Genomic DNA, 114,917 nt, shown 5'->3' with positions numbered 1-114,917 from the left:
GCTGGCGATGCTCGTGGCGATGCGCCGCCGGCTTACCCGCTCCCGGTTGGACGCCGGTGACCCGGGCGAACGGGTCGCCGGTGCGTGGCGGGAGCTGACCGACGCGCTGCGGCTGGCCGGGCACCCGGTCGGGCCGGACCTGGCGGCGGCCGAGGTCGCCGAGCAGGCCCGCCGGACGCTCGCCGAGGCGCGCGCGGCGCGGCCCGGAGAGGGCGCGGCGAGCTGCGACCCGGATGGCGCGGTGGTGGACGAGCTGGCCGGTCTGCTCAACCAGGCGGGCTTCGCGCCGGGCAGCGTCACGCCGGAACAGGCGGAGCGGGCCGCACGGCTGAGCGCCGGCTTCGCCGACGCGCTGCGCGCGGCCCGGTCGCGGTGGCGACAGGTGCTGTGGGCGGTCCATCCGGGGCCGCTCCGGTGGCGACGCTGATCAACAGCCGTAACCGGATCGCCGGGCCGGTACCTCTACGAGCCGTCCTGAGTGGGGCACCGGCGGCCGGCTTACGGAAGTAGGGTGAGCGGTGATCTGGATCAGGAACCGGCGTTTTCGTCTGCTCTGGACCAGTACGCTCTTGTCCAACCTGGGCAATTGGCTGATGATCGTCGCGGTACCGGTCCACGTCTACACGATGACCGGGTCGACGCTCAGCAGCGGTTTCGCCTTCGTCGCGCAGACCCTGCCCGCGATCGTCTTCGCGCCCCTGGCCGGGGTGCTGGCCGACCAGTGGGACCGGCGCGCGGTGATGGTCGGCGCGGACCTGCTGCGCATGGCCGTCGTGCTCGCGCTGGTCGTGGTCGACGATCCGGGCATGCTGTGGCTGCTCTACACGGTGATGTTCTTCGAGAGCGCGATCGGGCACGTCTTCCAGCCCGCGGCCCGGGCGGTGGTGCCCGCCATCGTCGGCCGGGGCGGTGACCTGGAGGCGGCGAACTCCTGGAACACGGTGGCGAGCGGCGTCGTCCGCCTCGCCGGCGCGCCCCTGGGCGGCGCGCTCTACGCCCTCGTGGGTTTCGACGCTCTGGTGCTGATCGACTCCGCGACGTACCTGGCCTCGGCCGTACTGATCTTCGGAATGGGCCGGCTGCGGGTGGCCGACGACGGACACCGGCCGGGCACGTCGTCCTGGCTGGCCGCTTTCCGGGGGCAGATCCGGGAGGGTCTTGCCTTCCTCTTCGGGCATCCCGTCCTCCGCACGACGCTCGGCGTCTCCAGCATCTTCCTGATGGCGAACGCCGCTCTGAACGTGCTTCTCGTGCCGTACGTCATCAGCGTCCTCGGCGGCGACGCCGGCGATGTCGGCGTGCTCATGGCCGCGCTGGGCGGCGGCTTCCTGGCCAGCGCGTACGTCGGCAACGTGCTGTCCCGAAGCGGTCTCCTCCGGCTGTCGTTCACCGGCTGCCTGGCGGCGATCACCCTCTGCTTCGCGGGGCTCTTCCTCATCCACCACTTCGCCGCCGCGCTGGTCTTCATCGCCCTGGCCGGCCTGCCCGGTGGCGCGTTGCTGATGCTGGTCCAGGTTCAGGTCCAGCGCCACACCCCGGACCGCCAGCTCGGCCGGGTCGGATCCGCCTTCTCCGCCGCCGAGATGGCCGCGACCGTCGTGGGTGCCTCGGCGGGCAGCATCGCCGGGCAGCAGTTGCCCCTCATCACCACGGTCTGGCTCGTGATCGGCGTACTGGCGGCCGGCGCAGCAGTCGCCGCCCTCCTGCTACCCACCCGGTCCGGACCGCCGGCGGCGGAGCCGGTGGCGACGGCAACTCCGCCGGCGACAGCCGGAACCGGTGGCGACGGCTGAATCGCCGTCGATCCGTCACGACTGAGGGGAGCCGGCGCGCAGCTTCCGGACGAGCTTGCGCAGCCCGGCCTGCCAGCCGTCCGGGTCCTCGGCGCGACGGCGGGCGTAGTCGGCGACCTCGGGGTGCGGCAGGATCAGGAACCGCTCCTCGGCCAGCCCGGCGACGACCGCGTCGGCGACCTGGTCCGGGGTGAGGATCGTCCCGGACGCGGCGATCACCCGGGCGCCCAGGTGCCCCTCGGCGAGGCCGTCGGCGAGCATCGGGGTGTCCACGCCCTGCGGGCACAGCGCGCTGACCCGGATGCCGGCGTCCCGGTAGGTGATCGCCAGCCACTCGGCGAGACCCACGGCGGCGTGCTTGGTGGCGGTGTACGGGGCGTCGCCGACGGCGGTCAGCAGTCCGGCCGCCGAGCAGGTGAGCAGCAGGTGTCCCTGGCCCCGGCCGAGCATCCCGGGCAGCACGGCGCGGGCGCTGTGCAGGTGCCCGAGCACGTTCACCTTCCAGGCCCGGTCCCAGTCGGCGTCGGGCGCGTCGATGCCACCGCCGGTGGCCACGCCGGCGTTGGCGCAGAACAGGTCGATCCGGCCGTGACGGCGCTCGGTCTCCTCGACGAGCGCGTGCACCGCCGCCTCGTCGGTGACGTCCAGCCCGACGCCGCTCGCGACCGGGCCGATCGCGTCGGCCGCCGCGCGGGCCGCGTCGGCGGCCAGGTCGGCCAGGACGATCGCGGCGGCGCCCTCGGCGGCGAACCGGCGGCCCAGCGCCGCGCCGATCCCACCGGCCCCTCCGGTGACCACCACCACCCGGTCGGTCAGGTTCATCTCAGGCCACCTTTCCGGGGCCGAGCCGGGGCAGCAGGTCCATCCAGGCCGCCGCGCCGCCCTCGGTGATCTCCGGCGTGGGCAGCACCGCGATGACCGGCACGTCGACGCCGTTGTCGGCGTACCGGCGGACGGATGCCACGCACTGCTCGGGCGAGCCGTGCAGCACCAGCGCGTCGACCACCTCGTCCGGTACGGCGGCGGAGGCGCCCCGCCGGTCCCCGGCGGCCCAGGCCTCCCACATCGGGCCGAGCGAGTCCTCGCGGCCCAGCCACCTGTGGAAGGCGGCGTACGCGGGCACGGTCAGGTAGCCGGTGATCATGCGGCGGCCCAGTGCGCGAGCGTAGGCGGCGTCCTCGGTGGGGCAGACGAAGATGCGGGCGGCGACGTCGAAGCCGGGCCGGCGCTCCCCCACCTCGGCGAGCGCGGTCGGCACGTCGTCGGCGGCCAGCCAGTTGAGGATCACCCCGTCGGCCTCGGCGGCGGCCAGGCGCAGCATGCCGGGGCGCAGCGCGGCCAGCACGACCGGCGGCGGCACGCTGGGCGGGCGCTCGAGCGTGAACCGCCGGACGGCGAACGTGTCGAACGCCCCGTCGACGGTCTCGCCGCGCAACGCGGCCCGCAGGAACCGCAGCACGTCCCGGGTGCGCTTGAACGGCTCGTCGAACGCGATCGCGTTCCAGTCGCGTACCAGCACCGGCGAGGAGGAGCCGACGCCGAGCGCGAAGCGGCCCGGCGCGGCCTCGGCCAGCGCGGCGGCGCTCATCGCGAGCAGTCCGGGCCCTCTGGTGAACACCGGCGTGATCGCGGTGCCGAGGCGCAGCCGTGGCGACCACGCGGCGGCCAGGGCCAGCGGGGTGAACGCGTCGGCGCCGGCCACCTCCGACGACCAGACGTCGGTGAACCCGGCGTCGTCCAGGGCCGCGTAGACAGCGGCGTGGTCGGCGAGCGGAATTCCGCCCAACGGCACGGTCATTCCCCATCGGTTCGTCACCCGTCGATGGTGCCCGTCCGGCAGCGCCCGGAGCAAGATCCAGGCAGATATGGGTGATCCGCTCCGAGTTGCCGGGAAAGAGTGTTACGACTGCCGCATGAGTCGGACCGGGGACGGGGCCCGGCGGTGAGGACCGCCGAGCCGGCCGCGCTGCGCAGCTCCGGCGGCGGACCCGACCGGGCCACGTTCCTGGAACTCTTCTTCGACCTCGTGTACGTGTTCGCGCTGACCCGGATCTCGGCGCGCGCCTTCGAGGACCTGGTGCTGGAGGGCGGGCAGACCGGCTGGACGGCGGTGACCGGCGGCGGCAAGACACTGCTGTTGCTGCTCGCGCTCTGGGCCGTCTGGCAGGGCACGGCGTGGACCACCAGCCGCTACGACCCGCACCACCTGTGGTTGCAGGTCATCGTGATCACCGCGTTGATCTCGGCGATGGTGATGGGGGTGGCGATCCCGCGCGCGTTCAGCCACAGCGGCCTGATGTTCGCCGCCGCGTACGTGGTGGCCCAGGTGAGCCGGCCGGCGATCCTCGTGCTGGTGCTGCACAGGCAGCAGTACCGCCGGCTCAAGCTGCGCATGCTGATCACGTTCTGCGCCACGGGTGTGCTCTGGCTGGCCGGCGCGCTGCTGCCGGGCAGCGCCCGGGTGGTGCTCTGGACCACGGCACTGCTGCTGGAGTACCTCGCCGCCCGGTTCGGCTGGCCGATGCCCGGTCTGGGCCGCTCGACCGTCTCCCGGTGGGACATCCACGGCGAGCACCTGGCCGAGCGCTACCAGCAGATCTTCCTGGTCGCGCTCGGTGAGACGATCCTGCTCGCCGGCCTGGCCTTCACCCGCTCCCCCACCAGCCCGGGCATGGTCGCCGCGTTCGCCGTCGCGCTCGCGACCTCGGTACTGCTGTGGCGGATCTACGTGCAGCGGGCCGGGCAGATCCTGGGCGAGGCGGTGACCCGGGCCGCCCATCCGGCCACCGTCGGCCGGTCCGCCGCCGACACCCACCTGGTCATGGTGATCGGGGTGGTCGCCACCGCGATCGGCTACGAGCTGGTCATCGAGCACCCGGCCGGGCACAACGAACTGCCCTGGCTGGCCATGATCCTCGGCGGGCCGGCCGTGTTCCTGGCCGGCCGGGCCCGCTTCGAGTACGAGGTGTTCGGCCGCGTCTCCCCGTCCCGGCTGGTGGGGATCGCCGCGCTGCTGCTGCCCGCGCCGCTGCTGGTGCGCCTCGCGCCGCTCGTCGCGGCGATCCTCGCCGCGCTGGTCCTCACGGCGGTGGCGGTGGCCGACGCGCGCCGCGCCTGGGGCCGCCCGCCGGAGGAGGCGGCGACGCCGTTCTGAGCGGCGACGCCGGTGCGGCACACCGCTACCGGGCTACGATCCGCGCGTGACCTTCTCGCTCGTCGCCCGCTCCGCCGACGGGCACCTGTACGGCGTGGCGGTGGCCAGCCGCTTCCTCGCCGCCGGGGCGCTCGTGCCGGCCGCCGAGGCACTGGTGGGCGCGGTCGCCACCCAGGCGCACGCCAACCTCGCCTACCGGGCACAGGCGCTCGCGTTGCTGCGTACCGGCGTCAGCGCCACCGACGCGGTGGCCGGGCTGGTCGCCGCCGACCCCGGCCGCGACGACCGGCAGCTCGCCGTGGTGGGGGCGACCGGCGACGGGGCCACCTGGACCGGACCGCGCTGCCACCCCTGGGCGGGCGGGCAGGCCGGCGACGGCTGGGCCGCGCAGGGCAACATCCTGACCGGCCCGCAGGTGATCGACGCGCTGCGCGACGCCTGGCTGGCCCGCGACGACCTGCCGTTCCCGCAGCGCATGCTGGCGGCGCTCACCGCCGGTGACGCGGCCGGCGGTGACCGGCGCGGCAGGCAGAGCGCCGCGATACTCGTGGTGCAGCGCCACGGCGGCTACGCCGGCACCGGCGACGAACTGGTGGACCTGCGCGTGGACGACCACGACGACCCGGTCGCCGAGCTGCGCCGCCTGCTCGGCATCCACCACATGCTGTTCGGCCGCCCCGACCCGGCCACGCTTCGGGATCTCACCGGTCCGCTCGCGGCAGAGGTGGCGGAGCTGCTCGCCGCCACCGGTCACCCGGTCGGCCCGGCCGGCCTGGACGACGCGCTGGCGGCCTGGACCGGCCTGGAGAACCTGGAGGAACGCTTCGTGCCCGGCCGGATCGACCCGATCGTGCTGGAGCACCTGCGGCGGTGTGCCGGGCGCTGAGCGGAGATCAGCCGCCGAACGCGAGCCGGCCGATGCCGGCACGGGCCAGCTCGGCCTGCTCGTCGCCGGTCAGCGGCAGCCGCCCGGTGGCCTTGCGCAGCACGGTGAGCGCGTCCCAGCGCAGGCCCGGCGGCACCGGCGCGCCGCCGGTGAGCACGCCGGCCACCACGGCCGCCGCGGGCGGGGTCAGCCACGGCGGCCGGTCCAGCGCGTCGGCCAGGTCCAGGCCGTGCACCGCGACCTCCACCACGCGGGTACGCAGGAACTCCGGCAGCGCCATCGCGTCACCGTGCCGGGTGCGCACCACCCGGCCGGGCGGCGCGGCGGCGACCGCCTCGTCGGTGGCGCGCCAGGCCCGGCCGAACTCCCCCGCCACCTCGGCCGCGCCCGGGTGCTCCCGGGCAGCCCGGCGTGCCGAGTCGACGCGGTCCCGGTCGACCGGCGGGCTGAACTTGGCCGCGCCGAAGTAGGCGGCGGCGTCGACCTCGGCCCGGGGCGGCGCGGGTTCGGCGAGCATCAGGGCCAGGCGCCCGGCTCCGGTGCTCACGTGCGCGATCAGGTCGCGTACCTGCCAGGGCGGGCACGGGGTGGGCCGGTCCAGCGCCGCGTCGTCCAGGTCGCGCAGCACCCGTTCCAGGCGTTCGCACTCGGCCCGGAACGCCGCCCGTACGGTCTGCACCTGCGGTCAGCCCTTCCAGCGGGGCACCAGCCGGTGCACCACGACCAGCACCAGCGCGGCCACCACGGCGATCGTGCCGGCGATGCCGGCCGCGCTGCCCGCGTACCCGATGAACAGCGGACGGCGGCCGAGCGCCTCGACGGGGACTGTGGAACGGTCGACGAGCCAGGACAGCGCCACCGCGGAGGCCAGCAGGGCCACCACGCCGGCGCCGCCGAGCACGGCGCCGGCAACCCGGTGCGCGTCGCCCGGCTCCACCACCGCCTGCTCGCGCTGGAAGAACAGCAGCACCAGCCCGGCGACCGCGGCCCACGCGCCGACCACCAGGTACGCGGCGACCGCGTCGCTGGGCCGGTGCCAGCCGGCGGAGAGCGTGGCGACGCCCGCGGCGGCGGCGTACCCGGCGCCGAGGAACGCCCCGGCGACCCGCAGCTTGCGCGGCAGCACCAGGATCAGCGCGACCGCGACCGAGGCGGCCACCGTGGTGTGCCCGCTGGGCAGGCTGTTGCCGGCGGCGGCCCGTTCCGGGTCGATGCCGAAGTCGGGCCGGGCCAGGTAGTGCTTGAGCAGCTGCGTGGTCACGTTGGCCCCGGCGATCAGCAGCGTCGCGGTGACGGCGAGCGCCTTGCGTCCCCGGATCAGCGCGATGAAGCCGATCACGGCGGTCGCGGCCAGCAGCGACACCACCGACATGGCGTTGAGGAGTGTGTTCACCGGATCGTCGATGCGGTCCTGGCCGATCCGGTTGCCGGTGAGCGCCACCGTGTCCAGCCACTGGCCCAGTTCGGTGTGCACGGCGAAGCGCCACACCAGCCCGAACGCGGCTGTCTGGATCAGGGCCAGTACGACCAACCAGACCGCCGTCCAACCCCTCGCCGTCTCCCGCACCCGGACAACTTAACGGTAGGCACGCTCCGGCGCGCGGCGGAGCGCCAGCGGCGGCGGCGTACGGTGAGGCGGGCGATTTCGAGGAGGTGGCGCGTGACCGGCACGCCACAGCGGCAACCGGACGAGGGGCCGCGGCCGGAGTCGCTGGCCGACCTGCTCGGCGGCCGGCGCGGGGCGGTGGACGCGACCCTTCCCCCACTGGCGTTCGGGCTCGGCTGGGTGCTCGGCGGTCTCGGTGGCGGCGTGCTCGCGGCGGTACTGACCGGCACGGCGGTGGCCGGCTGGCGGTGGCGGCGCGGCGACCGTCCCCGTTCGGTGCTGGTCGGTCTGCTCGCGGTCTGCGTGGCGGCGCTCATCGCGTTGCGCACCGGCCGGGCCGCCGACTTCTTCCTGCTCCAGATCGCCGCCAACGCGGCGAGCGCGCTGGCCTGGGCGGTGAGCATCGTGGTGCGCTGGCCGCTGCTGGGTGTGGTGGTCGGCACGGCGCTGGGCCAGCGGACCCGGTGGCGGCGCGACCCGGCGCTGCTGCGGGCGTACGGCCGGGCCAGCTGGGTGTGGGCGGCCACCTATGTGCTGCGGGTCGCGGTGTTCGTGCCGCTGTGGTTGTACGGGCACGTGGTCGCGCTCACCGTGGCGCGGGCGGCGCTGACCTGGCCGCTGATCGCGGCGGCGCTGGCGGGCAGTTGGGTGGTGATCCGGCGCTCGCTGCCGGCCGGGCATCCGGGGCTGCGGCACCCGGTGGACCCGGCGGGCACCGACGGTGTGGCGACACGCACAGAATAATGGAGAGGCCGCCACGGGGGGAGCGGCCTCTCCGTCAAATACGTTACTCCGTCCACGGCCCGGATGTGATCCCGTGGACCGCTGATTTTTCCGTGCCTTTTCGCGCCAGGGGTCGTCGCCGGGCGGAGTGGTGGGCCGGCCGGTCCGCTGCGTCGGCCGGACGGCCGGCCCACCCGGCCTGACCGTGGGCGTCAGGCCGTTCGCCGACCCGGCCGCTCCGTTCCCCCATCGGCCGGGTCGGCCTCCTCCGCGGGCGGGTTCGCACCCGCCCGCGGAGGAGGGGTCACCTCACCCTTGCGGGAAGTAGGTGCCGTAGTCGGCGTACGCCATGGCGATGTCCGCCTGCGCCCAGAACCGGTGGTAGTTGAAGACCGGCTCGGGACCGCCGTCCAGGTACGCCTGCACCTTCGGCCAGTCCGGGTCGTTCTTGTAGAACGAGCGGATGTCCAGGAAGCTCTTGCCCGGGGCGATCGCGTCGCCGTTGGGCATCTTCCCGGTCCAGCCGTTGGGGACGTAGAGACCCTGGCCGTCGGCGGCGTTGTAGACGTCGTCGAAGCGCTTGTAGTCGCCGCGCTTCTCCGGCGTCGAGACGCCCTTGCTGTCGGCGGACGCCGAGAGCGCGTCCAGCAGGCCCTTGGCGGTGTTCTTCGCCGCGGTGTTGCCGGACTTGGCCGCGTACGCGATGAGCGTGCGGGCGTAGGCGCCGGCGACGCCGACGTCCTGACCCTTGACCGTCACCTCGACGTGCAGGTTGGTGTTCGGCTGCGGGCTGCTCGGGTTCCAGTTGGCCGGCTGGCCGGTCCACTTCATGTCCGACGGGATCGACCAGTTGGTGCCGACCGTGGTGTTGGCGATGGCCCACGGCACCCACTTGTCCAGCAGCGCCTTCGCCTTCGCGTTGCCGGTCTCCAGGTACAGCTCGGCGATGCGCTGCATCGACCAGGCCTGCATGCCGAACCACTGGTTCGACGGCGGGTCGTTGTAGACCGGGTCGACGTCGTAGTACATGCCGTAGAAGGTGGCGGTGCCGGTCGGCGGCTGGGCGTAGCTGCCGTCCCAGCTGTTGGTGGCGCCACCGGCGATGCCGCCCTCGGCGGACTGGAGCCAGGTGTAGAACTCCAGCTGCCGGTCGAGGCTCTTCTGCCAGTCGGAGACCGCGGTCGGCGACTTCGGCTTCAGCTCCGCGACGTTGGTCATGGCCCAGGCCGCGAACGGGTTCTGGTAGCCGAAGTGGCTGTGGCTGGAGCCGATCCGCCACGACCAGTTCTGCGAGGCGTCGTACGCGCCGCCCCAGGCGTAGTACCAGGACAGCAGGTAGTGCGCCGAGTCACGGCCGCTGGCGGCCGGGCAGGTGCTCGCGCCGACGCAGTTGCCGATCTTCTTGAAGTACTTGTCGAACAGCGCGTAGCGCAGGTAGTCGCCCATCTTGGCGGCCTTGGCCACGGTGGCCGCCACGTCGGCCTGCTTGCCCTGCGCCTTGGCCCAGGTCAGCGCCCAGTAGGCGGCCTGGACGGCACGCGCGTCGGCGTCCGGGGCGTTCGTGTACTTCCACTGCTTGGCCGGGGCGCTGGACTCCTTGACGAACAGGTCCAGGTAGCCGTTCGGGCCGCCGTGCTTGAACGTGTCGCAGGACGGCTGCGGCACGGTCTCCCACACCGACTCCTGGGTGCCCCGCTGGAAGGTGTTGATGTACGCGGGCCGGGTGGTGCCGTCGCCGCAGCGGCCGAAGCCGTAGGTGTTGTCCACGTCGAGCAGCCAGTGCATGCCGTAGATGTCACCGGTGCCGTAGGTGGACTGCAGCTCCGAGCGCAGCGGGTCCTGGCCGACCGGGACGTTGGCGTCCAGCGCCGACGGGTACTGGCTGGGCAGGTTGTGCTCGGCGGCGTACTGCGGGGTGCCGGGCGAGCCGGCGGTGGCCTGGTCTGAATGATTCGGAATGATATATTTTTCCATCACTGTCCAGGCGTTGTTGAACGGGGCCCAGTTCTGGGTGACCCGGCCGTACTGCGCCTCCAGCCAGAGCCAGAAGCTGAACGCCTCCGAGGTGGTCTCGTGGCCGTGGTCGGGCGCCTCGACGATCAGCGTCTCGATCGAGTGGTACGGCACGCCCTCGGGGCTGAAGTAACCCGAGTTCTTGATCTTGCCGTACTGGTCGAGGAACTTCTTGATGTAGTCGTTGTCGCCGCCGGGGGTGTCGTTGTCCGCCTCGGTGGCGACGACGGAGATCGGGGCGTAGCCGGTGGCCGACGCGGTGATCGTCGCGGTGCCGCCGACCGTGTCGGAGTCCTCCGCGGCGGAGACGGTGGCGGTGACGCCGGTGCTCCAGTTGCTCGACGTGAGCGTCAGCGTGGACGGCGAGACCGTGATGTCGCTGTCACCGGTGACGGCGAGGGTCACCGGCACGTTGGCCGTGGGCGCCGCGCTGAGCGTGTACCGGACCGTGGCGCTGTCGCCCTCGGCCACGGTGACCGCCGACGGGTTGGCGACCAGCTTCGGCCCGCTCGCCGCGGTGACGGTGAACGACTTCTCCGAGACGGCGCTGCCGCCCGCGTTGTCGTACGCCTTGGCCTGCACGGTGTAGCTGCCCGCCGGCAGGTCGAGCAGGTCGTAGCCGTACGGCGCGGTGGTGTCGGTGTTGACGAGCAGGCCGTTGCGGTAGAACTCGACCTTGCTGATGGTGCCGTCGCTGTCGCTCGCGGTCGCGGTCAGCGGGACGTCGGCCGGCGCCTCGAACGGGCCGGACGGCACGCTCAGGGAGACCGTCGGCGGCTGGTTGGTCTGCGCGCCGTTGCAGGCGACCCCGTTGAGGGTGAACGCGGTGGGCTTCGGGTTGCTGCCGCTGTAGCTGCCGTTGAAGCCGATGCTGGTGGACGCGCCGGTGGGCAGGCTGCCGTTCCACGACTCGTTCGTCGCGGTGACCTCGCTGCCGGACTGGCTCCACTTGGCCGACCAGCCCTGGGTCACGCGCTGGCTGCTGTTCGGGAACGCGAACTTCAGCGACCAGTTGTTCAGCGCGTCGCCCAGGTTCTTGATGGTGACGGTGGCGGTGAACCCGTTGTTCCAGTCGCTCGTCGCATAGGTCACGTCGCAGGCGGGCGCGGCCTGGGCGGCGCCCGCGGGCAGGGCCACCCCGCCTATGACGAGGGCGGTGGCGGCGACCATCGCCGTACGGCGACGTCTGGCCAGAAGTCTCATGTGGGCGGTGTCTCCTCGGACCGGGCCGGGACCGTGGGCCCCGGCGGGGCGCCTCCACGCGTCGACGGGGCGTACGCGGGGGGACGGAGGCGTCCGGAAAGGTGGTCGTCCCGGCCGTGCCGGGGATCGGGGCGCCGCACCGGTTGTTCACCGGGTGCCCTCGGCGGCCCGCGCTCGCGTTCACTGGCTCCGCGTGGCGTGACGAGAGTGTGACATGGAAGCGCTCCCACCACAACGGCCAGCGCAGATACGCGCTTCCATGTTTCGATCTCGTTTAGGGGCTTTTCCAAACCCGTGACGGGCGTTACAGTCGCAGCATCGCCGATGGGAGCGCTTCCATCGACGGTGATACAAGTACTGGATCGCCGGGTACACCCGTGCCCGGCGCGTCGGCCCAGAGGCCGACGGCGGACCAGCCCGGACGCCGCCGCCGGCCGTCACCCGCCAGACGGAGGGAGGTGGAACCAGAGCCACTCGCGTGGCCCGGCTCCCGCGCGACGCGCACGACGGACGCCAATTCCACTTCGTGCGTGTGTGCACCATCGGTGGGGACGGGGGTTGCCCTCCCCCGTCCCCACACTAAACCCCCGTTGTCGACGGCAAAAGAGGCCGACGGGACAGGCGTGACACGCCACCCGGACGGCCTTTCTCGCTATCCACCCCACCCCTCGCCGCTCACGCCGCCGCGAGCGACGTTCCCGAGCGACGCCCCCGCCCACCCACTTTCCGGCCGCCCGCCGGCCGCGCCGCACCTCGCCGCGACCGCCGGATCGGGGCCGGCCGCTCCCTGGCTAAGATGGGAGCGCTCCCGGCCCAGGGCGGCCCGTCACTCCGAGGAGAAACCTCATGTCGTTACTCACCCGACGGCGCCTGCTCCGCCGCGCCGCCCTGTCCGCGACCGCGGCCGGCGCGGCCCGGACCGGGCTCGCCGGCGCCACCGCGGCCGGGATCGCCGCGTCGACAGTCGCGCTCGGCGGCTGCGACAGCCCGCCCGAGCGCACCACCGACCCGGAGCCGGACCGCGGGCTGCGCTTCCCCGACGGCTTCGCCTGGGGCGCGGCGACCTCGGCGTACCAGATCGAGGGGGCCGCCAAGGAGGACGGGCGGGGTGAGTCCGTCTGGGACACCTTCAGCCACACGCCGGGCCGGATCCGCAACGGCGACACCGGCGACGTCGCGGCCGACCACTACCACCGGTACGCGCAGGATCTGGACCTGATGCGCGACCTGGGACTGCGCAGCTACCGGTTCTCCATCTCCTGGCCCCGCATCCAGGCCGACGGCTCCGGCCGCCCCAACCAGCGCGGCCTCGACTTCTACCGCCGGCTGGTGGACGGGCTGCGCGAGCGCGACATCGCGCCGATGGCCACGCTGTTCCACTGGGATCTCCCCCAGGCGCTGCAGGACACCGGCGGCTGGGAGAACCGGGACACCGCCGAGCGCTTCGCCGAGTACGCCGACGTGGTGTTCCGCGCCCTCGGCGACCGGGTGCCGGTCTGGCTGACCGTCAACGAGCCGAAGACGGTGGTGCAGAACGGATACATCTGGGGCCACCACGCGCCGGGCATCCGCGACGAGGACGCGGCGTACCTGGTCGCCCACCACCTCCAGCTCGCCCACGGCCTCGCCGTGCAGGCGCTGCGTGCCTCCGGTCCCACCGGCCGGATCGGCCCGGCGCTCAACCTGCACCCCTGCTACCCGGCCGACGACTCCGCCGAGTCGGCCGCCGCGACCCGGCTCCACGACGGCTACGAGAACCGCCTCTACCTCGACTCGATCTTCAAGGGGGCGTACCCGCAGGACGTCCTGGACGACCTCGGCCCGGACAGCCGGATGGTCCGCGGCGTCCGCGACGGCGACCTGAAGATCATCTCCAGCCCGGTCGACCTGCTCGCCGTGCAGTACTACACGCCGCTCTACGTCACCGGCACCCGCGACACGGTCCGCAAGTGGCCCACCTCCGAGGCGGAGTGGCAGCAGATCTACCCGGAGGGCATGTACGACATCCTGACCCGGGTCACCCGCGACTACGGCCGGGTGCCGATCACCATCACCGAGAACGGCCTTCCCTGCCCCGACGTGCCCGGCCCGGACGGCACCGTCGACGACGCCGGGCGGGTCGCCTTCCTGCGCGACCACTTCGCCGCCGCCCACCGGGCCGTCGGCGACGGGGTGCCGCTGGAGAGCTACCACGTCTGGTCGCTGCTGGACAACTTCGAGTGGGCCGAGGGGTACGAGCAGCGCTGGGGCCTGGTCTACGTGGACTACGCGAGCCAGCGGCGGGTGCTCAAGCGCAGCGCCCACTGGTACCGCGACGTGATCCGCCGCAACGGCCTGTGAACGGCGCGCGTCCGGCCGGCGGTGTGCCGGCCGGACGCACGCGCCGGCTGCGGATCAGCGCGGCAGCGCCTGCTGGAGTTCGGCGCGCAGCGCCGGGGTGAGCATCTCGCCCGCCTGCTTGGCCAGCCGCGCCATCTCGTAGCCGACCACGCCGATGTCCGCGTCCGCCCCGGCCAGCGTGGCCAGGATCGAGCCGTCCCGGATCTGCATCACCAGGAAGTAGCCGCGCCCCATCTCGACCACCGTCTGCTTGACGACGTCACCGTCGAACATCTGGGCCGCACCGGCGGTGATGCTCATCAGGCCGGAGGTCACCGCGGCGAGCTTGTCCGCGTGGTCGCGCGGCAGGTGCGCCGAGATCGCCACCAGGAGCCCGTCGGAGGACACCACCACCGCGTGCGCCACCCCGGGAACGCGCTCCGCGAACGCGTTCACCAGCCAGCTCAGGTCGCGTGCCTCCTGGCTCAACGTCGTCACTGTCGTCGTCCTCCTTCATCGCGCGGCAGGTACATCTCGGTGGTCTCCTCGGCCTCGGCCCGCCGTACCCCGCTGTAGAGGCGCGACAGCATGCCGCCGACCGCCTCCGGGTCCGGCTCGTGCCGCACCACCTGACGGTCGGCCGGGGCGGCCGAGGTGAGCTGGGCCATCGGCACGCGTACCGGCAGGCCCCGCTCGTTCGTCCCTCCGGTCACCGGCGTCGCCGCCGGCGCCGGCGTCACACCCAGCGTGGACGAGGCCGGGCCCTGCCGGCTGAACCACCCGCCGCCCGCCGCGCCGGCGTCCGGGGTCAGCACGTCCTCGGCCCGTCCCGGGCGGGGACGCGGCGCGGGCACCGGCGCGGCGGCCGCCGGCGGGGTGGCGGCCGCGGCGTCCGTGCCGTCGCCGAGCGGCCGGCCGGTCAGCGGGGACACCGGCAGCGCGGCGGGCCGGCCCGGCGCCGGACGCCAGCCGGCCACCGGCAGTTCGGCGGTGGCCGCGGCGAGCGCGCCGGACGCGGCGACCGGACCGGTGAGCATCTGCGGCTCCGGCCCGCGTCCGAGCCGGCCCGGCGCCGGGTGGCCCGCCTCCGGCGCGGGCGCCTCGGCCAGCAGCTCGACCGGGATCCGCACCCGCGCCACCAGGCCCTCCCGGCCGGCGCTCAACCGCACCCGGACGCCGTGCCGGGCGCTGAGGTGGCTCACCACGAACAGGCCCATCCGCTCCGAGGCCGACACGTCGGCGGCCGGTGGCTCGGCGAGGACCGCGTTCGCCTCGGCCAGCGCCGACGGGCTCATGCCCAGCCCTTCGTCGACGATCTGCACGAGCGCGCCCCGGCCGTCCGGCTCGACCACCACCCGCACCGCGGTGTCCGGGCGGGAGAAGGCGGTGGCGTTCTCCAGCAGCTCCGCGAACAGGTGCACCAGGTCGCCCACCGCGTGCCCGACGACGTGCAGGTCGGTCCGGTTCTCGTGGCGCACCCGCTGGTACTGCTCGATCTCCGCGCTCGCGGCCAGCAGCACCGCGCCCAGGCCCACCGGACGGTTCCACCGCCGGGTCGACTCGGTGCCGGCGAGCACCAGCAGGCTCTCGTCGTTACGGCGCATGCGGGCGGCGAGGTGGTCGAGCTTGAACAGGTTCTCCAGCTGGTCCGGGTCGCTCTCCTCGCGTTCGAGGTCGTCGAGCAGCTCCAGCTGCCGCTCGACGAGGACCTGGCTGCGCCGGGCCAGGTTGACGAACATGGCGTTGACGTTGCGCCGCATCATCGCCTGTTCGACGGCGACGTCGACGGCGCTGCGGTGCACCGCCACGAACGCCTCCGCCAGCTCGCCGATCTCGTCCTGCGAGTCGATCACCGCAGGCGGTACGTCGATCGTGCCGATCGGCCGGTCCACAGTGCGCAGCCGTTGCAGTGTCAGCGGCAGGTCCACCTGCGCGATCCGCAGCGCCTGGCCGCGCAGCTGCCGCATGCCGCGCGCCACCGACCGGCCGACCAGCAGCGAGATCAGCACCGCGGACAGGAGCACCGTGGCGATCGCGCCGGCCACCAGCAGCGTGTCGCGCAGCTGGCGGGCGCTGGCGTCGTCGGCCTGGCGTACCGCGTCGGCGACGATGTCGCTCTCCAACTGGCGGAACAGTTCCTGCCGCTGCTCGCTGGCCGCCCACCACTGGGGCGCGTCGAGCAGGGCCGGCTTCGCGTCGCCGCCGCCGGGCAGCGTGCGCTCCTCCATCCGGGTGGCCGCGACGAACGCCGGGTCGACCGAGGTGCGGTCGTAGCGGCGGATCTGGTCGGCGGTCGCCGCGACCCGGAACGCGCCCAGCGCGGTGAGCTGCTGGGCCCGCAGGTCGCTGAGCGTCACCGGGTCGTCGGCCTCGTACCGGCCGGACCGGGCGGCCGCGTAGAGCTCCGCGCGGATGCGCGAGGAGAGCTCCTTGACCCGGGAGATCTGCACGTACCGCAGCACCGCCTCGGTCAGCTCCTGCCGGCCGCTGCCGGGCGTCGGCTCGGCCAGCAGGTTCAGCAGCGCCGCGACGGACCTGTGGTAGTTGCTCAGCACGGTGTCGCTGGACAGCACGGCCGGCGCCACCGCCGCGCGGATGTTCACCACCTGGTCGTACGCCTCCAGCGCCTCGGAGTAGGAGACCCGCCAGGCGGCGTCGGCGTCGGCCAGCGGCGCGGCCGCGTCCCGCAGCTCGGCCACCGCGCGGTCGGTGGCCTCCTGCAGCGGTTTGAGCGCGGCCACAGCGGCGTCCCGGTCGGCGCCGGTGCCGGCCCGGCGCAACGCGGCCAGTTCACCGGCGGTTCGGTCCCGCTCGTGCTGGAGCCGGTCCACCGCGGCGGAGATCTGCCGGCCGATCCCGACCTGTTCGGCGAAGGCGCTCAGCGTGGTGGTCTGCCCGACCAGGCCCCGGGTCTGGATGCCGGCCAGGACCAGGAACGCCAGCGAGGGGATCACCAGCACCGTGGCGAGCTTGGTGCCCATCCGCCAGTCCCGCAGCCGGAACCCGGAACGCCGCCGGTGCGGCTGAGGGGCCGCGCCGCGAACCGGGTCGGGACCTGCGCCCACGGTTGCCTCCTCGTCCCGCCCCACCACGTCGGGGAGCGGAGTCCATCCAATCAGGCCGTCGGTCGGTGTCAACGGCCGCCCGGACGGCATGACCAGGACGGTCAGCGCCTCGGATGGACGGTCACGCGTGCGAGGCGGCCTCGTCCGTCCGGCCGATCCCGGCGATCTCGTCCGCCTCCGCGACCCGGCCCAGGGCGATGAGCGCGGCGCCGGTCGCGCCGATCTCCGGGTTGCGTTGCCAGCACACCCGGCGGGGCGCGAGCACGTCGAGGAACGCACCGCGCCACCACGGCGAGGCGGTCAGCGCCCCGCCGCCGAGGACCACCTCCATCGGCTCGCCGATACCGGCCTCCAGCAGCGTCAGGTCGTCGGCGACCAGCCGGCACAGGCCGCTCATCAGCCCGGCCAGGATGTCGACAGCTGTGGTGCCGAAGCTCAGGCCGTGCAGCTCCCCCGAGCCCGCCGGGGCGGTGCCCGGTGGCCGGTCGCCGCCGAAGCGGGGATTGGCGCGCACCGAGGCGGCGGACCGGTCGAGCGCCATCTCGAGCTCCCGGCCCTCCGGCAGCCGCAGCTCGCGCGCCGCCCAGGCGAACAGGTTGCCGCCGCTGGAGTACGCCGCGCCGGTGACCACGTGGTGGTGGTCGACCCGGTACCGCCAGAGCTGCTCCGGCAGCGGCGGCGGCGCCGCGTCCGCCGGCACCGCCTGGATCATGCGGACCGCCGCCGAGGTGCCGACCGTCACCGCCGCGCGGGTCGGGTCGACGCAGCCCGAGCCGACGTTCGCGGCCGCGCCGTCGCCGACCGGCGGCGCCCACCGCGCGCCGGCCAGCTGCGGCCAGCGCCGCGCGTACGCCGCGTTCAGCCGGCCGTGCCAGCCGTCCGGGGCCAGCCGCAGCATCTGATCCGGACGTACGCCGGCCAGCTCGCACGCCTCCGGATCCCAGTCCAGGCGCCGCAGGTCGAGCAGCCCGGTGCCGGAGGCCAGCGAGATGGACATCGGCGCCTCGTCGAGCAGCGTGCCGAGCGCGTACTCGGTGAGCCCGGTGAAGCGGGCGGCCCCGTCGGCGCGCTCGCGCAGCCAGGGCAGCCGCACCGACCAGTAGCAGCGGTGCCACCACGTGCCGGTACGCCGGTGGAAGTCGTCCGGGTCGGCCGGCCCGGTCGCACCGGGAAGCGGCTCCGGCCGGGTGTCCAGCCAGGTCAGCACCGGCCCCGACGGTGTGCCGTCGGCGGCCAGCGGCAGCACCGAGTGCCACTGCGCGGAGGTCGCCACCAGGTCGACGTCCCGCAGGTGCCCACCGGCGGCCAGCTCGTCCACGCACTCGATCAGGCACGCCAGGTAGGCCGCGCCGTCGAGCGTCCCGCTGCCGTCGTCGCCGGTGACCAGGGGCACCCGCCGCCGGGCCAGCGCGCCCGGGCGCGGCACCGCGTCCGCGTCGAGCACCAGGCCACGCACCGAGGAGGTGCCCAGGTCCAGAGCGAGAATGTCCATCGCCGGTCAACCTACCCGGCGGGACCGGCGGCCACGCCAAGATCCGTACCCGGTGCGGCGCGATCGGGTTCCCCGGCTGCCGCCGATCGCGTACAGTGACCGTCATGCCCGCGCACCTGTCCTGCTGGTGGCCCGCCGACCCGGCGGCCCATCCCCGCGCGTAGCTTCCCGACGCGGCCGCCCGACGAGGCGGCCGCCGGTCTCTCCCCGGCATCCCGGGTCGCCTTCACCGGCGGCCACCGGCCCACCGAGGAGAACCGATGACCCGCCCGTCCGACCCGCTCGCCGCCGTCGCCGCCGGCCGCGACCCCGGCCCGTTCGCCCTCGTCCGCCGCGAGGGCACCGACCACGTCGACCTGTTCACCGGCCCGGTACGCACCGCCGGCCTGCTCGCCGACCTGCCGCTGCCCGAGCACGGCGCCGGTCCGCACACACTGGCCCTGGTGCCGTTCCGGCAGGTCACCGAACGCGGATTCGAGTGCGTCGACGACGGATTGCCGCTGGAGTTCCTGACGGTGCAGGAGCACCGGCGGATACCGCTGGCCGACCTGCTCGACGACCTGCCCGACGCCGAGGTACGCACCCGCGACGCGGGCTTCGACATCGCCGACGACGAGTACGCGGCGATCGTGGAACGGGTGCTTGCCGACGAGATCGGCCGCGGCGAGGGGGCGAACTTCGTCATCCACCGCACCATGTGCGCCACGGTGCAGGGCGACCCGCTGGCGGCGGCCCTGGCCGCGCTGCGCCGGCTGCTGCTGCGGGAGCGGGGCGCGTACTGGACGTTCCTGGTGCACACCGGCACCCGGATCCTGGTCGGCGCCAGCCCCGAGCGGCACGTCAGCGTCGCCGACGGGCTGGTCGAGATGAACCCGATCAGCGGCACGTTCCGGCACCGGGGCGGGACCGTCGACCGGACTGAGCTGCTGCGCTTCCTGCACGAGGAGAAGGAGGTGGAGGAGCTGTACATGGTGCTGGACGAGGAGCTGAAGATGATGGCCGTGGTCGCCGAGCACGGCGGTCAGGTGGTCGGGCCGTACCTGAAGGAGATGGCGCACCTGGCGCACACCGAGTACCTGCTGGCCGGGCGCTGCTCCCGGGACGTGCGCGACGTGCTGCGGGAGACGATGTTCGCGCCCACCGTCACCGGCAGCCCGATGGAGAACGCCTGCCGGGTGATCGCCCGGCACGAGCGCATCGGGCGGCGCTACTACGCCGGGGTGCTCGCGCTGCTCGGTCGCGACGACCAGGGCCGGCAGACGCTCGACGCGCCGATCCTGATCCGTACCGCCGAGATCTCGCCCGAGGGCGCGCTGCGCGTGCCGGTCGGCGCCACGCTGGTCCGGCACTCCACCACCGCCGGGGAGGTCGCCGAGACGCACGCCAAGGCCGCCGGGGTGCTGGCCGCGCTCGGCCTTGGCCCGGACGCGCCGCGTTCGGCCACCGAACCGGCCGTCCGGTACGCCGACGACCCCGAGGTACGCGCCGCGCTGGCCGCCCGCAACGCCCCGCTGGCCCGGTTCTGGCTGGAGCAGCGGGAACCGGGGGCGCTCGCGCTGCGCGGGCTGGCCGGGCGCCGGGCGCTGATCGTCGACGGCGAGGACACGTTCACCGGCATGCTCGCCCACCAGCTCGGCGCGCTGGGCCTGGCGGTCAGCCGGCGGGACTGGCCGGACCCGGGCCCGCTGGACGGCTACGACCTGGTGGTGGTCGGCCCCGGCCCGGGTGACCCGCGGGACGCGACCGCGCCGAAGATGGTGGCGCTGCGGGCGCTGCTGACCGAGCTGCTCGCGTCCGGCCGGCCGACGCTCGCGGTGTGCCTGGGCCACCAGTTGCTCGCCGGGCTGCTGGGCCTGCCGCTGCACCGCCGCGACGCGCCGTACCAGGGGTTGCCACGGGACGTGCCGGTGTTCGGGACGACGCGGCGGGTCGGGTTCTACGCCAGCTTCACCGCCCGCGCCGACGCCGACCGGGTCCCCGGCCCGTACGGCCCGGTCGAGGTGTCCCGCGACCCGGCCGACGGCGCGGTGCACGCGCTGCGCGGCGCCGGCTTCGCCGGGGTGCAGTTCCACCCGGAGTCGGTGCTGAGCCAGGACGGCACGCGGGTCCTGGCGGATCTGCTCGGGCATCTGCTCGACCGGCCGGCGCTGAGCGCGCATGGAGCGGCCGATCGCGGGTAGGGCACTGGCGACCGGTGGTCCGGACGGGTTCGAGAGCCCCCGCCCGGCCACCGGTCGCCAGTCGGTTCAGCCGGCCATGCCCCGCTTCAGCGCGGCGCCCATGAGCACGGCCCGCTTGGCGGTCAGCGCGGTGGCGGCCAGTGCCACGTGGTCCGGGGCGACCTCGCCGTTGTTGCTGGTGTGCGAGGCGCCGTACGGGTTGCCGGCGACGAACTGGCTCGGGTCGGTGTAGCCGGGGGTCACCACGATGCCGCCCCAGTGGTAGAAGACCGTGTACAGCGACAGCAGCGTCGCCTCCTGGCCGCCGTGCGACGTGGCGGTCGAGGTGAACCCGCTGTAGACCTTGTCGGCGAGCGCGCCGGCCGCCCAGAGCGGGCCGGTGGTGTCGATGAACTGCTTGAGCTGGGCGGCGATCATGCCGTACCGGGTCGGCGAACCCATGATGATCACGTCGGCCCAGGACAGGTCGTCCGGCTGCGCCTCCATCACGTCCTGGGTCTCCAGCCGGTGCGCCTGCCAGCCGGAGTTGGAGCGGATCGCCTCGTCGGGCGCCAGCTCACGTACCTTGCGCAGACGCACCTCGGCGCCGGCCTCCCCCGCCGCCTCGACCGCCGCCTGCGCCATCTGGTAGGTGATGCCGGTCGCGCTGTAATAGATCACCGCGACCTTGACCTGGCCATCCATCAGACGTTCCCTCCTCGTTTCGGGTCAGCTCCGGCGACTACCCGTTACTTGTCCCGTCAAACTCCGGGCATGGCATGCTCTCCGGGTGGAGATCCGCACCGCCACGCCCGCCGACTGGCCGCTGATCTGGCCGTTCCTCCGCGAGATCGTCGCGGCCGGCGAGACGTACACCTGGCCCCGCGACGTCACGGAGGAGCAGGCCCGCGGGCTCTGGATGCCGCCGGCGCCGGCGCGGACGGTGGTCGCGGTGGCGCCGGACGGCGCGGTGCTCGGCTCGGCCAAGCTGGCGCCGAACCAGGGCGGTCCCGGCGACCACGTCGCGAACGCCTCGTTCATGGTCGCCCCGGCCGCCGCCGGGCGCGGCGTCGGCCGGGCGCTGGCGGCGTACGTGCTCGACGCGGCCCGGGCCGACGGCTACCGGGCCATGCAGTTCAACGCCGTGGTGGCGACGAACACCCGGGCCGTCGAGCTGTGGCGGTCGCTGGGCTTCGAGGTGATCGGCCGGGTGCCGGAGGGCTTCCGGCACCCCACCCGGGGGTACGTCGACCTGCTGGTCATGCACCGGCGCCTGGCCTGAGCGTGGCTCAAGATTTGCGCAAGTTCCGCCGGCAATCGCTGTCCCGGTCCAGCTCACACGGGATGCTGATCGGACCGGCGCCGGCCGCAGCGGCCGCCCCCGCGCCGGGAACCTGAACGGGGGATCGCGCTGATGTCGGCAGCGCCGCCGGCGCAGCGCGATCAGGGGCCGCGCTGTCGTACCCCGGGCCTACGCTGACGCCCGTGACCGTACGCCTCAACCGCGCCGAGGCGCTCGCGCTGCGCATGACCGGCCTGCTGTTGCGCCCGCACCCCACCGCCCGCCCGCGGGGTGTCGCCGACGTGGTCGAGTGGTTCGGCGCCATGCAGGCGCAGGACGCGGCGTGCGGGTTGTGGTCGCTCGGCGTACGCCTTCCCGGCGCCGTCCAGGACGACGTCCGCGCGGCGCTGGAGCGGCGCGAGGCCCTGCGCACCTGGCCGATGCGCGGCACCGTGCACCTGGTCCCGGCACCCGACGCGCGGTGGATGCTGGACCTGACCGGGGTGCGGACGCTGGCCGGCATCGCCGGGCGGTGGCGGCAGCTCGGGCTGACCGTCGCCGACGGCGAACGGGCCGGCGAGGTGCTGGGTGCGGCGCTGGCCGGCGGTGGCCGGCTCTCCCGCGCCGGGTGCGTGGCGGCGCTGCGCGCCGCCGGGCTGGCCACCGACGGTCAGCGCGGCTACCACCTGCTCTGGTACGCCAGCCAGCGCGGCGTCACCTGCATCGCGCCGCACGTCGGCACCGAGCAGACGTTCGTGCTGCTCGACGAGTGGGCGCCCGAGCCGCGCCGCCCGGAGCGCGACGAGGCGCTGGCGTTGCTGGCGCACCGCTACGTGCGCGGCCACGGCCCGGTGTCCCGGCACGAGCTGGCGCGGTGGACCGGCCTGACCGTCACCGACGCGACCCGGGCCATCACGCTGGCCGGTGACCTGCTCGCCCCGGTCGAGGTCGACGGCGAGCCCGCGGTGGTCGACGCCGCGCTGCTCGACGCGCCCCGCGCGCCGGTCGACGACGTGCACACGCTGCCCGGCTTCGACGAATACCTGCTCGGCTTCAAGGACCGCTCGCTGATGCTCGACCCGGCGCACGCCGCCGCTGTGGTCCCCGGCAACAACGGGGTGTTCCGGTCGACTGTGGTGCGGGGCGGGCGCGTGGCCGGCACCTGGACGCGGACGGTCGGCGCGAAGGCGGTCACGGTGACGGTCCAGCAGCTCGTGCCCTTCGACGCCGCGCTGCGCGAGCAGGTGGGGGCCGCCCTGACCGGCTATGCCAGCTTCCTCGGGCTGGAGTTGCGCCACTCCTGGTGACAGCGTGGGCACCCGGGACGCGAGCAGACCGAAGGGCCGGCGGCGTGCACCGCCACCGGCCCTTCGCACGCATCCAGGGATCAGTCGGCGAGCGCTCCGGCCGACCGGCCCTCGTGCAGCGTCAGGTTGCGGCCGCTGCCCGGGTCGAACAGGTGGATCTTCTCCAGGTTGAACCAGACCCGGCGGGACTCGCCCTCGCGTACCGGCGACTCCGCCGACAGCCGGGTGACCAGGTTCGACCCGGCGCCGGCGAAGTCCGCGGCACCCGTGTCGGCGGCCAGCTCCTCCAGCTCGGCGGCGGTGGCCCGCTCCCCCTCGACCGTGAAATAGACGTACTTGTCCGAGCCCATCGACTCGACGATGTCCACAGGCGCCTCGAACTCCATGCCCCGGCGGCGGGTCTCGTCGTCGATCAGCGCCGCGTCCTCGAAGTGCTCCGGGCGGATGCCCAGGATCAGCTCCTTGGGCGCGTCACCGGCCTCCAGCTCGCGGCGGATCCGGTCGCCGACCGGCACGTCACCGAGCGCGGTCCGCAGCCGGCCGTCCTCCACGACGGCGTGCACGAAGTTCATCGAGGGCGAGCCGATGAACCCGGCGACGAACAGGTTGCGCGGGTGGTCGTACAGCTCCTGCGGCGGCCCGACCTGCTGCACCGCGCCGCCCCGCATGATGACCACCCGGTCGCCGAGCGTCATCGCCTCGGTCTGGTCGTGGGTGACGTAGACGGTGGTGGTGCCGAGCTGCTTCTGCAGCCGCGACACCACGGTGCGCATCTGCACCCGCAGCTTGGCGTCCAGGTTCGACAGCGGCTCGTCCATCAGGAACGCCTTGGGCTGTCGCACGATCGCCCGGCCCATCGCCACCCGCTGCCGCTGGCCGCCGGACAGGTTGGCCGGCTTGCGGTCCAGCAGCGCGGTCAGCTCCAGCACCTTCGCCGCCTCGTCGACCTTCTGGTTGATGGTCTCCTTGTCCACCTTCGCCAGCCGCAGCGGGAACGCCATGTTCTCCCGCACCGTCATGTTCGGGTAGAGCGCGTACGACTGGAAGACCATCGCGATGTCGCGGTCCCGGGGCGCCTTGTCGTTGACCCGCTCGCCGCCGATGCGCAGCTCACCGGAGCTGATGTCCTCCAGCCCGGCGATCATGTTGAGCGTGGTGGACTTCCCGCAGCCGGACGGGCCGACCAGGATGACGAACTCGCCGTCGGCGATCTCCAGGTCGACGTCCTGTACGGCGGTGGTCCCGTCCGGGAACCGCTTGCTCACCTTGTCCAGCACGATGTCGGCCATTGCTACCACCTATCCCTTGACTGCGCCGGAGGTCAGACCGGAGACGATGCGGCGCTGGAAGAAGAGCACGAACAGGATGATCGGCACGGTGATCACCACGGCGGCGGCGCAGATCGCCCCGGTGGGGTCCTCGAACTGCGACTCGCCGGTGAAGAACTGCAGCGCCACCGGGACCGTGCGGGACCGCTCGGTCGAGGTGAGCGTGATCGCGAACAGGAAATCGTTCCAGCAGAAGATGAAGACCAGGATGGCCGTGGTGAACACGCCGGGCGCGGCCAGCGGCGCGATCACCCGCCGGAACGCCTGCCCCTGGGTGGCGCCGTCCATCTTCGCCGCCTTCTCCAGGTCCCACGGGATCTGCTTGAAGAACGCCGACAGCGTGTAGATCGCCAGCGGCAGCGCGAACGTGATGTACGGCAGGATCAGTCCGGGCCAGGTGTCGAACAGCCCGAGCTGCCGCTCGATCTCGAAAAGCGGCGACACCAGCGACACCTGCGGGAACATCGCGATCAGCAGGGATACGCCGACCAGCAGCTTCTTGCCCGGGAAGTCGAGCCGGGAGATCGCGTACGCGGCCATCGTCCCGAGCACCACGGCGATCGCGGTGGCGATCAGCGCGATGCCGATGGAGTTGACCAGTGCGCGGACGAACTGGTCGGTGTCGAAGATGGTCCGGTAGTTGTCCAGCGTCCACTCGCGCGGCCAGAACTTGCCGTCGGTGAGCGTCGCCGGGGTCTTGAACGACAGCGAGGCGATCCAGAGCACGGGGACCAGCGCGAAGACGACGACCACGACGTCCAGCAGGCCCCAGCGCACCTTCGCCCGCGTGGTGGTTTCCACTGCCATGTCAGCGCCTCTCCCCATCGTCGCTGCCCGGGGCAGCGGTGCCGAACAGCTTCACGAACACGAAGGCGATGATCGCCACGGTGATGAAGATCAGCACCGACATCGTGGAGCCGATGCCGAGGTTCAGGCCCCGGATCAGGTTGTTGTAGGCGAGCATCGACACCGACGACGTCTCGTTGCCGCCGTTGGTGAGCACGAAGATGTTGTCGAAGACCCGGAACGCGTCGAGCGTGCGGAACAGCAGCGCGACCAGGATGGCCGGCTTCATCACCGGCAGCATCACCTTGGTGAACCGCTGCCAGGCCGTCGCGCCGTCGGTGGAGGCCGCCTTGAGCAGGTCCTCCGGCACCAGCGCAAGCCCGGCCATCAGCAGCAGCGCCATGAACGGGGTGGTCTTCCAGATCTCCGCCAGCATGATGATCGCCAGCGAGCTGGCCCGCTCGGTCAGCGGGGCGCTGCCGTCGAACAGGTTCGCCAGGTAGCCGGTGCCGGGCGTCCAGGCGTACCGCCAGGAGAACGCGGCGACCACCGTGACGATGCCGTACGGGATCAGCGCGGCGGTGCGGACGATGCCGCGGCCGACGAGCGTCCGGTGCATGATCAGCGCCAGGCCCATGCCGAGCACCAGCTCGACCGCGACGGTGACCACGGTGATCAGCGCGGTCACCCCGAACGCGGTCCACCAGAAGTCGTTCGTCAGCACCGTGACGTAGTTCTCCAGCCCGACGAACTGCCGCTCGTCGGGGAAGCGCAGGTCGAAGCGCTGCAGTGACAGCCAGACCGAGTACAGGATCGGGTACGCGGTGACCAGCACCATGACCAGCGCGGCCGGCGCGCACAGCAGCAGGCCGAGGCGCCGCTCGGCACGCTTGTTGTCACTCAGCGGGGCGCGGGAGCCGCGCCGGGACCGCTGCTCCGGTACGGCGGCGTGCCGTCCGCCGGGCTGCTCGGCCTCGGCCTCGGCGGCGGCCTGCGCGCCGGCCGGGGTGGCGTTCACGCTCATGGCAGAACCCCCTTGGACTCCAGCGCGTCGGAGATCGCCTTGCGCAGCTCGTCGGCGGTCTGCTCGGGCCGGATCGCCGACGGCGGCGACAGGATCGCCGACATCACCGTGGAGATGCTCTGGTAGGCAGGGGTCAGCGGCCGCACCGCCGGCTCCTTCAGCTCCTCCAGGATGGTCTCCTTCATCGGGTACGCCTCGGTCATCTCCGGGTCGTCGTAGACGGCCTCGATGGTGGGCGGTACGCCGTCGTTGACGGCGGAGAACTTCTGGTTCTCGGCATTACGCAGGCAGCGGGCCGCCTCGAACGACTCCTCCGGGTGCTTCGAGTAGGTGCTGACCGCCAGGTTGACCCCGCCGATGGTGACCTTGCTGGGGGTGCCCGGGTCGATGCCCGGCACCCGGGCCCACTTCACGTTCTTCGCCAGATCGGGGTTGGCCTCCTGGAGCGCCGGATAGACGAACGGCCAGTTCACCTGGAACGCGCCCTTGCCGGACTGGAACTCCAGCCGCACCGGGTCCTCCAGCGCGTTGCTGAACGACGGCGAGGTCACGCCCGACGTGGCGAACTTCTGGAGCTGGTCGAGCGCGCGGACCGCGCCGGCGTCCATCTCCGCCTTCTTGCCGTCGTCGCTGAGGATCTTGCCGCCGGCGCTCTCGGCGAGCGTGTTGTAGAGCACCACCAGGCCCTCGTACTGGGCGCCCATGGTCAGCACCTGGTACGGCTTGCCCTGCTCCTTGAGCTGCTGGGCGGCCGAGATCATCTCGTCCCAGGTCTTCGGCGGCTGCGACACCAGGTCGGACCGGTACCAGAGCAGCTGCACGTTGGTGTTCTTGGGCGCGGCGTAGAGCTCGTCCTCGTACCGGGCGGTGTCCAGCGGGCCGGCCAGCGTGCCCTGCTCGACCTCGGCCTTGTCCTGGCCGGTCCACTCCCGGATCCACTTCGCGCTGGCGAACTCCTGCGTCCACGTGACGTCCAGGCCGAGCACGTCCATCCCGCTGTCCTGCGCGGCGAGGCGGCGCACCATCTGCACCCGCTGCTCGTCGGCCTCGCGCGGCAGCACCCGGTAGTCGATCCGGTACCGCCCCTGCGCCTGCGTGTTGCAGGTGTCGACGACCTTCTGCAGGTTCTGCTCCGGCGGGTAGTACAGGTTGATCGTGGGGACGCCGCCGTCGCCGCCGGATCCGCAGGCGGCCAGCGGGGCCACCAACGCCAGCGCGGCGGCTGCCGCCGCCGCGCGTCCGGCCGGCCGCCGTGCGGCCGTGTCGGGGACTGTCGTCATCACCCTCCCCCTCTCTTCGGCGAAGAACCGGGGGGTGACCCGTGCCCCGGTGCACGGCGATACGACCGGGGCATCGGCCCGATCGCCCGACGCCCCGGGCGTGTCGTGCGGCTGAACGTGCCCGACCTGCGACGGAGCGAAACATCACGGACATGTGACGGCGACAGCACGAACCGGCCGGGACGACCGACAGCTCGTCCCACGTAGTGAAACGGGGAGGCTACCCAGCGTCAGCGGTCTGCACTAGCGTGGGGCTGGCTCCGTAGCCGGCGCGTCGCCGTCGACGCCGATGCGCCTCCGGCCGTCCCCCATCGCCCGCCCGATCGGTTGGTTCTGACGGGAAGTGCCGTGCGCGCGTTCCCCGGTTGGGCAGGATTCCCCCGAGGAGGTGCCGTCGTGCAGGACACCCGCGCTCTCGCCCTGACGTTCGAGGTGAGCGGCCTGCCCCCGGTCAAGACCGAGGCCTTGTCCATCTTCGCCGCCGGGCACCGGCAGGCGACGAGGGTCCGCACCCTGCTCCAGGCCGCCTGCACGGCGGCCCAGCGCACCGGGTGGACCCCGCTGACCGGTCCGGTCGAGGTGGACCTGACCCTGCGCTGTCCGCCCGGGCACCGCACCTCCGACGCCAGCACGCTGCTGGGCGGCGTGTGCGCGGTGCTCCAGGACAAGAAGCGGGTCTCCTCCATCGGCCTCGCCCACCTCGGGGTGCTGGTCGACGTCGCGCTCTGGTCCGACGACCGGCAGATCCGCCGGCTGTCGTACGTCGAGGAGCCGGCGGAGGAGTTCTCGTATCTGGTCCGGGTGTCGGCCGTACCGACGATGGTTTGACCGACGTCCGCGGTGGGGTACCGCGGACGCCGACGAAGGGAGTGCCGATGTCGGAGCCACATGTCACGCTCGACCCGAGCGGGCTCGACCCGGTGCAGCAGAAGCTGCGCGGCCCGCTGGAGGATCAGCTGACGTCGGCCCTGCAGGCGGCCGCCGACCGGGTCCGCGCCGGTTACGCCGGCGAGCCGGTGGAGGACGTCTGCCGTCGGTTGCTCGACGAGACCCGCTCCGGCCTGCACCCGGACATCGCGGCCGGCTTCCAGCCGGACATGGACGAGTTCTGCCGGGTGGCGGTGGCGATCGTGCGGGGCGAGCTGACCTGAGCCCCGGGCCAACCCGGAATTGAGTACGCGTACCGATGGCGGGTCCGCCCGGGGCGGCGAGAATTCTCCCCGTGCGAACTCGAATCATGATCGTTCTTGCCGTGCTCGGACTGACCGGGCTGATGGCGACCACCGGGTGTTCCCTGCGGCAGAGCATCTGCGGCAGCGACGAGTACCCGGTGATCGCGGTCGGCCCGCAGGGCGGCAGTTCCTGCGTGCCGGACGGCCAGGAGCCGTCCCCGCCGTACGTGCGCTACCCGGACGGCAAGGTGCCGAAGTACGTCGACGACGAGTGGGACGTCTACTGGCGCACCCACGGCATCGACGAGGACAACAGGGTCATCGACCGCTGACGAAGGCCCGCGTCAGCTCCGCCGGACGTCGACCGAGACGACGTGGGTGCCGTCCGGGCGGTCGGCCTCCCCCAGCCGCACCGGGAGCCGGCCGCCGTCGGGCGGTCGCAGGCCGAGCCCGAAGCTGAGGTGTCCCTCGTAGTCACCGGCCACCGCCCATCCGCGCAGCGTCGGGAAGCGGATCGCCGCCGGTGGCAGGTCCGCCGTCCCGCCGCCGCGGGCGTCGTGCGCCTGGGCCGGGTCGAACCGCACCGACAGGTACGCGGTGCCGGGTAGCGTGACCGGCGCCCCGCGCCCCTCGGTCACCACCTGCGGCACGTAGGCGACCTCGTAGGACGGTGTGGGTCCGCGGAAGGCGAACGTGATCCGGCTGAACCCCTCCACCGGGTGGTCGCCGACGTCGATCGCCACCAGGACGGGCAGCGGTTCCCCGGGCGGCGGGGCGACCGGCACCCGTACCCGATGGGCCACCCGGACCGGGCCGCCGGGCACCGCCCAGCCCCAGGTGGCGTGCCAGGACCCGGCGACCGGCTCGGCCTCGGTGGGCACCGGCGGGGTGGGCGTGGCCTCCGGCGTCCCGGTGGCGGCCGGCGCGGACGCCGCCGCGACGGTCGGGGTGGGCGCCGTGGACGCACCGTCGTGGCCGGTCGCCGTGCAGGCCGCCGCGAGCAGCACGACCAGGCCGGCGAGCAGCGGTGCGCGCTGAGGAGTCATGACTCAGTGTCGCTCCGTGACCGGCTCACGCACCAGAGGCGTCCCACCCGGAATCCGCCAGGCAGTAAATGGGGCCGGACGGGTCAGGACCGGGTCCGCAACTCCCCGGTCCTGACCCCGGCCGTCCGGTTCGGTAGCGGTCTGCGCCACGGGAACCCGGCAGGCGTGGCACGACGCCTTCCGCCGGGCTCCGCGCGGCGAGCCGTATGCCCGCACTCAGCTCCACGGTGCTCTTACCACCGGACTCCGGTGCGCCCCCGTCTCACCCCGACGAGACGTGGGCGCGGGCTCAGGTTAGGCGCGTCCGCGCAGGCCGGACAAGCGATGACCGGCGACCACACTTGTGATTGATGTCTATGCCGAATTGCGGCATGTCGGCGTAACGGGGTCACCCGGTTTCGCGCTGTTCGACTTCGAGACGCGGACTGCGCCCGGCCTGCCGCGGCGGCACGGTCCGGGCCGCGACGGCACCGGCGACGAGCGCCAGCGCGGCCACGTGCAGCACCCGTACGCCCGCCGGGGCGGGGACGCCGGCGGCCGGCAGCGCGGGCATCAGCAGCGCGCCGAGCCCGGTGACCGCCAGCGCCACCCGCCAGAACACGTTCGGGTTCGCCTCCGGCGCGGATACGGGTACGCCGCCCGCCCGCAGGCCGCGGCGGGCCTCGTGCACGGCCAGGACGACCACCAGCAGTCCGCCGCCGAGGCCGGCGACCACATCCGCGAACTGGAACCAGTAGACGCCGGTCAGCGCGCGGAAGTCGGCGACGCCGAGCAGCCGGGGCAGTCGCTCGCTGTGACTGAGCCGGTCCCACGCCACGTGACTGAATGCGCCGATCAGCGCCGAGCACACGGTCACCTGCCAGGGGTGACGCACCCGGGCCAGCGTCACGTACCAGGGCCAGCCGAACAACCGCTGCCCGGGCAGGTGCACCGCGATGCCGGCGACCACGCGGCGCACCACCCAGGCGTACACGAGGGCGACCGGCAGGCACCACCAGAGCAGTCCGCCGAGCGTGTGCGTCCGCAGGTTCAGGGCCAGCGGCGTGCCGGTGACCAGGTACCCGACGTCCGGCGCCACCGCGCCGGTGCACAGCGCCACCCCGTCGAACCAGCCCGGCCGCCACCGTTTCAGCGGCAGCACCGGCGCCAGGTGCGACGGGAAGGTCAGCGGCACGTCCCGGACGTTACCGGCCCGCTCAGAAGTGATGGACCAGGTCGGGGAACGCGGCCAGCCGGATCACCCGCTGGTCGGACGGGTCCAGCTCGTCGTGTTCCAGGACCCAGGTGTTCTCGTTCGGGATGAAGACCGCGTTCATCCCGGCGGCCCGGGCGGGCAGGATGTCCGAGCGCGGCGAGTTGCCGATCATCCAGGCGGCCGCCGGGTCGAAGGCGTGCTCTCGGGCCAGCCAGCGGTAGGTGTTCGCGTCCTTCTCCGGGACGATGTGCGCGGCCCGGAAGTGGTGCAGCAGCCCGCAGGCGTCCAGCTTGCGCTGCTGCTCCTCGCGCTCACCCTTGGTCAGCAGCAGCAGCTCGTGCCGGCCTGCCAGGTCGTCGAGCGTCTCGGCCACGCCCGGCATCAGCTCCACCTGGTGCCCGACCAGCGCCGCCGCGAGCTGCTCGATCTCGGCGCGCTCCCGCGCGGTGGCCGGACGCTCGCGCAGCTTCTCCAGGCACTCGCCGAGACTGCGCAGGAAGACCTTGCTGCCGTAGCCGTGCGCGACGGCGTTGGCGCGCTCGATGTCGTCGAGCACCGCGCGGATCCGGGCCCGGTCCAGCGTGGGGTGGTCCAGCCAGGTGAGGAAGTCGTCGATGACGCGCTCGAACAGGACGTTGTTCTCCCAGAGCGTGTCGTCGGCGTCGAAGACCAGCACGGCGGCGTCCCGGCGCGACGGCATCGCGTTCCCCTCCCCCTCGCGGACCCCGCACACCGTACTGCCCGGTCGCCGGACGGGCCACGCGGATTATCCGGTCGGCCGCCGGTTACCGGCGGCTACCCGACTGCGGAATCCCTGGTCGGACGGCATGCTTCGGCCATGACGATCTCACCCGATCATCCACCTGGACGCCGGCGCCGGCGGCGCGCCGCCGTGGCGGTGGCCGCGACGCTCGCCGTCGCGGGCGCGGCGCTGCCGGGAGCCCCGGCACTTGCCGTCAACGCCGCACACACCACAGTGGTCGGCACCAACCCGGTCGACTGGACGCCGCACGCGCTGGACGGCACCGTCCACCGCATCCTCCAGATCGGCAACCGCGTGTACGTCGCCGGCACGTTCAGCAAGGTGCGCAACGCCGGCCAGACGGCCCAGCTGGCGATGCCCCGGCTGGTGGCGCTGGACGCGACCACCGGCCGGATCGACACCACGTTCCGGCCACAGGTCAACGGCGCGGTCAAGGCGCTCGCCGCCGCGCCGGACGGCCGCTCGCTCTACATCGGCGGCGCGTTCACCACTGTCAACGGCACCGCCGCGTCCCGGCTGGCCCGGATCGACGCGGCCACCGGCGCCCGGGTCGCCGGGTTCACCACGCCGGCGCTGAACAACCAGGTGAACGACATGCGCCTGGTCGGTAACCGGCTGATCGTCGGCGGCGCGTTCCAGACCGTCGGCGGGGTGACCCGGCGCGCCCTCGCGGCGGTGAACGCCACCACCGGGGCGGCCGACGCGTCGGTCAACCTGAACCTGGCCGGTCCGCGCACGACCACCTCCGGTGCCACCGCGCCGGTGAAGGTCGAGGCGCTGGACGTCTCCGCCGACGGCCGGCGGCTGGTGTTCGTGGGCGGCTTCAGCAGCGTCGCGGGCGTGGCGCGGCACCAGATCGCCGTCGCCGACCTGAGCGCGGCCGGTGCCACGCTCTCCGGCTGGGCCACCGACCGCTACCAGCCGCAGTGCGCGCGGACGATGCCGGTCTACATGCGCGGCGTCGACATCTCGCCGGACGGCACCTGGTTCGCGGCGGTCACCACCGGCGGCCCGTTCCCGGGCACGCTCTGCGACACCGCGGCGCGGTTCGAGTTCGGTACGGCCACCGGCGGCAAGCAGCCGACCTGGGCCAACTACACCGGCGGCGACACGCTGCTGTCGGTGGCGGTGACCGGCGCGGCGGTCTACGTCGGCGGCCATCAGCGCTGGCTGGACAACCCGCTGGGCCGCAACTCGGCCGGTCCGGGCGCGGTGCCGCGGCCGGGCATCGGGGCGATCCACCCGACCACCGGCAAGGCGCTGCCGTGGAATCCGACGAAGGACCGGGGCGTCGGCACCCAGGAGCTGTACGCCACCGACCGCGGCCTGTGGATCGGCAGCGACACGGTGACGGTGGCCGGGGAGTACCACGCCCGGCTGGCGTTCCTGCCGCTGCCGTGAGCGTACGGGGCGCGGCGGTACCCCCGCCGCGCCCCGCACGTCAGCGGCGCACGGTGAGGATCGGCCGCGTCAGCGGCGCAGGGTGAGGATCAGGTCGGCGACCAGCGCGGTCCAGCCCGTCTGGTGCCAGGCGCCCAGGCCGGCGCCGTTGTCGCCGTGGAAGTACTCCGGGAAGCAGATCAGGTCGCGCCAGTCCGGGTGGGTCTGGAACAGCTGCGCGGCCCCGTAGATCGGTCGCCGTCCCCACCCGTCGCGGGTGAACAGCGAGATCAGCCGCGCGGACAGGTCGTCGGCGATCTCGTCGAGGGTGCGCTTCACCCCGGACCGGGTCGGGTACTCGACCTGGAGGTCGTCGCCGAAGAACGCGGCGTAGTCGCGCAGCGCGCTGATCAGCAGGAAGTTCGTCGGCATCCAGATCGGGCCGCGCCAGTTGGAGTTGCCGCCGAACAGGCCGCTGGTCGACTCGGCCGGCTCGTAGCCGACGCTGAACTCCTGCCCGCCGAGCGTGACCGTGAACGGCTTGTCCAGGTGGGCCCGGGACAGCGTGCGCAGCCCGTACTCGGAGAGGAACTCGTCGGTGTCGAGCATCCGGGCCAGCAGCCGTACCACCTGGTCCGGGGCGACCATCGACAGCAGCCGCTGCTGGCGGCCGTCCGGCCCGAGCCGGCGGGCACCGATCACCTCGGCGTACTCGGGGCGGTTGGTGAGGAACCAGCGCAGCCGCGCGCCCAGCTCGGGCAGGCGGCGCATGGTCCGGGCGGTCAGCCGGGTGACGGCTGCCAGCGGCAGCAGCCCGACCACCGAGCGGACCTTCAGCGGCACCTTCGTGCCGTCGGCCAGACGCAGCACGTCGTAGAAGAACGCGTCCTCGGCGTCCCAGAGCCCCTGGTGGTACGCCGCCGCGGCGATGTACGCGAAGTGCTCGAAGAACTTGGTGGCGGTGTCCACGTACGCGCGGTCGTGCTCGGCCAGCACGATCGCCATGTCGAGCAGGTTGAGCGCGTACATGGCCATCCAGCCGGTGCCGTCGGACTGCTCCAGCGTCCCGGCGACCGGCAGCGCGGCCGAGCGGTCGAACGGGCCGACGTTGTCCAGCCCGAGGAAGCCGCCCTCGAAGACGTTGTTGCCGCCGGTGTCCTTGCGGTTGACCCACCAGGTGAAGTTGAGCAGCAGCTTGTGCATGACCCGGGCGAGGAACTCGTGGTCGCGGGAGCCGTCGATCTCGAAGACCTTCAGCGCCGCCCAGGCGTGCACCGGCGGGTTGACGTCTCCGAACGCCCACTCGTACGCCGGGATCTGCCCGTTGGGGTGCAGGTACCACTCGCGCAGCAGCAGGAGGATCTGCTCCTTGGCGAAGCCCGGGTCGACCCGGGCGATGGTGACGCAGTGGAAGGCCAGGTCCCATGCGGCGTACCAGGGGTACTCCCACGGGTCCGGCATGGAGATCACGTCGAAGCTGTTCATGTGCCACCAGGCGCTGTTGCGCCCGTGCCGGCGGCCGGCCGGCGGCGGCGCCGAGCCGGGGTCGCCGGCCAGCCAGCGCTCGACGTCGAAGTGGTAGAACTGCTTTCCCCACATCAGCCCGGCGATCGCCTGGCGGGCCACCAGCGCCTCGTCGGCGGTGGCGGCGGCCGGGATGACGGTGTCGAAGAACCGGTTCGCCTCGGCCCGGCGCGCCCACAGCACGGTGTCGAACCCGTCGCCCAGGTCGGCCGGGGCGGGCGGCGCGGCGGCCGGCGGCGGCGCGGTACGGGTCAGCCGCAGCCGGATCTGCCGCTGCTCGCCGGCCGGCACGTCCAGCACGTAGTGCAGCGCGCCCTTGGTGCCGGTGCGGTCGGGGTTGACGGTGGCGGCGCCGGCCACGACGTGGTCGTTGATGCCGTCCTTCGGGTACGCCGACCGCCCCGGCAGCCCCCACAGCCGCTCGGCGTTCGTCTCGTTGTCGCACAGCAGCGGCACCGGGTCGCCGTCGCCCTCCAGCAGGATCTGGCCGAGCACCCAGTGGTCACCGACGAGCCGGGCGCCGCCCTGCGCCCCGGCCTCCTCGCCGGTCAGCTTCGGCATCCGGTCGGTGCCGGGCAGGCCCCACGCCCAGGTGTTGCGGAACCACAGCGTGGGCAGCACGTGCAGTGTCGCGTCCTCGGCGCCCCGGTTCGCCACGGTGACCAGCACGCACATGTCGACCGGTGACGCCTTGGCGTAGTCGACTGTCACCGCCCAGTACCTGTCGTCGTCGAAGATGCCGGTGTCGACCAGCTCGTACTCGGTGTCGTCCCGGCCGCGCAGCGCGTTCACCGCGACCAGCTCGTCGTACGGGAAGGCGGCCTGCGGGTAGTGGTAGCGCCAGCGCATGAAGGAGTGCGTCGGGGTGCTGTCGAGGTACCACCAGTACTCCTTGACGTCCTCCCCGTGGTTGCCGCCGTCGCCGCCGAGGCCGAACATCCGCTCCTTGAGGATCGGGTCGCGCCCGTTCCACAGCGCGAGGGCGAAGCAGAACGTCTGCCGGTCGTCGCAGACGCCGGCCATGCCGTCCTCGTTCCACCGGTACGCTCGGGACCGCGCGTGGTCGTGGGGGAAGTAGTCCCACGCCGTGCCGTGTTCGCTGTAGTCCTCCCGGACGGTCCCCCACGCCCGCTCGGACAGATAGGGGCCCCATGCGCGCCAGTCCTGCTCCCCGGCGTCGGCCTGGGCGAGCCGGTGCCGCTCGGGGTCGGGGGACGCGGAGGTCGACCGGTCGGTGATCACTGGCACATCTTCGACGCCACCGGGGTACTTCTCCACAGCGGCCATTGTCGCCGTGGCATGTCACACCTCGCTGCCGGTGGAGGAAAGTTGATCGACATCCGTTTCGGGCCGCGGGTCTGCGGCGAGCTGTCCGCCGCCACCGCGCGGGAATGGCTGGTCACGGACGGGCGCGGCGGGTACGCGATGGGCACCGTTGCCGGGCTGCGTACCCGCCGGTATCACGGGCTGCTCGTGGTGGCCGATGACACGCCGGCGTCCCGCAAGGTGGGACTCGTGAGCCTCGACCCGGCGGTGACGCTGCCGTCCGGGCGGCAGGTCCGCCTCGGCGCGCACGAGTGGTCCTCGGGCGTGGTCGACCCGCGTGGCTTCGAGCTGCTGGAGCACTTCGACCTGGCCGACGGGGTGCCGCGCTGGCGGTGGCGCGTCGGCGACGTGGTGATCGAGCGGGAGATCGCCATGACGTACGGCCGCTCCTGCGTCGCTGTGGTGCACCGGCTGATCTCCGGCGGCCCGGTGCGGCTGGACCTGGCCGCGGCCTGCACCTGGCGCGACGCGCACGGCGAGCGGCGCGCCGACGGCCCCGCACCCCGCCTGGAACCGGCGGCCGGCGGCGCGGTGGTCGACGGCGCGTACCGCCTGGCCGGACCGGACTGGACCCCGGAAGGGCAGTGGTGGCACGGGGTCCGCCACCGGACCGAGGCCGAGCGCGGCCTGCACCCGGACGAGGACCTCTGGTACGCGGGCCGGTTCACCGGCGCGCTCGACGAGCCGGGCGCGACCGTGTCGGTGCTGGCCTGGGCGGACGACCTGGCCGAGGAGCCGCCGCCGGCGACCGCCGTGGTCGAGGCGGCCCGGCGGCGCAGCCGCGCGGTGGTGGCGGCGGCGAAACCCGGCGACGCGGTCGAGGCGACGCTCGCGCTCGCCGCCGACGCGTTCGTGGTACGCACCGCCACCGGCCCGGACGTGGTCGCCGGCTACCCCTGGTTCGGGGCCTGGTCGCGGGACACGATGATCTCCTACGAGGGGCTGTTCCTGTGCACGAACCGGGCCGACGAGGGCCGGGACCTGCTGCGGGCGTACGCGGCCACGCTGAACGAGGGCATGCTGGCGAACACGGCCGACACCGGCCGGGTCGAGTACAACACCGTCGACGCGACGCTGTGGTTCCTGCACGCGGTGCACCGGCACGTCACCGTCACCGGCGACACCGACCTGGGCGACGAGCTGCTGCCCGCGCTGCACGGCGTGGTCGAGGCGCACGTCGCGGGCACCCGGTACGGCATCGGCGTCGACCCGGCCGACGGGCTGCTGGCCCAGGGCGGCCCGCCGGACGTGGCGCTCACCTGGATGGACGCCCGGGTGTACGGGGTACCGGTGACCCCGCGTACCGGCAAGCCGGTCGAGGTCAACGCGCTGTGGATCAACGGGCTGGCCGGGCTCGCCGAGCTGACCGAGCTGGCCGGACGCGACGCCGCCGCGCTGCACGCCCTGCACCACCGGGCCACCGCCGCGTTCCGGGAGCGCTTCCCCGCCCCGGCCGGCTGGCTGTACGACGTGGTGGACGCGCCGGCGCCCGCGTACCCGCTGGGCGGGGCCGCACACCACGACGACGACCTGCTGCGCCCCAACCAGCTGCTCGCCTGGTCCCTGCCGCACGCGCCACTGGACCCGGACGAGGCCACGCTGCGCCGGATCACCGAGGCGCTGTTCACCCCGCTCGGGCCGCGCAGCCTCGCCCCGGACTCCCCCGGCTTCACCGGGCGGCACCGGGGCGGACCCGCCGAGCGGGACTCCGCGTACCACCAGGGCACCGTCTGGCCGTGGCTGACCGGGCCGCTGCTGGACGCGTACCGCCGGGCCGGGCTGCCCACCGACGACCTGCTCGTGGGTCTGGTGGGCCACCTCGCCGAGGACGGCCTGGGCTCGGTCAGCGAGACCGCCGACGGCGCGGCGCCGCACGCGGCCACCGGCTGCCCGTTCCAGGCGTGGTCGGTGGCCGAGCTGCTGCGCGCGCGGCGGATGCGCCGGTAACGCGTTACAGACCGGCAACCGGCGCGTCGCCGCCGGTTATCGACCCCTCGGCAGGATGGGTGCCGACCCCACCGGACACCGCGGCGACGCCGCCGCCGGGGTGGGGACGCCACAACTCAAAGGGGGCCGCGTGTCAGCTGACGCCGAAGTGATCGACATCCAGCCCGCCCGGCGCCTGCGGGTGCTGCTGCTCTCCTGGGAGTACCCGCCGGTGCTCGTCGGTGGCCTCGGCCGCCACGTCCACGCGCTGTCAGTGGCGCTTGCCGCCGCCGGGCACGAGGTCACTGTCGTCACCCGCCACGCCGAGGGCGCTCCCCTGGAGGAGTACGCCGAGGGCGTGCGCGTCGTCCGCGCCGCCGAGGATCCGGTCCGGTTCCCGCTGGCCACCGGTTCGCTGCTGGCCTGGACGATGGCGTTCAACCACACGCTGACCCGGGCCGCGCTGCGCGCCGCCTCGTCCGGCACCTACGACGTGATCCACGCCCACGACTGGCTGGTCGCGCACACCGCCGTCACGTTGGCCGAGCACCTGGACGTGCCGCTGGTGACCACCATCCACGCCACCGAGGCGGGCCGGCACCAGGGCTGGCTGCCGGAGGAGATGAACCGCACCATCCACGGTGTCGAGCACTGGCTGAGCAACGCCTCCGGCCGGGTGATCGCCTGCTCCGGGTACATGCGCGACCAGGTGGCCCGGCTGTTCGGCGTACCGTCCGGGCGCATCGACGTGGTCGCCAACGGCGTCGACGACCGGGCCTGGCGGGCGCGGCCGCACGCGGTCGCCTCCGCCCGGGCACGCTTCGCCGCGGGCGGGCCGCTCGTCGGGTACGCCGGCCGCCTGGTCTACGAGAAGGGCGTGCAGCACCTGGTGCACGCCGTGCCGCACCTGGCGAGGCGGCACCCCGGCCTGCGGGTGGTGATCGCCGGAGACGGGCCGTACCGGGACGAGCTGGTCGACCAGGCGCGGCGGCTGCACCTCGGGGACACGGTCCGGTTCGCCGGCTTCATGGACGCCACTCAACTGCCCGCGGTGCTCGCCGCCACCGACGCCACGGTGATCCCCAGCCTCTACGAGCCGTTCGGCATGATCGCGCTGGAGGCGGCGGCCGCCGGAGCGCCGCTCGCGGTCGCGCGTACCGGCGGGCTGGCGGAGATCGTCGAGCCCGGGGTTACCGGTGTGACGTTCCCGCACGGCGACCCGGACGCGCTGGCCGGTGCCGTCGACCGGCTGCTCGGCGACGAGGTGTTCGCCCGGCGGGTGGCGCGCAAGGCGCGCAGCATGGTCAGCCGGCGCTACACCTGGTCGGCGATCGCCGCCCGCACCGCCGCCGCCTATGCCACCGCCCGCCGCGACCACGACACGTTCCAGGCCCGCCGGGCCACCGCCCTGCTGGCCGGCGACCGGTCCCCGATCACCGTCCCGGAGGGGAACCTGCTCGCCGGCGCCGCAAGTTAGGGGCATGACGCACTGACATGCGATAGGTACCGTCCGATCCGTTGGCTATTGTGGACCACTGACCAGCGGTGAGGAGTGCGGTGCGGGAGGTATTGATCGCGGGGCGGTACCGCCTGCTCGAACTGGTCGGCCGCGGCGGGATGGGCCAGGTCTGGCGGGCGCGCGACGAGGAGCTGCAGCGCGAGGTCGCGGTGAAGCAGGTCGTGCCGCCGAACTGGCTCGCCGAGAACGAGCAGGACGAGCTGCGCGCCCGTACGCTGCGCGAGGCACGGACGTCCGCGCGGCTCAACCACCCCAACGTGGTGCGGGTCTACGACGTGGTCCGGGTCCAGGGCGAACCCTGGCTGATCATGGAGTACGTCCCGTCGCGCTCGCTCCAGGAGATCATCGAGACCGACGGGCCGCTGCCGCCCGGCCGGGCCGCCGAGATCGGCCTGTCGGTGCTCGCCGCGCTGCGCGCCGCGCACGACGCCGGGGTGCTGCACCGGGACGTGAAGCCCGCGAACGTGCTGCTGGCCCGGGACGGGCGGGTGCTGCTCACCGACTTCGGGCTGGCCGTGTTCCAGGGCGGCGACGGCGCGATGACCCGGCCCGGCCTGGTCCTCGGCTCCCCCCAGTACGTGGCCCCGGAGCGGGCCGCCGACGGCGTGTCGAGCGTCGAGGCGGACATGTGGTCGCTCGGCGCCACGCTGCACGCCGCGGTGGAGGGCCGCTCCCCGTACGCCCGCAGCACCGCGATGGCCACGCTCGCCGCGCTCGCCACCCGGCCGCCCGACCCGGCTCCGCACGCCGGCCCGCTGACGCCGGTGCTGACCGGGCTGCTGCGGCGCGATCCGCGTACCCGCCTGGGGCACCGCGAGACGGCCCGCCTGCTCGGCGTCGCCGCGGTGTCGGAGGCCGACGCGGAGGCCGCCGGGTCGGCGGGCCGCGCCACCGCCGCGCCGGCCGAGCGGCCGGCCGGCGGACGCGAGGCCGACGCGGCGGGTGACGAGCCGGGGTCACCGGGGAACCCGGCGGCCCCGGGTGGCATCTACCCGGACCTGATGCCACCGGCCGCCGCCGCCCGCGCGTGGAGCCGGGCGGCGAAGCGCAGCGAGTGGGCCCCGCCCGCCGAGGGCGACCGCGCGCCACCGAGCGGCGAGGCGGCCGACGCCTCCGGTCCGGCCGGTGCGGGCGCCCGTTCGGTCCCGGCCGCCCGCGCGGACATCGGCGGTCCGGCGTCCCCGGCCGGCCGCTCGGGAGCGCTCGGGCGCACGGACGCGGCCGGTTCGTCGGCGCCGATCGGCCGTGCGGAGGGAAACCTCCGTCCGGACGCGAACGGCGGCTCGGGAGCGGTCGGCGGCTCGGGAGCGGTCGGAGGGGCTGTCGGAGGCACGGTCGTCGGCGCGGGCGCGGCCGGCCCGGGCGGCGGTTCGCAGGTGGTCGGAGGCCCGAGGACGGTCGGTGGGCCCTCCGCGGCGGGCGGTCCGCCCGCCGGTGGCCCGGCCGGGGACGGCGGCTCGGGTGCGGTCGGCCGCGCGGCCGCTGTGGGTCGCGCGGCACCACCGACGAGCGCCCGGCCCGGTGAACCGGAACGCGGCCAGGCGGCCGAACCGGAGCAGGCCGCGACCGCGGAACCGTCCCGGGGCGGGCCGGCCCGCCCGGCCCCGATCAGCCTCGGCCCCACCGTCCTCACCAGCTTCGTCGACCCGGGCAGCCCGGGCGGCCCCGAGTCGGCGCCCCGCGCCGACGCCCTCAGCCCGGTGCACATCGTCGGCCCCGGCGCCGCGCCGGTAGGCAAGCCTCCACCGGTCGCCCACAGCGGGCCGGTCGACAGCGGCGCCGTTCACCCGGCCCCGCCCCGGCCCGCCGGTGTCCCCCGCCCCGCCGATCCCCCGCTCACCTCCGGCGACGGGAACCCGCTGCACCGCTGGGGAATCGTGCTGGGCGCCGTGCTGCTGGCGGTGGCGACCGGGGTGGGCACCGCGCTGGCTATCACCGGTGGCCGCGACGATCCGCCGCAGGCGGGCAGTTCCACCGAGGCCGTCGCCCGCCCGTGGGACCGCCCGCCCGGGCCGGGCGCGCCGCCTCCGCCGTTCCCCTGCGTCCGGCCCGACGTGGCCGGTACACCGGTCCGCAAGGGACCACCACCGGACGACCCGCCGGTGACCGTTCCGGCCGGCTGGGTCTGGCCCGCCGACACCGGCGGCTTCCGGATCGCCCTGCCCGCCGGCTGGTTGCAGCTGCGCTCCGGCGACACCACCTGCTTCCAGGACCCGGAGACGCGGCGCATCCTGGGCGTCGAGCCGTACCCGGGCGGTGATCCGGTGGGCCGGCTGAAGTCGTCCGAGCGGGATCTCACCTCGGCCGGCCGGCTGCCGCACTACCAGAAGGTCCGGCTGGAGTCCGACGGCCAGGGCGCGGCGTGGGAGTGCCGCTGGACCGCGCCGTACGGGGAACGGATGCGCGCGTTGCGCGTGCTGCCAGGCGAGCGGGCCGGATGGACGCTCGGCTGGACCACCTCCGACGCCGACTGGCCCGCCGCCTCGAAGCAGTTCGCCGTCATCCGCGCGAGCCTCGGCACGGTCCGGCCCACCCGTACCGCGGGCTGATGCGGCGCGGTGGGCACCACTTCCCCAGTGGACCGTCCGGCTGATGCCCCGCTGTCGCACGGGCTGACTACAGTGGCGTAGTTTTTGTGGATCAAGATCTTCGGGAAGGGCGAGCCGAGATGATGGGACCGTCCCACGCGCTCTCGGGCGCGGCGGTGTGGCTGACCGGCTCCTGGGCGATGGCCCAGTTCGCGGACTACCACCAGACACCGCTGGCCCTGGCGGTGGGCACCGCGGTCTGCGCCGGCGGGGCGCTCTTCCCAGACCTGGACCTGTCCGGGAAGGTCACCCGCAACCAGGGCGGCGCCACCGTGGCCCGCACCTTCGGCGTGGTCAGCCTCTTCGTCGCCGAGGTGATGGAGAAGATCTCGCTCGGCGTCTACTACGCCACCAAGCTGAGCAAGGACCCGCGCCGCAACAACGGGCACCGCACGCTGACCCACACCATCCCGTTCACCGTGCTCGTCGGCTGGGGCACCACCGCACTGTGCGCCCACTACGGCAAGTGGGCGGTGGTCGGCATCCTCTTCTTCATGATCGGCCTGGCGCTGCGCGGGCTGTTCGACAAGTGGGCCGAGCGTGCCGGCTGGGTGGTGGTCACGCTGGTGTCCGCCGCCGCGGCCTGGTTCACGTTCGCCAACCTGCCCGGCGACCGGGGCTATCCGATGATCGGGCTCGCGGTCGGGGTGGGCTGTTTCGTGCACATCCTCGGCGACATGATCACCCGGGCCGGGGTGCCGATCCTGTGGCCCATCCCGATCAAACGCCGGATGTGGACGATGGTCGGCCTGCCCAACAAGATCGCCCTGCGTACCGGCAGCAAGGCCGAGACGGTGGTGCTGCGCACCGCGATGACAATCCTGTCCGTCCTGGCCGCGGTGGGGCTGGTCGCCCCGTCGGTGCTGCAGCGCTTCGACATCCAGGTGTAGGTCAGCGCGCCTCGGCGCGTACCGGTCGGGCGGTGGCCGCCCGGGCCCGGATCAGCCGGGCGGTCCAGCCCACGCCGCGGGCGGTGAGCGCGTACGCCGCCGTCGGCGGGAGGGCCAGCAGCGCGGCGATCCCGGCCACCAGCGGCACCCGAGGGCCGGGCACGTCCGTGGCGACCGCCGTCGCGGCGGTGTAGCCGGCGGCCAGCACGACTGCGACGAGCCCGGCGTACGCGAGCGCCGGACCGGCCCGCCGCCGTCCCGCCGCCGCACCGAGCGCGACGGCCGGCGCGAACAGCAGCGGCAGCGCCGCCACACCGAGCAGCGCCGCGATCAGTACCAGCAGCGGTCCGGCCAGCAGGCCGCCCGGGTCGGCGCCGGTGACCAGCGCGTACGCCAGCAGGCCGAGGTAGCCGGCGACCGCCTCCGCGACGACGACGAGCCACGCCGCGACTGCTCCGGCGAGATGACGAGCGACAGTGGTGCCCACGTTGTCCCCCTCCCCCGTGCGGACGGCGCCACGACCGTCCGATGAGAACGGTAGTGCCCGGGACGGCGGCGGACAGAGGCCGCGCCCGGCATCACTCTGAGTAGGGAAGTAGTAGTCGTCGATCGTCCGCGCGGACGATCGACGACACGCTAATGCGCATTAGCGCGAGGTTCGCCTACTGTCGCGCGCTCGGTCGACCCTTGTCAAGATCTCCGCCCGAACAACCGCCGGACGGCGGCGGACACGGTTGCTAATCCGCATTACATCAGGGAGTTCATCGAACGGAAATCTTCCGGCCACCCCTTGACAGGACGCCGGGAGAGCAGAGAGGCTCCATCCCGACCCGATCGCTAATACGCATTAGCGGAAGTGGAAGGACCGACGTGACCCCTCCCCCCAGGCGTGTCACCCAGCGTGACATCGCGCGCATGGCCGGCGTCAGCCAGGCGACCGTGTCGCTGGTGCTCAACAACCGCACCGACGCCGACGTCCGGATCGCGCCGGAGACACGGGACCGGGTGTTGCAGGTCATCGCCGAGACGGGATACGCCGCCGATCCGGCCGCCCGCCGCCTCGCCTCCGGGTTCAACCGGATCATCGGCGTCTTCACCTACGAGCCGGCCTTCCCCAGCGGCAGCCGGGACTTCTTCCACCCGTTCCTGCTCGGCATCGAGGAGTACGCCGAACGGGTCGGCTGCGACCTGCTGCTGTTCACCAGCGCCCCGGTGGTGGACGGCCGGCGGCGCATCTTCCACCAGGACAACCGGCTGCGGCTGGCCGACGGCTGCATCCTGCTCGGCCGGGAGATCGACGGCGCGGAGCTGCTCCGGCTCAACCGCGACGGGTTCCCCTACGTCGCCGTCGGACGCCGCGACGACGCCGGCGGCCCGGTGCCCTACGTCGGCGCCGACTACGCCAGCGCGGTCCACCGGCTGGCCGAGCGGGCGGTGGAACTGGGACACCGGCGTCTGACGTACGTGGGCATGGGCACCTCGGCCGAGTCCTCGCACGACCGGCGCAGCGGTTTCCACGCCGGCGCGACCGGCGCGGACGGCGCCCGCCAGATCACCGCGACGGCGGAGACCGCCGACGCCACAGTGGACGACCTGCGGGCCGACGGCAGCACCGTCGCCTTCGTGGAGGACTTCGCCACCGCCGTGGCGCTGGAGGCGGCCGCCCGCCGCAAGGGGCTGACGGTGCCCGGTGACCTGTCCGTCGTGACCCTCGGCGACCCGACCGTCCCGGTGCCCACCGACATCACGTTCACCGGGTTCCGCATCCCGCGCGAGGAGATGGGCCGCCAGGCCGTCGAGGTGCTGACCGGCGTCATCGACGGCAGCGCCGGCGGCCTCCAGCAACGGCTCCTGCCCTGCGAACTCGTCGAGGGCGACACCCTCGGCGTCCCTGGATCGGCGGCCGACCGGCGCTGACACGCCCGGCCGCGCAACTGGAAGGAAGCAAGTGGTACTAATGCGTGCGGACGTCCTCGTCGTCGGGGGCGGACTGGGCGGTGTCGCCGCGGCGCTGGCCGCGGCCCGTGCCGGCCGGTCCGTCATCCTGACCGAGGAGTTCGACTGGCTCGGCGGGCAGCTCACCAGCCAGGCGGTCCCGCCGGACGAGCACTCCTGGATCGAGCAGTTCGGCGCCACCGCGAGCTACCGGGAGTTGCGCGACGGCATCCGCGACTACTACCGCCGCCACTACCCGCTGACCGAGCGGTCCCGGGCGTGGACCGACCTGAACCCGGGTGCCGGCTGGGTGAGCCGGCTCTGCCACGAGCCCCGCGTCGCGGTCGCGGTCCTGGAGCAGATGCTCGCGCCGTACCGGGGGTCCGGGCGGCTGACGGTGCTGCAGCCCTACCGGCCGGTCGCGGCCGAGACCGACGGCGACCGGGTCACCGGCGTCACGCTCGCCCATCGGGACCGCGACGAGCGGATCGAGGTGGAGGCGCCGTACGTCCTGGACGCCACCGAGACCGGTGAGCTGCTGCCGCTGACCGGCACCGAGTACGTGACCGGGTTCGAGTCGCAGGCGCAGACCGGTGAGCCGAGCGCGCCCGCCGAGGCTCAGCCGCTGAACATGCAGGCGGTGTCCGTCTGCTTCGCGCTGGACCACGTCGACGGCGACCACACCATCGACCGGCCCGCCGGCTACGACTTCTGGCGCGACTACAAGCCGGACTTCTGGGGCGACCGGCTGCTGTCCTGGCGGTCGCCGCACCCGCGCACGCTGGAGATCGTCGAGCGCAGCTTCACGCCGAACCCGGACGACGACCCGCTGGGCGTCAACGCCGACCAGCGGCTCAACCCGGGCGACGGCAACCTGTGGACGTTCCGGCGCATCGCGGCGCGGCGCAACTTCGTCGACGGCGCGTACGGCAGCGACATCACGCTCGTCAACTGGCCGATGATCGACTACTTCGAGGGCCCGGTCATCGACGTGCCGAACGCGTCCTGGCACCTGTCCCAGGCGCGCGAGCTGTCGTACTCCGTCCTGTACTGGCTGCAGACCGAGGCGCCCCGCGCCGACGGCGGCACCGGCTACCCGGGGCTGCGGCTGCGCGGCGACGTGACCGGCAGCCCCGACGGGCTGGCGCAGGCGCCCTACATCCGGGAGTCGCGCCGCATCCGCGCCGAGTACACCGTGGTCGAGCAGGACCTCTCCCTGGCCGTACGCGGCGAGCACGGCGCGGTGAGCTACCCCGACTCGATCGGCGTCGGCATGTACCGCATCGACCTGCACCCGTCGACCGGCGGCGACAACTACATCGACGTCGGCTCCTGCCCGTTCGAGATCCCGCTCGGCGCGCTCATCCCGCAGCGGATGGAGAACCTGCTGCCGGCCGGCAAGAACATCGGCACCACGCACATCACCAACGGCAGCTACCGACTGCACCCGGTCGAGTGGAACGTCGGTGAGGTCGCCGGCCTGCTGGCCGACTTCTGCCTTGCGCGGGGCGAGTCCCCGCGCGCGGTCCGCGGCACCCCCCGCCTGCTGGCCGAATTCACGGACCGCATCTCGGCCGCCGGCGTGGAATGCCGCTGGCCGCAGATCGCGGGCTACTGAACCCCCGGTGAGGAGAAGAAAGTGAGATACGGAAGACTGTCCGGCCTGGTCGCGGCGACCATGACCGGTGTGCTCGCCCTGACCGCCTGCGGCGGTGGCGGCGACGCCAAGGACGACGGTCCGGCGAGCCTGCGGATGACCGTCTGGTCGGCGAACGAGGCGCACCTCAAGCTGTTCAACGAGATCGCCGACGAGTACCGCAAGAACAACCCGGACGTCGCGGAGATCAAGTTCGACCCGCTGCCGTTCGAGAACTACACCACGACGCTGACCACGCAGATCGCCGGCGGCAACGCGCCGGACCTCGCGTGGATCTTCGAGAACTCGGCGCCGGACTTCGTCGCCTCCGGCGCGCTGAGCCCGCTCGACGACACCTTGAAGAAGGCCGACGGCTACCAGTACGACGACCTGTCCCCCGCCACGCTGAAGCTCTGGCAGAACGACGGGAAGCTCTTCGCGTACCCGTTCTCGACCTCGCCGTTCGGCGTGTTCGTGAACAACGACATGCTCAAGAAGGCCGGGCAGAAGACCCCGGCCGAGCTGATCGCGGCCGGGCAGTGGAACTGGGACACCGCGCTCGCCGCGGCCGGCGCCACCGCCGCGAAGTCGGGCAAGGCCGGGCTCGTGGTCCGCGACTTCGACTACAAGGGCTGGGACAACCTGGCCACGTTCTGGACCGGCTGGGGCGCCCAGGCGTGGAGCGAGGACGGCCGCAGCTGCGGGTTCAACAGCCCGGAGATGGTCGAGGCGATGACCACGCTGCACAAGGCGATCTTCACCGGCAAGGCGCTGCCCGGTCCGGGCACGACCGCCGACTTCTTCGCCGGTGACGCCGCCATGACCGTCACCCAGATCTCCCGTGCCTCCCTGCTGAAGGAGAACGGCTTCGACTGGGACCTGGTCCCGCTGCCGGCCGGCCCGAAGGGCCCGTACGCGGTGGTCGGCCAGGCCGGCATCGGCGTGATGAAGAAGAGCCCGCACGCCGAGCAGGCCGCCGACTTCCTGGCCTTCTTCACCAACCCCACCAACTCGGCGAAGCTGGCCCAGTTCTTCCCGCCGCCGCGGCAGTCCCAGCTGACCGCCGAGACGCTGGCGAAGACGAACCCGAAGCTCAAGCCGGAGCAGCTGCAGAAGGTCGTCATCGACGGCATCACCAACGGCACCGTCAAGCCCAGCCACTCCGGGCAGGCCGAGCTGAGCCAGCAGGTGCGCGCCGCGCTCGACCCGCTGTGGAAGGCGGACGCGGACGTCAAGGGCGTACTCGACGGCGTCTGCTCCAAGATCCAGCCGCTGCTGGCGAAGTAGGGCCGAGGATCATGACCCAGACGGACACCAGGGTGGGCCCGGCTGCTGCCGGGCCCGCCCCGGGCCGGGCCCGGCCGTTCTGGACCACCCGCCGCCGGGACCAGCTCACCGGATACCTGTTCATCACCCCGCAGCTGCTCGGCAGCGTGGTCTTCGTGATCCTGCCGCTGGTCCTCGTGGTCTGGTACAGCCTGCACGAGTGGAACGTGCTGGCCGGCAGCTTCGACTACATCGGCACCGACAACTACGCCGCGCTGGCCGACGACCCCAACCTGGGCCCGGTGCTGCGGTCGACCGGCCTGTTCTCGGTCGGCCTGGTCGTGTTCAACCTCGGCCTGGCGTTGCTGCTGGCCGTCCTGCTCAACCAGAGGCTGCGCGGGACCATCGTGTTCCGCACCCTGTTCTTCTCCCCCGTGGTGGTCTCGCTGGTCGCGTGGACCATCGTGTGGGGCTTCCTGTTGCAGGACAACGGCGGCATCAACGGCCTGCTCGACACGATCGGCGTCGACGGCCCCAACTGGCTGCGCGGCGAGGGCACGGCGATGCTGTCGGTGATCGTCGTGCAGGTGTTCAAGAACGTCGGCCTGAACATGGTGCTGTTCCTGGCCGCCCTGCAGGGCGTGCCGGCCGAGCTGTACGAGGCCGCCGAGGTGGACGGCGCGAGCCGGATGCGCCAGTTCTGGCGGATCACGGTGCCGCTGATCAGCCCGACGATCATGCTCACGTCGATCATCACGGTGGTCGGCTCGCTGCAGGTCTTCGCGCAGATCGCGGTGCTCACCCAGGGTGGGCCCGGCACCTCGACCACGGTGCTCGTCTACTACCTCTACCAGCAGGCCTTCCAGTTCCATCACTTCGGCTACGGCGCGACGCTGTCGATCCTGCTGTTCGTCATCGTGCTCGCGCTGACGGTGCTGCAGTGGCAGATGCGCAAGAGGTGGGTCTTCCATGAATCGTGACCTGTCCCGGCGGACCAAGCTGGTGCTCTACGGCGTACTGATGGTCCTCGCCGTCCCGTTCGTGTTCCCCACCTGGTGGATGGTCACCTCGTCGCTGAAGCCGGTGGCGGACATCTTCTCCTTCCCGCCGCAGCTGCTGCCGACCGATCCGCGGCTGGACGCGTACCGGCGGGTGTTCGAGCTGCAGCCGTTCGGGCAGCAGTACCTGAACAGCCTCTACATCGCGCTGCTGGTCACCGTCGGCACGCTGGCCGTGGCGTCGCTGGCCGGGTACGCGTTCGCGCGGATCCGGTTCCGGGGGCAGAACGTGCTGTTCCTGGTCGTCCTCGCGGGCCTGCTCATCCCGAGCGAGGTGACGATCGTGCCGCTGTTCCAGATGTTCTTCAAGCTCGACCTGATCGACACCCACTGGCCGCTGATCCTGGTGCCGATCTTCGGGGCGCCGAGCGTGCTGGCGACGTTCATCATGCGGCAGTTCTTCATCAGCCTCCCCGGTGAGCTGGAGGAGGCGGCGCGGGTCGACGGGCTGGGACGCTTCGCCACGTTCTGGAAGATCGCGCTGCCGCTGTCCCGGCCCGCGCTCGGCGCGGTGGCCATCTTCACGTTCCTGCACAGCTGGAACCTGTACCTGGAACCGATCGTGTTCCTCTCCTCGCCGGACAAGTTCACCCTGCCGCAGGCGCTCACCCAGTTCGTCGACGCGTACGGCGGTCCGATGTGGGACGTGCAGCTCGCGGCGGCGTCGATGACCGCGCTGCCGGTGCTGGCGGTGTTCGTCATCGCGCAGAAGCAGTTCGTCGAGGGCCTCGCGCACACCGGTCTGAAGGGATGACCGAGCCGGTCGTCGGGATCGACATCGGCGGCACCAAGACCGCCGTCGCCCTGGTCGGTCCCGGCGCGCGGGTGCTCGACCGCCGCGAGGCGACCACCCCCGCGCGCGGCGGGCCGGCCGCGGTGCTGGACACCGCCGCCGGCCTGGCCGCGGAGCTGCTCGCCGCCGCCGGCCCCGGGCCGGTCGGGGTGGGCACCGCGGGCACCGTCGACCCGGCGACCGGCGCCATCCGGTACGCCACGGACAGCCTGCGCGGGTGGGCCGGCACCCCGGTCGCCGACGAGCTGGCAGCGCGGCTGGGCCGGTCGGTGCGCGTCACCAACGACGTCGCCGCGGCGGCGCTCGGCGAGTGCTGGGCCGGCGCCGGACGGGGCCGGGGGCACGTGTTGCTGGCCGCCGTCGGCACCGGGCTGGGCGGCGCGATCGTCAACGACGGGCGGGTCGAGGTCGGCGCCCGGGGCGCGGCCGGCCAGCTCGGGCACCTGCCGGTCCCGGGCGCGCACCGGCTGCGCTGCGGCTGCGGCCGGTACGGGCACCTGGAGGCGATCGCCTCCGGCACCGGCCTGGCCGCCGCGTACGCGCTCACCGGCGGTGACCCGGTCACCGGCCGGGAGGTGGCGCGGCGTGCGGCGGCCGGTGACGCGGCCGCCCGGCAGGTCGTCGACCGGGCCGGCGCCGCGCTCGGCGCGGCCCTGGCCGGGCTGGTCGCCCTGCTCGACCCGGACGCGGTGGTGGTCGCCGGCGGCGCCGCCGCCACAGTGCTTCCCGCCGCGACGGCCGCCTACCGGGCGGAGCTACCCGACGGCTGGGCGCACGTGCCGCTGCTTTCCGCGGCGCTGGGCGCCGACGCGGTGGTGGTCGGCGCCGCCCGGCTCGCCACCGCACCGATCCACCACGACGGAGGAACAAGCACGTGAGTGTCCTGGACGACCTGGCCGGCGGGCTGGTCGTGTCCTGCCAGCCGCTGCCCGACGACCCCGGCGACCCGATGCGCGACCCGTACGTCCAGGCCCGCGTGGCCGCCGCCGTCGTCCGCGGGGGCGCGGTGGCGGTCCGGGTCAACGGCCCCGACGACGTGCGGGCGGTACGCGCCGCCGTCGACGTGCCGGTGATCGGGTTGTACAAGCACGGCACGCAGGGCGTGTTCATCACCCCGACCGCCGGGCACGCCCTCGAAGCGGCGCGGGCCGGGTCGCACGTCGTCGCGGTGGACGCCACCGACCGCCCCCGGCCCGACGGCCGGACCTTCGCCGACACCGTCCGCGCCGTGCACGACCAGACCGGCGCGCTGGTCCTGGCCGACGTCGCCACTGTGGCCGAGGGCGTCGCCGCCGTCGAGGCCGGCGCGGACGCGGTCGCCACCACGCTGTCCGGCTACACGCCGGCCGGCCCACCGATCGACGGGCCCGACCTCGGGCTCGTGGCGCGACTCGCCGCGCTGCTGCCCGTACCGGTGATCGCCGAAGGGCGCTACCGGACCACGGAGCAGATCAGCCGGGCCTTCGAGGCGGGCGCCCACGCGGTGGTGACGGGCAACGCCGTCACCTCACCGCTGTGGATCACCCGCCGGCTGGTTCCGGCCACCCCCCGGGCGGCGAGCGCGCCGGAGAAAAGGGAGCATCGATGAAGAGAAGAACCCTTCTTGCGGCCACCGGCGCGGCCGGCCTGGCCACCGTCGCCCTCGGCGGCCCCGCCTTCGCCCGGCCCGCCGGCCGGCGACCGAGCGTGGCGCTGGTGCCGCTGGACGACCGGCCGGTCAACACGTACTGCGCGGAGATGACCGGTGCGAGCGCCGACGCCGAGGTGCTGCTGCCGCCGCGGAACCTGCTGGGCCGTTTCTTCACCCCCGGTGACGGTGCCGGCATCGCCCGCTGGCTCGACGGCACCGACGGCGTCGACGGGTACGTGATCTCGGTGAGCATGCTGGCGTACGGGGGCCTGATCGCCTCACGTACCGCCGCACCGGCCCTGGCCGACGCGTTGCGCAACCTGGAGGCGATCCGGCGGCTGCGCGCACGCCGGTCCGGCGCGGTGATCGAGGTGCACGACACGATCCAGCGGCTCGCGATCACCAGCACCGGCACCGACCTGGACAACTACCGTGACCTGCTGGTCCAGTGGGCCAAGCTGTACGACCAGGTGGTCAACCTGGGCCAGGAGTCGCTGCGCGGCCAGCTCGACGCCGTGCGGGCGCGCATCCCCGACGCCGTGGTCGAGGACTACCTGGCCGCGCGGGCACGCAACCACCAGGTCAACCGGCTGATGGTGGAGTGGGTCGCGGACGGGACGATCAGCCACCTGGTGCTCTCCGAGGACGACACCGCGCCGGTCGGCCTGGCCCGCGCCGAGCGGGTCGAGCTGGAGGCGCTGGTGGCGCGGCTCGGCGTCGGCGACCGGGTGGAGATCTTCCCCGGCGCCGACGAGGTCAACGCGCTGCTGGTCGCGCGGGTCGTCGCCGCCGGTGCCGCGCCCACCTACCGGGTGGAGTACGCCGGGGTGTCCGGCGAGGGCTGGACCGCCGCGCTGGAGGGCATCCCGTTCGCGGAGAACATCCGCCGGCACGTCACCTCGGTGGGCGGCCGGGTGGTGACCGGCGACGCGGACATCGTCCTCGCGGTGAACACCCCCTCGGCGGCGGCCGGGCAGCGGGCCGCCGACCTGGACGCGTTCGTCGGCCGCATCGGTGAGCTGCTGGCCGCCGGCACCCCGGTGATCGTGGTGGACCCGCTGATCGTCAACAAGGGCGACCACGACCTGGTGTCCCGGATGGAGGCCCGCCTGGACCTGCCGGCGCTGCTGTCGTACTCGGGGTGGAACACCGGCGGCAACGCGCTCGGGCTGGCGCTCGCGCACGGCACCGCGCGGTGGGCGTACCTGCGCAGCTCCGGCAGCGGCTTCGGCGTGCCGGAGCTGCGCGGGCCGGCCCGGGCGCACGCCGAGTACCTGCTCTACCGGTTCGTCAAGGACGACCCGTGGAAGAACGTGGTGCAGGTCGAGGCGTACGCGCACGCCCGCGCGCAGGGCTGGGATCCGCTGGCGCTGAACGCCGAGCAGAAGCGCTACTTCGACGGCTGGGTACGCGACCGGCTGGTGCCGCTGACCGAGCGGTACTTCGCCGACCACTTCGCCGGGCACGAGCTGGTGCTCGGGGTACGCGGACGCAAGACGTTCACCACGACGCTGGACCGGGTCACCGCGGTGCGGGTCGAGCTGCCGTGGGACCGGCTGTTCGAGGTCACGCTGGAGCCGAGCCTGCGGCTGCGCTGACCGGACGACGCGGGTGCGGTCCCCCGGGCCGCACCCGCGTCACCGGGCCGTCAGCAGGCAGAACTCGGTGCCGTCCGGGTCGGCCAGCACCACGTCGCCGGCGGTGTGCCGGCCCGTACCGGCCCGGGTCGCGCCGAGCGCCAGCAGCCGGTCGACCTCCGCGTCCCGGTCACCGTCCGCGACCAGATCCAGGTGTACGCGGTCCCGCCCACCGGCGTCCATCAGCGGCGGGCCGCTCCAGGTGACCTTCGCGCCCCCGCGCGGCGACCGGATCGCTGTCTCCTCGTCCTGGTCCCAGACCAGCGGCCAGCCCAGCGCCTCGCTCCAGAAGAGGCCTGCCGCCCGGGTGCCGTCGCAGTTGACAGCGCCGACCGGGCCGCAGCCGGCGAGGAAGGTGTTGCCCGCCCCGATGACGCAGAACTCGTTGCCCTCCGGGTCGGCGAGCACCACCTGGTCGTCGTCCGGCCCCTGGCCGATGTCGATGTGCCGCCCGCCCAGCGTCAGCGCCCGGTCGACGGTGTCCCGCTGAGCCTGCGGCGACGCGCTGGTCAGGTCGAAGTGGATCCGGTTCTGCACGGTCTTCGGCGCAGCGCTGGGCAGGAACCGGATGCGGAAGTCGCTGTGGGCGTCGCCGCCCAGCGCCACGCCCTCGCGCGGGTCGTCGAGGATCTCCCGGCCGAGCACCCCGGACCAGAACCGGGCGAGCCGCAGTGGGTCGCCCGCGTCGAGGCTGACCGCGTAGAGGTGAACAGCCATCCGCCCGTCTCCGATCCGCCGCCGTCGTCGGCGGCAGGTCAGGAGCGTAGGCCGGGCGGCCCGGGCGCGCAGCCGGATTTCCCGCTGCCGCGCTACTTCGCCGGGAGGGTGCGCGCGACGCGGACGCCCCGCTCGACCCAGCGGGTCAGGTCCGGGTCGCGCTCGCAGGCATCGGGCGACACGGTGACCCAGCCCCGCATCTCCCGGCCCCGCATGACTGTCGCCTCGGCGCCGGGCTCGGCGAGCGCGCGCTCGGCCTCGGCCGGGTCGACCCGGACCATCAGGCCGCCCGCGCCGCGCACCACCACCGCCATGTTGCCGCGCAGCATCATCGCCAGGCCGCCGAACATGCGCCGCTCGGTGATGCCGGGCTCGCGCCCGAGGCGTTCGCGTACCCGGTTCGCCAGGTCCTCGTCGTAGGCCATGACGGCATCGTGGCATCCGGGTCCGACAGCGGGACGCGCTCAGGCGCCGACGCGCTGTTCGGGGATGGACAGGCCGTAGAGCGCCATCAGTTCCGGGCTGTCGATCCGGCTGCCGTCGGCCACCGCGTCGCAGGCGATGTCGACGATCTGGTCCTTGTGCGCCAGCAGGTACGGCCGCGCCCCGACGTCGGCGCTGGCGAGCGTGGCGATGCCGGACCAGTGCCGGCGGCCGAACAGCATCGGGTAGCCGCGCAGCCCGTCGTAGGTGGCGCAGACCAGCACGTCCGGGTACGGCAGGGCGGTGACCCGGCGGACCGCCGCCGCGGTCAGTCCGGGCATGTCCACCGGCACCACGACGACGGCCTCGATGTCGTCGTCGGTGAGCGCGGCGAGCCCGGCCCGGATCGAGGAGCCCACCCCGGTGCCCCAGGCGCGGTTGACCACCACTGTGGCGCCGGTCAGGTCGGTGGTCTGCCGCACCTGCTCGGCCGCCGCGCCCAGGACGACCACGACCTGCGCGCAGCCCGCCTCGGCCATCGTGTCGATCATCTGGCTGACCAGCGGCTTCTCGCCCTGGTGCAGCAGCGCTTCGGGTCCGCCGATGCGGCGGCCGCCACCGGCGGCGATGATCATTGCAGCGATCCGGTTCAGCGGTGCCCCCTCGATCAGGGGACGGACCGGGCACAGCCGCCCGGTCCGTCCCGTCGTACGCACACCGGACCCAACGAGCACGGCCGGGGGCAAGTAGCGGGGCAAAACGGAAAATTGCGTGACTATGCCGCGTCCGCGTAGCAGTCGACAGTGGACAGGTCGAGCGGGAACCGGACCGGGGTGTCGCCGAACATCAGCCGGGTGGCCCGCGCGCCGGCGGCGGTGACCGCCTCGGCGACGACCGCCGCCTGCCCGGCCGGGCAGTGCACCACCACCTCGTCGTGCTGGAAGAAGACCAGCTCCGCCTCCGTCCCGGCCAGCTCGGTGCGCAACGTGGCCAGCAGCGTGGAGGCCCACTCGGCGGCGGTGGCCTGGACGACGAAGTTGCGGGTGAAGCGCCCCCGCGAACGGGCCGCCCGGGCCGACGGGCTGTGCGGATCGGCCCCGCCCTCCGGCAACGGCTCCTCCCCCTCGGCGAACCCCGCCGACCCGGGCGGGCAGGTACGCCCCAGCCAGGACCGGACCAGCCCGCCCGCCTCGCCGGTGCGCGCCGCCGCCTCGACGTAGCCGAACGCGGTCGGATAGTTCTTCCGCAGCACCGCCAGGGCCGGCACCGCCGCCCCGCCGGTCTGCCCGTACATCGCCCCGAGCAGGGCCACCTTGGCCTTCGCCCGGTCACCGGCGAACGCGTCCCGGGCCAGCGCGGCGTAGAGGTCACCGGCGCCGCCCGCCGCAGCGAGCCGCTCGTCGCCGGAGACCGCCGCGAGCACGCGCGGTTCGAGCTGACCCGCATCGGCCACCACGAACGTCCAGCCCGGGTCCGCCACCACTGCCTGCCGGATCACCTTCGGGATCTGCAACGCCCCGCCGCCCCGGGTCGCCCACCGGCCGGAGACCACACCGCCTGGTACGTACTCCGGGTGGAACCGGCCGCCGGAGACCCAGGCGTCGCGCCAGGCCCAGCCGTGCGCCGTCCAGATCCGGTACAGCTCCTTGTATTCCAGGACCAGCGGCGCCGCCGGGTGCTCCACCCCGCGCAGCACCCAGGCGCGCGTGTTCGGCAGGTCCACGCCCGCGCGGGCGAACGCCCGCAACAGCTCCGCGGGCGAGTCGGCGTGCACCTGGCGTACGCCGAACGCGTCAGCGATCCGGGCCTGCAACTCGGCCAGCCGGCGCGGTGGCCCGCCGACCGGTGACGGCTCGCCGAGCAGGTCGGCCAGGATCGCGTCGTGCACGTCGGCGCGCCACGGCAGCCCGGCCGCGCCCATCTCGGCCGCCACCAGCGCGCCCGCCGACTCGGCGGCCACCAGCAGCCGGAACCGGCCGGGGTGGGTGGTCGTGGCGATCCGGGCGAGCTGGTCGGCGTACACCCGGGTCAACGCCGTGATGCCCGGACCGGGCGGGCCGGACGGCGGCTCGAACAACGCGGCCTGGGCGTGGCCCGGCGGCTCGGGCGGGCGGGGTGCCGGGTCCGGCGGGACCGGCGCGCCGGTGACCCGGGCCCAGGCGGCGGGCAGCGCGCGGGGCTCACCCCACCGGCCGGCGTGCCCGAGCAGGAGCGCCTCGGTCAGCTCGACGTCGTGGCAGCGGTCGAGCCGCACCCCGGCGCGCAGCAGCGCCGGGTAGACGCCCGTCCAGGCGGCCCAGATCCAGCGGGGGTGGCCGGCGGCCTCCCGGGCGGCCACGGCGGTCGCCAGGTCGGCCACCTCCTCGGGCGGGCCGGACGGGGTGCCGTCGGCGTGCAGCGGTTGCAGCACGCCGCCGCCCCGCTCGTCCGCCTCCACCGCCACCAGCACGGACGCGATTCTGCCCGGTGCCACCGACAGGCCGGGGCCCCGGCTCGTCGAGCCGGGACCCCGTGCGTTACTTGCCGACGCCGCCCGCGCGTTACTTGCCGACGCCGGCGGTGAGGCCGGACTGCACCTGGCGCTGGAAGACGATGTACACGATAAGCACCGGCAGCATCGCCATGGTCACCCCGGCGAAGAGTCCGCTCCAGTCCGACTTGTACCCCTGGTTGACCGACAACTCGATCAACCCCTGGGCGATCACCTGGTTCTTCGGCTCGCCCGAGACCGACTGCATGAGCAGCGTCGGCAGGTACCACTGGTTCCACTGGCCGAGCACGTTGAAGATGCCGATGCTGATCAGGCCCGGCTTGGCCATCGGCAGCATCACGCTGAAGAACGTACGGGTGTGCGACGCCCCGTCGACCTGGGCCGCCTCGGCGATCGAGTCGGGCAGCGTCCGGAAGAACGAGTGCATGAAGAAGATCGTGAACGACAGCGACCACGCCACGTAGACCAGGATCAGCATGAGGTGCTTGTTCGGGCCGAGCAACGGGAGGCTGACGCCGGTGTTGTAGACGCCCTTGAACAGTGGCACCGCGGCCAGGTAGATCGGCAGCGTCAGCCCGGACAGGAACATCCAGTAGATCAGCCGGTTGCCGCGGAACTCGTAGCGTGCCAGGGCGTACGCGGCCATCGAACCCAGCAGCATCGTCAGCGTCACGCTGAACACCAGCACGAGCAGCGTGTTCAGGAAGAAGCTGTCGATCCCGGCGGTCCAGGCGCGGGCGAAGTTGTCCCACTGCAGGGCGTCGGGGATCAGCGACAGGGGCTCGCGGATCACCTCGGAGTCGGTCTTGAGCGCCGACATCACCACCCACAGCAGCGGGTAGACCACCATGATCGCCCAGACCGCGAGGAACAGGTGCGAGAAGCCGTTGAAGATCCGGCCGCCGAAGCCGTTGCCGACGTTCCGCCGGTCCGCGGGCGGCCGGTCCGGCGGTGCCGTGTCGGACCGGGCCGGGCCGGAGGCGTGGGTCACAGTGCTCATCGTCCAGACCTCCTCAGTACTCGATCCGCTCACGGCGGGTGATCCTCAGCTGGAGCGCGGCCAGCAGGATGGTGAAGATGGCCAACGCGACGGCGATCGCGCAGGCGTAACCGAACTGGCCCTTCTGGAACGCGTTGAACTGGATCACCGAGGCGAAGATCTCGCTGGCGTGGTTCGGCCCGCCCTGGCTCGGCGTCATGACGAACACCAGCGCGTACATGTCCAGCGCGATGAAGCCCAGATAGACCCAGGCGACCGAGATGCTGTCCCGCAGCAGCGGCAGGGTCACCTTGAAGAACGTGTGGAACCGGCCCGCGCCGTCGAGGATCGCGGCCTCGTAGATGTCCTTCGGGATCGACTGCATCGCGGCGGAGAACAGCACCATGTAGAAGCCGGCGCCGCTCCACACCGCGATGAACAGCAGCCACCAGAGCACCGCCGGCACGCCGAGGAAAGGCTCCGGGTCGGCGGTGAAGGCGATCGGGTTGTCCGCGTCGACCAGCCCGATCTTGATGAGCAGGCCGTTGATCAGGCCCTGCCCGTCGGTGCGGTAGATCTGCTGCCACATGACAGCGATGACCACCAGCGACAGCACCTGCGGGAAGAAGAAGATGACCTTGTAGATCCCGGAGCCGAAGACTCCGCGGATGCCGGCCCTGTCCTCGCGTCCGCCCACGTTGAGCAGGAACGCGAGGAACAGGGCCAGCGCGATCGTGAACAGCGGCACGGTGACCAGGAAGAACACGTTGTGCCAGAACGCCTTCCGGATCAGCTCGTCGGAGAACAGCCGGACGTAGTTGTCCAGCCCGACGAAGCGCTGGGAATCGGAGTACCCGCCCCAGTCGGTCAGCGAGTATCCCGCCGCCTGGGCGAACGGCCACACCACGTAGAACAGGTACAGCGCGACGGGCAGGGCCAGGAAGCCCGTGACGAAACGCGCGACTCCGTGCCGCATTGGACTCACTTCCTCGCGGTGATCAGGCGGTGCGGGTCTGCTTCTTGATCGACGAGTCCTTGGCGACCTTGTCGGCGGCCGCCTGCATCTTGTCGACGAACTGCTGCGCGGTCAGGCGGCCGGCCATCAGCTCCTCGGAGAGGTTCTGGCTCTCCTTGTCCAGGTCGGCGTAGAAGTCCGGGAACTTCACCGAGATCAGGTCCGAACTGCCGCTCTTCATCAGCGAGTTCGCCGACGCCAGCGCGGTGTCCTGGACGTTGTCGCCGGAGCCCTTGGTGGAGGCCAGCGACTTGGTCAGCTCGGCGAACTTCGCCGAACCGGCCTTGGAGAGGATGGCCCGCAGGAACTCCTTCGCGGCCTCCTTGTTCGGCGCCTTGCTCGGCACCACGAAGCCCTCGCCGGACGAGGCGAAGACATCCTTGGCGGCCTTGTCCCCGCTCTTGCTCCAGTAGTCGGAGATGGTCATCTCGAAGCCCGGCGGGATGGTCGCGGCCATCTCGTTCTTCAGCCAGGTGCCGACCTGGATGAAGGCCGCCTTGCCGTCCAGGAACGCCTGCTGCGACTGGGTGTGGTCGAGCTTGCCCGGCAGCAGCAGCTTGTCCTTGACCAGCTTCTCCCACGGCTCCAGCGCCGCGACGATGCCGTCGGCCTTCCAGGCGCCGTCCTTCAGGTTGTCGATGTCGACGACCGCCTGCTTGCCGACGGCCTTCCAGATGCTGGCGAACAGCGCCCAGCGCGGGTAGTAGCCGTGCACCGCGTCGTGCACGTACGGCGCCATGCCCTTGGCCTTGATCTTCGGCGCGAGCGCGAAGAACTCGTCCCAGGTGGTCGGCGCCGTCCAGCCCTCCTTCTTGAAGAGCGCGGCGTTGTACCAGTTGCCCCACACCGTGTACGCCACGTTCACGACGTAGAACTTGCCGTTCTGCGTACCGTCGGCGACCGTGCCCGGCAGCAGGCTGTCGGCGACAGTCCCCTCGCTGTCCCAGGCCGGCGCGGTGAGCAGGTCGTCCAGCGGCTCGATCGCGCCCTCGTTGATCAGCGTGCTGCGGTCCATCATGTCGGCGCCCGAGTTCATCACCAGGTCGCTCGGCTGCGTCGCCATCTTGGGCTGCTCTTCGGTCTTGATCTTCTGGGTCGAAGACATGTTGACCGTGACGTTCGCGTGCTTGGCGTTGAAGATGACCTTGTCTTCCTTGGCCCACTGGTCGCCCAGGCCACCGTTGAAGACGACCACCTTGACCGCGCTGCCGTCCTTGACACCGAACGGGTTGTCCTTGCTCTTGGCCGCGCCGCCGCCGTCGGACTTGCTCGGCTCACTGCCGGCGCACGCGCTCAGCAGACCCGCCGCCGGTACGGCCAGCAGACCGGCCGCCGCGGCGCGCCGCAGCAGGGTCCGACGGCTGACGTCGCCGAACTTCTCGGGGGAAACCGACATCTTGTCTCTCCTTGTGGGTCGGGTCAGGCGGTCCGCCGGAGACGCCCGGCGTACCGCGACTCGAGGGCGAGGTTGTGCTCGTCCCCACCGGGGACGTTGGCGGAGAGGTAGACAGGGGGTACCTCTCCGGCCTGGTGGAACCGTCGTACGACCTCCGCGGTCAGCAGCTGCGCCAGCAGCGCCGCGGTGACCGAGGAGACCGCACAGACCGCGCCGCCGCCCTCGAGCGGCAGCAGTGCGTCGCCGTACGGCGCGCCGTTGTCCAGCACGACGTCGGCGAGGTCGGCGAGCCGGTGCCCGGAGGGGTGCCGAGGAGCTACCCGGGCGGTGTGCTCGACCGAGGTGACAGCGATCAACGGGTGGCCGCCGTGCTTGACGAGCGTCGCCAGCTCGACCACCGAGCCGTTGATGCCGGACTGCGAGGCGACCACGAACACGTCCCCCGGCTGCGGCGCCGCCAGGGCGTACAGCTGGTGCGCCACGGCCGGGTCGCGTTCCAGCTTCGGGTCGGCGAGCACGTCGCGGGGCGCGTCGCCGTGCAGCACGAGGTCGTGCAGGGAGAGCCGGTTGGCGGGGACCAGGCCGCCGGCCCGGGCGACCAGCTCGGCGGCGAACGCCTCCGAGTGGCCGGCGCCGAACGCCTGGAGGACGCCGCCGGCGCGCAGCCCGGAGGCGATCAGGTCGGCTGCCCGGTCCACCGCCACGGACTGGCTGTCCACCAGCCGGTCGAGCACCGGGCGGACCGCGTCGGCGTACCTCTGGGCACTGATCATGAGAGGGCCCCCTTCGCGGCCTTGTGCCCGTCGACGGCCTGGGCGGTACGCCGGAAGGCCGCGTGGGCGCGGTCGTGGGTGCGCTGCGCCACCGCGATGTAGAGCAGGTCGAGCACGACGAGCTGCGGGTGCCGGGCGGAGAGCGCGTCCGGCCGGAACGTGGTGGCCTGGCTGGCGGTGACCAGCACGATGTCGGCCAGCTCGGCCAGCGGCGAGCGGGGGAAGCCGGTGAGCGCGACGGTGGTGGCACCGCGGCTGCCGGCCTCGGCGAGCAGCTCGATCGTCTCCCGGGTCTGCCCGGTGTGCGAGATGCCGAGCGCGACGTCCCCGGCACCGAGCAGCGCGGCGCTGGCGAGTCCCTCGTGCACGTCGCTCCAGGCCCACGCGGCGACGCCGATGCGGTGCAGGCTGAACTGCATCTCCTCGCCGACGAGCGCGCTGCCGCTGGCCCCGAAGATGTTCACCCGGCTGGCCCCGGCGATGGCGACCGCCGCGCGTTCCACCTCGGCCAGGTCGAGCAGCGCGGCGGTGTCGTGCATGGCCCGCGTGTCGGCGGCCATGATCTGGTCGAGCACCCGGGACAGCGGGTCGCCGGGCTGGATCTCCCGTCCGATGTCGACGGTCCAGCCGGCCGAGCGGGCCCGGCCGGTCTCGGCGGCGATGCCGAGCCGCAGGTCCGCGTACCCCTCGAAGCCCATCGCCCGGCAGAACCGGGTGATGGTCGCCGGTGACGTGCCGCTGCGCTCGGCCAGTTCGACGATGGTGGCCCGGGCGGCCGCCTCCGGGTCACTGAGCACGTGCTCGGCGACCCGGCGCAGCGCCCCGGTCAGCTCCCCCGTGCCGGCCCGGACCCGGGCCAGCACCCCGTCGGCGCCCAGCCGGTCGGCCGGACCGGCATCGACCACCGCGGTCGCCGCGGAAGTCTCCACCTCGTGCTCGGCCATCGGCGGGCGCCTTTCGGAAAAGAGTGTTAACTGTTAGTGGTAAAAGTTCTTACTGAAGGCCCCTCCGTGTCAAGGGCGTGGGCGAAGTTTTCAAACTGTTACCTGCCGCACCGGCGCGATCTTGCGCCCGGAGACGCGGCCGACCAGCATGGGGACCATGTCGGACACCGTCGTGGTCGGCCTCGACGTCGGGGGCACCTCCACCCGCGCCACAGCGCTGAGCCTCGACGGCACCCGCCTGGGCGCCGGCCGCGCCGGCGGCGGCAACCCCACCAGCCACGGCGCCGACCGGGCCGCCGCCGAGCTGCTCGCCGCCCTGCGCGCGGCGCTCGCCGGCATCGACCCCCATCGGGTACGCGCCGGCGTCATCGGCCTCGCGGGGGCCGGCCGCCTCCTGGCCGACGCGCACGGCCGGGACGCGTTCGACCGGGCCTGGGCCGAGGCGGGACTACGGTGCCCGTACGCCGTGCACGGCGACGCCCTGGTCGCCTACGCCTCCGGCACCGCCGCACCGGACGGCACCGTGCTCGTCGCCGGCACCGGCGCGATCGCCGCCCAGGTACGCGACCTGCGGCTGGACCGGACCGCCGACGGCCACGGCTGGCTGCTCGGCGACGCGGGCTCCGGGTTCTGGCTCGGCCGCGAGGCGGTCCGCCGGCTGCTGACCGACCTGGACCGCGCGGAGACCCCCGGCACCCTGAACCGGCAGGTGCTGGCGGAGCTGACCGGCACGCCCGCTGTGGACGCTCAGCCGCGAGTGACGGCCGGAGCCGTGGTGCAGGCGGTCACCCGGCGGCCGCCTGTGGAACTGGCCCGGCTCGCGCCGCTCGTGGTGTCGTCGGCACGGGACGGGGAGCCGACGGCCGTCGCGCTGATCACCGAGGCCGCGGCGCTGCTGGCGGAGAGCGTCTCCCGGATCCGCCCGCCGGGTGCGGCAGATCCGGTGGTGCTCGGCGGCGGGCTGCTCACCGGCGACACCCCGCTGGCCGGCGCGGTACGCGCCGAGCTGGCCGACCGGTGGCCGGACGCGCCGCTGCACAGCGCCGGGGACGGTGCGGCCGCCGCGGCCTGGCTCGCCGCCCGCGACCTGCCCGAGGTGACCGACCCGGCGGCACTCCACACCCGCCTGGTGCCCCCACCCACCTGACCCGCCCGCCCTGCCGCGCTGCGCTGCGCCCCGCCGCGGCGGCGGCCGTTGGGTGGAACGTCATGGGTGTCAAAACGCCCGTTTGACACCCATGACGTTCCACTCGCCGCTTCCTGCAGTTCTCGGCGTGAGCCGGCACTCGCGCCGATCAGTATCGGTCTTGCGAACCGGGCTGAGCCTGGTGCCAGCCCTGCGGAGCGGGTTGGCCCGGGTGAGCCTGCGGCGCGATGCCATGAGGTGCCGGCTGATTCGGGTGCCAGCCCTGCGGGGCGGGCTGAGCCGGGTGCCCCTGCGGCGCGGCACCATACGGTGCGGACTGACCCGGGACGGGCTGCCCCTGGGCGTGCTGGCCCTGGGCGGGCGGCAACGCCGGACCGGGCTGACCGTGCCCCGCCGCCGGGTACGGGCCCGGCTGCTGCGGCCCGCCGGGGTAGTGCTGGCCGCCCGGGTACTGCTGGCCGCCCGCGTACTGCTGCGCCGCGGCCTGCTCGCGGGCCTCCTTGCGTGCCTTGACCGCGCGCACGATCAGCAGGATCGGCAGCACGAAGACGTAGAAGAAGATCCGGTAGCTGTCGCCGTCGAAGAGGAACAGCAGGTAGAAGCCGTACCCGAAGAAGGCCAGGCCGATCACCACGTTGAGGATCCGGGAGCCCTTGCCCTGTTCCTTGACGGCCACGCCGACGACGATCATCGCGATGCCGCCGAGCAGCAGCAACAGTGTGTAGAGGAGGAAGAACATGAGATTCCTGTCGATAGATGAGCGTGCCGGCTCACCCTAGGTCAGCTCGATCTTCTCCACTGCCCCGTTGCCTGTGGCAACCACCTCACTTGAGCTGCCCGGCGGTCAGTCCGGACTGGACCTGGCGCTGGAACGCCACGTACACCACGAGCACCGGGAGCACCGCGATGGTCAGGCCGGCGAACAACTGGGCGTAGTCACCGGCGTAGCCCTGGCTGACCGCGAGCGAACTCAGTCCCTGAGCGAGCATCCGGTCCTGCCCGTCGCCGGGCAGCAGCACCTGGGGCAGCAGGAACTGGTTCCAGTGGCTGAGGAAGTTGAAGATCCCCACACTGATCAATCCCGGTCGCGCCATCGGCAGCATCACCCGGAAGAACAGTCGGAAGTGGCCGCATCCGTCGATCAGCGCGGCCTCCGCCACCGAGGTCGGCAGCGTCCGGAAGAACGCGGTCAGGAAGAACACGGTGAACGGCAGCGAGTACGCGGTGTAGACCAGGATCAGGCCGGGCCAGGTGCCGAGCATGCCGACGCTGCGGACCACGAAGAACAGTGGGACCAACGCCAGGAAGACCGGGAACATCATGCCGCCGACGAACAGGTAGTAGACGACCTGCCGGCCGCGGAACTCGTAGCGCGCGAAGACGTACGCGGCGGTGGCGCCGAGCAGCATGGTCAGGCTCAGCGAGCCGGTCACCACGACCAGGCTGTTGAAGAAGAAGCGGCCGATGTGGGCGGTGGTCCAGGCGCGCGTCCAGTTGTCGAAGCGCAGCGCCTCGGGCAGCCCCCAGGGCTCGGCGACGATCTCGCCGTTGGTCTTGAGCGAGCTGAGCACCATCCAGGCCAGCGGCAGGATCGTCATGGCGGCCCAGAGCAGCAGGAAGCCGTGCGAGAAGACGTTCGCCACGCCCAGCTCGCGGCGGGGCGGCCGGTCGGCAGGGGTGGCCGCACGGGTCGCGTCGGCGGCCGGGGCGCCGGTGTCCACGGTGGTCACGAGTACTCGATCCGATCACGCCGGGCGGTGCGCAGCGCCAGCACCGCCACCGAGAGGGTCAGGAAGAACATCGCCACGCCGATCGCCGAGGCGTACCCGAACTTGTTCTCGCTGCCGAACGACGTGTCGTACATCCGCAGCCCGATCACGTCGGAGGAGAAGTTCGGCCCGCCGTTCGTCATGAGCTGGACCAGGATGAAGCCGTCCAGCGCGGCGATGGCGAGGTAGATCCAGGCCACCTGGATGGTGTCCCAGAGCAGCGGAATGGTGATCTTCCGCAGCATCGTGGTGCGGGACGCGCCGTCGAGCAGCACCGCCTCGTAGATGTCACGCGGGATGGCCTGCATGGCGGCGCCGAAGAGCACCACGTAGAAGCCGACGTTGCTCCACACCATCACCGCCAGCACGCACCAGAACGCGAAGCGCGGGTCGCCGAGCCAGGCCGGGGTGGCCAGCCCGACGGCGCGCAGGGCACCGTTGAGCAGGCCACTCGTCGGACTGTAGATCTCCTTCCAGAGCAGCGCGATGATCACCACCGAGAGCACCTGGGGGAAGAAGTAGACGAGCCGGTAGACCGAGGTGCCGCGCACCCCGGTCACACCGGCCCGGCCCTTGCGGCCGCCCATCGTGAGCATGCTGGCGAAGAACAGGCCCAGCCCGATCGTCACCACCGGCACCACGGCGAGCAGGATCGCGTTGTTCTTCAACGCGTTCCACACGTACCCGTCGTGCAGCAGCGTGCGGAAGTTCGCCATGCCGACCGGGTCGGCCTGCGCGGAGTAGCCCATCCAGTCGGTGGTGGATATCTGAAAAGCCTGGAGGTACGGCGACAGCACGAAGATGCCGTACAACGCCAGTGGCGGCAGGAGGAACGTGAGGATCAGGGGGAGGCGGCCCTGTCGCATCACGCGGACCGCTTGTACTTCTTGACCGAGCTGTCTCCGGCGATCGAGTCGGCGCCCTTCTGGCACTGGTCGAGGAACTCGGCCGGGGAGATCCGGCCGCTGAAGAACTCGCCGCAGGCCGCGTCGACCAGGTTGCGCTCCAGCTTGCGGTAGTAGTTGTTGTAGACCCAGTTGAAGCCGTTGGACCCGGACGCGTCGAGCGCCTTGACCACGGTGCTGAGCCCGTACGGCAGCTCGATGCCCTCGGTCGCGCCGGCGACCACGGGCAGGCTGGCGACCTTCCGGGTGAAGTCCTGCGCGCCCTTGCGGGACAGCATCGTCCGGAAGTACTCCAGGCCACCGGCGACGTTACGCGCCTTGGCCGGCACCATGAACGGCTCGCCGGCGGTGCCGCGGATCGCCTCGTACGGCAGCTTGTCGCCGCTGCCCAGGCTCGGCGTCGGCGCGACCGTCATGTTGAACCCGGCCGGCGTGACGTCCTTCTGCTCGCTCTCCAGCCAGGAGCCGCAGGAGATGAACGCGGCCTTGCCCTGGCACCACGCGGTCTGCGACTGCTTGTGGTCCAGGCCCGGGGAACCGTCGAGGATGAACTTGTCCTTGACGATCTGGTGCCAGGCGTCGGCGGCGGTCTTCATCGCGTCCGACTTCCAGGCGTTCGGCTCCAGGTTGTCGATCGCCAGTGCCACGGACGGGCCGCCGAGCTTGATCGCGGTGGAGATCAGCGGCCAGCTCATGTAGCGGGGGTGCACACCGGCGTACGTCCAGGGGGCGATACCGGCGGCCTTGATCCGGCGGCAGAGCGCGATGTGGTCGTCCCAGGTCTTGGCGTCCTCCCAGCCGCGGTCGGCGAACAGCTTGGTGGAGTGCCAGATGCCGTACACCGTGTAGGTGTAGTTGAGCACCAGGAACCGGCCGTCGTATGAGCCGACCTCGACGGTGCCGGGCAGCAGTGTGTCCTTGACCGTCTTGCCGGGCGTGTCGAGGCTCGGCGCGGCGAGCAGCTCGCCCAGGTCGGCGAGCGCGTTCTGGGAGACCAGGCCGTTGAAGTCGATCTGGCCGGCGCCGGAGTTGTTCACCACGTCGGGCGGGCTGCCGTCGACGAAGCGGGGCTGGAGCGTCTTGCTGATCTCCGCGGTGGCCGAGTGCTTGATCTCCGCCTTCGGGTACCGCTCCTTGTACATGGCCTCGTGGGCCTTGGCGTAGTCCTCCCCGAACCCGCCGTTGAAGATCACCACCTCCAGCGGGGCGTCCTCGGCCACGCCGAGCGGGTTCTGCTCGCTCTTGGTGCCCTTGTACGCGGCCTTGTCGCCCTCGTCGCCCCCACCCGACGTGGCGCAGCCGGCGAGCAGCCCGGCGGCGGGGGTGGCCAGCAGACCGGCGGCGGCGCTGCGCCGTAGGATCTCACGCCTGTTCATCGCATCTCCTCGGTCCGGGTACGCGCGGTGAGCACCCTGTCGCTTGTCTTCACAAGACGCATTTCCAATGAAGAATTTCTACGACAGTGCGACGGGGACCACAAGACCTCTCGACCGATCCGTTATCCGTACCGGTCGGGCCCGGCTGGCCTAGCCTGACCCCATGCGCCGCCTGCGGCAGCTCGCGCAACGCACGCCGCCGGGGCGGGAGCGCTACATCGACCTGCTCCGGGCGCTGGCCATCACCATGGTCGTGCTCGGCCACTGGGGCGTCACGGTCATCGGGTACGACCACGGCCGCCCCGCCGGTCACTCCGCGTTGGGGGATCTGCGCTGGGCCTGGCCGCTGACCTGGGTGGCCCAGGTGATGCCGGTGTTCTTCCTGGTCGGCGGCTACGCCAACGCCGCCTCGCTGGCCGCCCGCCGGCGCCGGGGCGGGTCGGCGGCCGGATGGCTGGTCGACCGCAGCGCCCGGCTGATCCGCCCCACCACCGTGTTGCTGCTGGTCCTGGCGGCGGGAGCGGGGATCGCCACACTGCGCGGCGCCGACCCGGCGCAGGTGCGCACAGTGGTCTGGTTCGCCACCATCCCGCTGTGGTTCCTGGTCGCCTACATCGCGGTGGTGACGCTGACCCCGCCGATGTACGCGCTGCACCGCCGGTTCGGGCTCGCCGTGCCCACGGCGCTCGTGGTCCTCGTGGCGCTCGGCGACCTCGGCCGGCTTCTCGGCCCGGCCGCGCTCACCGACGGCAACTACCTGTTCGGCTGGCTGGCCGTCCACCAGGTCGGTTTCGCCTGGTACGACGCCGCCCAGGCGGACACCCGTCAGCCCGCCGGCGTGACCGGCGCCGGGGCGACCGCCGGCACCGGAACCCGGGGCCTATTCCGCCGTCGGCTGCCGCTGTCCCGCCGGGCGGGCGTGCTCCTGCTCGGCGGCGGCCTGGTCGCGCTGGTGCTGCTCACGGTGGCCGGGCCCTACCCCGTGGCGATGCTCCACGTACCGGGCGAGCGGCTGGACAACGCGGCGCCGCCGAGCCTGGCGCTGATGGCCGCGGCCGTCGCCCAGCTCGGTCTGATCCTGCTGCTGCGGCGCCCGGCCGGGCGCCGGCTGCGCCGGTCCGGCCCCTGGCAGGCGGTGCTCGCCGTCAACGCGGTGGTACTCACGCTGTTCCTCTGGCACCTGACCGCCGCGGTGCTGCTCGTCGGCCTGCTGGACGCGCTCGGCGTGCTGCCCACTCCCCCGGTCGGCTCGGCGGCCTGGTGGGCGTGGCGCGTACCGTGGCTGCTCGCGCTGGCCGCGGTGCTGGCCGTACTGGTCGCCGTCTTCGGTCCGGTCGAGGCCCGCACCCGCCGCCCGGCCGCGACCGGGCCGGCCGGGGCGGGTGGCCGGCGGCTGCGCGCCGGTACGGCCGTGGCCGGGTACGCGGGCGTGCTGGTCGGCCTGCTGCTGAACAGCCTCGCGCCCAAGGCGACGTCGGAGCCGCTGGGCCTGCCCGCCCCGGCGCTGGTGGCGTACCTGGCCGGGGCGGGTCTGCTGCGGCTGCTCAGGTCCGGACGGGCGGGACGGCGCCGGCCGGGTTGACGCTCACCCCTCGATCGAGGCGCGGATCGCGTCGACGATGATCGCCAGGCCCTCCCGGGCCTCGTCCTCGGTGAGCGTCAGCGGCGGGCCCATCCGGATCACGTTGCCGTAGAGGCCGCCCTTGCCGACGAGCAGACCGCCGGCCCGGCACGCCTCGAAGACCCGCGTGGTCAGCGCCGCGTCCGGCTCCACGGCGCCCGGGTGGACGAACTCGACGGCGAGCATCAGGCCCTTGCCGCGTACCTCGGCGACCTGGTCCACCCCGGCGGTGGCCGCGCGCAGGCCGTCGCCCAGGATCGCGCCGACCCGGGCGGCGTTGGCCTGGAGGTCGTGGTCGAGCAGGTAGTCGAGCACCGCGTTGCCGGCGGCGGTGGAGACCGGGTTGCCGCCGAAGGTGGAGAAGCTGATCGCCGGCACCGACTCCAGCACCTCGGCCCGGCCGACCACGCCGGCGAGCGCGAAGCCGTTGCCGATGCCCTTGGCGAAGGTGAGCAGGTCCGGCGTCACGCCGTGCGCCTGGTAGCCCCAGAAGTGCTCGCCGGTCCGGCCCCACCCGGTCTGCACCTCGTCGCTGATCAGCAGGATGCCGTGCTCGTCGAGCACCTTCTTCCAGGCGGCGAAGAGCCCGTCCGGGCCGTGCACGAAGCCGCCGACGCCCTGGACCGGCTCGGCGATCAGGCAGGCCACGTCGCCAGCGGTCTGGGTGGCGAGCACCTCGCGCAGGTCCTCCACCGCCGCGTCGACCCGGTCGGCGGCGTCGAGCCGGGCCAGCAGCCCGCGCAGCCGTTCCCCGGAGTGCAGCCAGGCCACCTGCAACGGGTTGAGCGCGCTGGCCGACCAGCCGCGGTTACCGGTGACGCCCATCGTCGCGTACGACCGGCCGTGGTAGCTGTTGCGCACCGCAAGGATCTGGTGCGAGCGCCGGTGGTTGGTGGCGACGAGCAGCGCCGCCTCGTTCGCCTCGGTGCCGGAGTTGGTGAAGAAGACGCGGGCGTCCGGGATGCCGGAGAGCCGGGCGATCTTCTCGGCCAGCTCGACCTGCTGCCGGATCAGGTAGAGCGTCGAGGTGTGCACGAGCCCGGTCCGCAGCTGCCGTTCGACCGCCTCGCGGATCTCCGGGATGTCGTGGCCGACCATCGTGGTCAGCACCCCGCCGAAGAAGTCCAGATAGGTCCGGCCGGCCGCGTCGGTGACCCGGCGGCCGGAACCGGTCACCAGTTCCAGCGGTTCGGCGTAGTAGAGCGGCATCCAGGACGGGAGCACGGCCCGGTGCCGGGCCAGCAGGTCGTCGGAGGTCATCGGCGCACCCTTCAGCGGAGGTGGATCCCCGCACGTTCCCACCACGACCGGGGCCGGGACAACCGGCACTGTGCGAGTCGGCCCGGCGGTAGCATCCGCCGGGTGCGGACGGATCAGGTGACGTTGCCGGGCGGCGCGGCGGGGACGACGCGGGCACAACTGCTCGACGGGGTCCGGTCCTGGGTGGAGTCGGCGCCGGTGCGGCAGCTCGTGGCGCACTTCGGCGGCGACTGGCCCGACGGCGACCTCGCGGCGGTGCTGGCCGGCCTGGACGCGTTCTCCGCCCGCCGCTGGGACTTCCGGCAGGGACGGGAACGCCCGGACGCCCGGGAACCGGCGTTCGACCCGGCCACCGCCGGACTGGTGCTGAGCGCCGCCGCGTCGCTGGGCCTGGTCCGCGCGGTCGCGCCGGCCCGATCCGGGTACGCGCACCTGCTGGTGCTCGGCGGGCTGGCGCACGCCTGCCTGCGGCGCACCGCGTACGCGGCGACGCTGGCCCGGACGGTGGCCGAGGTGACCGGCGAGGTGGCCGTGCTCGGCAGCTTCCGGCCGCTGTCGGCAGCCGAGTCCCGCACGCTCGACGCCGCCGGCCTGCCCGGCTGCGCCACCGAGGTGGACGTCCTCGATGCCGGCGTACGGCTGGCCTTCGGCGTGGACGCGCCGGACGACGAGCACGGTGAGCCGGCCGGTCATCCGCACCGGGCCTGGTCCTCGCGTACGTACCGGCCGGCCGGGCTGCCCCCGGTACGGGTGCTCGCCGCGCCGTCCAGTGAACCGGACCGGCGTCGCGCGCACACCGCCGACACGCAGCGGTTCTGGGCCGAGCACGTGCGGCTGCGCGCGGACGACCCGGTGCTGATGGTGACCGCCCCGATCTACGTGCCGTTCCAGCACTGCGACGCGCTGCGGACGCTCGCCGTGCCGTACCGGTGCGGCATCGAGACGGTCGGCGTGGACCCGGCCGCGCGCGCCGCTGTCGCCGTACCGGAGCCGACCCTGACGCCGGGCCGCTACCTCCAGGAGATCCGGTCGGCGCTGCGGTCGATGCGCGCGCTGCACGCGACGCTGACGGCGGGCTGAACCGGCGTCCGGGCCGGTGCCCGGCGATTCGCCGCGCACCGGCCCGAGAGCCGGGTGTCAGTTGACGTAGACCGCCGGGCTGCCGGTCTTGCTGGTGTCCTTCACCGGCGAGTACGAGGCGGTGAAGTACGCGGTGCCGAAGCACAGCGACGGCCCGGAGAACTTGGTCAGGACCTGGTTGGTGAAGCTGATCGAGTTGGTGCCGTTGGACGCCGTACCGGTCAGCGTGTTCGTGCTGGTCCGGTAGACGCAGGTGATCGCGCCGAGCAGCGAGTTGAGCACCACGGTGCTCTGGATCGGCGCCGCCGTGGTCCCGGAGATCTTGACCACGCCGGCGCTGGTCACCGAGGTGGTGTAGGGCAGGTTGTTGACCGTCACGCTCTGCACGCCGGTGGTGCCGAAGACGTTCGTCGTGCAGCTGGAGAACGACTGCGCGGTCAGGCTCTCGGTCGCGGTGCCGGGAGCGGTCGGATTGGTCAGCACCTTGGCGCTGAAGCTGGACGCGGCGCACTTGATGCCGGTGGTGCCGCTGGTCGAGGAGTAGAACGTGGCGTTGGTGCCGCTGCGGAGGCTGGCCTGGATGACGTCGCCCACCGAAACGGCGGTGCCGGCGACGGTCGGGTAGGTCAGCACGGCGCTGGCGAGCGAGGTGGTGGGTGCGGCGGTGGCGGGGGCGGCGCCGACCAGACCGGTCAGCAGCGCCAGGGCGGCGAGGCCCGCGCCGATGCGTCCGTACCTGGGCATGGTTGTTCCTTCCGGCGGTGGGACAGGAAACGGTGCCGGCGGCGTCCGGGGTGGACGGAGCCGGTGGGTGCGGCGGCCGGAATGGGACCGCCGCAGGTGGTGGTGCGCCGTTGCGGCCTCAGCGGGCCGGGCGGCGTGGCGCAGTGCGGCGTCGCCGCGTCACCTGGGTCTCTCCGGTCTTGGGGGGACGGGTCCGCGCGGCGATAATGGCAGCCATCCGGCCCTCCTTCGACGCGTTCGGGTGACCGATCAGGAGAGATCACCAGCGGTGACGAGGCATGAACTGAGCGTGTCGAAAGTTATAAACCTCGGAGGGTCGTAAAGTCAACGCATCAAGAAAGGTCGATGAGTGACAGTCCCGAGCCCGCCGTCGCCGGCGCCCGTGCCCCTGCCGGGCGCCCGCCACGGCCGCGACCCGGACCGCGCCATCAAGCGCGGCCCGCGCCGCGTGCCGGCCGAGGAGGTGGCGGCGACCCAGCGCGACCGCCTCTTCGACGGCCTGGTCCGGGAGGTCGCCGGCCGGGGGTACGACAACGCCCGGGTCAGCGACATCTGCCACGCCGCCGGGGTCACCCGGCCCGCGTTCTACGCGCTGTTCAGCGGCAAGCAGGACGCGTTCCTGGCCGCGTACCGACACGGCATCGCGGTGGTGTCGCACCTGATGGAGGACGCTTTCCGCGACGCCGGCCCGGACTGGCCGCAGGCCGCCCGGGCGGCGCTGCGTACGCTGCTCGACGTGCTGGCGAGCGTGCCCGCCTTCGCCCGGATGGCACTGGTCGAGGTGGACGCCGCAGGCCCGGACGCACGCCGGGAGCGCGATGCGCTACTGAGCAGCTTCCGCCGGTTCTTCGCCGGCGCCGGGCCGGATCCGGCCGGCGTGGACCGGGACGCGCTGCTGTCCACAGTGGTCGGCGGCATCCACGCCACCATCCGTGAGCGGGTGGCGCAGGGGCGGGCCGAGGAGCTGCCGTCGCTGCTGCCGGCGCTCACGTACGCGGCGACCGCGCCGTTCCTCGGCCCACGCGAGGCGGGCCGCGTCGCGCGGGCGGCGGGGACGGAGGACGGCCCGGCCGCCACCGCGCCCTGCGCACCCGGCCAGCCCTGACCGGTCGGAAACCGCAGCGGTTTTTCACTTTGGCCGCTTTTGGCAAATGCCGCCCAACGAACTGCTACAGGCAGTTGACCGCCCCTTTACTCAGCGGTAACTTCGGCCTGCGCCCCTCGGCGCGCACATCCTGCGAAGCCAATTCACATCGTCGCAGATGAATTGATCTCGAAAGGGGCCGGCATGTCGGAGCAGATCGATCAGGTCGAGACCGATCAACCGAGAAGCGGCGTGCGCTGGCGCCGGTTCGCCGTCACGTTCGGCGCCGTGGCGGCCGGCGCGGCCGGCATGGTGGTGCTGACCGCGCAGGGTGTGCTCGGCGCGCAGTTCGCCATCTCGGGCATGCCGTTCACGGTCACCGCCGACAAGCTGGAGGGCACCGGATTCGAGCAGTTCGCCACGCTCGACCAGATGATCCCGGACAGCCCCAACCAGGGCGACACCGGCGGCCAGGTGCTCGTGATCGTCTCGGCGATCGACAAGGCCGAGCTGACCAATCTCTGCCAGAGCATCAACCTGGGCGGGACCAACCTGCGGATCACCGCCGGCAATTCCGGCAAGCCCGTCTCCGCCCGCACGCTCGTGGTCGACGGCGACGAGATCGCCGGTAACGCCTCCTTCAAGAACATCGACGTCGGGCAGGACGCCAGCACCGTCGACAAGGTCCCCGGGGTCAAGGGCAACCCGGGTGTGTTCGCCCAGCAGGCCGACACCGTGACCATCACCAACCTGCGGCAGAACAACTACGCCACCACCGCCGCCGTCTTCACGCTGCCCAACCTGCGCATGGGCTTCAGCTCCGAAGGGTGCTGAGGTGAGCGCGGGACAGCACGCGGCGCCCGCCGCCGGCGTCCGGACACGCTGGCGGCGCTGGCGCCGGGCGCGGCCGTTCACCGCCGGGCTGCTCATCGCGCTCGGCGGCGCGGAGATGCTCGTGACGCTGCGCGCGCCGCTCGGGGTGCTGCTGCACGTCGGGCCGCAGGGGCTGGCCGCGTACCTGGTCCCCCTGGTCCTGGTGATCTGCGGCGTGCTGCTGATCACCACGCCGCAGCAACGCGTCTTCTACGCGGTGCTCTCCCTCGTGCTCGGGCTGGTCTCCTGGCTCACCTCGAACCTGGGCGGCTTCCTGATCGGCATGCTGCTGGCGCTCGTCGGCGGGGCGCTCGCGTTCGCCTGGACGCCGGTGAAGCGGCGGGCTCCCCGCGCCGGCCCGGCCGCGACGCCCGCCGACACGACGCCCGCCGACACGACGCCCGCCGACACGACGCTCGCTGGCGCGACGCCCGCCGGCACGACGCCCGGGCCGCGCGAGCCGGTGGACGGCTCGGCGCCCACCGAGTCGCTCGACGCGCTCCTGTCGGCCGAGCCGGGGCCGCCGCGGCACACGCGGGCGGAGCGCGGCTGACTCAGCGGGCGGTGTCCGCGACCGCCTGCGCGAACACCTCGGAGCGGTGCTCGAAGTTGCGGAACCGGCCGTAGCTCGGCGCGGCCGGGGACAGCAGCACCACCCCGCCGGCCGGGGTGAGCTTGCGGGACAGCCCGACGGCGGCGACCAGGTCGTCGGCCAGCTCGGTACGCACCGACGGCAGTCCGGACAGCGCCTCCACGATGCGGGGGCCGCTGTCCGGCACGCCGATCACGGTGATCTCCCGATCGGCCAGGTGCGCGCGCAGCGGGCTGTAGTCCAGCCCCCGGTCGGCGCCGCCGACGATCACCGTCAACGGCCGCCCCTCGTACGCGTCGATCGCGTGCATGGCCGCGTACGGGCTGGTGGCGAGCGTGTCGTCGACGAACGTGAGCCCGGACGGGTCGGCGATCTCGGTGAGCCGGTGCGCCAGGCCCTGGAACTCGGCGACCGCCACGGCGAGGCTGTCCTTGCGCGCCACCACGTCGACGCCGAGCGCGTCCAGCACGGCGAGCGCGACGCAGAGGTTGCCCTCGTTGTGCCGCCCGACCAGCGGCAGCACCGCGCGCGGGAACAGCGGCGTGTCCCGCAGGTGGAACCACTGCGTACCGTCCGGCCCGGTGGCCACGTGCGTGGTGTCCGGCGAGCCGGCCCGGATCGCGGCCCGGTCGCCCAGCTCCGCCGCCAGCCGCGGGTCGGCGCCGTTCACCACGACGGCGTGCGGGCCGTGCGCGATCAGGTTCAGCTTGTCCCGGTAGTACTCCCGCTCACCGCCGTGCGCGTCCAGGTGCTCCGGGAACAGCGCGGTCACCACCGCCACGCGCGGCGAATCGGTCAGGTCGGAGCACTGGTAGCTGGACAGCTCCAGCACGTACAGCTCCGCCTCGGGCAAATCCAGCAGCGGCACCCCGATGTTGCCGCCGAACACGTTCGGCCGGTCCATCGCGGTGAGCAGGTGACTGATCAGGCTGGACGTGGTGCTCTTGCCCTTGCTGCCGGTCACCCCGACGGTCCGGTCCGCGTGGTCGGCCATCCACAGCGCGCTGCCCTGCGTGACCGGCACGGACCGGCGGCGCAGCTCCACCATCCACGGGTGGGTGTTCGGCACACCCGGCGAGCGGACCACCACGTCGGCGGCGGCCAGGCGCTCGAAGCCCTCCTCGCCGGTGACGAGCGGCGCGGCGGCGGCCAGCGGGCCGTCCCAGGGCAGCGTGAGGAAGTTGGCGCTGTCGTCGACGACGACCAGGCCGGCCGGCCCGTGCGCGGCGATCGCGGTCACCGCGGCCCGGCCCTCGCGGCCGGCGCCCCAGACGGCGACATGACGTCCGCGCAGATCAGACAGGCGCACGGGCTCTCCTCGGACTCGGTCGACGGCGGGCAGGGTCCGGCCCAGCCGGACACGGACGGACGAACCAGGGCCTAGTATGGCGTGTGCCCAACGAGCAGCTGCGGCGGATGGACGCCTTCACCTTCCCGTCCTACTCGATCGACTTCGCCACCGGCGAGGTCCTGTTCGACTACGCCCTGACCGGTCCCGACGGCGAGCAGCGGTTCACCGAGGTGATCATGCTTCCGCTGCCGGCCGAGCCGGTCTCCGACGCCACAGCTGCCACCCTGTCCCGGGTGCTGGAGCTGCTGCACGTGGTCGCCGGCGTCAGCTACTACAAGGCCGCCGCGCCGCCCCGGCTGGTGCTGCCCGCGCCGCTGGGCGCCGCCGCCGTCGAGCTGGTCACCGCCGTCTACACCAAGGGCCTCGCCGAGTACGCGTACCGCAACGAGCTGCCGCACGTGCTGGAACTGCGGCCCGAGGTGCCGTCCGGCACCGTGGACCCCGCGGTGCCGGTGGACAACTCCGACCGTCGTCCGCTGTCGGCTGTCGGCGGCGGCAAGGACTCCATCGTCACGCTGGAGGCGCTGCGCCGCGCCGGCCTCGACCCGGTGCCGTTCTCGGTCAACCCGAACCACGTGATCGTGTCGGTGAACGAGGCGTCGGACCTGGTGCCGCTGGCCGCCCGGCGGCGGCTGGACCCGGTGCTGTTCGAGCTGAACGCGGCCGGTGCGCGCAACGGGCACATCCCGGTCACCGCGATCAACTCGCTGATCGCCGTGGCCACCGCCGTCCTGCACGGGCTCGGCCCGGTGGTGATGTCGAACGAGCGCTCCGCGTCCGACCCGAACCTGATCTGGAACGGCCACGAGATCAACCACCAGTGGTCGAAGGGCGTCGAGGCCGAAGGGCTGCTGCGCGCGGCGCTGGCCGAGCACGCGGGGCTCACCGAGCCGTACTTCTCGCTGCTGCGCTCCCTGTCCGAGCTGCACATCGCCCGGCTGTTCGCCGAGATCGACCGGTACGACGCGGTGGTGACCAGCTGCAACGCCGCGTTCAAGCTGCGCGACGCGAGCGAGCGCTGGTGCCGCGACTGCCCGAAGTGCCGGTTCGTGTTCCTGGCCATGTCGCCGTTCATGCCCCGCGAGCGGCTGACCGGCATCTTCGGCGGTGACCTGCTGGCCGACGAGTCCCAGATCCCCGGTTACCGGGAGCTGCTCGGCATCGACGGGCACAAGCCGTTCGAGTGCGTGGGCGAGGTGGAGGAGTCTGTGGTCGCGCTGAGCCTGCTCGCCCAGCAGGACCAGTGGCGCGACGCCCCTGTGGTACGCGCCCTGGTGGCGGCGCTGCCCGACACCGCCTGGCAGGCGGCGGCCACCTCCGACGTGTTCACCCCCGGCGGCGACAACTTCATCCCCGCCCCCTACGCCAAAACCCTGACCGCCCTGACCTGACCCACCCCCTTTCCTCCCGCCCCCGCCCCCGCCCCGCCCCGCCCCGTCGATCATGAACTTGACGGTGCGAATTCCGGCGAATCACCGGCTCAACCTCATGATCACCCCCACAGCCCATCGATCTTGGAGTTGTGGCACCTCTGATAACGGTGGTAGTAGGCATTCCGGGCGCCACAACTCCAAGATCGGCGCGGGCCAGCCCGGAAGGGCGGGAGGGCGGGCCGCGGTCAGGGGGTGCGGATGGCGTCCAGGGCCAGCAGGGCCACGTGCAGGGACAGGCACCTGTCGACCGAGTCGAGGTCGGCGTCGAGGATGCGGCCGATACGGGCCAGCCGCTCGTAGAACGCCGGCCGGGACAGGTGCGCGGCGGCGGCGCCGGCCGACTTGTTCCGCCCCTGCTCCAGGTACGCCCGCAGCGTGCCGAGCAACTGCTCCCGCGGGTGCTGGGCGTCGTAGGCGAGCAGGGGCCCGAGTTCGCGCTCGACGAACGTCTGCAACCGGGGCTCGTCGCGCAACAGGTGCAGCAGCCCGGCCAGCCCCACGTGCGGCAGCCGGTAGCAGGGCAGATCCCGGGGATCCCGCCGGGCCGCCTCGGCGACCTGCCGCGCCTCGATCAGTGACCGGCGTGCCTCGCGCAGGCTGCTCACACCGGACCCGGCCGCCACCACGATCGCGGCCCGGGGCGGCGCGTCGACCGGCCGCGCGCTCCCCGACGCGACGGCCCGTCCGGCGGGACGGTCAGGCGACTCCGACGGGCGGGACGCCGGGCGGGCGGCGGGGGCGGCGTCGAGGCGTACCCGGCGCAACGCCGCGGCGAACGCGGACAGTGCCTTCTCCTCGGCGGCCGGGTCGGGGAGCGCCAGCAGCGCGCCCACGGCCTGGTCGTCGAGCGGGCTGGTCAGCGCGGTGAGCTTGGCGTCCCGGACGGCCTGGCTGACCGCCTCGGCGAGGTCGCGCAGCCGGGCCGGGCCGGCTTCCGGGTCCTCGGCGTCGGTGTCGCGGCGCGCGCCCCGGCGGGCGGCGGCCGGCTCGTCGTCGGGGGCGCCCGCGTCGCCGGACGGCTCGTCGGCGCGGTGGCGGACCACGACGCCGACCAGGTGGCGGCGGTCCAGGACGACGCCGAGCGCCTTGGCGCGCAGCGCCACCTCGTCCACCGGGCGGGTGTGGTCGATCAGCGCGGTCAGCAGCGTGCGGTGGATCTGCCGTTCCAGCCCCTCGGCGTCGCGCCGGATCAGCCGGCCCAGCGCCAGCGTGGAGGCGGCCCGTTCGATCAGGATGGTCAGCCGGGTCGGCGGGGTGGACTCGGTGGCCGGCCAGCGCAGCAGCAGCCGTCCCCAGTCCTGTCCCCGCGCGCCGACTGTGGTGACGAGCCAGCCGCTGTCCGGGTCGTACGCGGTGCGCCCGGGCGGGCGGATCTGCCGCGAGTGCCGTTCCCAGCCGTCCAGCAGCAGTTGGGCGTTCTCCCCCGCCGGGTCGTACGCGAGCACCTGCCGGGACAGGTTCTCCAGCACCATCGGGCAGCCGGCCAGTTCGGCGGCCTGCCGCAGCACCTCGGCCGGTTCGGCGCCCTCCACTGACAGTTCGGTGAACCGCTGGTGGATCTCCTCGGTGGCGCGCAGTTCGGTGAGCTGGGCGTCGACGATCAGCGCGTGCACCGCCTCGGTGATGCGGACGAACGGGGTGCCCCGGCGCAGCTCGATCAGGGGCAGTCCGCGTCGTTCGGCGGCGGCGGCCATCACCCGTGGGACTCCGCTGACGTAGCGGCGGCCCAGTTCGACCACCAGCCCGGAGACGCCGACGTCGGCCAGGGCACCGATGAACTCGCGGAGCCCGGCGTCGTCGCCCGGCAGGCCGATCCCGGTGGTCAGGACCAGTTCGCCGCCGCCGAGCAGGGTGGCGATGTCGGGTACCTCGGCGATGTGCACCCAGCGCACCGACCGGTCCAGTCCGGCGTTCCCCGCGACCAGGCGCGGCGCGCCGTGGCGCACGGGCACCAGCTCCAGCACCTCACGCACGGTAGGGAACACGGGCGACACGCTACCCTGCGTCACCACCGTTGCCGAAAGCCACACCGCCCGCCGGCCCGCCGAGAAGGCGGGGACCGGCGGGCGGACGGAACGAAGGATGGCGATCAGTCGACGCCGAACTCCATCGCGGCCCGGTCGAGCGCCTCGTCCTCGGCGGTGGGCACGCCCCGGGACGCGATGGCCTCGGCGCCGCCCTGCGGCATGGCGCCGATCAGCCCGGTCGAGGCCGCCTGGGCGGCGCCGACGACCCGCTGCGGGGTGCCGCCGCCGACCATGCCGACTGAGGCGTACTGCTCCAGCTTCGCCCGGGAGTCGGCGATGTCCAGGTTGCGCATGGTGAGCTGGCCGATCCGGTCGGCCGGGCCGAACGCCGAGTCCTGGGTGCGCTCCATCGACAGCTTGTCCGGGTGGTAGCTGAACGCCGGGCCGGTGGTGTCGAGGATCGAGTAGTCCTCGCCCCGGCGCAGCCGCAGCGTGACCTCGCCGGTGACTGCCGTGCCGACCCAGCGCTGCAGCGACTCGCGCAGCATCAGCGCCTGCGGGTCCAGCCAGCGGCCCTCGTACATGAGGCGACCGAGGCGGCGGCCCTCGTTGTGGTAGTTGGCGAGGGTGTCCTCGTTGTGGATGGCGTTGACGAGCCGCTCGTAGGCGGCGTGCAGCAGCGCCATGCCGGGGGCCTCGTAGATGCCGCGGCTCTTGGCCTCGATGATCCGGTTCTCGATCTGGTCGGACATGCCCAGGCCGTGCCGGCCGCCGATGGCGTTGGCCTCCAGCACCAGGTCGACGGCGCTGCCGAACTCCTTGCCGTTGATCGTCACCGGGCGGCCCTGGTCGAAGCCGATGGTGACGTCCTCGGTGGGGATCTCCACGGTCGGGTCCCAGAACTTGACGCCCATGATCGGCTCGACCGTCTCGATGCCGGTGTCCAGGTGTTCGAGCGTCTTGGCCTCGTGGGTGGCGCCCCAGATGTTGGCGTCGGTCGAGTACGCCTTCTCGGTGCTGTCCCGGTAGGGCAGGCCGCGCTCCAGCAGCCACTCCGACATCTCGGTGCGCCCACCCAGCTCGGTGACGAAGTCGGTGTCCAGCCACGGCTTGTAGATCCGCAGCTGCGGGTTCGCCAGCAGGCCGTACCGGTAGAACCGCTCGATGTCGTTGCCCTTGAACGTCGAGCCGTCGCCCCAGATCTGCACGTCGTCGGCGATCATCGCGCGGACCAGCAGCGTGCCGGTCACGGCGCGGCCCAGCGGCGTGGTGTTGAAGTAGGCCCGCCCGCCGGAGCGGATGTGGAAGGCGCCGCAGGTCAGCGCCGCCAGCCCTTCCTCAACCAGGGCGGCGCGGCAGTCGACGAGGCGGGCGACCTCGGCGCCGTAGCTGAGCGCGCGGCCGGGCACCGACGCGATGTCGGGCTCGTCGTACTGGCCGATGTCAGCGGTGTAGGCGCAGGGGACGGCGCCCTTGTCGCGCATCCACGCGACGGCTACCGAGGTGTCGAGGCCGCCGGAGAAGGCGATGCCGACACGTTCGCCGATGGGCAGGGAGGTGAGAACCTTGGACACAAGGAAGATTATGCACGGTCTCGCATGGTCATGCAAGCTGGTCCGTCAGAGCGCGTCCTCACGCCCCAGCTCCCAGAACGCCACCGCCGCGGCGGCCGCCACGTTCAGCGAGTCCACACCGCGCCGCATCGGGATCACCACCCGCACGTCGCTGGCCGCCTGCGCCGCCGCGGTCAGCCCCGGCCCCTCCGCCCCGAGCAGCAACGCCGCCCGCACCCGCTGCGCCGGAGTCAGCCGCTGCATCGGTACGGCATCCGGCGCGGGCGTCATCGCGAGCACCGTGAACCCGGCCGCCCGGACCTGGTCCAGCCCCGCGGGCCAGCGCTCGAGCTTGGCGTACGGCACCGCGAACACCTCGCCCATGCTGACCCGTACGCTGCGCCGGTACAGCGGGTCGGCGCAGGTCGGGGACAGCAGCACCGCGTCGACGCCGAGCGCGGCGGCGCCCCGGAAGATCGCACCCAGGTTCGTGTGGTTGTTGACGTCCTCCAGGATCACCACCCGCCGGGCGGCGGCGAGCACCTCGTCGGCGGAGCGCAGCGGCTTGCGGTGGAACGACGCGAGCACGCCGCGGTGCACGTGGAAGCCGGTGGCGCGCTGCAGCACGTCCGGCGTGGCCGCGTATACCGGCGCGTCACCGGTGTCCAGGTCGGCGAGCTGGTCCACCCGCTTCGCGTCGACCAGGTAGGACCGGGCCGGGTAGCCGGCCCGCAGCGCCCGCCGCAGCACCAGCTCCCCCTCGGCGATGAACAACCCGTGCGGCGGTTCCCAGCGGGTACGCAGCTCCACGTCGGTGAGCGCGCGGTAGTCGGCGATCCGGTCGTCGTCGGGGTCGGTGATCTCGTGGACGGGCACCAGGCGATTCTGCCCGGCCCGCCCGGCCGCTCCGGCGCGGGCCGGGTTTCCGGCGTCCCGGGCGGGGAAGCAAGCCGGGAGGCCGACGGTGACGGAGGAACCAGGATGGGCGCGGATCACGACGGCAACCTCCCCCGCGACGCCACAGTCGCCGACTACCTGGTGGCCCGGCTCGCCGAATGGGGCGTGCACCGCTACTACGGCTACCCGGGCGACGGGATCAACGGCATGACCTCGGCGTTGCAGCGCGCCGAGGGGCGGGCCCGGTTCATCCAGGTCCGGCACGAGGAGACCGCCGGGTTCGCGGCCGGCGCGCACGTCAAGTACGGCGGCGGCCCGCTCGGCTGCGTGGTGGTGACCAGCGGCCCGGGCGCGATCCACGCCCTCAACGGCCTGTACGACGCCAAACTCGACCACCAGCCGGTGGTGGCGTTGCTCGGGCACACCGCGCTGCCCGCCGAGGGCGGCGGCTACTACCAGGAGGTGGACCTCCTCGCGCTCTACAAGGACGTGGCCTCGGCCTTCCTGGCCCAGCTCGACGACCCGTCCCAGGCCCGGCACCTGGTCGACCGGGCCTGCCGCACGGCGCTGGCCCGGCGTACCGTGACCGCCCTGGTCCTGCCGTCGGACGTACAGGACCTGCCGGCGGTGCCCCACCCGCCGCACGCCCACGGCTACTACCACACCAGCGCGGTGCCGAGCAGCGAGCCGACGGTGCCGCCGGAGGCCGACGTGCGCCGCGCCGCCGAGGTGCTGCGCGGCGGCGAGCGGGTGGCGATGCTGGTCGGGCAGGGCGCGCTGGGCGCCGTGGACGAGATACGCCGGATCGCAGACCGCCTCGGCGCCGGGGTCGCCACCGCGCTGCTCGGCTTCACCGCCGTCGACCACCGCCAGCCGTGGGTCACAGGCGCGATCGGCCTGCTCGGCAGCCGCCCGAGCTGGCAGCTCATGCGCGAGTGCGACAGGCTGCTGATCGTCGGCAGCCAGATGCCGTACTCGGAGTTCTATCCCCCGGAGGGCCAGGCCCGGGCGGTGCAGATCGACATCGACGGCACCCGGATGGGGCTGCGCTACCCGACCGAGGTGAACCTGACCGGCGACGCCGGACCGACGCTGCGCGCCCTGCTCGAGGAACTGGGCCCGGGGCCGGGCCCGACCGCCTGGCGGGCCACCCTCGCCGACGCCACCGGCAAGTGGCGGGCCTCGCAACGCGAGGTCGCCGCCCAGCCCGCCGACCCGGTCAACCCGCAGTCGCTGTTCACCTCGCTCGACGACGCGCTGCCGGACGACGCCATGCTCGCCGTCGACTGCGGCACCGCCACCGCCTGGTACGCCCGGCACGTGCGCGTGCGCCCCGGCATGCTGGCCAGCCTCTCCGGCACGCTGCTCTCGATGGGCGGCGGGATGCCGTACGCGCTGGCGGCGAAGTTCGCCCACCCGGACCGGCCGGTGATCGCGCTGCTCGGCGACGGCGCGATGCAGATGAACGGCGTCAACGAGCTGATCACGGTGGCGAAGTACTGGCGGGAGTGGGCCGACCCGCGGTTCGTGGTGCTGGTGCTCAACAACCGGGATCTCGCGTTCGTCAGCTGGGAGCAGCGTTCCAGCGAGGGCACGCCGATGTTCCCGGACAGCCAGGACCTGCCGGATGTGGCGTACCACAGGTGGGCCGAGGTGCTGGGCCTCGGCGGTGAGCTGGTCGACTCCCCCGGCCGGGTGGACGGCCTGTGGCAGCGGGTACTCGACGCGGACCGCCCGGTGGTGGTGAACGCCGTGGTGGACCCGGCCGAGCTGATGCTTCCGCCGCACTTCACCGCCGAGCAGGCCCGCAAGACCGCCGCCGCGGTGCTGCGCGGGGACAGCGACCGGGCCGGCATCGTACGGCGCGGCGTACCGGCCGCGCTCGCCACGTACCGGCCCCGCCGCCGGGGCCGCTGAGGCGTCAGGCCCGCGCGTAGCGCAGCAGCACCGACCGTGCGTCGAAGGCGCGCGTCTCGACCAGCCGCAGGCCCTGCCGGGCCAGGCCGGGCAGCACCTGCCGCCCGCCGCCGAGCACCACCGGGTGCACGATCACCTCGTAGGTGTCGACGAGCCCGAGCGCGGCCAGCGCCGTCGCCGCCCCGGTGCCGCCGGTGACCAGCAGGTCGCCGGGGAACCGCTCGCGGACCTCGGCGAACTCCTTCGCCAGGTCGCCACCGCCGACCACCACGGCGCCGTGGCCCGCCTCGGCGAGCGTCCGGGAGACCACGACCTTCGGGGTACGCCGCCAGACCGGCGCGAACGCCAGGTCGTGCGGGTGGTCGGAGATCGACTCGACCTGCGGCCAGTAGGAGGACATCATCTCCCACACCCGCCGCCCGTAGACGAAGGCGTCGGCCCGCTCGGCCAGCCCGATCGAGTACGCGGACAGCTCCTCTCCCATCTCCGGCCAGTCGAACTCGCCGTTCGGGCCCTCGATGAAGCCGTCGACCGACGTGTGCACCCCGTAGATGACGTTGCCCATGATGTGTTCCTCCGCGTCGCGGCGCGTCCCGGCCGGGCGCGCTCACCGGTGGGTCGGAGCCGCCGGACCGGATCCGACAACCGGGCGTCGTCGATTTCCGGCTAGCCTGCGGGCGTGGCCCGCCCCCTGATGATCGCACTGATCGGTGTCGACGGTTCCGGCAAGACGACCCAGGCCAGGGCGCTGGCGGCGCGGCTGCGGGAGCGGGGTGTCCGGGCGCGGTACTTCGAGAACGCCGGTGGGCGGCCGCTGTGGAACCGGCTGGCGCGGGCGCTCGGCCGGCCGGACGGGGTGGCGCTGTTCGGTCGTACCGTCTATCCGGCCCTGGAGGCGACGGTGCGCGCGGCGGCGATGGCCCGGACCGTGGCGGTGGCCCGCCTGACCGGACGGGTGGCGGTGCTGGACCGGTGGACCTGGTGCCAGGACGTGATCATGGCGGCCCGGGGCGACCGGGGACGGCACGTGGTGCGCGCCGTCTACGCGGTCTTCCCGCGCCCGGCGGTGGTGTGCTTCCTGGCCACCTCGCCCGAGGTGGCGCAGCGGCGGGTGGCCGCGCGGGCCATCGACACCGAGGAGCTGGCGCACCTGCGCGCGCTGGACGGGGCATACCGGGCGCTGCCGGAGTTCGGCTCGTTCGTCACGCTCGACGGCGACGGCACCCCGGACGAGGTGGCCGCCGCCCTCGATGCGGCGGTGCGTGCGGCGCGGCGGTGAGAGAGGCCGTTACCCCCGCTCACGCAACCAGCGCAGCACGTCCGAGGGCAGCTCACTCTCCTGGCGCTGCTCGCGGCGGTCCGGCTCGGTCCGCCGGGGCGGCTGCGGGCGCTGCGGGTCGCCGACCAGCGCCCGGCTCGGCGCGGTGAAGTCGGCCACCGGCTTGCCGGTGAGCGCCGTCTTGATGGTCCGCGCCACCGCGTCGATCACCTTCGCCTGCACGGCGGAGCCGACCAGGTCGGTGACGTCGTCCGGGTTGGCGGCGATGCCGGCGACCGCGACCTGCGGGGTGTAGCCGACGAACGTCTCGGTGGCGTTGCGCTCCGAGCTGCCGGTCTTGCCGGCCACCGGGCGGCCGACGATCCGGTCGACGGCGGTGGCGGTGCCGCCGTTGCACTGCTCGAACGCGGACTGCTGACCGACCGGGCAGCGGGCCGCGTCGGTGGCGGCGCGGGCCACGTCCGGTTCGAGCACCCGCTTGCAGGACGGCTGCGCCACGTCGACGGCGTCGCCGTCGGGCGCGGTCACCGAGACCACCGGCAGCGGCGTGCAGTACGTGCCCTCGGCCGCCACCGTGGCGTACGCGTTCGCCAGGTCCAGCGGGGTCGTGGCGGCCACGCCGAGCGTGAACGCGCCCCAGTTGGCGGCGTTGTCGCGGGCGAACGCGGCGTCGGAGTCGGCGCGGAAGGTGATGCCGAGGCGCTGGGCCATCTCCACCACCTTGTCCTCGCCGACCTGTTCGGCCAGCCAGACGAAGTACGTGTTGACGGACCGGCCGAAGCCGTCCCATATCATCCGGTAGCCGTCCATCCACTGCGGGTTGGCGTTGGCCGGGCACCACGTGCCGTCGCAATTGCCCTCGTCGTCCGAGGCGTACCGGGTGGGCAGCCGGCTCGGGGCGTCGAAGCCGGTGGACAGCGGCTTGCCCGCCTCCAGCGCGGCCAGCATGGTGAACATCTTGAACGTCGAGCCGGCCTGGTAGCCGTCGACGCTGGCGCCGCCGGAGATCAGCGGGTTGACCGTGTTCGGGTGGTTGGCCTGCCCGTCCGGGTTGGCGTCGAGGCTGTAGTGCCGGTTCACCGCCATCGCGAGCACCCGGCCGGTGCCCGGCTCGACCGCCGCGATCGGCAGCGCCCGCTTGTTGCCGTACCCGTAGACCTTGGTGGCCTGCTCCTGCGCGGTCTCCTGGATCTTCGGGTCGAGCGTGGTGACGACCCGGTAGCCGCCGCGGCGCAGCGCCTGCTCCCGCTCCTCGGGGGTGCTGCCGAACGCCGGCTGGGTGATCCACCAGCGGCGCAGGTAGTCGCAGAAGAAGCCCCAGTCGTCGTGGCCCTGGGCGGTGGCGGTGCAGCCGTTGGGCTGGGCGGTCGGGCGCAGCGTCAGCGCCTCGGCCTTGGCCGCGGCGGCCTGCTGCGCGGTGATCGCGCCGGTCTCGGCCATCGCGTCGAGCACGTACCCGCGCCGGGTCAGCGCCTGGTCCTTGTCGCCGTCGATCGGGCTGTACGCGTCGGGCGACTGGACCAGGCCGGCGAGCAGCGCCGCCTCGCCCAGCGTCAGGTCGGCCGGGGCCTTGCCGAAGTAGCGCTGGCTCGCGGCGGCGACGCCGTACGCGCCGGAACCGAAGTACGCGATGTTGAGGTAGCGGTTGAGGATCTCGTCCTTGGACAGCGACTGCTCCAGCGCGTTCGCGTACCGGATCTCCTGGAGCTTGCGCCCGACGGTCTGCTCGGTGGCGGCCTGCCGCTCCTCCGGGGTGCGGTTCGGGTCGGTCTTGAGCACGTTGCGGACGTACTGCATGGTCAGCGTGGAGCCGCCCTGCTCGGTGCCGCCGCCCTTGACGTTAGCCACCAGCGCACGGGCGATGCCGCGCAGGTCAGCGCCGCCGTGCGAGTAGAACCGCCGGTCCTCGGCCGCGATGATCGCCTGCCGCATCACCGGGGCGATCTCGGCCAGCGGCACGTCGGTGCGGTTCACGTCGTAGAACGTGGTGATCAGCGTCTTGCCGTCGTTTGCGTAGAGGTAGGAGCGCTGCGGCTGCACCGGGGTGCGCAGCGCGTCGGGCAGCTCCGCGTACGCGCCGAGCGCGGCCCGGGCGGCGAACCCGCCGAGCAGGCCGCCGGGAAGCGCGGCGAGCGCGAGGACGAGCCCGGCGAGCAGGCCGGCCAGCAGCACGGTGAACAGCCGCGACAGCGGCGACCTGGGAGACGGCATGGACGCAAGGATTGCCACGAAAGCCGCCTACCGGCCACCTCGCCAGGCAACTGTCAGTTACTTCACGGCGACCGCCCAGCTGAAGAAACGGTCAGCCCGCCCCGAGTGGGCCCTTCGGTGACGCGGGCGGCACGGGTGCGGCGGCGACGCTCGCCGCGGCGGCGTCCCGGGCGATGGTCTCGGGCACCAGGCGGCCGCTGCGGTAGCCGATGCCGATGCCGGCGACCAGCACGAAGATCGCGCCGAACGTCTGCAGCGAGCCGATCAGCGCGCCACCCAGCCCGAGCAGCGGGGCGGCGATCATCAGCATCGTCCCGTCGCCGTAGGAGAACATCCCGGACCGGGCGACCGACCAGCCGGTGAGGAACCAGCCCGCGCTGTAGAGGGTGGCGCCGAACAGCACGATGCCACGCGCGGTCACGCCGAACACCGGCGTCTGCTCGGCCAGCCCGGCGAACGGCAGCATCAGCACCATCCCGCCGATGCTCGCCAGCAGCCCGGCCAGTGCGACGCGGCGGCAGCGGGTGGCGGCGAGCAGGCCGGTGAGCGCCAGCAGGGCGAGCAGCCCCAGCCACACCGAGGCGACCCAGCCGACCAGGTAGAGCGGCCGGCCGTCGGCCGGGTACGGGTCGTTGCCCACGCCGCCGTCGCTGGCCATCGCCACCAGGCCGTAGAGAACCGCGTACGCCGGGAGCAGCCAGACCGCCGCGCGGGCGAACCGGCGGATCGACCAGGCCCAGGTCGCGTCGGTGGCCGGCGCTCCCGGGCCGGGTTCGGAGACGAACGGCAGGACCCCGAAACCCCCTCCGGTACGCCGGGAACCGATCGGTCCGGCGGGGTCGTGCGCGCCGGGGACCGGGGTACGGGAGAACAGCCGGTTCGCCGGGTCCTTCATGCCTCACCTCGTTCGCGCCGCGGGTGGCCCGGGGCACGCAACGGCGCTCCGGCCCTGCTCACCACCCGTCCTGAAACCGATGGTGGCAGTCGCCGGAGCGCCGCATGAGGGATTCTCGGATTTGCCGGTCAGCCCCGCTCGCGCTGGTCCGCCGGGTCGTTCACCAGGCTGGCCGGGGACACCGGCTCCGGCGCGGGCAGACCCTTCGGGTTGTTGCCGCCGGTGGCCTGCGCCTCCGCCACGCGTACCTCGTCGTGGATCTCCTGGGCCGCGACGGCCGCGGCCTGGGCGGCCTCGGCGGCCTCCCGCTCGACCTCGCCGGCGCTCTTGGCGGCCTCCGGCGACGGCACGTCGCCGGCCATGTTCGCCAGCCCGCCCAGCGCGCCGCCCATGCCCTCCAGGGCCTTGGTCAGCTCGGTCGGGACGATCCAGACCTTGTTGGCGGTGCCGTTGGCGATCTGCGGCAGCGCCTGGAGGTACTGGTACGCAAGCACCTTCTGGCTCGGGTTGGCGGTGTGGATCGCGTCGAAGACGGTACGGATCGCCTTGGCCTGGCCCTCCGCCTGGAGGATCCGGGCCTGGCGGTCACCGTCGGCGCGCAGCACCGCGGCCTGCTTCTCACCCTCGGCGGTGAGGATCTGCGACTGCTTGTGCCCCTCGGCGTTGAGGATCGCGGCACGGCGGTCCCGCTCGGCACGCATCTGCTTCTCCATCGAGTCGCGGATGCTCGGCGGCGGCTCGATCGCCTTGATCTCGACCCGGGTCACCTTGATGCCCCAGCGGCCGGTGGTCTCGTCCAGCACGCCGGACAGGTGCCGGTTGATCTCCTCGCGGCTGGTCAGCGCGCGCTCCAGGTCGAGCGAGCCGATCACGTTACGCAGCGTGGTGACGGTGAGCTGCTCGATGGCCTGGAGGAAGTTGGAGATCTCGTAGGTGGCGCGAACCGAGTCGACCACCTTGAAGTAGAGGACCGTGTCGATCGAGACGACCAGGTTGTCGGAGGTGATCACCGGCTGGGGCGGGAAGCTGACCACCTGCTCGCGCATGTCGACCTTGGTACGCACCGCGTCGACGAACGGCACCAGCAGGTTCAGGCCCGGGTTCAGCGTGCGCTTGTACCGGCCGAGTCGCTCCACCACGTCCTGACGCTGCTGCGGCACGATCCGCACCGCCTTGAACAGCGTCACCACACCGATCAACGCCACCGCGATCATCAGGATCGCCAGAAACTCCATACCGTTCACCTTTTCGCTTCGGGCAGCTCGCCCGGGGTGGAAATGTCGTCCTGCCATACCAGGGCGGTAGCGCCCCGGACCTTTATCACCTGCACCCGCTCACCCTCGGCGTACGTGCGCGTCGCGTCGTACGAGCGGGCCGTCCACAGCTCACCATCGATCTTGACCATGCCCCGGTCGGCGTCGACCGGCTCCAGGACCACAGCGGTGGCCCCTTCCAGCGCCTCGACCCCGAACGGCTGCTCCCCGGTCTCCAGCGCCGGCCGGGCATGCCGCCGGACCACCGGACGGACCACCGCCACCGACAGCGCCGACACCACCGCGAAGACCACCGCCTGGAGCGCCACCGGCGCACCGAGCGCCGCGGCGCCGGCGGCGGCGAACGCCCCGACCCCGAACATGATCAGGAAGAGCGTCGTCGTGAAGATCTCGGCGACCGCTAATACCACACCCAGAACGATCCAGAACACGGCGTCCACGAGAACAATCCTGACACGTCAACGCACGTGTCATCGAACTGTCATGATCGCTAGGCTCGGCACGGCGTACCGCGCCGCCGGCCGACGAGGAGGACGACATGCCCCTGCTGCCCGAGACCGCGCGTCAGGTGGACCTGCTGGTCGCCCGGGCCCAGGCCGAGGGGCGGGGTCCCTCGCTCGCCCTCGGCGTGGTCCGCGACGGCCGCCTGGCGCACCTGGCGGTCGCCGGTGAGACGCCCCGCCCGGACGGCGACCTCCAGTACCGGGTCGGCTCGATCACCAAGACCATGACCGCGGTGCTGGTGATGCAGCAGCGCGACGCCGGGCGGCTGGCACTCGACGACCCGCTCGACGCCCACCTGCCCGGCACCCCGGTCGGCGCGGTGACCGTGCGCCAACTGCTCGGCCACGTCGGCGGCCTGCAACGCGAGCCGGACGGCGACTGGTGGGAACGCGCCGAGGGCATGGACCTGGACACGCTGCTGGCCGGGCTGACACCGGGCAAGATCGCCTATCCGCCGCACTTCGTCTACCACTACTCGAACCTGGCGTACGGGCTGCTCGGCGCCGTGCTGGAACGGATCACCGGCACGCCGTGGGCGGAGCTGCTGACCGAGCGGCTGCTGACGCCGCTGGGCATGCGCCGCACCACGTACCACCCGGCCGAGCCGTACGCCCACGGCTACGTCGTCCACCCCTGGCACGAGACGCTGCGGGAGGAGCCGCGCACCGACACCGGGGCGATGGCGCCGGCCGGGCAGCTCTGGTCGACGGTCGAGGACCTGGGCCGCTGGGCGGCGTTCCTGGCCGACCCGGACCCGGCGGTGCTCTCCCCCGCCACGCTCACCGAGATGTGCGCCCCCGTCGTCATCAACGACCTGGACGCGTGGACCGGCGGGCACGGCCTCGGCATCGAGCTCTACCGGGTCGGCGACCGGGTGTACGTCGGACACGGCGGCTCCATGCCCGGGTACGTGGCCGGCCTGGCCGTGCACCGGCCGACACGCACCGCCGTGGTCAACTTCGCCAACGCGTACGGGCTGCGCGGCCACCACATCGGCGCGCTCGGCCGCGAGGCGCTCACGCTGGTGCTGGACGCAGAACCGGCCGCGCCCGCCCCGTGGCGCCCGGCCGGCCCGCCCGCCGCCGACGTGGCCGCGCTGACCGGCCGCTGGTGGTGGATGGGCGGCGAGTACGAGTTCCGCGTCGACGCCGCCGGTGACCTGGTCGGCGGTCAGGTGGGCCGGCCGCTGCTCCGCTTCACGCCGGAGGGCCCGGACCGGTGGCGGGGCCGCTCCGGCTCCCAGGACGGCGAGATCCTCACGGTGATCCGCGACGCTTCCGGCACCCCGACAGCCCTCGACATAGCCACCTTCGTCCTAACCCGAACCCCCGACGACCTCCCCTGACATCCCTCGCCCCCGCCCCCGCCGCCCCCGCCGCCCCGCCGATCTTGCACTTGTGGCCCCTATTTCGCCCCGCTATGCCCGATCCGCGGGGACCACAACTCCATGATCGACGCACGTGGCCGCCCTTCACCCCGGTGATCAAGGAGTTTGCGTCGGCGTTGATCTCCAGCACGCCCACAACTCCTTGATCAACCAGGCGAGGGGCACGAGGGCGCCGGAACAGAACCCGGAAGGGGCGGGGACAGGAGATCCGGGGGCGGGCGGAGCCGGCGCACGGCGGGGCCGGGGGCGACCGTGACCGGCGCAGGGATCAAGCCTGACCGCCCGGAGCCGGGCACGGTCGCCCCCGGACCCCAACCGCAACCACGGCCCTGACAACGACCACGACCGGGCAGCGACCAGTCAGACAGGCTCGGTGACGAAGTCGATCAGGCGCTCCATCGCGTTGATCAGCGGCGTCTCCACGTCGGCGAAGCTGTCCACCCGGGACAGGATGTGCCGCCACATGTCCGCCGGCTCACCCACCCCGAGCGCCGCGCAGACGCCCTCCTTCCAGGGCCGCCCGGGAGGAACCACGGGCCACGCCGCGATGCCGAGCGCGGCCGGGCGTACCGCCTGCCACACGTCGACGTACGGGTGCCCGGTCACCAGCACGTGCGGCGAGTTCACCCGGGCCACGATGCGGCTCTCCTTCGAGCCGGGTACGAGGTGGTCGACGAGCACACCGAGCCGGCGACCCGGGCCGGGCGCGAACGCGCGTACCTCGTCGGCGAGCGCGTCGATGCCGTCCAGCGGTTCCACCACCACGCCCTCGATGCGCAGGTCGTCGCCCCAGATCCGCTCGACCAGCGCGGCGTCGTGCACGCCCTCGACCCAGATCCGGCTGGCCTTGGCGACCTGCGCCCGTACGCCGTCCACAGCGATCGACCCGGACGCGGTACGGCGGCGCGCGGCGGGCACCGGTGCGCGGGCCGGGCGTCGCAGCGTGACCGGCCTGCCGTCGAGCAGGAACGCGGCGGGCAGCAGCGGGAAGTTGCGCCGCCGTCCGTGCCGGTCCTCCAGCACGACCGCGCCGGAGTCGAAGCCGACCACCGCGCCGCAGAACCCGGAGTCGGCGTCCTCGACCACCAGGTCGGGTTCGGCGTCGACCTCGGGGGTGACCTTCCGTCGTCGCCAGTCACCGGCCAGCACGTCCCCGTCGTATCGCCCCGCCATGCCGCTGACGCTAACCAGCGCCCCGGCGTGTCGCTCGCCGACGCGCCGACCGGGCCGTCATCCGTCGGCACGAAACGGTGCGAAGGGGGTAGTTGGGGTCAGGTCGCGCCGCCGGAGCGGCAGCCGAGACAGCAGCGGCGCGGAGCACGTACCCTTTCCGCATGTCCTCCCCCGCAACGGGCGCGGCCACACTGGCTCCGCGCCGGTCGAGCCGGTTCGTCGCCTGGGTGCGTGCCTGGCGAGCCGGCCTGGTGCCCTTCGACGAGGTGGCCGACGCCGTCGCCGGCGACGAGGAGCACCTCGTCGCCGACGCCCCCGGCACCTGGACCGACGTGTCGCTGCGGGAGGCGCTGCCCAGCCTCGCCAAGCATTCACCAGACGACATCCGCCTGGTGCTGCCCGCGCCCGGTGACCCGCGCGGCCTGCCCGGTCCGGGTGCGTTCGCCGGGGCGGCGCTGGTGGCGGGCGAGGCGGTGGTGGCGAGCGGGATGGGGCTGGTGCCCGAGGTCCGTACGCACACGTCCGGCTCGGGGATGACCTGGGAGACGGTGCTCTGGCGGGTGCATCCGCTACCGGCGGACGCGCCGAAGGCGTCCCTCACCACGCCCGGCGCGGCGGAGGCCGAGGCGGAACTCGCCGCCGTGCTGGCCGAGACCACCGCCACGCTGACCCGGCTGGACGTCGCACAGTGGCGGCCCGAACTCGCCGGGGCGCTCGCCGCGCTGCGCCGGCCGGACGGCGCCACCGACCTGCCGCCCGGCTTCGACCCGCGCGCCCGCCGCCTGTTCGCCCGCGCCGCCGTACTGGATCGGGTGCTCGCGCTGGCCGGGGAGAGCGCGCCCGGCGGCGCGGTGAACACCTACGAGGCGCAGCAGCGGGACGCGGCCCTGCGGCCGCTCACCACCGCGTGCCGGCAGGCCCTGGTGGCCGCCTGCAACGCGCCGCTGCGACTCTAGGGTCTGGTGTGAAAGTCCCTGGCCACGGGCCGCGGGCTGTGTTCCCATGCCGCAGTGAGGAGCGAGAACGTGTTCGGCGCGGACGTACCCCCGACTGTCCGACAGCGGTCTGATCGCGACCTCAGTGACTGTGTGCGGGTGCTGGCAGAGGTTCATGAGCGCGACGGTTATCCGGTGAACTGGCCCGATTTCCCGGCCGCATGGCTCACGCCGCCATCGCTCATCGCCTCCTGGGTGGCGGAACTGGGTGGCCGCATGGTCGGTCATATCGGCTTGTCCCGAAGCGACGCGGGAGACGCGGCACCTGGGCTGTGGGGCGCTCGTGCAGGTGTGAGTATCGACGCGACTGCCGTGGTCAACCGGTTGTTCGTCGCTCCGTCGGCCCGCGGCCACGGGATCGGTGCGCTGCTGATGGCGCAGGCTGTCGAAGAAGCACAGCATCGCGGTTTGCATCCCGTGCTCGACGTGGTGGCTTCTGACACTGCGGCGGCGGCTCTGTACGAGAGGCTCGGCTGGCAGCTGCTGGCCACAGTCGAACAGCGGTGGAGCCCGGAGCAGAAGGTCGCCGTCCGGTGTTATGCGGCGGCAACCTGAGGGTAGTGCCCCTGGTCACAGCCGTTCGTTGAGGACTGCGACCGGCACGGCCGCCTCGTAGCGTACGGCACGCTTGTCGTATCTCGTGGCGACCGCACGATGGCGCTTGAGCCGGTTGACGCCGCATTCGACCGCATGCCGCTCGCGGTAGTCGGTCTTGTCGAACTTCGGTGGCCGCCCGCCGCCTGGCCCTCGCGGCACCGGAACCGGACGGACGCCGCGGCTCAGACCTCGTCGATCAGGTCGGCCACCGAGTCGACGATCCGCGACGGACGGTACGGGTACCGCTCGGCCTCGGTCCGGCTGCTGATGCCGGTGAGCACCAGGATCGTCTCCAGTCCGGCCTCCAGGCCGCACAGGATGTCGGTGTCCATCCGGTCGCCGATCATCGCGGTCGACTCGGAGTGCGCGTCGATGGTGTTCAGCGCCGAGCGCATCATCATCGGGTTGGGCTTGCCGACGAAGTACGGGTCGACACCTGTCGCCTTCGAGATCATCGCCGCCACCGAGCCGGCCGCCGGCAGCGCGCCCTCCATCGACGGGCCGGTGGCGTCGGGGTTGGTGCAGATGAACCGGGCGCCGTCGTTGATCAGCCGGATCGCCTTCGTTATCGCCTCGAAGCTGTAGGTGCGCGTCTCCCCCAGCACCACGTAGTCCGGGGCGAAGTCGCTGAGCACGTACCCCACCGCGTGCAGCGCCGTGGTCAGGCCGGCCTCACCGATGACGTACGCGGTGCCGCCCGGCCGCTGGTCGGCCAGGAACTGGGCGGTGGCCAGCGCGGACGACCAGATCGCCTCCTCCGGCACGTCCAGCCCCATCCGGGCCAGCCGCGCCTGGAGGTCGCGGGGCGTGTAGATGGAGTTGTTCGTCAGCACCAGGAACGGCTTGCCGGAGGCACGCAGCTTCTTGACGAACTCCGGGGCACCGGGCACCGGCTGCCCCTCGTGCACCAGCACGCCGTCCATGTCGGTGAGCCAGCTCTGCACCGGCTTGCGGTCAAGCATCGTGTCGTCCCCAGGGGTGTCGTCGGGTCGGGCTCAGGGCCGGCGGGCCGGGGGTACGCAGCACAGCGCCGGGCAGGTGTCCCAGGCCGGCAGTTCGCCGAGTCGGCGGCGCAGCCGCTCGCCGTCCGGGGCGGTGCGCTCCAGCACCAGCTCGCGGACCATCGTCACGAACCGGGGGTCGACCCCCGGGGTGCCGGCGCGGACGAAGTCCAGGCCGAGCTGCTTGGCCGTCTCCAGCGCCTCGGTGTCCAGGTCCCACACCACCTCGAGGTGGTCGGAGACGAAACCGATCGGGCTGACCACCACGCTCGTCACGCCCTGCTCGGGCAGCGTCGCCAGGTGGTCGTTGACGTCCGGCTCCAGCCACGGCACCTGCGGCGGCCCGGACCGGCTCTGCCAGACCAGGTCGTACTCCAGGTCGGGCGCGGCCGCGGCGTGCACCAGCCGGGCGACCTCCTCGAGCTGGGCGGTGTAGCGGCCGCCGTGCGGGCCGGCGGTGGCCGCCGCGGACATCGGGACGGAGTGCGCGGTGAAGACCAGCCGGGTGCTGTCCCGCTTCGCCGGGTCGAGCTGGGCCAGCGCGGCGCGGACCGCGTCGGCGTGCGGCTCGATGAAGCCGGGGTGGTCCCAGAACTGGCGCAGCTTCTCGATCAGCGGGGCGTCCGGGCCGACGGCGGCGCGGGCCGAGGCGATGTCCTCCTGGTACTGCCGGCAGGAGGAGTAGCCGCCGTACGCGCTGGTGACGAACGCCAGGGCCCGGGTGATCCCGTCGTCGCGCATCCGCGCCACCGTGTCGGCGAGCATCGGATCCCAGTTGCGGTTGCCCCAGTAGACCGGCAGGTCGACGCCGTTGGCGGCGAAGTCCGCGCGGATCGCCGCGAGCAGGTCACGGCACTGCTGGTTGATCGGCGACACCCCGCCGAAGTGCAGGTAGTGCTCGGCGACCTCGGCCAGCCGCTCGGGCGGCACCCCCCGCCCCCGGGTCACGTTCTGCAGGAACGGGAGAACGTCCTCGGGCCGCTCCGGGCCGCCGAAGGAGACCAGCACCAACGCGTCGTACGCCATGGGGCCATTCTTCCTCGCCCGCCGTCACGGCGTGGCGACGCCCCCTGGTCGGTGTGGTGACCACCCGGGCCGCAGCGTGTTAAAAAGGGCCCCTTCCGCTGCACGAGGCGTTGAGAAGGGGCCCTTCCTTACATCTCAGGCGCCGATGGCGTGGTAGCCGCCGTCGACGTGGACGATCTCACCGGTGGTGGCCGGGAACCAGTCGGACAGCAGCGCCAGGCAGGCCCGCGCGGCGGGCTCCTGGTCGGTGAGGCTCCAGCCCAGCGGGGCCCGCTCGGTCCAGGCGTCCTCGAACTGGTCGAAGCCGGGGATGGACTTGGCCGCGATGGTGCGCAGCGGGCCGGCCGCGACCAGGTTGCTGCGGATGCCCTGCTTGCCCAGGTGCAGCGCCAGGTAGCGGGAGGCGGACTCCAGCCCGGCCTTCGCCACGCCCATCCAGTCGTAGACCGGCCACGCCTTGGTGGCGTCGAAGGTGAGGCCCACCACGGCGCCGCCGGCGGACATCAGCGGCAGCGCGGCCATCGCGAGGGACTTGTACGAGTAGGTGGAGACCTGGAGCGCGGTGGCGACGTCCGCCCAGGGGGCGTCGAGGAAGCCGCCGCCGAGGCAGCTCTGCGGGGCGAACCCGATCGAGTGCACCACGCCGTCGAGGCCGTCGACGTGCTCGCGTACCTTGTCGGCGAGCCCGGCCAGGTGCTCCTCGTTCGTGACGTCCAGCTCGATCACGGGCGCCGGCTCGGGCAGCCGCTTGGCGATCCGCTCCACCAGGGAGAGCCGGCCGTAGCCGGTGAGCACGACCTGGGCGCCGTTCTCCTGGGCGAGCTTCGCCACCGAGAAGGCGATCGACGCGTCGGTGATGACGCCGGTGACAAGCAGCCGCTTACCGGCGAGAAGTCCGGACATTGCGTGTCTCCTCCGTGCTCTGCTCAGTGGCCCATGCCGAGGCCGCCGTCGACCGGGATGACGGCGCCGGTGACGTATCCGGCCGCGTCCGAGGCGAGCCAGGTGACGACGCCCGCGACCTCGTCCGGGGTGGCCATCCGGCCGGCCGGGATCGACTTGCGGATCTCCGCCTTGCGCTCCTCGGGCAGGCCGGCGGTCATGTCGGTGTCGATGAAGCCGGGCGCCACCACGTTCGCGGTGATGTTGCGGGCGCCCAGCTCGCGGGTGATCGAGCGGGCCACGCCGACCAGGCCGGCCTTGCTGGCCGCGTAGTTGACCTGGCCCGCGCCGCCGGAGAGACCGACCACCGAGGAGATGAAGATCATCCGCCCCCAGCGACCGCGGAGCATCTTCGTCGAGGCCCGCTTGGCGACCCGGAACGAACCGGTCAGGTTGGTGTCGAGGACGCGGGCGAACTGCTCCTCGGACATCCGCATGATCAGCGTGTCGTCGGTGATGCCGGCGTTGGCGACGAGCACCTCCACCGGGCCGAGTTCGGCCTCGATCGTGGTGAACGCGGCGTCGACCGACTCGGCGTCGGTCACGTCGCACCGCACGCCGAACAGGCCGTTCTGATGGCCGGCTCCGCCTGCGCCAAACCCCGGCTCGGCTGCTCCGGCACCGGGGACTCCGCCGCTGCGATAGGTGACGGCCACCCGGTCGCCCTGCTTGGCGAACGCCTGCGCGATGGCCAGGCCGATCCCCCGGTTCCCGCCGGTCACCAGCACGGTTCGGGCCACGGATCCCCCTCTGCTCCAGTGATCTCTCGGTCGGTCGGAGCCTAGGGGTTACCGACAGGTAAGCGCTAACCCGCGCAGGTCACGGCACCGCTCCCGCCGGGGTCCGCGGGACCGGCGACCGCGCGCGCGGCACCCGCACCCCCGGTGTACGATGATCGCGTCTGCGGGCCGGTCTGCGCCCGCGCCGGGCCCCGCCGACCGCTGGAGGTGATCGCTGTGCGAGATAGCGATCCTCCCAGTCGTGGCCGGGCCCACCGTCAGCCCCGCTGAGCCACGGCTCGGTCGACGCGGCTGACCCGCTTCCCGCCCCCGCACCGCATCCGCTCTCCGGCGACCACGCCGGGGTGTGGCCTGCCGCGCGGCGGAGCACCCGGTCACGACTTCGTGCGCGTACGCCCCGCCCTCCCACGGCCCGCACCGGGCCGACCGTCGCCACGGAGCACACCCATGAGCCGTTACGTCGCCCCGCTGGGCTTCACCCTCGCCGCCGTCTGGGTGGCCGTCCTGTTCGTGCTGGCCGGCGGCGGTCACTGACCACCGCCGGCCGGTTCCGGCTCACACGAGCCGGGACGTCCAGAGCAGACTCAGCGCGCCCGCGCACAGCGCCAGCAGCAGCGCGATCCCCGCGTACCACTGGGTGATCTCGCGCGGCTCGGTCCGGTAACCGATCGAGCTGCCCATGTCCTGGTAGACCTGCTTCAGCTCGCTGGCCGACGCGGCCTCGTAGAAGAAGCCCTGCGTGGTCTCCGCGAGCTGGGACAGCGCGGTGCGGTCCACCGGCACCCGCTGGAGCTGCCCGCCGATGTCGACCTGCCCCGAGTCGGTGCCGAACGCGATGGTGGACACCGGCACGTTCGCCGCCTGCGCCGCCGCGGCGGCCTCCTCGACCGAGCGGCCCGACGTGCGGTAGCCGTCGGACAGCAGCACGATCCGGGCCGGCGGGATACCGGCGGCGCCGTCGGCCGGCACCGAGCGGATCGCCTCCAGGCAGGTGAACACCGCCTCGCCGGTGGCTGTCGCCTCGGCCAGCACCAGCCCGTCGATCGCGCTGGTGACGGCGGCCCGGTCCTTGGTCGGCGGCACCAGCACGTTCGCCGACTTGGCGAACGAGACGAGCCCCAGGTTGTAGCTCTCCGGCAGCTCGCCGACGAACTGCTTCGCCGCCTCCTGGGCCGCCTCCAGGCGGTTCGGCGACACGTCGTCGGCCTGCATCGACAACGACACGTCGATGGCGAGCATCACGGTGGCCCGCTCCAGCGGCTCGCGGGTGTCGATCGCCGGGCGGGCCAGCCCGGTCGCCAGCACCAGCAGGCAGAGCAGGAACGCGGTCGCCGCGACGTGCCGCCGCCAGCCCAGTCCCTTGGGCGCGACGGTACGCAGCAGGTCGACGTTTGTGAACCGCAGCGCGTACTGCCGGCGGTGCAGTTGCCGCCAGACGTACGCGGCGGCGAGGGCGAGCACCGGCAGCACGGCGAGCAGCCACCACGGTTGCAGAAAACGGATCATCGAGTCGTCCCTCTGGTGCGGGCGTGCCGCTGCGCGGCGACGAAACGCACCATGTCCAGCAGCCAGTCTCGGTCGGTACGCAGGCGCAGGTGGGCCGCGCCCGCGGCGCGGAGCTCGGCGGCGATCGCCCCGCGCTGGGCGGCGGCCGCCTCGGCGTACCGGCGGCGCAGGCCCGGGTCGGCGGTCTGCACCTCGTGCAGTTCGCCGCTCTCCGGGTCGACCACCGGCAGCACCCCCACGTCGGGCAGTTCCAGTTCCCGCGGATCGACCACCTCGACGGCCAGCACGTCGTGGCGGACCCGCAGCTTACGCAGCGGTCGGCCCCACTGCTGCGGCGGCGCGAGGAAGTCGGAGATCACCACCGCCACGCCACGCCGCCGGGGCGGCCGGTTGAGCATGTCGACGAGCGCGCCGAGGTCGCTGCGGCCGGGCCGGATCTCGGCGCCCGCCACCGCCCGCAGCAGCCCCTGGGCCTCTTTGCGGCCGGAACGGGCGGGCAGCCGCAGCATCGTCCCCGGCCCGCCGGCCCCGCCGGTGCCGACGACGGCGCCGATCCGGTTGCCGCCCCGCACGGTCAGGTGGGCCAGCGCGGCGACCGCGGCGACCGCCACGTCCCGCTTGAGCCACCGCCCGGTGCCGAAGTCCAGGCTGGCCGACATGTCGACGGCCAGCCACGTCTCCAGTTCACGGTCGGCCACCGTACGCCGGACGTGCGGCATGGTGGTGCGGGCGGTGACCGGCCAGTCCATCCGGCGCACGTCGTCGCCGGGCCGGTACTCCCGGGACTCCCCCGCCTCGCTGCCCGGTCCGGGCAGCAGCCCGGCGTAGTCGCCCTGGAGCAGCCCGTCCAGCTTGCGGGTGACCATGATCTGGAGCCGGGCCAGCACGGCCCCCGAGCGGTCGCCGGCGGCGCTCAGCGGGGTGGGCGAGGTCACGGCCGCTGCCCGGGCCATCCGTTGTGCGGGACGGCCGGTGGCGGCGGTGTGGCCTGCTGGCGGGGCGCGACGGCGGGCAGCGGGATGGTCGACATCACCCGGTGCACGATGTGGTCGGCCGGTACGTCGTCGGCGAGCGCGTCGTAGCTGAGCACCAGCCGGTGGCGCAGGATGTCCGGGGCGATGTCCTGCACGTCCTGCGGCAGCGCGTAGTCCCGGCCGCGCAGCAGCGCCAGCGCGCGGGTGGCCCGGACCAGGCCGAGCGAGGCGCGCGGGCTGGCGCCGTACTGGATGAGCTGGGCCACGTCGGGCATGCCGTGCTCGGCGGGCGCCCGGGTGGCGAGCACCAGCCGGACCGCGTAGTCGACGAGCGCGTTGTGCACGAACACCTGGTCGGCCTTGCGCTGGAGGGCGACCAGGTCCGGGGTGTCGAACACCCGGGCCGGCTCGGGCGGCGCGACGCCCATCCGGTAGACGATCTCGCGCTCCTCGGCGTCCGTCGGGTATCCCACGACGATCTTCATGAGGAACCGGTCCCGCTGCGCCTCGGGCAGCGGGTAGACACCCTCCTGCTCGATCGGGTTCTGGGTGGCCATGACCAGGAACGGGTCCGGTACCCGGTGGCTCTCGCCGCCGATGGAGACCTGCCGCTCGCTCATCACCTCCAGCAGCGCCGACTGCACCTTGGCGGGCGCGCGGTTGATCTCGTCGGCGAGCAGGAAGTTGACGAAGACCGGGCCCAGCTCGACGTCGAACTTCTCGCTGGACTGCCGGTAGATCCGGGTGCCCATGATGTCGGCAGGCACCAGGTCGGGGGTGAACTGGACCCGGGCGAACGAGCCGCCGACGACCCGGGCCAGGGTCTCCACGGCGAGCGTCTTGGCCACACCCGGCACACCCTCCAGCAGGCAGTGCCCCCGGGCCAGCAGCGCGACGAACATCCGCTCGACCATCCGGTCCTGGCCGACGATCACCCGCTTGGTCTCGAACAGTGCCCGCTCCAGCAGCGTGGCGTCCTGGGCCGGGGTGGTGCCCGCCGGGGGCGGCGCGTCCGGCGCCGCCTCGGTCGGGTTCGGCACGTCGGGTGTGGTCGACTGGGCCACCGGTCCTCCACAGCAGGGTCGTCGTCGTGGCGTGGTGCGTATCAAGACTGTCATGCCTCGCTGAGAGCCGAGGGTGGGAGAGGCACGATTTTCGCCGCGCCGTCCCACCACACCGTCCCGCCGCGCGGGAAACGCTGAACACGGGTGGACAACAAGGGGTCCGCAGTGTGTACGATTCACCCCGTCGCCGGGCGGCTCCCCCCGTGGCCGCCCGGCGCTAAAACTCCCGGCGTGCGGCCTCTAGACTCGCCCCGGTGACGACTCCCACCACCCCGGACGAGACGCTGATCTGCTCGGCGCGGGGGTGTCTCGCACCCGCCGCCTTCCAGCTCCGCTGGCACAATCCCCGCCTGCACGCGCCGGACCGGCGCAAGACCTGGCTGGCCTGCCCGGAGCACCGCGGCTCCCTCGGTGACTTCCTCGAGGCACGCGGCTTCCTCCGCGAGGTGGTCCCGCTTCCCTGATCGCCTACGCTCGAAGCGTGAGCGAGCAGACGACCCGAGTCCGTACCGGCGGCGAGCACGGCAGGTCTCCCCGATGAGCGGTGACGGCCCCGCCGGCCTCCCGCCCGCCTCGCGCAGCGCGCTGGAGCCCTGGCCGGACACGGTCCACTGGCAGCCGATCTCCCGCGACCTGATCTGGGTGGAGCTGATCCGGCTCGGCATCGGGCTGGCCGTGGCGCTCGTGGTGCTCGGCGTGGCCTGGGCGCTGTCCGGGCACTGGCTGCTCGGCGCCGCCGTCGGCGTGGCGCTGCTGATGGGCGTCTGGCGGTCCGTCACCATCGTGCGCGCGGTCCGCGCCTGGGGGTACGCCGAGCGCGACGACGATCTGCTCGTGCGCCACGGCCTGCTGGTGCGGCGGCTGTCCATCGTGCCGTACTCGCGGATGCAGTTCGTCGATGTGAGCGCCGGTCCGCTGGAGCGCGCGTTCGACCTCGCCACCGTGCAATTGCATACGGCCGCCGCCGCGAGCGACGCGCGCGTGCCCGGCCTGCGCCCGGCCGAGGCGTCCCGGCTGCGCGACCGACTGACCGCGCTGGGCGAGGACCGGGCGGAGGGCCTGTGAGCGAACGGAGCGACTCCGGCGCCCCGCCGCCCCACGACGACCGGCCCGACCCGACCCCCGGACCACCATCCGGGTACGGACCCCCGCCCGGACCCGACGCGACGCCCGGGCCGTGGCCCGCGCCGCTGCCGCCGTACCCGGGACCGTGGGGTCCGGCGGCCGGACCGCCCGGCGGCGAGGAGCCACGGCAGCGGCTGCATCCGCTCAGCCCGGCACTGCACGGCGCGAAGTCGCTGGTCGTGGTGATCGCCGGGCTCTCCTGGTCGACGCTGTCGCGCGTCGGGTTCGGCTGGTTCGCGGTGCTGGTCACCGTCTTCGTGCTCGGCGCCACAGTGCTGTCGGTGGTGAGCTGGTGGAACACCGGCTACCACCTGGTGGGCCGCGAGCTGCGGGTCTACGAGGGCCTGCTGTGGCGGCGCACCCGGGCCATCCCGCTGGAGCGGTTGCAGGCGGTCGAGGTGGTCCGGCCCCTGCTGGCCCAGCTCACCGGCCTGGCCGAGCTGCGGCTGGAGGTGGTCGGCGGGGGCAAGACCGAGGCGCCGCTGGCCTACCTCAGCGTGGCCGAGGCCACCGCGCTGCGGCAGCGGCTGCTCGCGGTCGCCGGTCGCTCCGCCCCGGCACCGGTGCCGGCGGCCGAGCCCGGCGCGCCGGTCGCGCCGCCCGTGCCGGAGGGTCGCCGGCTGCACGCCGTCCGCAACCAGGACCTGCTGGTCAGCCAGCTGCTCACGCCGCAGGCGTTCCTGCTGCCGCTGGGCCTGGTGTTCGTCGGCGCCCAGTTCCTCTCCGAGGGCTCGTGGTCGTTCATCGCGGTGGCGAGCACGCTCACCGCGATGGCCGGTGTGGTGCTGCAACCGATCCGCCGGGTGCTCGACGACTGGAGCTTCCGGCTCGACCGGGACGACGGCACGCTGCGCGTGCACAACGGGCTGCTGGAGACGCGGATGCAGACCGTGCCGCTGCACCGGGTGCAGACGGTACGGGCGACGTGGCCGCTGCTGTGGCGGATGAAGGGGTGGCTGCGGCTGCGGCTGGAGGTGGCCGGCTACTCGGCCGGTGAGCCGGACGACCGCAACCGCCCGGACCGGCTGCTGCCGGTCGGCGACGCGGGCACCGGCGCGATGGTCGTGGCGGAGGTGCTGCCCGGCGTACGGCTGGACGCGCTACCCGCCACGCCGCCCCCGTCACGGGCCCGGTGGCTGCGGCCGCTGAGCCGCAAGGTGGTCGGCGCCGGTCTCGACGAGCGGGTCTTCGTGGCCCGCTCCGGGTTGCTGACCCGGCGGTTGACGCTGGTGCCGTACGCCCGGATCCAGAGCGTGCGGGTCACGCGGAGTCCGGTGCAGCGGCTGCTGCGGCTGGCCACCGTGCACGCGGACACCGCCGGTGGGGCCGGGGCGGCGGCCGTCGACCGGGATCTGGCCGACGCGTGGGAGCTGGCCGCGGAGCTGACCGAGCGGTCGCGCGCCGCCCGCCGTACCGACAGCGGCCGCTGACCCCGGCGGGCCGCGACGCCACGACGGCGGTACGGCAACGACGGCGGCGCGGCTACGACCCGGCCGCCCGAGACGGCCGGTGGCGCGGGCCTACCGGCGCTCGGCGGGCACCGCGTCCCGGTCGTCGGCGGCGCGGTCCGGGGTGTCGGCGTCGCCGTCGGCGGACGGCTCGCCTGCGGCGACGGCGGGCTCACCGGCCCGCCGGGCCTGCCGCGCCGCCCACCAGCGCTCGGCCAGGCCGACCACCAGGAACGTCATGCCCACGTACGCCCAGCCGACCAGCACGTCGATCAGGTAGTGCTCGCCGCTGTACATCAGCGTGAACGTCATGGCCAGCGGGTACGCCAGCATCAGCGGCCACCAGCGCTTACGCACCGACCGCATGAAGAACAGCACCACGAACAGCGCGAACGCGGTGTGCAGCGACGGCATCGCGGCCACCGGGTTGGAGGCGATCTGCCCGGCGTTGAGCAGGTTGCCCGCGCCGTGCATGCCGATCTCCTTCCACCCCCGGGTGGAGATCCGCGCGACCTCGGTGAGCAGGCCGTTCTGCGCCGCCCACCACGGCGGCGCGGCCGGGTAGGCGAAGTAGGTGACCAGGCCGGCCGCGCACAGGAAGCCCCAGCGGGACATGTACGCGATCCAGCGCCGCCGGTTGCGCATCCACAGCACCGCGGCGGCGGCGAACGTCGCCACGAAGTGCGAGAAGTAGATCCAGCTCACCAGCACGTCCCACCAGCGCACCTCGGACGCGTCGTACAGGCGCTCCTGGAGCCAGATCGTCGGCACCTCGCCGCCGGTGAGCCAGCCGGTGAGGAAGCGGTCGGCGATGATCAGTTCCATCGCGTGCGGGGTGGCGCCGTTGTCGGCGAACCCGCGGGACAGGTTGTACGCGGCCAGAAGCAGCACCACCGGGATCCAGTCCCGGGCGAACCGCAGGTGGCTGCGCCACGGGCGGGCCGAGTTCCACGCGATCGTGCCGGCCCAGATCCAGAGGAACGCGTACGCCGGGTCGGTGGGCAGGCCGATGGCGAGCCAGGCGACGACGAAGGCGACGCCCCAGATGGTCATCGCGATCACACGGCGGCGCCCGCCGTCGGGCGACTCGGTGGTCGCGTCGGGGGCGGGGGTCGGAGATTGTGTCAGCTCGGCCATCGCGGACAAGGTTAACGGCGGGCGACGGGCGGGCATGCGGGCGGGCGGTGGCGACCGGACCGGTGGCGGCTCGGACGCCGGACGGGCGCGGGCCGGCTGCACTAGGCTCGGCCGCATGCAGGAGCAGCCGGAGTCGCCCTTCACGCCGGGCCTGACCGCCCGGGTCGAGCTCACAGTGACCGACGCCGACACCGCGCAGGCGGTCGGCTCGGGGGACGTGCCGGTGCTCGGCACACCCCGGGTGCTGGCGCTGGCCGAGGCGGCGACGGTGGCCGCCGCCGCGACCCGGATGCCGTCCGGGTCGACAACCGTCGGCGTCCGGGTGGAGCTGGAGCACCGCGCTGCGACGCCGGTGGGGCGTACCGTGGCCGCCCACGCCGAGCTGGTGAAGGTCGACGGGAAGCGGCTCGTCTTCGACGTGACGGTCACCGACGGCCCCACCGTGGCGGCGCAGGGCCGGGTCGAGCGGGTGCTCGTCGACCGGCAGCGCTTCGTCGAGCGGGCCGTGCGCCAGTCATGACCGCCGGGTTCTCCGAGGTCGCCGCCGGGGTGCACGTGCTGCGCGAGCCGACGCTCGCGGTCAACGTCGTGCTGGTGGTCGGTGACGGCGCGGCGCTGCTGGTGGACACGCTCTCCACCGCCGGGCAGGCCCGGGAACTGGCGGCGGCGGCGCGGGCGGTGACGCCGTACCCGTGGACGATCGTGAACACGCACCACCACTTCGACCACTGCTTCGGCAACGCCACGCTGGCCGGGCCGGACACCGCGATCTACGCGCAGGCCCAGGCCGCGGCGGCGCTGCGGGACCGGTCCGACGCGGTGCGCCGCGCCGCGTACGAGGAGATGCGTGCCGGGCACCCGGCGCTGGCCGAGGAGCTGGCGCACACCGAGCTGCGGGCGCCGACACACGAGGTGCACGAGGAGACGGTGCTCGACGTCGGCGGCCGGCGGGTGGTGCTGCGCCATCCCGGGCACGGGCACACCGACGCCGACCTGGTGGTGCACGTGCCTGATGCGGACGTGCTGGTCGCGGGCGATCTGGTGGAGCAGAGCGGACCGCCGGCGTTCGAGGAGTCGTACCCGCTGAAGTGGCCGGACGCGCTGGCCGACCTGCTGCGGCTGACCACGCCCACGACGGTGGTGGTGCCCGGCCACGGCGAGCCGGTCGGCGCGGACTTCGTCCGCGAGCAGCACGCGCAGCTCGCGCGGCAGGCGTGGCTGATCCGCGCCGGGCACACCGGCAGCGCCCCGCCGGAGCGGGTGGCGGCCGAGTCGCCGTTCGGCGCCCGGCCGGGCCTGATCGCCGCCCGTCGCGGCTACGCGGAGCTGGACGGCACGGCCTGACCGGCGGCCGGGTTCAGCCGGCGTCGGCCAGGATCTCCCGGAGGCGGTTGCGACACTCGGCGACGAACGCCGGGAACGTGTGCCAGTAGTAGGAGACGCCGCTGGCCGCCACGCCGAGCGCCCAGGCGCGGGCCCGCGCCCAGGTGACGTCGTCCACCCCGAGCGCATCCCGGTAGGCGTGCCGGGCCGGCGGCGGAAGGTCCCAGATCGGCGCGTGTTCGGCGTCGGGGTGCCCGACGGTCAGGCCGCCGAAGTCGATGACCGCCCGCAGCCGGCCGTCGTGCACCAGCAGGTTTGTGGGTTTGAGGTCGCCGTGCAGCCAGACGTGCGGCCCGGCGGGTTCGGGCAGGGTGAGGGCGTCACGCCAGAGCCGGACCAGGGTGCCGACGTCCGTCTCGTCGCCGATCAGGGTCCGGCAGTCGTCGAGCGCCGCGGAGATCCAGGTGTCGCAGGGCCGGAGGCTGCCGCCGCGGTAGCCGCTGAGCGGGCCAGCGCGGGTCGCGCCCATCAGGTCGGTCGCGTGCAGGCGCCGGACGAACGCGGCCAGGTCGGCGCCGAGCGCGGCCCAGTCCGCGACCGTGCCGGCCCGGACCTCGTCGCCCGGTATCCAGCGCTGCACCGACCACGGCAGCGGGAAGGCGTCGGCCGGGACGCCGGCGTACACCGGCTCCGGCACCCGGTACGGCAGTAGCGGCGCGAGGCGGGGCAGCCACCGCTGTTCCTTGCGCAGGGCGCCGGCCTTCTCGGCGGTGCGCGGCAGGCGGACGAGCAGGTCGGCGCCGAGGCGGTACATCGTGTTGTCGGTCCCGGCGCCCGCGGGCGTGAGCGGCAGGGCGGCCCACTCGGGGCGCTGTGCGGTCAGCAGCGCCCGGACGACCTGCTCGTCCACGGGTATCTCGTCCTGGTGCAGGGCCATCGGGTGATCATGCGGGGCGGGACGGCGCTGCGGCCACCGGGTTTCCGGGGGCCGGCCCGGGGCGGGCGGGGCCCCGCAGCGCGTCCCGCAGCGCGTCGAGGTGCGGGGCGGCGGCCAGGATCGCCGCTCGTACCGGCGGGTCCAGCTCGGCCAGGGCGTCGGCGAGCAACGCCGCGCGGTGGGCCTCGTAGTGGGCCATCCGCTCCCGGGCGGCGTCGGTGACGCGTAGCCGGACCACACGGCGGTCGTCGGGGTCGCGGTCACGGGCCAGCAGCCCGGCGTCGGTGAGGTCGCGAACCAGCGTGCTCACCGTGTTGGGCGCGGTGCAGAGACGCCGGGCCACCTCCTTGCCGCTGATCCCCGGCATCTCCCGGACCAGCAGGAGCACTTCCACCTGCGCCTCGGGCAGCGGATCCCGGCCCACCCGTGCTCCGGTCCGGCGGCGCAGGAGCCGGTGCAGCTCCCCCAGGGCCGCGCCGAACCGCGCGACCTGCTCGTTCGTCGCCACGGAGTCACCCGCCTCACATCGCAATAGTTCTGACTACAGATGTAAGGTACCCCGGACGCACCAGATCCAGGGGGTACCCACTCGTGAGCAACGCCGCGCCGACCGCCGCGCGCCCGGCCGCCGGCCGCACCACCGCGTCCACCGGTGGTGTGACGCTGCTGGTGCTGCTCGGCGCGCTCACCGCGATCGGCCCGCTGTCGCTGGACATGTACCTACCGGCGTTCCCGGCCATGACCCGCGACCTCGGCGCCGACCAGGCCGGCATCCAGCTCTCGCTCACCACCTGCCTGATCGGTCTCGCCCTGGGTCAACTCGTCACCGGTCCGCTGAGTGACCGCTGGGGGCGCCGCCGGCCGGTGCTGGTCGGTGTGGTCGCGTACACCGTGCTGGCGCTGGCGTGCGCCGCGGCGCCGAACGCCCCGCTGCTCGCCGCCGCGCGGTTCGCCCAGGGCGTCGCCGGCGGCATGGGCGTGGTGGTCGCCCGCGCGGTGGTCCGCGACCTCTACTCGGGACGGGACGCCGCGAAGTACTTCTCCCGGCTCACCCTGGTCTTCGGCGTGGCGCCGGTGGCGGCGCCGGGCGTGGGCAGCCTGGTGCTGCGGTTCGGCTCGTGGCGGGCGGTCTTCGTGGCGCTCGCCGTCATCGGGGCGGTGCTCGCCGTCGCCGTCGCGCTGCGCCTGCCGGAGACGCTGCCGGCCGAGCGCCGCAGCACCGGTGGCCTGGGGGCCACCGTCCGGACCATGCGGTCGCTGCTCGCCGACCGGGTCTACCTCGGGTACGCGCTGACGCAGGGCTTCGCGTTCGCCGGGCTGTTCGCGTACATCTCCGGGTCGTCGTTCGTGTTCCAGGACGTCTTCGGCGTCTCCGCGGCCGTGTTCAGCGTGATCTTCGGCGTCAACGCGCTCGCCCTGGTCGCGGTCGGGCAGGCCAACGCCCGGCTGCTCGACCGGTTCACGCCGCGCCGGCTGCTGGTCACCACGCTGGTGGCCGGCCTGGTCACCGCAATCGGCGTGCTGAGCGGCGCGCTGGCGGGCAGCCTGGCCGTGACGGCGGTGGCGCTGTTCGCCTTCGTCGGCTCGCTCGGCATGGTGATGCCGAACAGCACCGCGCTGGCGCTGGACGCGCACGCCCGGCACGCGGGCACCGCGGCCGCGCTGATGGGCGGCATCCAGTCGGTGGTGGGCGCGCTCGCCGCGCCGCTTGTCGGGCTCGGCGGCGAGGGCAGCGCGCTGCCGATGGCGGTGGTGCTGGCCGGCGCCGCGTTCCTGTCGCTGACCGCCGTCGTGACGCTGGCCCGTCCGCGCACCTGAGCACGGGGCGGACGGGTCACGGGAAGCGGGTGGCGACCGCGGTGCGGGTGGGCATGGCGGTGGCGCCGCCCGGTGACTCGCACACCACAGCCGCCACCCGCAGCGCGAACGCGACCCGCTCCCGCCACCCGGCCGGGTCGGCCGGCTCACCGGCGGCCAGCAGGTCGGCCACCAGCGCGCCCATCACCGAGTCGCCCGCGCCTGTCGCGTCCACCGCATCCACCTTCGGCGCGGGTACCCGGACCACGTCGTCGCCGGCGGCGACCAGGGCGCCGTCCGCGCCGAGCGTGACCACGACCGTGCTCGCGCCCAGTTCCCGCAGGTACGCGGCCACGCCCTCGACCGGCTCGTCCGGGTAGAGCAGCCGCGCGTCGGCGCTGCTGAGCTTGACCAGGTGCGCGGCGGCGGCGAACTCGGCGACCACCGCCCGCAGCCCGTCCAGCGCGCCCGGCGCGGTGAGCAGCCGGGGCCGCACGTTCGGGTCGAACACCCGCAGCGCGCCCGCGATCGACCAGGCGCGCCGCGCGGCGGCGAGCACCAGCGGGTCGAGCAGCACGATCGAGCCGCAGTAGAGCACGTCCGCGCCCTCGACCAGCGCCACGTCCAGGTCGTCCGGGCCGAGCAGCGCGTACGAACGGGGTTCGCCGTAGAAGCGGAAGTCGGGCTCCGCAGCGGCGAACGTGGCCACGGCGAGCGCGGTCGGGGCCGGCACCGTCACCGTCCCGCTCACGTCCACTCCCGCCCCGGTGAGGAAGGCGCGGATCCGTCCGGCCAGCGCGTCGTCGCCGAGCGACCCGACGAACCGTGCGTCCCCGCCGAGCCGGGCGATCGCCACCGCCACGTTGAGCGGGCCGCCGCCGATCGCCTGCCGGTAGACGGGTTCCCCGTCGTGTTCGGCATCGAGCAGGTCCACCAGTGCCTCGCCGAGCACCACCGCGTACCCCATCCTGGCTCCCCTCGTCGTCCTCTCCCCCGATCCTGTCGCATGCCGGTGCCACCGCGCGCCGGGACCCGGGCATCGAGCGCCGCCTATTGCGGGCGGCGTGCGGACGTGGTGGGATGGCGGTGCCGGGTGACGACGCGGGGGCTGCCGCGTCACCGGCCGCCGGGTCGATCCGACGCGAGGGCATCCACGGTCCGTTTGGCGACGGACCGCAGACGGTGCGCGCCCGTCGACGGCCCCGGCCGCACGCCGACCGGGCGCGGGCACCGCGATCGTCGCATCCGCTCGTCGCAGCGGAGCGGGCCGAACCGGGCCACGCTCCGCGAGTCAGGAGATCCCCGTGCACCGAACCCGATCCCGTACGGCCGCGTTGCTCACCGCGGCCGCCACCCTGACCCTGGGCGCGTTCGCCCTGGTCACCAACTCCGGACCGGCGGCCGCGCACGGCGCGGCCATGACGCCGGGCGCCCGCACCTACCTGTGCTGGAAGGACGGCCTCACCGGAACCGGTGAGATCCGGCCGAACAACCCCGCCTGCTCGTCGGCGGTGGCCGAGAGCGGGGCGAACTCGCTGTACAACTGGTTCAGCGTGCTGCGCTCAGACGCAGGCGGGCGCACCGTCGGGTTCATCCCCGACGGCAAGCTGTGCAGCGGCGGCAACCCCGGCTTCAGCGGGTACGACGCGGCGCGCAACGACTGGCCGCTCACGCACCTGACGGCCGGGCGGTCGATCGAGTTCCGGTACAGCAACTGGGCCCACCACCCGGGCACGTTCTACTTCTACGTGACCAAGGACAGCTGGAGCCCGAACCGGCCGCTGGCCTGGAGCGACCTGGAGGAGCAGCCGTTCCTGCAGGTGACCAACCCGCCGCAGCGCGGCGCGGTCGGCACCAACGACGGTCACTACTACTTCACCGGCAACCTGCCGTCGAACAAGAGCGGCCGGCACATCATCTACTCGCGCTGGGTCCGCTCGGACAGCCAGGAGAACTTCTTCGGCTGCTCGGACGTGACGTTCGACGGCGGTAACGGCGAGGTGACCGGGATCGGCTCGGGCGGCAGCACCCCCCCGACGACCGCGCCCCCGACCACCGCGCCGCCGACGACCGCGCCCCCGACGACCGCGCCGCCGACCTCACCTCCGCCGGTGACGACCAGCCCGACCATGCCGGCCGGCTCGTGCATGGCGGTGTACAAGGTGGTCACCGCCTGGGGCGGCGGTTTCCAGGGCGAAGTGACGATCATGAACCACAGCACCCGAACCTACTCCGGATGGACCGCGAACTGGACCTGGCCCAGCGGCCAGACCATCAACCAGGTGTGGAACGGCACGTTGAGCGGCAGCGGGGCGTCGGTGAGCGTCTCCAACGCCGCCTACAACGGCAGCGTCCCGCCGGAGGGCACCACGACCTTCGGCTTCACCGCGAACTTCTCCGGCACCAACACCCTGCCGACAGTCACCTGCACCGGTCGCTGATCACGCGCTGAGAAGGGCCCCCGGGGAACATCCCGGGGGCCCTTCCTCGTCACGCTCGGGTCAGCGGACCATGCTGCCCACGACCGGCTTGGTGAGCAGCGCGGACTGGTTGCGCTGGATGCCCGGGTCGAGCGTCTTGGCCACGAAGATGGCGTGCCAGATGCAGAAGATCAGCACGGTCCACACCTTGCGGGAGTGGTCGGCCTCCTCCCGCTTGTGCTCGTCCAGCAGGCGCAGCGCGTACGACAGGTCGATCAGGTCACCCGCGCCCGAGGTGGACAGCACGTGCCGCGCCCACTCGTACATCTCGCCGCGCAGCCAGACCCGGGTCGGGGTCGGGAAGCCCAGCTTCTTGCGGTTCACGATGGCCGGCGGCACGACGCCCTGCAGCGCCTGGCGCATCGCGTACTTGGTGGCCTCGGAGCGCGGCGGCAGCTTCAGGTCGACCGGGATGCCGGCGGCGACGTTGAACACCTCCCGGTCCAGGAACGGCACCCGCACCTCCAGCGAGTGCGCCATCGAGATCCGGTCGGCCTTGACCAGGATGTCGCCACGCAGCCAGGTGTAGAGGTCGACGTACTGCATCTTGGTGACGTCGTCCAGCTCGGTGCACTCGGCGTAGATCGGCGCGGTCACGTCCGTGTAGCGCACCGAGGGGTCGTAGCGGCGCAGCAGGTGCTGCTTCTCCTCCTCGGTGAACATCCGGGCGTTGCCGTAGTAGCGCTCCTCGATCGGGGTGGTGCCGCGCTCCAGGAAGCTCTTGCCCTTGACGCCCTGCGGGATGGCCTTGGACACCGCGCGCAGGCCCTTCTGCACGCCGTCGGGCAGGCTGTTGACCGCGTTGAGCGACAGCGGCTCCCGGTAGATCGTGTAGCCGCCGAAGAACTCGTCCGCGCCCTCACCGGAGAGCACCACGGTGACGTGCTCGGCGGCCTTCTTCGCCACGAAGTACAGCGGCACCAGCGCCGGGTCGGCGACCGGGTCGTCCAGGTGCCAGACGATCTTCGGCAGCGCGTCGATCATGTCCTGCGGCCCGATCTTGGTCGGGATCGTGGTCACGTCGAGGTGCCGGGCCGAGTCCTGGGCCACGTCGATCTCGGAGTAGCCGGGCACGTCGTAGCCGACGGTGAAGGTGAGGATGTTCGGGTTGAACTCGCGGGCCAGCGCCACCACCGCGGTGGAGTCGATGCCGCTGGACAGGAACGAGCCGACCGGCACGTCCGAGCGCATGTGCATCCGGACGCTCTCGCGCAGCGTCTCCCGGATGTCGTGGTAGAGCCGCTGCTCGTCGGAGACCGGGGCCGGCCGGAACACCGGGCGGTACCAGCGGCGCACCTCGATCCGGCCACCAGGAGTCCAGGTCAGGTACTCCCCCGAGCCGATCCGGCTGATCCCCTTGTGCAGCGTGCCCGGCTCGGGAACGTACTGCAGCGTCAGGTAGTGGCTCAGGTTCGCGGTGTCGATGCCCGCGTCGCCCTGGTATGCCGAGTGCGCGAACGGCAGCAGCGCCTTCTTCTCCGAGGCGAGGTAGAGACCGTCCTGCGTCTGGAGGTAGTGCAGCGGCTTGATGCCGAAGTAGTCCCGCGCGCCGAAGGCCCGCCGCTCCTGCCGGTCCCAGATCACGAACGCGAACATGCCGCGCAGCTTGGTGAGCACCTGCTCACCCCAGTAGTGGTAGCCGGCGACGATCACCTCGCCGTCGCCGTTCGTGGCGAACTGGGCGCCGTAGTCGCGGATCAGCTCCTCGCGCAGCTCGATGTAGTTGTAGATCTCGCCGTTGAAGGTGAGCAGGTACCGCCCGCCCGCGTAGGGCAGGGGCTCGTGGCTCAGCGCCACATCGATGATCGCCAGGCGCTTGTGCGCGAACACGCCGTCCGCGTACCGGCCGGAGGCGTCGCCGACCACCTCGACCCCGGTCTCGTCCGGGCCACGGTGGTGCAGGCACTCCAGTGCGCCGGCGATGTTGTCGCGGTGGGCGGCGGCGTCGCCGCGCGCGCTGAAGAAGGCCAGGAGTCCGCACATGGCCGCCATCTTTCCACGCGCCGGAAGCCGCCGTCGCGGCACCGCAGGCACCTCCCGCTGTCGTGCGCGCGGTACCGTCGGGACCAGCGACGAGGCTCAGGGAGGGGCGGATCATGGCCGAGGAGCGGACCCGGCAGGGCAAGGCGGCGGACGGCACGGAGTCGCACGACCCGGATTTCCCGGAGGCGTTCCTGTCGTTCATGCGGCAGGGCTGGCGGGACACCGAACTGCCGGTCACCCCGCGCGCGGAGGTGCCCAACCACGCCAAGCGGCGGGCCGCGCTGGCCGAGGCCTTCCCGGGCGAGACGCTGGTCATCCCCACCGGCAACGAGAAGGTACGCGCCAACGACACCGAGCACCGGTTCCGGCCGGGCAGCGACTTCGCGTACCTGACCGGCGACCTGGAGCCGGACAGCGTCCTCGTGCTGCGGCCGGGCGGCGAGGCCACGCTGTTCATGCGGCCCCGGTCGTCGCGGGTGACCGACGAGTTCTTCCGCAGCCGCCACGGTGAGCTGTGGGTGGGCCGCCGGCCGACGCTGCGGGAGAAGTCGACCGAGCTGGGCCTGCCGACGGCCGACCTGAGCGAGCTGGACGCGGCGCTGGCCGACCTGGCCCCGGGGCGCACCCGGGTGCTCCGCGGTTTCGACCCTCGGGTGGACGCGGCGGTGCGTCAGTACGACGGCGCGCGCGCCGAGGGTCAGCCCGGCCGCGACCGGGAGCTGGCGATCGCGATCGCCGAGCTGAAGCTGGTCAAGGACGAGTGGGAGATCGCGCAGCTCCAGGAGGCGTGCGACGCCACGGTGCGCGGCTTCGAGGACGTGGCGCGGGCGCTGCCGGCCGACCGCGGGGTCTCCGAGCGGCTGCTGGAGGGTGTCTTCGCGCTGCGCGCCCGGCACGACGGCAACGACGTCGGCTACGGCTCGATCGTCGGGGCCGGCGAGCACGCCACGATCCTGCACTGGGTGCACAACCACGGCGCGACCCGTCCGGGTGAGCTGCTGCTGATGGACATGGGCGTGGAGAACCGCAACCTCTACACCGCCGACGTGACCCGGGTGCTGCCTGTCGACGGCCGGTTCACGCCGTTGCAGCGTCAGGTCTACGACGCGGTGTACGCCGCGCAGCAGGCCGGCATCGAGATGTGCCGGCCGGGCGTGGCGTTCCGGGACGTGCACCTGGCCTCGATGCGGGTGCTCGCCGAGGCGCTGAAGGATCTCGGGCTGCTGCCGGTGAGCGTGGACGAGGCGATGGACCCGGCCTCCACGGTCTATCGGCGGTGGACGCTGCACGGCACCAGCCACATGCTCGGTATCGACGTGCACGACTGCGCCAACGCACGCAAGGAGACCTACCGCGAGGGGCCGCTCGGCGAGGGGTACGTGCTCACCGTCGAGCCGGGGCTCTACTTCCAGCCGGAGGACGAGTTGGTCCCGGAGGAGCTGCGGGGCATCGGCGTGCGGATCGAGGACGACATCCTGGTCACCGCCGACGGCCCGGTGAACCTGTCGGCCGGGCTGCCGCGCGCCTCCGCCGAGGTGGAGACCTGGCTGGCCGAGCAGCGTGAGGCGGGCCCCCGCCTGCCCGGCTGATCCCCGCGGCCGCGAACCTTCGGGCCCCACCACCGCGCCTCGACGGCGGGTGGTGGGGCCCGCCGCCGTCTGGGCCGTTGCGGTCCCCCTGACGTGGTTGGTCACCGACCGCCGTTCGTGGGAGGAATGCGGGCTTTTTTCGGATACGTCTTCCTCGCGAGGAACCTTCTCATACGGTGCTGATCAGAGGCTACAACCGGTTTGTAGCTGGTCGCCCGGCCTGGGGCGGTGCGACCCGTTTGGGAAGAACCGAAAGGGCTCTCATGTCGAACGACGTAACGACACCCGACGGCGGCGCTCCGATGGCGCCCCCGCCGCGGACGAGCAAGCGGCGGGCGCTCTGGGTCGCCACCGGCGTGGCCGGGCTGACCGGCGTCGTCGGGCTGGCGGCACTCGGCGGGCTCGCCGCCCGCGACGACAAGTCCGGCACCGAACCGGTGGCGGAGAACCACGCCGCCGCGCCGCAGAACGCCGCCGACGACTCCCGCGCCGAGGGCGGGAAGGGCGGCGAGAAGGGCG

General features: G+C 73.2%; 100 protein-coding genes and 1 pseudogene (1 of these 101 running past the window's edge). 46 read left to right on the top strand and 55 right to left on the bottom strand.

Annotated elements, in window-relative coordinates; all coding sequences use genetic code 11:
* Both IRY44_RS27660 and IRY44_RS27655 read left to right on the top strand, forming a co-directional pair.
* On the top strand, nt 1-427 hold the final stretch of the coding sequence (locus tag IRY44_RS27660; protein ID WP_194803114.1) for a transglutaminase domain-containing protein. It extends 1,865 nt beyond the left edge of the window; only the last 427 of its 2,292 coding nucleotides appear in the window; the start codon falls outside the window, past its left edge; the stop codon is at nt 425-427.
* A 91-nt stretch (nt 428-518) separates the two neighbouring features.
* A complete protein-coding gene (locus IRY44_RS27655; RefSeq protein WP_194803113.1) occupies nt 519-1,793 on the top strand; it encodes an MFS transporter in 1,275 nt (424 codons plus the stop codon).
* A gap of 15 nt (nt 1,794-1,808) precedes the next feature.
* Here the strand turns inward: IRY44_RS27655 and IRY44_RS27650 are convergent, their stop codons facing one another.
* A complete protein-coding gene (locus IRY44_RS27650; RefSeq protein ID WP_194803112.1) occupies nt 1,809-2,615 on the bottom strand; it encodes an SDR family oxidoreductase in 807 nt (268 codons plus the stop codon).
* Between the two features lies 1 nt (nt 2,616).
* Nucleotides 2,617-3,591: an LLM class F420-dependent oxidoreductase gene (locus tag IRY44_RS27645; protein ID WP_114920899.1), complete on the bottom strand. Its 975-nt coding sequence runs from the start codon at nt 3,589-3,591 to the stop codon at nt 2,617-2,619.
* A gap of 144 nt (nt 3,592-3,735) precedes the next feature.
* On the opposite strand from IRY44_RS27645, the gene IRY44_RS27640 reads away from it, so the two are divergent.
* Nucleotides 3,736-4,947, top strand: a complete 1,212-nt coding sequence (locus IRY44_RS27640; RefSeq protein ID WP_120569061.1) for a low temperature requirement protein A — start codon at nt 3,736-3,738, stop codon at nt 4,945-4,947.
* A 46-nt stretch (nt 4,948-4,993) separates the two neighbouring features.
* Nucleotides 4,994-5,833, top strand: coding sequence for a DUF1028 domain-containing protein (locus tag IRY44_RS27635; protein WP_121686561.1), 840 nt, complete (start codon nt 4,994-4,996; stop codon nt 5,831-5,833).
* 7 nt (nt 5,834-5,840) lie between these two features.
* Here the strand turns inward: IRY44_RS27635 and IRY44_RS27630 are convergent, their stop codons facing one another.
* Both IRY44_RS27630 and IRY44_RS27625 read right to left on the bottom strand, forming a co-directional pair.
* On the bottom strand, nt 5,841-6,512 hold the full coding sequence (locus tag IRY44_RS27630; RefSeq protein WP_194803111.1) for a maleylpyruvate isomerase N-terminal domain-containing protein: 672 nt from the start codon (nt 6,510-6,512) through the stop codon (nt 5,841-5,843).
* Nucleotides 6,513-6,518: 6 nt separating this feature from the next.
* Complete coding sequence (locus IRY44_RS27625; protein WP_194803110.1) at nt 6,519-7,400, bottom strand: phosphatase PAP2 family protein; 882 nt, start codon at nt 7,398-7,400, stop codon at nt 6,519-6,521.
* A 93-nt stretch (nt 7,401-7,493) separates the two neighbouring features.
* Between IRY44_RS27625 and IRY44_RS27620 the strand changes: the two genes are divergently transcribed.
* Nucleotides 7,494-8,183 (top strand): DUF3159 domain-containing protein, encoded by a 690-nt coding sequence (locus IRY44_RS27620; RefSeq protein WP_194803109.1) that lies wholly within the window; start codon nt 7,494-7,496, stop codon nt 8,181-8,183.
* A 288-nt stretch (nt 8,184-8,471) separates the two neighbouring features.
* On the opposite strand, the gene IRY44_RS27615 is transcribed toward IRY44_RS27620, so the two are convergent.
* Nucleotides 8,472-11,369, bottom strand: a complete 2,898-nt coding sequence (locus IRY44_RS27615; RefSeq protein WP_194803124.1) for a glycoside hydrolase family 48 protein — start codon at nt 11,367-11,369, stop codon at nt 8,472-8,474.
* An 855-nt stretch (nt 11,370-12,224) separates the two neighbouring features.
* Here IRY44_RS27615 and IRY44_RS27610 point away from each other — a divergent pair.
* Nucleotides 12,225-13,718, top strand: a complete 1,494-nt coding sequence (locus IRY44_RS27610) for a GH1 family beta-glucosidase (RefSeq protein WP_194803108.1) — start codon at nt 12,225-12,227, stop codon at nt 13,716-13,718.
* A gap of 54 nt (nt 13,719-13,772) precedes the next feature.
* Here the strand turns inward: IRY44_RS27610 and IRY44_RS27605 are convergent, their stop codons facing one another.
* The 3 genes from IRY44_RS27605 to IRY44_RS27595 all read right to left on the bottom strand — a co-directional run bounded on the left by IRY44_RS27605 (nt 13,773) and on the right by IRY44_RS27595 (nt 18,254).
* A complete protein-coding gene (locus tag IRY44_RS27605) occupies nt 13,773-14,186 on the bottom strand; it encodes a roadblock/LC7 domain-containing protein (RefSeq protein ID WP_196806755.1) in 414 nt (137 codons plus the stop codon).
* Nucleotides 14,187-14,191: 5 nt separating this feature from the next.
* A complete protein-coding gene (locus IRY44_RS27600) occupies nt 14,192-16,762 on the bottom strand; it encodes a nitrate- and nitrite sensing domain-containing protein (protein ID WP_269697278.1) in 2,571 nt (856 codons plus the stop codon).
* Between the two features lie 121 nt (nt 16,763-16,883).
* Nucleotides 16,884-18,254, bottom strand: coding sequence for an FGGY family carbohydrate kinase (locus tag IRY44_RS27595; protein WP_194803106.1), 1,371 nt, complete (start codon nt 18,252-18,254; stop codon nt 16,884-16,886).
* 260 nt (nt 18,255-18,514) lie between these two features.
* On the opposite strand from IRY44_RS27595, the gene IRY44_RS27590 reads away from it, so the two are divergent.
* Nucleotides 18,515-20,434, top strand: a complete 1,920-nt coding sequence (locus tag IRY44_RS27590) for a chorismate-binding protein (RefSeq protein WP_194803105.1) — start codon at nt 18,515-18,517, stop codon at nt 20,432-20,434.
* Nucleotides 20,435-20,500: 66 nt separating this feature from the next.
* Here IRY44_RS27590 and wrbA read toward each other — a convergent pair whose 3' ends face one another.
* A complete protein-coding gene (gene wrbA / locus IRY44_RS27585) occupies nt 20,501-21,118 on the bottom strand; it encodes an NAD(P)H:quinone oxidoreductase (protein WP_120569050.1) in 618 nt (205 codons plus the stop codon).
* An 85-nt stretch (nt 21,119-21,203) separates the two neighbouring features.
* Between wrbA and IRY44_RS27580 the strand changes: the two genes are divergently transcribed.
* Entirely contained in the window at nt 21,204-21,695 is a 492-nt protein-coding gene (locus tag IRY44_RS27580) for a GNAT family N-acetyltransferase (RefSeq protein WP_194803104.1), read from the top strand.
* A 203-nt stretch (nt 21,696-21,898) separates the two neighbouring features.
* Entirely contained in the window at nt 21,899-23,002 is a 1,104-nt protein-coding gene (locus IRY44_RS27575; protein WP_194803103.1) for a winged helix DNA-binding domain-containing protein, read from the top strand.
* Between the two features lie 80 nt (nt 23,003-23,082).
* On the opposite strand, the gene IRY44_RS27570 is transcribed toward IRY44_RS27575, so the two are convergent.
* Genes IRY44_RS27570 through IRY44_RS27555 form a run of 4 tightly spaced genes read right to left on the bottom strand, consistent with a single transcriptional unit; the run spans nt 23,083 to nt 27,420 of the window.
* Entirely contained in the window at nt 23,083-24,291 is a 1,209-nt protein-coding gene (locus IRY44_RS27570) for an ABC transporter ATP-binding protein (protein WP_194803102.1), read from the bottom strand.
* Between the two features lie 9 nt (nt 24,292-24,300).
* Nucleotides 24,301-25,137 carry a carbohydrate ABC transporter permease gene (locus tag IRY44_RS27565; RefSeq protein WP_135241062.1) on the bottom strand — a complete coding sequence of 279 codons (837 nt, stop codon included), beginning with the start codon at nt 25,135-25,137 and terminating at the stop codon, nt 24,301-24,303.
* Between the two features lies 1 nt (nt 25,138).
* Nucleotides 25,139-26,140: a carbohydrate ABC transporter permease gene (locus IRY44_RS27560; protein WP_135241063.1), complete on the bottom strand. Its 1,002-nt coding sequence runs from the start codon at nt 26,138-26,140 to the stop codon at nt 25,139-25,141.
* Nucleotides 26,137-27,420, bottom strand: a complete 1,284-nt coding sequence (locus IRY44_RS27555) for an ABC transporter substrate-binding protein (protein ID WP_194803101.1) — start codon at nt 27,418-27,420, stop codon at nt 26,137-26,139. The genes IRY44_RS27560 and IRY44_RS27555 overlap by 4 nt, the downstream gene beginning before the upstream one ends.
* A gap of 396 nt (nt 27,421-27,816) precedes the next feature.
* On the opposite strand from IRY44_RS27555, the gene IRY44_RS27550 reads away from it, so the two are divergent.
* The 3 genes from IRY44_RS27550 (at nt 27,817) to IRY44_RS27540 (ending at nt 28,924) form a co-directional block, all read left to right on the top strand.
* Nucleotides 27,817-28,248, top strand: a complete 432-nt coding sequence (locus IRY44_RS27550; RefSeq protein ID WP_135241065.1) for a hypothetical protein — start codon at nt 27,817-27,819, stop codon at nt 28,246-28,248.
* 47 nt (nt 28,249-28,295) lie between these two features.
* Complete coding sequence (locus IRY44_RS27545) at nt 28,296-28,571, top strand: hypothetical protein (RefSeq protein ID WP_013287312.1); 276 nt, start codon at nt 28,296-28,298, stop codon at nt 28,569-28,571.
* 71 nt (nt 28,572-28,642) lie between these two features.
* Nucleotides 28,643-28,924 (top strand): SCO0607 family lipoprotein, encoded by a 282-nt coding sequence (locus IRY44_RS27540; RefSeq protein ID WP_269697282.1) that lies wholly within the window; start codon nt 28,643-28,645, stop codon nt 28,922-28,924.
* Between the two features lie 12 nt (nt 28,925-28,936).
* Here the strand turns inward: IRY44_RS27540 and IRY44_RS27535 are convergent, their stop codons facing one another.
* The 3 genes from IRY44_RS27535 to IRY44_RS27525 form a co-directional block, all read right to left on the bottom strand.
* Nucleotides 28,937-29,638, bottom strand: coding sequence for a hypothetical protein (locus IRY44_RS27535; protein ID WP_194803099.1), 702 nt, complete (start codon nt 29,636-29,638; stop codon nt 28,937-28,939).
* 388 nt (nt 29,639-30,026) lie between these two features.
* Complete coding sequence (locus IRY44_RS27530; protein ID WP_194803098.1) at nt 30,027-30,812, bottom strand: DUF4184 family protein; 786 nt, start codon at nt 30,810-30,812, stop codon at nt 30,027-30,029.
* Between the two features lie 22 nt (nt 30,813-30,834).
* Complete coding sequence (locus IRY44_RS27525; RefSeq protein ID WP_194803097.1) at nt 30,835-31,533, bottom strand: HAD family hydrolase; 699 nt, start codon at nt 31,531-31,533, stop codon at nt 30,835-30,837.
* A gap of 138 nt (nt 31,534-31,671) precedes the next feature.
* Here IRY44_RS27525 and IRY44_RS27520 point away from each other — a divergent pair, with 138 nt between their 5' ends.
* Nucleotides 31,672-32,997, top strand: a complete 1,326-nt coding sequence (locus IRY44_RS27520; RefSeq protein ID WP_228532929.1) for a hypothetical protein — start codon at nt 31,672-31,674, stop codon at nt 32,995-32,997.
* A 69-nt stretch (nt 32,998-33,066) separates the two neighbouring features.
* Here IRY44_RS27520 and IRY44_RS27515 read toward each other — a convergent pair whose 3' ends face one another.
* On the bottom strand, nt 33,067-35,787 hold the full coding sequence (locus tag IRY44_RS27515) for a glucosidase (RefSeq protein WP_194803096.1): 2,721 nt from the start codon (nt 35,785-35,787) through the stop codon (nt 33,067-33,069).
* A gap of 42 nt (nt 35,788-35,829) precedes the next feature.
* Here IRY44_RS27515 and IRY44_RS27510 point away from each other — a divergent pair, with 42 nt between their 5' ends.
* The 4 genes from IRY44_RS27510 to IRY44_RS27495 all read left to right on the top strand — a co-directional run bounded on the left by IRY44_RS27510 (nt 35,830) and on the right by IRY44_RS27495 (nt 42,749).
* Complete coding sequence (locus IRY44_RS27510; RefSeq protein ID WP_194803095.1) at nt 35,830-37,773, top strand: amylo-alpha-1,6-glucosidase; 1,944 nt, start codon at nt 35,830-35,832, stop codon at nt 37,771-37,773.
* A 130-nt stretch (nt 37,774-37,903) separates the two neighbouring features.
* The gene (locus tag IRY44_RS27505) at nt 37,904-39,229 is read left to right on the top strand and encodes a glycosyltransferase family 4 protein (protein ID WP_281599749.1); all 1,326 of its coding nucleotides are present in this window, start codon (nt 37,904-37,906) and stop codon (nt 39,227-39,229) included.
* An 80-nt stretch (nt 39,230-39,309) separates the two neighbouring features.
* Complete coding sequence (locus IRY44_RS31400) at nt 39,310-41,820, top strand: serine/threonine-protein kinase (protein WP_194803093.1); 2,511 nt, start codon at nt 39,310-39,312, stop codon at nt 41,818-41,820.
* 119 nt (nt 41,821-41,939) lie between these two features.
* Entirely contained in the window at nt 41,940-42,749 is an 810-nt protein-coding gene (locus IRY44_RS27495; protein ID WP_091427497.1) for a metal-dependent hydrolase, read from the top strand.
* A gap of 1 nt (nt 42,750) precedes the next feature.
* On the opposite strand, the gene IRY44_RS27490 is transcribed toward IRY44_RS27495, so the two are convergent.
* Nucleotides 42,751-43,236, bottom strand: a complete 486-nt coding sequence (locus IRY44_RS27490; RefSeq protein WP_194803092.1) for a hypothetical protein — start codon at nt 43,234-43,236, stop codon at nt 42,751-42,753.
* A gap of 383 nt (nt 43,237-43,619) precedes the next feature.
* On the opposite strand from IRY44_RS27490, the gene IRY44_RS27485 reads away from it, so the two are divergent.
* From IRY44_RS27485 to IRY44_RS27450, 8 genes are read left to right on the top strand one after another with little or no spacing between them, the layout of a single operon-like run.
* A complete protein-coding gene (locus IRY44_RS27485; protein WP_194803091.1) occupies nt 43,620-44,666 on the top strand; it encodes a LacI family DNA-binding transcriptional regulator in 1,047 nt (348 codons plus the stop codon).
* Between the two features lie 40 nt (nt 44,667-44,706).
* Nucleotides 44,707-46,302, top strand: coding sequence for an FAD-dependent oxidoreductase (locus tag IRY44_RS27480; protein WP_194803090.1), 1,596 nt, complete (start codon nt 44,707-44,709; stop codon nt 46,300-46,302).
* Between the two features lie 21 nt (nt 46,303-46,323).
* The gene (locus IRY44_RS27475) at nt 46,324-47,607 is read left to right on the top strand and encodes an ABC transporter substrate-binding protein (RefSeq protein ID WP_269697287.1); all 1,284 of its coding nucleotides are present in this window, start codon (nt 46,324-46,326) and stop codon (nt 47,605-47,607) included.
* 11 nt (nt 47,608-47,618) lie between these two features.
* Nucleotides 47,619-48,566, top strand: coding sequence for a carbohydrate ABC transporter permease (locus tag IRY44_RS27470; protein ID WP_194803089.1), 948 nt, complete (start codon nt 47,619-47,621; stop codon nt 48,564-48,566).
* Nucleotides 48,556-49,398: a carbohydrate ABC transporter permease gene (locus tag IRY44_RS27465; RefSeq protein ID WP_013475968.1), complete on the top strand. Its 843-nt coding sequence runs from the start codon at nt 48,556-48,558 to the stop codon at nt 49,396-49,398. The genes IRY44_RS27470 and IRY44_RS27465 overlap by 11 nt, the downstream gene beginning before the upstream one ends.
* Entirely contained in the window at nt 49,395-50,315 is a 921-nt protein-coding gene (locus IRY44_RS27460) for an ROK family protein (protein ID WP_194803088.1), read from the top strand. The genes IRY44_RS27465 and IRY44_RS27460 overlap by 4 nt, the downstream gene beginning before the upstream one ends.
* Nucleotides 50,312-51,025: an N-acetylmannosamine-6-phosphate 2-epimerase gene (locus IRY44_RS27455; RefSeq protein WP_194803087.1), complete on the top strand. Its 714-nt coding sequence runs from the start codon at nt 50,312-50,314 to the stop codon at nt 51,023-51,025. Before IRY44_RS27460 ends, IRY44_RS27455 begins: the two co-directional genes overlap by 4 nt.
* Nucleotides 51,022-52,665 (top strand): DUF4127 family protein, encoded by a 1,644-nt coding sequence (locus tag IRY44_RS27450; RefSeq protein WP_194803086.1) that lies wholly within the window; start codon nt 51,022-51,024, stop codon nt 52,663-52,665. The genes IRY44_RS27455 and IRY44_RS27450 overlap by 4 nt, the downstream gene beginning before the upstream one ends.
* 39 nt (nt 52,666-52,704) lie before the next feature.
* Here the strand turns inward: IRY44_RS27450 and IRY44_RS27445 are convergent, their stop codons facing one another.
* The 9 genes from IRY44_RS27445 to IRY44_RS27405 all read right to left on the bottom strand — a co-directional run bounded on the left by IRY44_RS27445 (nt 52,705) and on the right by IRY44_RS27405 (nt 61,442).
* Nucleotides 52,705-53,421, bottom strand: a complete 717-nt coding sequence (locus tag IRY44_RS27445) for a VOC family protein (RefSeq protein WP_194803085.1) — start codon at nt 53,419-53,421, stop codon at nt 52,705-52,707.
* A gap of 92 nt (nt 53,422-53,513) precedes the next feature.
* On the bottom strand, nt 53,514-53,846 hold the full coding sequence (locus tag IRY44_RS27440; RefSeq protein WP_194803084.1) for a TfoX/Sxy family protein: 333 nt from the start codon (nt 53,844-53,846) through the stop codon (nt 53,514-53,516).
* 39 nt (nt 53,847-53,885) lie between these two features.
* A complete protein-coding gene (locus IRY44_RS27435; RefSeq protein ID WP_091331223.1) occupies nt 53,886-54,479 on the bottom strand; it encodes an NTP transferase domain-containing protein in 594 nt (197 codons plus the stop codon).
* A gap of 140 nt (nt 54,480-54,619) precedes the next feature.
* A complete protein-coding gene (locus IRY44_RS27430; protein WP_194803120.1) occupies nt 54,620-56,323 on the bottom strand; it encodes a bifunctional 3'-5' exonuclease/DNA polymerase in 1,704 nt (567 codons plus the stop codon).
* Nucleotides 56,324-56,384: 61 nt separating this feature from the next.
* Complete coding sequence (locus tag IRY44_RS27425) at nt 56,385-57,335, bottom strand: carbohydrate ABC transporter permease (RefSeq protein ID WP_194803083.1); 951 nt, start codon at nt 57,333-57,335, stop codon at nt 56,385-56,387.
* Nucleotides 57,336-57,348: 13 nt separating this feature from the next.
* Nucleotides 57,349-58,290 (bottom strand): carbohydrate ABC transporter permease, encoded by a 942-nt coding sequence (locus IRY44_RS27420; protein ID WP_120569017.1) that lies wholly within the window; start codon nt 58,288-58,290, stop codon nt 57,349-57,351.
* Between the two features lie 22 nt (nt 58,291-58,312).
* Entirely contained in the window at nt 58,313-59,725 is a 1,413-nt protein-coding gene (gene ngcE, locus IRY44_RS27415) for an N-acetylglucosamine/diacetylchitobiose ABC transporter substrate-binding protein (RefSeq protein WP_091427483.1), read from the bottom strand.
* 23 nt (nt 59,726-59,748) lie between these two features.
* Nucleotides 59,749-60,498: an SIS domain-containing protein gene (locus IRY44_RS27410; protein WP_194803082.1), complete on the bottom strand. Its 750-nt coding sequence runs from the start codon at nt 60,496-60,498 to the stop codon at nt 59,749-59,751.
* Nucleotides 60,495-61,442, bottom strand: a complete 948-nt coding sequence (locus IRY44_RS27405) for a MurR/RpiR family transcriptional regulator (protein ID WP_120569014.1) — start codon at nt 61,440-61,442, stop codon at nt 60,495-60,497. The genes IRY44_RS27410 and IRY44_RS27405 overlap by 4 nt, the downstream gene beginning before the upstream one ends.
* A gap of 157 nt (nt 61,443-61,599) precedes the next feature.
* On the opposite strand from IRY44_RS27405, the gene IRY44_RS27400 reads away from it, so the two are divergent.
* Complete coding sequence (locus IRY44_RS27400) at nt 61,600-62,589, top strand: N-acetylglucosamine kinase (RefSeq protein ID WP_194803081.1); 990 nt, start codon at nt 61,600-61,602, stop codon at nt 62,587-62,589.
* A 148-nt stretch (nt 62,590-62,737) separates the two neighbouring features.
* On the opposite strand, the gene IRY44_RS27395 is transcribed toward IRY44_RS27400, so the two are convergent.
* The 4 genes from IRY44_RS27395 to ngcE (IRY44_RS27380) form a co-directional block, all read right to left on the bottom strand.
* A complete protein-coding gene (locus IRY44_RS27395) occupies nt 62,738-63,328 on the bottom strand; it encodes a hypothetical protein (RefSeq protein ID WP_194803080.1) in 591 nt (196 codons plus the stop codon).
* Between the two features lie 85 nt (nt 63,329-63,413).
* The gene (locus IRY44_RS27390; RefSeq protein ID WP_194803079.1) at nt 63,414-64,319 is read right to left on the bottom strand and encodes a carbohydrate ABC transporter permease; all 906 of its coding nucleotides are present in this window, start codon (nt 64,317-64,319) and stop codon (nt 63,414-63,416) included.
* Nucleotides 64,316-65,224, bottom strand: a complete 909-nt coding sequence (locus IRY44_RS27385; RefSeq protein ID WP_013287344.1) for a carbohydrate ABC transporter permease — start codon at nt 65,222-65,224, stop codon at nt 64,316-64,318. The genes IRY44_RS27390 and IRY44_RS27385 overlap by 4 nt, the downstream gene beginning before the upstream one ends.
* The gene (gene ngcE, locus IRY44_RS27380; RefSeq protein WP_194803078.1) at nt 65,224-66,639 is read right to left on the bottom strand and encodes an N-acetylglucosamine/diacetylchitobiose ABC transporter substrate-binding protein; all 1,416 of its coding nucleotides are present in this window, start codon (nt 66,637-66,639) and stop codon (nt 65,224-65,226) included. Before ngcE (IRY44_RS27380) ends, IRY44_RS27385 begins: the two co-directional genes overlap by 1 nt.
* A 163-nt stretch (nt 66,640-66,802) precedes the next feature.
* Between ngcE (IRY44_RS27380) and IRY44_RS27375 the strand changes: the two genes are divergently transcribed.
* Entirely contained in the window at nt 66,803-68,221 is a 1,419-nt protein-coding gene (locus IRY44_RS27375) for an acyltransferase (RefSeq protein ID WP_194803077.1), read from the top strand.
* A gap of 3 nt (nt 68,222-68,224) precedes the next feature.
* Here IRY44_RS27375 and IRY44_RS27370 read toward each other — a convergent pair whose 3' ends face one another.
* Nucleotides 68,225-69,520, bottom strand: coding sequence for an aspartate aminotransferase family protein (locus IRY44_RS27370; RefSeq protein WP_194803076.1), 1,296 nt, complete (start codon nt 69,518-69,520; stop codon nt 68,225-68,227).
* A 117-nt stretch (nt 69,521-69,637) separates the two neighbouring features.
* Between IRY44_RS27370 and IRY44_RS27365 the strand changes: the two genes are divergently transcribed.
* A complete protein-coding gene (locus tag IRY44_RS27365; protein ID WP_194803119.1) occupies nt 69,638-70,600 on the top strand; it encodes a hypothetical protein in 963 nt (320 codons plus the stop codon).
* A gap of 57 nt (nt 70,601-70,657) precedes the next feature.
* Here IRY44_RS27365 and IRY44_RS27360 read toward each other — a convergent pair whose 3' ends face one another.
* Nucleotides 70,658-71,344, bottom strand: a complete 687-nt coding sequence (locus IRY44_RS27360) for a Tat pathway signal sequence domain protein (RefSeq protein WP_194803075.1) — start codon at nt 71,342-71,344, stop codon at nt 70,658-70,660.
* 349 nt (nt 71,345-71,693) lie between these two features.
* Here IRY44_RS27360 and IRY44_RS27355 point away from each other — a divergent pair, with 349 nt between their 5' ends.
* From IRY44_RS27355 to IRY44_RS27345, 3 genes are all read left to right on the top strand, one after another.
* Nucleotides 71,694-72,449 carry a TetR/AcrR family transcriptional regulator gene (locus IRY44_RS27355; protein ID WP_194803074.1) on the top strand — a complete coding sequence of 252 codons (756 nt, stop codon included), beginning with the start codon at nt 71,694-71,696 and terminating at the stop codon, nt 72,447-72,449.
* Nucleotides 72,450-72,632: 183 nt separating this feature from the next.
* Complete coding sequence (locus tag IRY44_RS27350; protein ID WP_135241096.1) at nt 72,633-73,262, top strand: DUF6230 family protein; 630 nt, start codon at nt 72,633-72,635, stop codon at nt 73,260-73,262.
* Between the two features lies 1 nt (nt 73,263).
* Complete coding sequence (locus tag IRY44_RS27345; protein WP_194803073.1) at nt 73,264-73,854, top strand: DUF6114 domain-containing protein; 591 nt, start codon at nt 73,264-73,266, stop codon at nt 73,852-73,854.
* 1 nt (nt 73,855) lies between these two features.
* Here the strand turns inward: IRY44_RS27345 and murD are convergent, their stop codons facing one another.
* A complete protein-coding gene (murD, locus tag IRY44_RS27340) occupies nt 73,856-75,202 on the bottom strand; it encodes a UDP-N-acetylmuramoyl-L-alanine--D-glutamate ligase (protein WP_194803072.1) in 1,347 nt (448 codons plus the stop codon).
* 83 nt (nt 75,203-75,285) lie between these two features.
* On the opposite strand from murD, the gene IRY44_RS27335 reads away from it, so the two are divergent.
* Nucleotides 75,286-76,635, top strand: coding sequence for a hypothetical protein (locus IRY44_RS27335; RefSeq protein WP_194803071.1), 1,350 nt, complete (start codon nt 75,286-75,288; stop codon nt 76,633-76,635).
* Between the two features lie 227 nt (nt 76,636-76,862).
* Here the strand turns inward: IRY44_RS27335 and IRY44_RS27330 are convergent, their stop codons facing one another.
* The 3 genes from IRY44_RS27330 to IRY44_RS27320 all read right to left on the bottom strand — a co-directional run bounded on the left by IRY44_RS27330 (nt 76,863) and on the right by IRY44_RS27320 (nt 81,076).
* Entirely contained in the window at nt 76,863-78,671 is a 1,809-nt protein-coding gene (locus IRY44_RS27330; RefSeq protein WP_194803070.1) for a PucR family transcriptional regulator, read from the bottom strand.
* 95 nt (nt 78,672-78,766) lie between these two features.
* Nucleotides 78,767-80,218, bottom strand: a complete 1,452-nt coding sequence (gene argG, locus IRY44_RS27325; RefSeq protein ID WP_194803069.1) for an argininosuccinate synthase — start codon at nt 80,216-80,218, stop codon at nt 78,767-78,769.
* A 45-nt stretch (nt 80,219-80,263) separates the two neighbouring features.
* Nucleotides 80,264-81,076 (bottom strand): RNA methyltransferase, encoded by an 813-nt coding sequence (locus tag IRY44_RS27320; protein WP_228532936.1) that lies wholly within the window; start codon nt 81,074-81,076, stop codon nt 80,264-80,266.
* A gap of 102 nt (nt 81,077-81,178) precedes the next feature.
* Here IRY44_RS27320 and IRY44_RS27315 point away from each other — a divergent pair, with 102 nt between their 5' ends.
* On the top strand, nt 81,179-83,011 hold the full coding sequence (locus tag IRY44_RS27315) for a thiamine pyrophosphate-requiring protein (protein ID WP_194803067.1): 1,833 nt from the start codon (nt 81,179-81,181) through the stop codon (nt 83,009-83,011).
* A 4-nt stretch (nt 83,012-83,015) separates the two neighbouring features.
* Here the strand turns inward: IRY44_RS27315 and IRY44_RS27310 are convergent, their stop codons facing one another.
* Entirely contained in the window at nt 83,016-83,576 is a 561-nt protein-coding gene (locus tag IRY44_RS27310) for a dihydrofolate reductase family protein (RefSeq protein WP_194803066.1), read from the bottom strand.
* A 114-nt stretch (nt 83,577-83,690) separates the two neighbouring features.
* Between IRY44_RS27310 and IRY44_RS27305 the strand changes: the two genes are divergently transcribed.
* Nucleotides 83,691-84,290 carry a thymidylate kinase gene (locus IRY44_RS27305; RefSeq protein WP_370585029.1) on the top strand — a complete coding sequence of 200 codons (600 nt, stop codon included), beginning with the start codon at nt 83,691-83,693 and terminating at the stop codon, nt 84,288-84,290.
* Nucleotides 84,291-84,299: 9 nt separating this feature from the next.
* Here IRY44_RS27305 and IRY44_RS27300 read toward each other — a convergent pair whose 3' ends face one another.
* The 4 genes from IRY44_RS27300 to IRY44_RS27285 form a co-directional block, all read right to left on the bottom strand.
* Nucleotides 84,300-86,501 (bottom strand): transglycosylase domain-containing protein, encoded by a 2,202-nt coding sequence (locus tag IRY44_RS27300; protein WP_228532927.1) that lies wholly within the window; start codon nt 86,499-86,501, stop codon nt 84,300-84,302.
* A gap of 91 nt (nt 86,502-86,592) precedes the next feature.
* Nucleotides 86,593-87,396 carry a hypothetical protein gene (locus tag IRY44_RS27295; protein ID WP_194803064.1) on the bottom strand — a complete coding sequence of 268 codons (804 nt, stop codon included), beginning with the start codon at nt 87,394-87,396 and terminating at the stop codon, nt 86,593-86,595.
* Nucleotides 87,397-87,524: 128 nt separating this feature from the next.
* A complete protein-coding gene (locus tag IRY44_RS27290; RefSeq protein ID WP_013287363.1) occupies nt 87,525-88,631 on the bottom strand; it encodes an SPFH domain-containing protein in 1,107 nt (368 codons plus the stop codon).
* A gap of 5 nt (nt 88,632-88,636) precedes the next feature.
* Nucleotides 88,637-89,110: an NfeD family protein gene (locus IRY44_RS27285; RefSeq protein WP_194803063.1), complete on the bottom strand. Its 474-nt coding sequence runs from the start codon at nt 89,108-89,110 to the stop codon at nt 88,637-88,639.
* 98 nt (nt 89,111-89,208) lie between these two features.
* On the opposite strand from IRY44_RS27285, the gene IRY44_RS27280 reads away from it, so the two are divergent.
* On the top strand, nt 89,209-90,519 hold the full coding sequence (locus IRY44_RS27280; protein ID WP_194803062.1) for a serine hydrolase: 1,311 nt from the start codon (nt 89,209-89,211) through the stop codon (nt 90,517-90,519).
* Nucleotides 90,520-90,921: 402 nt separating this feature from the next.
* Here IRY44_RS27280 and IRY44_RS27275 read toward each other — a convergent pair whose 3' ends face one another.
* Nucleotides 90,922-91,734 (bottom strand): DUF3097 domain-containing protein, encoded by an 813-nt coding sequence (locus tag IRY44_RS27275; protein WP_194803061.1) that lies wholly within the window; start codon nt 91,732-91,734, stop codon nt 90,922-90,924.
* Between the two features lie 161 nt (nt 91,735-91,895).
* Between IRY44_RS27275 and IRY44_RS27270 the strand changes: the two genes are divergently transcribed.
* Nucleotides 91,896-92,690: a hypothetical protein gene (locus IRY44_RS27270; RefSeq protein ID WP_135241109.1), complete on the top strand. Its 795-nt coding sequence runs from the start codon at nt 91,896-91,898 to the stop codon at nt 92,688-92,690.
* Nucleotides 92,691-92,828: 138 nt separating this feature from the next.
* Complete coding sequence (locus IRY44_RS27265; RefSeq protein ID WP_262014361.1) at nt 92,829-93,284, top strand: GNAT family N-acetyltransferase; 456 nt, start codon at nt 92,829-92,831, stop codon at nt 93,282-93,284.
* Between the two features lie 224 nt (nt 93,285-93,508).
* Here IRY44_RS27265 and IRY44_RS27255 read toward each other — a convergent pair whose 3' ends face one another.
* The 7 genes from IRY44_RS27255 to IRY44_RS27225 form a co-directional block, all read right to left on the bottom strand.
* Complete coding sequence (locus IRY44_RS27255) at nt 93,509-94,288, bottom strand: HAD-IIA family hydrolase (protein WP_091048117.1); 780 nt, start codon at nt 94,286-94,288, stop codon at nt 93,509-93,511.
* Nucleotides 94,289-94,321: 33 nt separating this feature from the next.
* Entirely contained in the window at nt 94,322-95,353 is a 1,032-nt protein-coding gene (locus tag IRY44_RS27250) for a ferrochelatase (protein ID WP_194803059.1), read from the bottom strand.
* A 135-nt stretch (nt 95,354-95,488) separates the two neighbouring features.
* A complete protein-coding gene (gene fabI / locus IRY44_RS27245; RefSeq protein WP_135241111.1) occupies nt 95,489-96,256 on the bottom strand; it encodes an enoyl-ACP reductase FabI in 768 nt (255 codons plus the stop codon).
* 23 nt (nt 96,257-96,279) lie between these two features.
* Nucleotides 96,280-97,035, bottom strand: coding sequence for a beta-ketoacyl-ACP reductase (fabG, locus tag IRY44_RS27240; RefSeq protein WP_194803058.1), 756 nt, complete (start codon nt 97,033-97,035; stop codon nt 96,280-96,282).
* Between the two features lie 555 nt (nt 97,036-97,590).
* Nucleotides 97,591-98,541: a VWA domain-containing protein gene (locus tag IRY44_RS27235; RefSeq protein ID WP_194803057.1), complete on the bottom strand. Its 951-nt coding sequence runs from the start codon at nt 98,539-98,541 to the stop codon at nt 97,591-97,593.
* Nucleotides 98,538-99,494 (bottom strand): DUF58 domain-containing protein, encoded by a 957-nt coding sequence (locus IRY44_RS27230; protein WP_194803056.1) that lies wholly within the window; start codon nt 99,492-99,494, stop codon nt 98,538-98,540. Before IRY44_RS27230 ends, IRY44_RS27235 begins: the two co-directional genes overlap by 4 nt.
* Nucleotides 99,473-100,579, bottom strand: coding sequence for an AAA family ATPase (locus IRY44_RS27225; RefSeq protein WP_370585028.1), 1,107 nt, complete (start codon nt 100,577-100,579; stop codon nt 99,473-99,475). Before IRY44_RS27225 ends, IRY44_RS27230 begins: the two co-directional genes overlap by 22 nt.
* A 254-nt stretch (nt 100,580-100,833) precedes the next feature.
* Between IRY44_RS27225 and IRY44_RS27220 the strand changes: the two genes are divergently transcribed.
* The 3 genes from IRY44_RS27220 to IRY44_RS27210 all read left to right on the top strand — a co-directional run bounded on the left by IRY44_RS27220 (nt 100,834) and on the right by IRY44_RS27210 (nt 103,134).
* Nucleotides 100,834-101,043, top strand: coding sequence for a hypothetical protein (locus tag IRY44_RS27220; RefSeq protein ID WP_194803055.1), 210 nt, complete (start codon nt 100,834-100,836; stop codon nt 101,041-101,043).
* A 73-nt stretch (nt 101,044-101,116) separates the two neighbouring features.
* Complete coding sequence (locus IRY44_RS27215) at nt 101,117-101,644, top strand: PH domain-containing protein (protein ID WP_194803054.1); 528 nt, start codon at nt 101,117-101,119, stop codon at nt 101,642-101,644.
* On the top strand, nt 101,641-103,134 hold the full coding sequence (locus tag IRY44_RS27210; RefSeq protein WP_370585027.1) for a PH domain-containing protein: 1,494 nt from the start codon (nt 101,641-101,643) through the stop codon (nt 103,132-103,134). Before IRY44_RS27215 ends, IRY44_RS27210 begins: the two co-directional genes overlap by 4 nt.
* Nucleotides 103,135-103,224: 90 nt before the next feature.
* Here the strand turns inward: IRY44_RS27210 and IRY44_RS27205 are convergent, their stop codons facing one another.
* Nucleotides 103,225-104,289: a phosphatase PAP2 family protein gene (locus tag IRY44_RS27205; RefSeq protein ID WP_194803053.1), complete on the bottom strand. Its 1,065-nt coding sequence runs from the start codon at nt 104,287-104,289 to the stop codon at nt 103,225-103,227.
* Between the two features lie 115 nt (nt 104,290-104,404).
* Here IRY44_RS27205 and IRY44_RS27200 point away from each other — a divergent pair, with 115 nt between their 5' ends.
* Nucleotides 104,405-104,809 (top strand): thioesterase family protein, encoded by a 405-nt coding sequence (locus IRY44_RS27200; RefSeq protein WP_194803052.1) that lies wholly within the window; start codon nt 104,405-104,407, stop codon nt 104,807-104,809.
* Nucleotides 104,806-105,633, top strand: a complete 828-nt coding sequence (locus IRY44_RS27195) for an MBL fold metallo-hydrolase (protein WP_194803051.1) — start codon at nt 104,806-104,808, stop codon at nt 105,631-105,633. The genes IRY44_RS27200 and IRY44_RS27195 overlap by 4 nt, the downstream gene beginning before the upstream one ends.
* 13 nt (nt 105,634-105,646) lie before the next feature.
* On the opposite strand, the gene IRY44_RS27190 is transcribed toward IRY44_RS27195, so the two are convergent.
* Complete coding sequence (locus IRY44_RS27190; RefSeq protein ID WP_194803050.1) at nt 105,647-106,549, bottom strand: aminoglycoside phosphotransferase family protein; 903 nt, start codon at nt 106,547-106,549, stop codon at nt 105,647-105,649.
* Nucleotides 106,550-106,556: 7 nt separating this feature from the next.
* Nucleotides 106,557-107,057 (bottom strand): MarR family winged helix-turn-helix transcriptional regulator, encoded by a 501-nt coding sequence (locus IRY44_RS27185; RefSeq protein WP_194803049.1) that lies wholly within the window; start codon nt 107,055-107,057, stop codon nt 106,557-106,559.
* Nucleotides 107,058-107,140: 83 nt separating this feature from the next.
* Here IRY44_RS27185 and IRY44_RS27180 point away from each other — a divergent pair, with 83 nt between their 5' ends.
* Nucleotides 107,141-108,367 (top strand): multidrug effflux MFS transporter, encoded by a 1,227-nt coding sequence (locus IRY44_RS27180; protein WP_194803048.1) that lies wholly within the window; start codon nt 107,141-107,143, stop codon nt 108,365-108,367.
* Between the two features lie 16 nt (nt 108,368-108,383).
* Here IRY44_RS27180 and IRY44_RS27175 read toward each other — a convergent pair whose 3' ends face one another.
* Nucleotides 108,384-109,313: a carbohydrate kinase gene (locus tag IRY44_RS27175; RefSeq protein ID WP_194803047.1), complete on the bottom strand. Its 930-nt coding sequence runs from the start codon at nt 109,311-109,313 to the stop codon at nt 108,384-108,386.
* A 337-nt stretch (nt 109,314-109,650) separates the two neighbouring features.
* Here IRY44_RS27175 and IRY44_RS27170 point away from each other — a divergent pair, with 337 nt between their 5' ends.
* Nucleotides 109,651-110,787 (top strand): lytic polysaccharide monooxygenase, encoded by a 1,137-nt coding sequence (locus IRY44_RS27170; RefSeq protein WP_194803046.1) that lies wholly within the window; start codon nt 109,651-109,653, stop codon nt 110,785-110,787.
* A gap of 60 nt (nt 110,788-110,847) precedes the next feature.
* Here IRY44_RS27170 and asnB read toward each other — a convergent pair whose 3' ends face one another.
* Nucleotides 110,848-112,809, bottom strand: coding sequence for an asparagine synthase (glutamine-hydrolyzing) (gene asnB, locus IRY44_RS27165; RefSeq protein ID WP_194803045.1), 1,962 nt, complete (start codon nt 112,807-112,809; stop codon nt 110,848-110,850).
* 113 nt (nt 112,810-112,922) lie between these two features.
* On the opposite strand from asnB, the gene IRY44_RS27160 reads away from it, so the two are divergent.
* Nucleotides 112,923-114,398 carry an aminopeptidase P family protein gene (locus tag IRY44_RS27160; RefSeq protein WP_194803044.1) on the top strand — a complete coding sequence of 492 codons (1,476 nt, stop codon included), beginning with the start codon at nt 112,923-112,925 and terminating at the stop codon, nt 114,396-114,398.
* Between the two features lie 263 nt (nt 114,399-114,661).
* Nucleotides 114,662-114,917: pseudogene (locus IRY44_RS27155) on the top strand (hypothetical protein); the annotation flags it as partial.

Origin of the sequence: Micromonospora sp. ANENR4, from assembly GCF_015354395.1 — a bacterium.
Classification (GTDB): domain Bacteria; phylum Actinomycetota; class Actinomycetes; order Mycobacteriales; family Micromonosporaceae; genus Micromonospora; species Micromonospora aurantiaca.
Note: the sequence above shows the minus strand (reverse complement) of the source record. Positions and strands in the feature narration are given on the sequence as shown.

What these genes read in the sequence shown, in the direction of transcription:
- IRY44_RS27650 (WP_194803112.1), bottom strand. Translation starts at nt 2,615, where the DNA reads ATGAACCTGACCGACCGGGTGGTGGTGGTCACCGGAGGGGCCGGTGGG.
- IRY44_RS27645 (WP_114920899.1), bottom strand. Translation starts at nt 3,591, where the DNA reads ATGACCGTGCCGTTGGGCGGAATTCCGCTCGCCGACCACGCCGCTGTC.
- IRY44_RS27610 (WP_194803108.1), top strand. Translation starts at nt 12,225, where the DNA reads ATGTCGTTACTCACCCGACGGCGCCTGCTCCGCCGCGCCGCCCTGTCC.
- IRY44_RS27595 (WP_194803106.1), bottom strand. Translation starts at nt 18,254, where the DNA reads ATGGACATTCTCGCTCTGGACCTGGGCACCTCCTCGGTGCGTGGCCTG.
- IRY44_RS27590 (WP_194803105.1), top strand. Translation starts at nt 18,515, where the DNA reads ATGACCCGCCCGTCCGACCCGCTCGCCGCCGTCGCCGCCGGCCGCGAC.
- wrbA (WP_120569050.1), bottom strand. Translation starts at nt 21,118, where the DNA reads ATGGATGGCCAGGTCAAGGTCGCGGTGATCTATTACAGCGCGACCGGC.
- IRY44_RS27570 (WP_194803102.1), bottom strand. Translation starts at nt 24,291, where the DNA reads ATGGCCGACATCGTGCTGGACAAGGTGAGCAAGCGGTTCCCGGACGGG.
- IRY44_RS27565 (WP_135241062.1), bottom strand. Translation starts at nt 25,137, where the DNA reads ATGGCAGTGGAAACCACCACGCGGGCGAAGGTGCGCTGGGGCCTGCTG.
- IRY44_RS27560 (WP_135241063.1), bottom strand. Translation starts at nt 26,140, where the DNA reads ATGAGCGTGAACGCCACCCCGGCCGGCGCGCAGGCCGCCGCCGAGGCC.
- IRY44_RS27555 (WP_194803101.1), bottom strand. Translation starts at nt 27,420, where the DNA reads ATGACGACAGTCCCCGACACGGCCGCACGGCGGCCGGCCGGACGCGCG.
- IRY44_RS27545 (WP_013287312.1), top strand. Translation starts at nt 28,296, where the DNA reads ATGTCGGAGCCACATGTCACGCTCGACCCGAGCGGGCTCGACCCGGTG.
- IRY44_RS27535 (WP_194803099.1), bottom strand. Translation starts at nt 29,638, where the DNA reads ATGACTCCTCAGCGCGCACCGCTGCTCGCCGGCCTGGTCGTGCTGCTC.
- IRY44_RS27525 (WP_194803097.1), bottom strand. Translation starts at nt 31,533, where the DNA reads ATGCCGTCGCGCCGGGACGCCGCCGTGCTGGTCTTCGACGCCGACGAC.
- IRY44_RS27520 (WP_228532929.1), top strand. Translation starts at nt 31,672, where the DNA reads ATGACGATCTCACCCGATCATCCACCTGGACGCCGGCGCCGGCGGCGC.
- IRY44_RS27515 (WP_194803096.1), bottom strand. Translation starts at nt 35,787, where the DNA reads ATGGCCGCTGTGGAGAAGTACCCCGGTGGCGTCGAAGATGTGCCAGTG.
- IRY44_RS27495 (WP_091427497.1), top strand. Translation starts at nt 41,940, where the DNA reads ATGATGGGACCGTCCCACGCGCTCTCGGGCGCGGCGGTGTGGCTGACC.
- IRY44_RS27480 (WP_194803090.1), top strand. Translation starts at nt 44,707, where the DNA reads ATGCGTGCGGACGTCCTCGTCGTCGGGGGCGGACTGGGCGGTGTCGCC.
- IRY44_RS27470 (WP_194803089.1), top strand. Translation starts at nt 47,619, where the DNA reads ATGACCCAGACGGACACCAGGGTGGGCCCGGCTGCTGCCGGGCCCGCC.
- IRY44_RS27465 (WP_013475968.1), top strand. Translation starts at nt 48,556, where the DNA reads ATGAATCGTGACCTGTCCCGGCGGACCAAGCTGGTGCTCTACGGCGTA.
- IRY44_RS27460 (WP_194803088.1), top strand. Translation starts at nt 49,395, where the DNA reads ATGACCGAGCCGGTCGTCGGGATCGACATCGGCGGCACCAAGACCGCC.
- IRY44_RS27450 (WP_194803086.1), top strand. Translation starts at nt 51,022, where the DNA reads ATGAAGAGAAGAACCCTTCTTGCGGCCACCGGCGCGGCCGGCCTGGCC.
- IRY44_RS27445 (WP_194803085.1), bottom strand. Translation starts at nt 53,421, where the DNA reads ATGGCTGTTCACCTCTACGCGGTCAGCCTCGACGCGGGCGACCCACTG.
- IRY44_RS27440 (WP_194803084.1), bottom strand. Translation starts at nt 53,846, where the DNA reads ATGGCCTACGACGAGGACCTGGCGAACCGGGTACGCGAACGCCTCGGG.
- IRY44_RS27435 (WP_091331223.1), bottom strand. Translation starts at nt 54,479, where the DNA reads ATGATCATCGCCGCCGGTGGCGGCCGCCGCATCGGCGGACCCGAAGCG.
- IRY44_RS27425 (WP_194803083.1), bottom strand. Translation starts at nt 57,335, where the DNA reads ATGAGCACTGTGACCCACGCCTCCGGCCCGGCCCGGTCCGACACGGCA.
- IRY44_RS27420 (WP_120569017.1), bottom strand. Translation starts at nt 58,290, where the DNA reads ATGCGGCACGGAGTCGCGCGTTTCGTCACGGGCTTCCTGGCCCTGCCC.
- ngcE (WP_091427483.1), bottom strand. Translation starts at nt 59,725, where the DNA reads ATGTCGGTTTCCCCCGAGAAGTTCGGCGACGTCAGCCGTCGGACCCTG.
- IRY44_RS27410 (WP_194803082.1), bottom strand. Translation starts at nt 60,498, where the DNA reads ATGATCAGTGCCCAGAGGTACGCCGACGCGGTCCGCCCGGTGCTCGAC.
- IRY44_RS27405 (WP_120569014.1), bottom strand. Translation starts at nt 61,442, where the DNA reads ATGGCCGAGCACGAGGTGGAGACTTCCGCGGCGACCGCGGTGGTCGAT.
- IRY44_RS27400 (WP_194803081.1), top strand. Translation starts at nt 61,600, where the DNA reads ATGTCGGACACCGTCGTGGTCGGCCTCGACGTCGGGGGCACCTCCACC.
- IRY44_RS27395 (WP_194803080.1), bottom strand. Translation starts at nt 63,328, where the DNA reads ATGTTCTTCCTCCTCTACACACTGTTGCTGCTGCTCGGCGGCATCGCG.
- IRY44_RS27385 (WP_013287344.1), bottom strand. Translation starts at nt 65,224, where the DNA reads ATGCGACAGGGCCGCCTCCCCCTGATCCTCACGTTCCTCCTGCCGCCA.
- ngcE (WP_194803078.1), bottom strand. Translation starts at nt 66,639, where the DNA reads ATGAACAGGCGTGAGATCCTACGGCGCAGCGCCGCCGCCGGTCTGCTG.
- IRY44_RS27375 (WP_194803077.1), top strand. Translation starts at nt 66,803, where the DNA reads ATGCGCCGCCTGCGGCAGCTCGCGCAACGCACGCCGCCGGGGCGGGAG.
- IRY44_RS27370 (WP_194803076.1), bottom strand. Translation starts at nt 69,520, where the DNA reads ATGACCTCCGACGACCTGCTGGCCCGGCACCGGGCCGTGCTCCCGTCC.
- IRY44_RS27360 (WP_194803075.1), bottom strand. Translation starts at nt 71,344, where the DNA reads ATGCCCAGGTACGGACGCATCGGCGCGGGCCTCGCCGCCCTGGCGCTG.
- IRY44_RS27350 (WP_135241096.1), top strand. Translation starts at nt 72,633, where the DNA reads ATGTCGGAGCAGATCGATCAGGTCGAGACCGATCAACCGAGAAGCGGC.
- IRY44_RS27315 (WP_194803067.1), top strand. Translation starts at nt 81,179, where the DNA reads ATGGGCGCGGATCACGACGGCAACCTCCCCCGCGACGCCACAGTCGCC.
- IRY44_RS27310 (WP_194803066.1), bottom strand. Translation starts at nt 83,576, where the DNA reads ATGGGCAACGTCATCTACGGGGTGCACACGTCGGTCGACGGCTTCATC.
- IRY44_RS27300 (WP_228532927.1), bottom strand. Translation starts at nt 86,501, where the DNA reads ATGCCGTCTCCCAGGTCGCCGCTGTCGCGGCTGTTCACCGTGCTGCTG.
- IRY44_RS27295 (WP_194803064.1), bottom strand. Translation starts at nt 87,396, where the DNA reads ATGAAGGACCCGGCGAACCGGCTGTTCTCCCGTACCCCGGTCCCCGGC.
- IRY44_RS27290 (WP_013287363.1), bottom strand. Translation starts at nt 88,631, where the DNA reads ATGGAGTTTCTGGCGATCCTGATGATCGCGGTGGCGTTGATCGGTGTG.
- IRY44_RS27280 (WP_194803062.1), top strand. Translation starts at nt 89,209, where the DNA reads ATGCCCCTGCTGCCCGAGACCGCGCGTCAGGTGGACCTGCTGGTCGCC.
- IRY44_RS27275 (WP_194803061.1), bottom strand. Translation starts at nt 91,734, where the DNA reads ATGGCGGGGCGATACGACGGGGACGTGCTGGCCGGTGACTGGCGACGA.
- IRY44_RS27270 (WP_135241109.1), top strand. Translation starts at nt 91,896, where the DNA reads ATGTCCTCCCCCGCAACGGGCGCGGCCACACTGGCTCCGCGCCGGTCG.
- IRY44_RS27255 (WP_091048117.1), bottom strand. Translation starts at nt 94,288, where the DNA reads ATGCTTGACCGCAAGCCGGTGCAGAGCTGGCTCACCGACATGGACGGC.
- IRY44_RS27250 (WP_194803059.1), bottom strand. Translation starts at nt 95,353, where the DNA reads ATGGCGTACGACGCGTTGGTGCTGGTCTCCTTCGGCGGCCCGGAGCGG.
- fabI (WP_135241111.1), bottom strand. Translation starts at nt 96,256, where the DNA reads ATGTCCGGACTTCTCGCCGGTAAGCGGCTGCTTGTCACCGGCGTCATC.
- IRY44_RS27235 (WP_194803057.1), bottom strand. Translation starts at nt 98,541, where the DNA reads ATGATCCGTTTTCTGCAACCGTGGTGGCTGCTCGCCGTGCTGCCGGTG.
- IRY44_RS27230 (WP_194803056.1), bottom strand. Translation starts at nt 99,494, where the DNA reads ATGGCCCGGGCAGCGGCCGTGACCTCGCCCACCCCGCTGAGCGCCGCC.
- IRY44_RS27215 (WP_194803054.1), top strand. Translation starts at nt 101,117, where the DNA reads ATGAGCGGTGACGGCCCCGCCGGCCTCCCGCCCGCCTCGCGCAGCGCG.
- IRY44_RS27205 (WP_194803053.1), bottom strand. Translation starts at nt 104,289, where the DNA reads ATGGCCGAGCTGACACAATCTCCGACCCCCGCCCCCGACGCGACCACC.
- IRY44_RS27200 (WP_194803052.1), top strand. Translation starts at nt 104,405, where the DNA reads ATGCAGGAGCAGCCGGAGTCGCCCTTCACGCCGGGCCTGACCGCCCGG.
- IRY44_RS27195 (WP_194803051.1), top strand. Translation starts at nt 104,806, where the DNA reads ATGACCGCCGGGTTCTCCGAGGTCGCCGCCGGGGTGCACGTGCTGCGC.
- IRY44_RS27190 (WP_194803050.1), bottom strand. Translation starts at nt 106,549, where the DNA reads ATGGCCCTGCACCAGGACGAGATACCCGTGGACGAGCAGGTCGTCCGG.
- IRY44_RS27175 (WP_194803047.1), bottom strand. Translation starts at nt 109,313, where the DNA reads ATGGGGTACGCGGTGGTGCTCGGCGAGGCACTGGTGGACCTGCTCGAT.
- asnB (WP_194803045.1), bottom strand. Translation starts at nt 112,809, where the DNA reads ATGTGCGGACTCCTGGCCTTCTTCAGCGCGCGCGGCGACGCCGCCGCC.
- IRY44_RS27160 (WP_194803044.1), top strand. Translation starts at nt 112,923, where the DNA reads ATGGCCGAGGAGCGGACCCGGCAGGGCAAGGCGGCGGACGGCACGGAG.